Annotated in this window: 81 protein-coding genes; 48 read left to right on the top strand and 33 right to left on the bottom strand. The window is 64.7% G+C overall.

What is annotated here, in order from left to right; all coding sequences use genetic code 11:
* Positions 1-134: 134 nt before the first annotated feature.
* Positions 135-689: an ActR/PrrA/RegA family redox response regulator transcription factor gene (locus tag I6F20_RS34990; RefSeq protein WP_036002403.1), complete on the bottom strand. Its 555-nt coding sequence runs from the start codon at positions 687-689 to the stop codon at positions 135-137.
* Between the two features lie 102 nt (positions 690-791).
* Complete coding sequence (locus I6F20_RS34985) at positions 792-2,114, bottom strand: ActS/PrrB/RegB family redox-sensitive histidine kinase (protein ID WP_225113330.1); 1,323 nt, start codon at positions 2,112-2,114, stop codon at positions 792-794.
* Positions 2,115-2,233: 119 nt separating this feature from the next.
* Here I6F20_RS34985 and I6F20_RS34980 point away from each other — a divergent pair, with 119 nt between their 5' ends.
* The 4 genes from I6F20_RS34980 (at position 2,234) to I6F20_RS34965 (ending at position 6,574) form a co-directional block, all read left to right on the top strand.
* Entirely contained in the window at positions 2,234-3,037 is an 804-nt protein-coding gene (locus I6F20_RS34980; protein ID WP_036023980.1) for an ABC transporter ATP-binding protein, read from the top strand.
* A gap of 211 nt (positions 3,038-3,248) precedes the next feature.
* Positions 3,249-4,067, top strand: coding sequence for an ABC transporter permease (locus I6F20_RS34975; protein ID WP_036002338.1), 819 nt, complete (start codon positions 3,249-3,251; stop codon positions 4,065-4,067).
* A gap of 121 nt (positions 4,068-4,188) precedes the next feature.
* On the top strand, positions 4,189-5,517 hold the full coding sequence (locus tag I6F20_RS34970; protein ID WP_036023987.1) for a polyhydroxyalkanoate depolymerase: 1,329 nt from the start codon (positions 4,189-4,191) through the stop codon (positions 5,515-5,517).
* A 217-nt stretch (positions 5,518-5,734) separates the two neighbouring features.
* Positions 5,735-6,574: a M48 family metallopeptidase gene (locus I6F20_RS34965; RefSeq protein WP_036023974.1), complete on the top strand. Its 840-nt coding sequence runs from the start codon at positions 5,735-5,737 to the stop codon at positions 6,572-6,574.
* Positions 6,575-6,898: 324 nt separating this feature from the next.
* Here the strand turns inward: I6F20_RS34965 and I6F20_RS34960 are convergent, their stop codons facing one another.
* Entirely contained in the window at positions 6,899-9,109 is a 2,211-nt protein-coding gene (locus tag I6F20_RS34960; protein WP_036023971.1) for a transglycosylase domain-containing protein, read from the bottom strand.
* A gap of 170 nt (positions 9,110-9,279) precedes the next feature.
* On the opposite strand from I6F20_RS34960, the gene I6F20_RS34955 reads away from it, so the two are divergent.
* Positions 9,280-9,705 (top strand): DUF1330 domain-containing protein, encoded by a 426-nt coding sequence (locus I6F20_RS34955; protein ID WP_036002330.1) that lies wholly within the window; start codon positions 9,280-9,282, stop codon positions 9,703-9,705.
* A 129-nt stretch (positions 9,706-9,834) separates the two neighbouring features.
* Here the strand turns inward: I6F20_RS34955 and I6F20_RS34950 are convergent, their stop codons facing one another.
* Positions 9,835-11,058, bottom strand: a complete 1,224-nt coding sequence (locus I6F20_RS34950; RefSeq protein WP_036002328.1) for an ABC transporter substrate-binding protein — start codon at positions 11,056-11,058, stop codon at positions 9,835-9,837.
* A 134-nt stretch (positions 11,059-11,192) separates the two neighbouring features.
* Positions 11,193-11,576 carry a DUF1304 domain-containing protein gene (locus I6F20_RS34945; RefSeq protein ID WP_225113299.1) on the bottom strand — a complete coding sequence of 128 codons (384 nt, stop codon included), beginning with the start codon at positions 11,574-11,576 and terminating at the stop codon, positions 11,193-11,195.
* A 72-nt stretch (positions 11,577-11,648) separates the two neighbouring features.
* Between I6F20_RS34945 and I6F20_RS34940 the strand changes: the two genes are divergently transcribed.
* A complete protein-coding gene (locus I6F20_RS34940) occupies positions 11,649-12,179 on the top strand; it encodes a methylated-DNA--[protein]-cysteine S-methyltransferase (protein WP_225113300.1) in 531 nt (176 codons plus the stop codon).
* Between the two features lie 142 nt (positions 12,180-12,321).
* Here the strand turns inward: I6F20_RS34940 and I6F20_RS34935 are convergent, their stop codons facing one another.
* Positions 12,322-15,111 carry a [protein-PII] uridylyltransferase gene (locus tag I6F20_RS34935; RefSeq protein WP_109142080.1) on the bottom strand — a complete coding sequence of 930 codons (2,790 nt, stop codon included), beginning with the start codon at positions 15,109-15,111 and terminating at the stop codon, positions 12,322-12,324.
* Positions 15,112-15,353: 242 nt separating this feature from the next.
* Here I6F20_RS34935 and I6F20_RS34930 point away from each other — a divergent pair, with 242 nt between their 5' ends.
* The 3 genes from I6F20_RS34930 to I6F20_RS34920 all read left to right on the top strand — a co-directional run bounded on the left by I6F20_RS34930 (position 15,354) and on the right by I6F20_RS34920 (position 18,900).
* Positions 15,354-15,863: an OsmC family protein gene (locus I6F20_RS34930; protein ID WP_036002314.1), complete on the top strand. Its 510-nt coding sequence runs from the start codon at positions 15,354-15,356 to the stop codon at positions 15,861-15,863.
* Between the two features lie 184 nt (positions 15,864-16,047).
* Positions 16,048-16,857, top strand: a complete 810-nt coding sequence (locus I6F20_RS34925; protein WP_036002311.1) for a hypothetical protein — start codon at positions 16,048-16,050, stop codon at positions 16,855-16,857.
* A 366-nt stretch (positions 16,858-17,223) separates the two neighbouring features.
* The gene (locus I6F20_RS34920) at positions 17,224-18,900 is read left to right on the top strand and encodes a methyl-accepting chemotaxis protein (protein ID WP_225130567.1); all 1,677 of its coding nucleotides are present in this window, start codon (positions 17,224-17,226) and stop codon (positions 18,898-18,900) included.
* A 120-nt stretch (positions 18,901-19,020) separates the two neighbouring features.
* On the opposite strand, the gene mutS is transcribed toward I6F20_RS34920, so the two are convergent.
* The gene (mutS, locus tag I6F20_RS34915; protein WP_225130565.1) at positions 19,021-21,759 is read right to left on the bottom strand and encodes a DNA mismatch repair protein MutS; all 2,739 of its coding nucleotides are present in this window, start codon (positions 21,757-21,759) and stop codon (positions 19,021-19,023) included.
* 320 nt (positions 21,760-22,079) lie between these two features.
* Here mutS and pcaF point away from each other — a divergent pair, with 320 nt between their 5' ends.
* The 6 genes from pcaF (at position 22,080) to I6F20_RS34885 (ending at position 28,794) form a co-directional block, all read left to right on the top strand.
* Positions 22,080-23,288, top strand: coding sequence for a 3-oxoadipyl-CoA thiolase (gene pcaF / locus I6F20_RS34910; RefSeq protein WP_036002283.1), 1,209 nt, complete (start codon positions 22,080-22,082; stop codon positions 23,286-23,288).
* Positions 23,289-23,388: 100 nt separating this feature from the next.
* A complete protein-coding gene (locus tag I6F20_RS34905) occupies positions 23,389-24,282 on the top strand; it encodes a dioxygenase family protein (protein ID WP_225130563.1) in 894 nt (297 codons plus the stop codon).
* A 123-nt stretch (positions 24,283-24,405) separates the two neighbouring features.
* Entirely contained in the window at positions 24,406-25,107 is a 702-nt protein-coding gene (gene pcaH, locus I6F20_RS34900) for a protocatechuate 3,4-dioxygenase subunit beta (RefSeq protein ID WP_225130561.1), read from the top strand.
* Entirely contained in the window at positions 25,108-25,710 is a 603-nt protein-coding gene (pcaG, locus tag I6F20_RS34895) for a protocatechuate 3,4-dioxygenase subunit alpha (protein WP_225113305.1), read from the top strand.
* Between the two features lie 263 nt (positions 25,711-25,973).
* On the top strand, positions 25,974-27,662 hold the full coding sequence (locus I6F20_RS34890; RefSeq protein WP_225130559.1) for a methyl-accepting chemotaxis protein: 1,689 nt from the start codon (positions 25,974-25,976) through the stop codon (positions 27,660-27,662).
* Positions 27,663-27,732: 70 nt separating this feature from the next.
* Complete coding sequence (locus I6F20_RS34885; protein WP_036023951.1) at positions 27,733-28,794, top strand: phosphotransferase; 1,062 nt, start codon at positions 27,733-27,735, stop codon at positions 28,792-28,794.
* A 64-nt stretch (positions 28,795-28,858) separates the two neighbouring features.
* On the opposite strand, the gene I6F20_RS34880 is transcribed toward I6F20_RS34885, so the two are convergent.
* Genes I6F20_RS34880 through I6F20_RS34870 form a run of 3 tightly spaced genes read right to left on the bottom strand, consistent with a single transcriptional unit; the run spans position 28,859 to position 32,070 of the window.
* Entirely contained in the window at positions 28,859-30,415 is a 1,557-nt protein-coding gene (locus I6F20_RS34880) for an MDR family MFS transporter (RefSeq protein WP_036023949.1), read from the bottom strand.
* Between the two features lie 16 nt (positions 30,416-30,431).
* Complete coding sequence (locus tag I6F20_RS34875) at positions 30,432-31,595, bottom strand: HlyD family secretion protein (protein WP_225113308.1); 1,164 nt, start codon at positions 31,593-31,595, stop codon at positions 30,432-30,434.
* Positions 31,588-32,070: a MarR family winged helix-turn-helix transcriptional regulator gene (locus I6F20_RS34870; RefSeq protein WP_225130546.1), complete on the bottom strand. Its 483-nt coding sequence runs from the start codon at positions 32,068-32,070 to the stop codon at positions 31,588-31,590. The genes I6F20_RS34875 and I6F20_RS34870 overlap by 8 nt, the downstream gene beginning before the upstream one ends.
* A 155-nt stretch (positions 32,071-32,225) precedes the next feature.
* Between I6F20_RS34870 and I6F20_RS34865 the strand changes: the two genes are divergently transcribed.
* The 4 genes from I6F20_RS34865 to I6F20_RS34850 all read left to right on the top strand — a co-directional run bounded on the left by I6F20_RS34865 (position 32,226) and on the right by I6F20_RS34850 (position 36,052).
* Positions 32,226-32,720 (top strand): Fur family transcriptional regulator, encoded by a 495-nt coding sequence (locus tag I6F20_RS34865; RefSeq protein WP_225130545.1) that lies wholly within the window; start codon positions 32,226-32,228, stop codon positions 32,718-32,720.
* Between the two features lie 36 nt (positions 32,721-32,756).
* Positions 32,757-33,710, top strand: a complete 954-nt coding sequence (locus tag I6F20_RS34860; RefSeq protein ID WP_225130543.1) for a DMT family transporter — start codon at positions 32,757-32,759, stop codon at positions 33,708-33,710.
* Between the two features lie 13 nt (positions 33,711-33,723).
* Positions 33,724-35,007: a flavodoxin-dependent (E)-4-hydroxy-3-methylbut-2-enyl-diphosphate synthase gene (ispG, locus tag I6F20_RS34855; protein WP_128266114.1), complete on the top strand. Its 1,284-nt coding sequence runs from the start codon at positions 33,724-33,726 to the stop codon at positions 35,005-35,007.
* A gap of 148 nt (positions 35,008-35,155) precedes the next feature.
* Positions 35,156-36,052, top strand: a complete 897-nt coding sequence (locus tag I6F20_RS34850) for a TauD/TfdA dioxygenase family protein (RefSeq protein ID WP_225130541.1) — start codon at positions 35,156-35,158, stop codon at positions 36,050-36,052.
* Between the two features lie 99 nt (positions 36,053-36,151).
* Here the strand turns inward: I6F20_RS34850 and I6F20_RS34845 are convergent, their stop codons facing one another.
* On the bottom strand, positions 36,152-36,907 hold the full coding sequence (locus I6F20_RS34845) for an outer membrane protein (protein ID WP_225130539.1): 756 nt from the start codon (positions 36,905-36,907) through the stop codon (positions 36,152-36,154).
* A 396-nt stretch (positions 36,908-37,303) separates the two neighbouring features.
* On the opposite strand from I6F20_RS34845, the gene I6F20_RS34840 reads away from it, so the two are divergent.
* Complete coding sequence (locus tag I6F20_RS34840) at positions 37,304-38,116, top strand: N-acetylmuramoyl-L-alanine amidase (protein WP_225130537.1); 813 nt, start codon at positions 37,304-37,306, stop codon at positions 38,114-38,116.
* A 108-nt stretch (positions 38,117-38,224) separates the two neighbouring features.
* Here the strand turns inward: I6F20_RS34840 and I6F20_RS34835 are convergent, their stop codons facing one another.
* The 3 genes from I6F20_RS34835 to I6F20_RS34825 form a co-directional block, all read right to left on the bottom strand.
* Complete coding sequence (locus I6F20_RS34835) at positions 38,225-39,832, bottom strand: Na+/H+ antiporter (protein WP_225130535.1); 1,608 nt, start codon at positions 39,830-39,832, stop codon at positions 38,225-38,227.
* Between the two features lie 46 nt (positions 39,833-39,878).
* A complete protein-coding gene (bla, locus tag I6F20_RS34830; RefSeq protein WP_225130532.1) occupies positions 39,879-40,736 on the bottom strand; it encodes a class A beta-lactamase in 858 nt (285 codons plus the stop codon).
* 183 nt (positions 40,737-40,919) lie between these two features.
* A complete protein-coding gene (locus tag I6F20_RS34825) occupies positions 40,920-41,294 on the bottom strand; it encodes a nuclear transport factor 2 family protein (protein WP_036038516.1) in 375 nt (124 codons plus the stop codon).
* 94 nt (positions 41,295-41,388) lie between these two features.
* On the opposite strand from I6F20_RS34825, the gene I6F20_RS34820 reads away from it, so the two are divergent.
* Both I6F20_RS34820 and I6F20_RS34815 read left to right on the top strand, forming a co-directional pair.
* Positions 41,389-41,817 carry a GFA family protein gene (locus I6F20_RS34820; protein ID WP_225130578.1) on the top strand — a complete coding sequence of 143 codons (429 nt, stop codon included), beginning with the start codon at positions 41,389-41,391 and terminating at the stop codon, positions 41,815-41,817.
* Between the two features lie 182 nt (positions 41,818-41,999).
* The gene (locus I6F20_RS34815; RefSeq protein ID WP_225130529.1) at positions 42,000-43,793 is read left to right on the top strand and encodes a caspase family protein; all 1,794 of its coding nucleotides are present in this window, start codon (positions 42,000-42,002) and stop codon (positions 43,791-43,793) included.
* 129 nt (positions 43,794-43,922) lie between these two features.
* Here the strand turns inward: I6F20_RS34815 and I6F20_RS34810 are convergent, their stop codons facing one another.
* On the bottom strand, positions 43,923-44,846 hold the full coding sequence (locus tag I6F20_RS34810) for a polyprenyl synthetase family protein (protein WP_109142099.1): 924 nt from the start codon (positions 44,844-44,846) through the stop codon (positions 43,923-43,925).
* A 161-nt stretch (positions 44,847-45,007) separates the two neighbouring features.
* On the opposite strand from I6F20_RS34810, the gene mtgA reads away from it, so the two are divergent.
* The 3 genes from mtgA to I6F20_RS34795 all read left to right on the top strand — a co-directional run bounded on the left by mtgA (position 45,008) and on the right by I6F20_RS34795 (position 46,818).
* Positions 45,008-45,682, top strand: coding sequence for a monofunctional biosynthetic peptidoglycan transglycosylase (mtgA, locus tag I6F20_RS34805; RefSeq protein WP_225130519.1), 675 nt, complete (start codon positions 45,008-45,010; stop codon positions 45,680-45,682).
* A gap of 172 nt (positions 45,683-45,854) precedes the next feature.
* Positions 45,855-46,037 carry a 50S ribosomal protein L32 gene (rpmF, locus tag I6F20_RS34800; RefSeq protein ID WP_007598106.1) on the top strand — a complete coding sequence of 61 codons (183 nt, stop codon included), beginning with the start codon at positions 45,855-45,857 and terminating at the stop codon, positions 46,035-46,037.
* Positions 46,038-46,176: 139 nt separating this feature from the next.
* Complete coding sequence (locus I6F20_RS34795; RefSeq protein ID WP_036002287.1) at positions 46,177-46,818, top strand: hypothetical protein; 642 nt, start codon at positions 46,177-46,179, stop codon at positions 46,816-46,818.
* Between the two features lie 226 nt (positions 46,819-47,044).
* On the opposite strand, the gene I6F20_RS34790 is transcribed toward I6F20_RS34795, so the two are convergent.
* Positions 47,045-47,305 carry a hypothetical protein gene (locus I6F20_RS34790; RefSeq protein WP_036002219.1) on the bottom strand — a complete coding sequence of 87 codons (261 nt, stop codon included), beginning with the start codon at positions 47,303-47,305 and terminating at the stop codon, positions 47,045-47,047.
* A gap of 221 nt (positions 47,306-47,526) precedes the next feature.
* Between I6F20_RS34790 and I6F20_RS34785 the strand changes: the two genes are divergently transcribed.
* Positions 47,527-49,218, top strand: coding sequence for a bifunctional diguanylate cyclase/phosphodiesterase (locus tag I6F20_RS34785; RefSeq protein WP_225130517.1), 1,692 nt, complete (start codon positions 47,527-47,529; stop codon positions 49,216-49,218).
* A 112-nt stretch (positions 49,219-49,330) separates the two neighbouring features.
* Here the strand turns inward: I6F20_RS34785 and I6F20_RS34780 are convergent, their stop codons facing one another.
* The 7 genes from I6F20_RS34780 to I6F20_RS34750 form a co-directional block, all read right to left on the bottom strand.
* A complete protein-coding gene (locus I6F20_RS34780; RefSeq protein WP_225130515.1) occupies positions 49,331-50,839 on the bottom strand; it encodes a tripartite tricarboxylate transporter permease in 1,509 nt (502 codons plus the stop codon).
* Between the two features lie 4 nt (positions 50,840-50,843).
* Complete coding sequence (locus I6F20_RS34775; protein ID WP_225130513.1) at positions 50,844-51,329, bottom strand: tripartite tricarboxylate transporter TctB family protein; 486 nt, start codon at positions 51,327-51,329, stop codon at positions 50,844-50,846.
* A gap of 183 nt (positions 51,330-51,512) precedes the next feature.
* A complete protein-coding gene (locus tag I6F20_RS34770) occupies positions 51,513-52,490 on the bottom strand; it encodes a tripartite tricarboxylate transporter substrate binding protein (protein ID WP_036023927.1) in 978 nt (325 codons plus the stop codon).
* 184 nt (positions 52,491-52,674) lie between these two features.
* Positions 52,675-55,542 carry a PAS-domain containing protein gene (locus I6F20_RS34765; RefSeq protein ID WP_225130511.1) on the bottom strand — a complete coding sequence of 956 codons (2,868 nt, stop codon included), beginning with the start codon at positions 55,540-55,542 and terminating at the stop codon, positions 52,675-52,677.
* 229 nt (positions 55,543-55,771) lie between these two features.
* A complete protein-coding gene (locus I6F20_RS34760; protein WP_109142104.1) occupies positions 55,772-56,647 on the bottom strand; it encodes a GNAT family N-acetyltransferase in 876 nt (291 codons plus the stop codon).
* Between the two features lie 95 nt (positions 56,648-56,742).
* Complete coding sequence (locus tag I6F20_RS34755) at positions 56,743-57,723, bottom strand: amino acid--[acyl-carrier-protein] ligase (RefSeq protein WP_225130509.1); 981 nt, start codon at positions 57,721-57,723, stop codon at positions 56,743-56,745.
* Between the two features lie 56 nt (positions 57,724-57,779).
* Positions 57,780-58,997, bottom strand: a complete 1,218-nt coding sequence (locus tag I6F20_RS34750; protein WP_057025945.1) for an acyl-CoA dehydrogenase family protein — start codon at positions 58,995-58,997, stop codon at positions 57,780-57,782.
* A gap of 359 nt (positions 58,998-59,356) precedes the next feature.
* On the opposite strand from I6F20_RS34750, the gene I6F20_RS34745 reads away from it, so the two are divergent.
* The 3 genes from I6F20_RS34745 to mtnA all read left to right on the top strand — a co-directional run bounded on the left by I6F20_RS34745 (position 59,357) and on the right by mtnA (position 61,729).
* Positions 59,357-59,629, top strand: coding sequence for a phosphopantetheine-binding protein (locus I6F20_RS34745; RefSeq protein ID WP_225130507.1), 273 nt, complete (start codon positions 59,357-59,359; stop codon positions 59,627-59,629).
* Positions 59,630-59,716: 87 nt separating this feature from the next.
* Complete coding sequence (locus I6F20_RS34740) at positions 59,717-60,592, top strand: S-methyl-5'-thioadenosine phosphorylase (protein ID WP_225130497.1); 876 nt, start codon at positions 59,717-59,719, stop codon at positions 60,590-60,592.
* Between the two features lie 30 nt (positions 60,593-60,622).
* Positions 60,623-61,729 carry an S-methyl-5-thioribose-1-phosphate isomerase gene (mtnA, locus tag I6F20_RS34735; RefSeq protein ID WP_225130495.1) on the top strand — a complete coding sequence of 369 codons (1,107 nt, stop codon included), beginning with the start codon at positions 60,623-60,625 and terminating at the stop codon, positions 61,727-61,729.
* Positions 61,730-61,849: 120 nt separating this feature from the next.
* On the opposite strand, the gene I6F20_RS34730 is transcribed toward mtnA, so the two are convergent.
* Complete coding sequence (locus I6F20_RS34730) at positions 61,850-62,485, bottom strand: HAD-IA family hydrolase (RefSeq protein WP_036002146.1); 636 nt, start codon at positions 62,483-62,485, stop codon at positions 61,850-61,852.
* A gap of 104 nt (positions 62,486-62,589) precedes the next feature.
* Between I6F20_RS34730 and I6F20_RS34725 the strand changes: the two genes are divergently transcribed.
* Together I6F20_RS34725 and I6F20_RS34720 are read left to right on the top strand one after the other, a co-directional pair.
* Positions 62,590-63,348: a S1 family peptidase gene (locus I6F20_RS34725; protein ID WP_225130493.1), complete on the top strand. Its 759-nt coding sequence runs from the start codon at positions 62,590-62,592 to the stop codon at positions 63,346-63,348.
* A gap of 125 nt (positions 63,349-63,473) precedes the next feature.
* Positions 63,474-64,976: a flavin-containing monooxygenase gene (locus I6F20_RS34720; protein ID WP_036002183.1), complete on the top strand. Its 1,503-nt coding sequence runs from the start codon at positions 63,474-63,476 to the stop codon at positions 64,974-64,976.
* 229 nt (positions 64,977-65,205) lie between these two features.
* Here I6F20_RS34720 and I6F20_RS34715 read toward each other — a convergent pair whose 3' ends face one another.
* Together I6F20_RS34715 and I6F20_RS34710 are read right to left on the bottom strand one after the other, a co-directional pair.
* A complete protein-coding gene (locus I6F20_RS34715) occupies positions 65,206-66,132 on the bottom strand; it encodes a response regulator (RefSeq protein WP_225130491.1) in 927 nt (308 codons plus the stop codon).
* Complete coding sequence (locus I6F20_RS34710; protein WP_225130489.1) at positions 66,116-69,487, bottom strand: hybrid sensor histidine kinase/response regulator; 3,372 nt, start codon at positions 69,485-69,487, stop codon at positions 66,116-66,118. The genes I6F20_RS34715 and I6F20_RS34710 overlap by 17 nt, the downstream gene beginning before the upstream one ends.
* A gap of 169 nt (positions 69,488-69,656) precedes the next feature.
* On the opposite strand from I6F20_RS34710, the gene urtA reads away from it, so the two are divergent.
* From urtA to I6F20_RS34670, 8 genes are all read left to right on the top strand, one after another.
* Positions 69,657-70,916: an urea ABC transporter substrate-binding protein gene (gene urtA, locus I6F20_RS34705; protein WP_036002134.1), complete on the top strand. Its 1,260-nt coding sequence runs from the start codon at positions 69,657-69,659 to the stop codon at positions 70,914-70,916.
* Between the two features lie 143 nt (positions 70,917-71,059).
* Positions 71,060-71,986, top strand: coding sequence for an urea ABC transporter permease subunit UrtB (urtB, locus tag I6F20_RS34700; RefSeq protein ID WP_225130487.1), 927 nt, complete (start codon positions 71,060-71,062; stop codon positions 71,984-71,986).
* A 17-nt stretch (positions 71,987-72,003) separates the two neighbouring features.
* Positions 72,004-73,146 carry an urea ABC transporter permease subunit UrtC gene (gene urtC / locus I6F20_RS34695; protein WP_225113327.1) on the top strand — a complete coding sequence of 381 codons (1,143 nt, stop codon included), beginning with the start codon at positions 72,004-72,006 and terminating at the stop codon, positions 73,144-73,146.
* A 10-nt stretch (positions 73,147-73,156) separates the two neighbouring features.
* Complete coding sequence (gene urtD / locus I6F20_RS34690) at positions 73,157-73,912, top strand: urea ABC transporter ATP-binding protein UrtD (protein WP_225130476.1); 756 nt, start codon at positions 73,157-73,159, stop codon at positions 73,910-73,912.
* Positions 73,913-73,980: 68 nt separating this feature from the next.
* On the top strand, positions 73,981-74,670 hold the full coding sequence (gene urtE / locus I6F20_RS34685; protein WP_036002119.1) for an urea ABC transporter ATP-binding subunit UrtE: 690 nt from the start codon (positions 73,981-73,983) through the stop codon (positions 74,668-74,670).
* Positions 74,671-74,697: 27 nt separating this feature from the next.
* A complete protein-coding gene (gene fmdA / locus I6F20_RS34680) occupies positions 74,698-75,927 on the top strand; it encodes a formamidase (protein ID WP_028133835.1) in 1,230 nt (409 codons plus the stop codon).
* A 110-nt stretch (positions 75,928-76,037) separates the two neighbouring features.
* The gene (locus tag I6F20_RS34675) at positions 76,038-76,415 is read left to right on the top strand and encodes an FmdB family zinc ribbon protein (RefSeq protein WP_057025956.1); all 378 of its coding nucleotides are present in this window, start codon (positions 76,038-76,040) and stop codon (positions 76,413-76,415) included.
* Between the two features lie 34 nt (positions 76,416-76,449).
* Complete coding sequence (locus tag I6F20_RS34670) at positions 76,450-77,490, top strand: aliphatic amidase (RefSeq protein WP_225130475.1); 1,041 nt, start codon at positions 76,450-76,452, stop codon at positions 77,488-77,490.
* 191 nt (positions 77,491-77,681) lie between these two features.
* On the opposite strand, the gene I6F20_RS34665 is transcribed toward I6F20_RS34670, so the two are convergent.
* The 4 genes from I6F20_RS34665 to I6F20_RS34650 form a co-directional block, all read right to left on the bottom strand.
* Positions 77,682-78,503, bottom strand: coding sequence for an MlaD family protein (locus I6F20_RS34665; RefSeq protein WP_036002108.1), 822 nt, complete (start codon positions 78,501-78,503; stop codon positions 77,682-77,684).
* 158 nt (positions 78,504-78,661) lie between these two features.
* The gene (locus I6F20_RS34660; protein ID WP_225130473.1) at positions 78,662-80,878 is read right to left on the bottom strand and encodes an acetate--CoA ligase family protein; all 2,217 of its coding nucleotides are present in this window, start codon (positions 80,876-80,878) and stop codon (positions 78,662-78,664) included.
* A gap of 134 nt (positions 80,879-81,012) precedes the next feature.
* On the bottom strand, positions 81,013-81,582 hold the full coding sequence (locus I6F20_RS34655; protein WP_225130470.1) for a class GN sortase: 570 nt from the start codon (positions 81,580-81,582) through the stop codon (positions 81,013-81,015).
* Positions 81,583-81,762: 180 nt separating this feature from the next.
* Positions 81,763-84,027: a marine proteobacterial sortase target protein gene (locus I6F20_RS34650; RefSeq protein ID WP_225130468.1), complete on the bottom strand. Its 2,265-nt coding sequence runs from the start codon at positions 84,025-84,027 to the stop codon at positions 81,763-81,765.
* A gap of 186 nt (positions 84,028-84,213) precedes the next feature.
* On the opposite strand from I6F20_RS34650, the gene I6F20_RS34645 reads away from it, so the two are divergent.
* The 9 genes from I6F20_RS34645 (at position 84,214) to I6F20_RS34605 (ending at position 95,015) form a co-directional block, all read left to right on the top strand.
* Positions 84,214-84,984, top strand: coding sequence for a helix-turn-helix domain-containing protein (locus I6F20_RS34645; RefSeq protein ID WP_225130467.1), 771 nt, complete (start codon positions 84,214-84,216; stop codon positions 84,982-84,984).
* A gap of 131 nt (positions 84,985-85,115) precedes the next feature.
* Positions 85,116-86,252, top strand: coding sequence for an acyl-CoA dehydrogenase family protein (locus I6F20_RS34640; RefSeq protein ID WP_225130576.1), 1,137 nt, complete (start codon positions 85,116-85,118; stop codon positions 86,250-86,252).
* A gap of 132 nt (positions 86,253-86,384) precedes the next feature.
* Positions 86,385-87,548 carry an acyl-CoA dehydrogenase family protein gene (locus I6F20_RS34635; protein WP_225130465.1) on the top strand — a complete coding sequence of 388 codons (1,164 nt, stop codon included), beginning with the start codon at positions 86,385-86,387 and terminating at the stop codon, positions 87,546-87,548.
* The gene (locus I6F20_RS34630) at positions 87,548-88,204 is read left to right on the top strand and encodes a glutathione S-transferase family protein (protein WP_225130463.1); all 657 of its coding nucleotides are present in this window, start codon (positions 87,548-87,550) and stop codon (positions 88,202-88,204) included. Before I6F20_RS34635 ends, I6F20_RS34630 begins: the two co-directional genes overlap by 1 nt.
* A 184-nt stretch (positions 88,205-88,388) precedes the next feature.
* Positions 88,389-89,189, top strand: coding sequence for a helix-turn-helix transcriptional regulator (locus I6F20_RS34625; RefSeq protein ID WP_225130461.1), 801 nt, complete (start codon positions 88,389-88,391; stop codon positions 89,187-89,189).
* Positions 89,190-89,399: 210 nt separating this feature from the next.
* A complete protein-coding gene (locus I6F20_RS34620; protein ID WP_225130459.1) occupies positions 89,400-90,266 on the top strand; it encodes a beta-keto acid cleavage family enzyme in 867 nt (288 codons plus the stop codon).
* Between the two features lie 110 nt (positions 90,267-90,376).
* Complete coding sequence (locus I6F20_RS34615) at positions 90,377-91,993, top strand: acyl-CoA carboxylase subunit beta (protein WP_225130457.1); 1,617 nt, start codon at positions 90,377-90,379, stop codon at positions 91,991-91,993.
* Complete coding sequence (locus I6F20_RS34610; protein WP_225130455.1) at positions 91,990-93,966, top strand: acetyl-CoA carboxylase biotin carboxylase subunit; 1,977 nt, start codon at positions 91,990-91,992, stop codon at positions 93,964-93,966. The genes I6F20_RS34615 and I6F20_RS34610 overlap by 4 nt, the downstream gene beginning before the upstream one ends.
* Positions 93,967-94,211: 245 nt before the next feature.
* Positions 94,212-95,015, top strand: a complete 804-nt coding sequence (locus I6F20_RS34605) for a hypothetical protein (RefSeq protein ID WP_225130454.1) — start codon at positions 94,212-94,214, stop codon at positions 95,013-95,015.
* 105 nt (positions 95,016-95,120) lie between these two features.
* On the opposite strand, the gene I6F20_RS38535 is transcribed toward I6F20_RS34605, so the two are convergent.
* From I6F20_RS38535 to I6F20_RS34595, 3 genes are all read right to left on the bottom strand, one after another.
* Positions 95,121-95,231: a hypothetical protein gene (locus I6F20_RS38535; protein ID WP_518513085.1), complete on the bottom strand. Its 111-nt coding sequence runs from the start codon at positions 95,229-95,231 to the stop codon at positions 95,121-95,123.
* Complete coding sequence (locus I6F20_RS34600; RefSeq protein ID WP_249787987.1) at positions 95,191-96,096, bottom strand: ABC transporter substrate-binding protein; 906 nt, start codon at positions 96,094-96,096, stop codon at positions 95,191-95,193. Before I6F20_RS34600 ends, I6F20_RS38535 begins: the two co-directional genes overlap by 41 nt.
* A gap of 485 nt (positions 96,097-96,581) precedes the next feature.
* A complete protein-coding gene (locus I6F20_RS34595) occupies positions 96,582-97,553 on the bottom strand; it encodes an ABC transporter substrate-binding protein (RefSeq protein ID WP_225130451.1) in 972 nt (323 codons plus the stop codon).
* Between the last annotated feature and the right edge of the window lie 550 nt (positions 97,554-98,103).

The raw sequence follows: 98,103 nt of genomic DNA, 5'->3' as shown, positions 1-98,103 counted from the left end.
GCCGCAGGAAAAGCGCACAGCGTCGCCCTGATCGCTTGCGCCAGGAAGCTCCTTATCTACGCCAACACCGTTGTTGCCCGAGGTACGCCCTGGCGTGAAAATACCGCCGCAACTTAATGGTTGCTACGAGACCTTTACCTCGGCGCGCGCTTCGCCAGGATCCGCTGCAAGGTACGCCGATGCATGTTGAGCCGGCGCGCCGTTTCCGAGACGTTGCGGTTGCACATCTCGTAGATGCGTTGGATGTGCTCCCAGCGGACGCGGTCGGCCGACATCGGGTTGGCCGGCAGCTCGGATTTGTCCGTGTTGGTCGACAGCAGTGCGGCGACGACGTCGTCGGCATCCGCGGGCTTGGAGAGATAATCGATCGCGCCCATCTTCACCGCGGTCACCGCAGTGGCGATGTTGCCGTAGCCGGTCAGCACGATCGCGCGCGCATCCGGCCGCTTCTTCTTGAGCGCCGAGACCACGTCGAGGCCGTTGCCGTCGCCGAGCCGCAGATCCACCACCGCGAACGCCGGCGCCGATTTGCCGATCTGCGCAAGCCCGTCCGAGACCGTGTCGCATGATGTCACCGAAAAGCCGCGGCTCTCCATGGCCCGTGACAAACGCTCCAGAAACGGCTTGTCGTCTTCAACGATGAGCAGCGAGCGGTCGGTCTGTTCGTTCAGGTCGGCAATGGCGTTCAAGGTTGTTTCCTCTCTCCAGCGCATCGACATATGGCGTCGCAATCGCGCGGTGCCAAGGCGGCAAATGGTCGACCCGCCCCGTTGTGCGACGCAAGGTCGCGGCTATCCTATTGTTTCTTCGAGCGTCTCGATAGCCTCAAAACGCTGTCTCGGCCATGTGATCTGAACCACCGCACCATGGTCCGGAAAGATGCGGTTGGTAAACGAGACCTTCGCGCCGGTGCGCTCCAGCAAGGTGCGCGCGATGAAGACGCCGAGGCCGAGGCCGCGCCGTTCGCCGCCACCATCATCCTGGGGGCGTCGCCGCGACAGATAGGGCTCGCCGATCCGGTTGAGGATATCGGGTGGAATGCCCGGTCCGTCGTCGGAGATCACGAGCTCGATATGGTCCTGGTTCCACCAGGCGTTCACCTCGACGGTGGTGCGGGCGAAATCGACCGCGTTCTCGACGATGTTGCCGATGCCGTAGAGGATCGCGGGATTGCGCGAGCCGACCGGCTCCGCCGCCGCGGCCACCGCGATCCGCACCTTGATCTCGACGCCGAAATCGCGATGCGGCGCCACCACCTCCTCGATCAGCTCCGACAGCTTCATGTGGTCGAACGGCGCGCCGGTGGGGGAAAGCTGGGTGATCTTGCTGAGGATGTCGCGGCAGCGCTGGGTCTGCTCGCGCAAGGTCTTCAGGTCGGCGGCGATGCTTGGCTCCTTCACCGTCTTTTCCAGCTCGCGCGAGATCAGGAAGATCGTCGCGAGCGGCGTGCCGAGCTCGTGTGCGGCCGCGGCGGCAAGGCCGTCGAGCTGGGTCAGGTGCTGCTCGCGCGTCAGCACCAGTTCGGTTGCGGCCAGCGCGTCCGCAAGCTTGCGCGCCTCCTCGGTCACCTGGAACGAGTAGAGGCTGGTGACGCCGATCGCGAGCGCAATCGAAAGCCAGACCCCGACGAGATAGACCGGCGGCAGCACCAGGGGATCCTCGGAATCCCACGGCAGCGGAAAATGGAAGAAGAACAGGATCGACGCGCAGGCCACCGCGAGCAGGCCGAGGCCGAAGGTGAAACGGGCCGGCAGCGCCGTGGCCGAGATCAGCACGGGCGCGAGGAACAGGAACGAGAACGGGTTCTGCAGTCCGCCGGTGAAGAACAACAGGCCGGCCAGCTCGACGATGTTCAGCGCGAGCAGGCCGGCCGCCTGCATCGGCTCCAGCCGCTGCATCGGATTGGCTGCGGTCTGGAGTGCGAGGTTGAGCGCCGCCGAGAGCGCAATGATGCTGACGCAGGGAATGATCTCGACGTTGAACTCCAGCCCCTGGGCCACGATGAAGATCGCGGCGAGTTGCCCCAGCACCGCCAGCCAGCGCAGCCGCAGGATCGTGTCCAGCCGGATATGCCGCTGCGCGTTATGGAAGTCGGAATCGGCAATTTTGGTCATATCGGCCAATGTGGCGGCGCCTTCCAAGGTCACGGACGCCGGGCTGACGGAACCGCCCGGTGAGGAGCCCTTACATCGAGCCTTGCGCTCGCCGATGCAATAGCAGAAGAACGGCCAGCATGACCGAGAATGGCAAGGCTTCAAGTCGGCCGACTGTCGCGGATCGAGATTCGTCCGCGGCAATTGCCGTCGATCACCTCGTCAAGGTCTACAAGCAGACCCGCGCCGTCGACGACATCTCCTTCTCGCTGCCGCGCGGCAGCATCACCGGGCTGCTCGGCGGCAACGGCGCCGGCAAGACCACGACCATCGCGATGATCATGGGCTTGGTGCTGCCGACCTCCGGCCGCGTGCAGGTGCTCGGTCACGAGATGCCGGACGAGAGTGCGTCCGTGCTGGGGCGGATGAATTTCGAAAGCCCCTATGTCGACATGCCGATGCGGCTCACGGTGCGGCAGAACCTCACCGTGTTCGGCAAGCTCTATGCGGTGAAGAACCTCACTGAGCGCATTGCCAGGCTCGCCGCCGATCTCGACCTCGGCGATTTCATCGACCGCGCCAACGGCAAGCTCTCCGCCGGGCAGAAGACCCGCGTTGCGCTGGCAAAGGCGCTGATCAACCAGCCGGAGCTGCTCTTGCTGGACGAGCCGACCGCCTCGCTCGACCCCGATACCGCCGATTGGGTGCGGGCGCATCTGGAGCGGTATCGCCGGGACAACAACGCCACCATTCTCCTCGCCTCGCACAACATGCTCGAGGTCGAGCGGCTCTGCGACCGCGTCATCATCATGAAGCGCGGCCGCATCGAGGACGACGACACGCCCGAGGCGATCATGGCCCGCTACAACCGCACCACGCTGGAGGAGGTGTTTCTCGACGTCGCCCGCGGCCGGGCAAACGGGGCGAAGGAGGCGGTGAGGTGAGGGAGAGCTGTAATCGTAACTTCAATGGAGCGACGTCATTCCGGGGCGCGCGGAGCGCGAGCCCGGAATCCATAACCACAGGCGGCAGCTGTGAGGCGAGACTGGTAAATCCGAGTCTTCGCCAAATTCAATCCTGTGATTATGGATCCCGGGTTCGCGACTACGTCGCGCCCCGGGATGACACTTTCCATCCCGGCCACGGGGTACGGCCATGACCGAGCTCTCCCTCCACCGCGGCATCTCGCTCCACCGCATCGGCGCGATGATCCTGCGCTATTGGTATCTGCTGCTGTCGTCCTGGCCGCGGCTGCTCGAGCTGCTCTATTGGCCGGCGCTGCAGGTCATCACCTGGGGCTTTCTCCAGTATTACATCGCCGAGAACGCCAATTTCTTCGCGCGCGCCGGCGGCACGCTGATCGGCGCCGTCATCCTCTGGGACATCCTTTTCCGCGGCCAGCTCGGCTTCTCCATCTCGTTCTTGGAGGAGATGTGGGCGCGCAACCTCGGCAATCTCATGATGAGCCCCTTGAGGCCGATCGAGTTTCTGTTGGCGCTCATGGTCATGAGCCTGATCCGGCTTGCGATCGGCATCATTCCGATGACCCTGCTCGCGCTGTTCCTGTTTCACTTCAACATCTATGCCCTCGGCCTGCCCCTGATCGCGTTCTTCTGCAATCTGATCTTCACGAGCTGGTCGGTCGGCATCTTCGTCTCGGGCCTCGTGGTGCGTAACGGCCTCGGCGCCGAGAGCATCGTCTGGACCTTGATGTTCGCAATCCTGCCGCTTGCCTGCGTCTACTACCCCGTCAGCGTGTTGCCGGTGTGGCTGCAATACGTCGCCTGGGCGTTGCCGCCGACCTATGCCTTCGAGGGCATGCGCGCGCTGCTGATCGAGCAGACCTTTAGGAGCGATCTGATGATGGAGGCGTTGCTCATCAACGCCGTCCTTTTGGTTGCATCTTTTGGGGCATTCCTTGCCCTTTTGCGCAGCGCAAAGCGGCACGGCTCGCTGCTGTCGGGCGGTGAATAAAGTCACTTTCCCGTGGATTCAGGCTGATTTGGCGGTTTTCGGCACGTAGATGTACGGAACCATGCATTGACGCAATATTACGCATTCGGCAGTATGCTGCGATGCGAAGAGGAATATGACGATGCCTATTGGTGAGTTCGGCGGCGCACCGCCCCTGGCGGCAGAAGGCAGTCCGGCCCTGACGACGCCGATGTACTGGATGTACGAGATGGCGCACGCCTCTCTCAATCCGGCGCGTGCGGTCACCGACGCGACCAAGCTGCTGTTTCAGAACCCCCTCAATCCCTGGTCGCGCACCGAGGTCGGCAAGTCGGTCGCCGCGGCCTGCGAATTGTTCGAGCGCACCACGCGCCGCTACGGCAAGCCGGAATGGGGTCTCAACGACACCGAGGTCAACGGCATCCGGGTCCCCGTCGAGATCCGCTCGGTCTGGGAAAAGCCGTTCTGCAAGCTGCTCTACTTCGACCGCAAGTTCGCCCGTCCGCTGCGCAGTCCGCAACCGCGTGTGCTGATCGTGGCGCCGATGTCCGGCCATTATGCGACGCTGCTGCGCGGCACGGTCGAAGCCTTCCTGCCGGCGCATGAGGTCTACATCACCGACTGGGCCGATGCCCGCATGGTGCCCTTGAGCGAAGGCCGCTTCGATCTCGACGATTACATCGACTATGTCATCGAGATGCTGCATGTGCTTGGCGGCAACACCCACGTGATGGCGGTGTGCCAGCCCTCCGTGCCCGTCGTCGCGGCGGTCTCGATCATGGAAGCGCGGCGCGATCCGTTCGTGCCGACCTCAATGACGCTGATGGGCGGCCCGATCGACACCCGCCGCAATCCGACAGCGGTGAACAATCTCGCCCAGGAGCGCGGCATCGACTGGTTCCGCAACCACGTCATCACCAAAGTGCCGTTCCCGCATCCGGGCATGATGCGCGACGTCTATCCAGGATTCTTGCAGCTCAACGGCTTCATCAGCATGAATCTCGACCGGCACATGGATGCCCACAAGCAGCTGTTTGCCCATCTGGTGAAGGGCGACGGCGATCTCGCCGACAAGCATCGCGACTTCTACGACGAATATCTCGCGGTGATGGATCTGTCGGCCGAGTATTACCTGCAGACCGTCGACACCGTGTTCGTGAAGCACTCGTTGCCGAAGGGCGAGATGACCCATCGCGGAACCCGCGTCGATCCTTCCAAGGTCAAGCGCGTCGCGTTGATGACGGTCGAAGGCGAGAACGACGACATCTCCGGTCTCGGTCAGACCGAGGCGACGCACACATTGTGCAGCGCGATTCCCGATCATCGCCGCGTTCATTACGTCCAGAAGGGCGTCGGACATTACGGCGTGTTCAATGGATCGCGTTTCAAATCGGAGATCGTGCCACGGATTCACGACTTCATGGTTTCGGCTGCGAATCCTGCTTCGTTGCAGGCGCTTGCGGCTGAATAACCTCGAATTTCGGCTTTCCCGTCGAAATTTAGGCCCCTGTCGCGGCCTCCGGCGGGCGCAACTCCACGCCAGATTCGCGGTATTTAGGTAGCTTTATAGGAGTGAGTCAGCCCTCACCCCTTGGGGGTGTTGCATGCGTCCAGCGGGGGCGAAAAAAGCCGGTTCCAACCCCAGTCTGTAGGGTCTCCCGGACGCCTGACCGCTGTATATTGGGCAAATGATTTGTTTTTGCGCCGAGCGCTTCCCATGGCGGCGGTTATGGCAGAATCCGGGCGCCCTCCTGCCCCCCGGACTGACAGACATGGCCACCCGCGCACTCCTTTATCGTAGGCCCCACGAACCGAAGACCCTCGTCATCACCCACGGATCGCAATTTTTTGCGATTCGGCTGCGCCGGCACCGCCGCGCGCGCCGTTACACGCTCCGAATCCATCCGAGCGACCGCGAAGCCATCCTCACCATGCCGCCGCGCGGCACGCTTGCGGAGGCCAAGGACTTCGCACAGCGTCACGGTGCGTGGATCGCAGCGCGCCTCGGCCGCTTGCCGAAGGCCGCACCGTTCCAGCCGGGCACGGTGATACCGCTGCGCGGGACGCCGCATCGCATCGTTCATCGCGCCGGCACCCGCGGCACGGTGTGGACCGAGGTGCGTGACAGCGGTGAGCGCATTCTCTGCGTCGCCGGCGGCCTCGAGCATGTCGATCGGCGCGTCAGCGATTTCCTCAAGCGCGAGGCGCGCCGCGACCTGCAGCGCTCGGCGGAGGTCTACGCGGCCGAGCTCGGGGTCAGGGTCAAGCGCCTCTCGATCCGCGATCAGTCCAGCCGCTGGGGCTCCTGCACCTCGGCCGGCTCGCTGTCGTTCTCCTGGCGGCTGATCCTCGCCCCGCCCTTCGTGCTCGACTACCTCGCCGCGCACGAAGTCGCCCATCTCGTCGAGATGAACCACTCGCCGCGCTTCTGGCGCGTCTGCGGCAAGGTCTGCCCGTCGATGGAGCGCGCCAAGAAGTGGCTCGACACGTACGGGAATGATCTGCACCGGTATGGCGTCGAGGATTAGTTCCTCGCAGATCAGGCCGCGCTCCCAGCGCTGTCATTCCCCGCGAAGGCGGGCGATCCAGTACGCCGCAGCAGCCGTTATGAATCTCGATGCCTCGGAGTACTGGATTCCCCGCCTTCGCGGGGAATGACAGGAGAGAGTGGGCAGGCATCACCGCTCCATTATCGCCACACTTCGCGACGATTGCGCCGCTTGCCTGATTAATCCCGGCGCATCAACCGCTTCGCAGCATCCAGCGCGCATCGCGCCGGACCTCGTCTTCTACTGTGCATGGGGTTGTTTTCGCAGTTTGTGCTTTGAGGCCCGAAGGGTCCCAACCCACAACTACCGATTCCCGCCGAACAGCCGGTCCATCAGCCAGCCATCGAGCCCGGCTGCCGCCTCGGGGCGCACATTGGCGCGCGTCGGAGGCGGCGGGCGATAGCCGCCGGCGTTCGGTTGTGGCGGTGCCGCGGGCGTCGGCGGCGACACCTGCGAGGCCGCCTGCGCGAGGTTCGACAGGCCCCAGCCGCCGGGTGAGCTCGGCAACGCCGCCACCGGCACGCCCTCGTGCGCGGCCTTCATGAAGCGCGACCAGACTTCGACCGGCAGGCCGCCGCCGGTCGCCTTCTTGGTCGGCGAGTTGTCGTCGTTGCCGAGCCAGACGCCGGTGACGAGACTCGCGGTGTAGCCGATGAACCAGGCGTCGCGATAATCCTGGCTGGTGCCGGTTTTGCCCGCCGCCGGCCAGCCCGGGATCTCCGCCTTCTTGGCAGTGCCCGAAACAAGCGTCTCCCGCATCATCGCGTTCATCATGCCGACATGGCGGGGGTCGATGACCTGGTTGCGCTCCTCCGCCTGGCGCATGTAGAGCAGCTTGCCGCTGACTGTCCTGATCCTTGTGACGACATGCGGCGCCACGGCGAGGCCGCCATTGGCGAACGGCGCATAGGCGCCGACCAGCTCGACCATGGAGACTTCGGAGGTGCCGAGCGCGATCGAGGCGTTGGGCTCGAGCTTGGAGGAGATGCCGAGGCGGTGTGCGGTGCGCACCACGTTCTTCGGCCCGACCTCGAGGCCAAGACGGATCGCGACGGTGTTGAGCGACATCGCCAGCGCCTGGGTCAGCGTCACCGCGCCGAAATATTCATGGGTGTAGTTCTCAGGACGCCAGCCCTTGACCTCGATCGGCGCGTCCTGGCGCATGGTGTCGGGCGTCAGCCCCTGCTCGAGCGCGGTCAGGTACACGAACGGCTTGAACGAGGAGCCCGGCTGACGTTTTGCGGTGACCGCGCGGTTGTACTGGCTGTCGGAATAGTTCCGCCCGCCCACCATGGCGCGCACCGCGCCGTCGGGCGTCATGGCCACCAGCGCGCCCTGGCTGACGTTGAACTTCACGCTCTTGGCCGCGAGCTCGTCGATGATGGCGGCTTCCGCCACGCTCTGCAGTTTCGGATCGATCGTGGTCTCGACCTTGATGCTCTCGTCGATCTGCCCGACCAGATCGTCCAGCACCTCGCCGATCCAGTCGGCGACGTAGTTCACCGTGCCGGCGCCGGCCGGCTTCACGTTGTAGGAGGGATGGCCGATCGAGGCCTTCGCCTGCGCGTCGGTGATGAACTTCGCATCCGCCATCGCCGCGAGCACGATCTGGGCCCGCGCTTCGGCGCCTTCCGGGTTGCGGTTCGGGGCAAGGCGGGACGGCGACTTGACGAGGCCGGCCAGCATCGCGGCTTCCGCGACCGTCACGGCCTTCGCCGACTTGCCGAAATATTTCTGCGCCGCCGCCTCGACGCCGTAGGCGCCCGAGCCGAAATAGACCCGGTTGAGGTAAAGCTCCAGGATCTCATCCTTGGAATGCTTGCGCTCCAGCCAGATCGCGAGCTCCACCTCCTGCAGCTTGCGCCGGATAGTGCGCTCCTGGGTCAGGAACAGGTTCTTCGCGAGCTGCTGCGTCAAGGTCGAGCCGCCCTGCGAGACGCCGCGATGAAGCAAATTGGTGACGAGCGCGCGCAGGATGCCGACCGGGTCGATGCCGAAATGCGAATAGAAGCGGCGATCCTCGATCGCGATGAACGCCTTGGGCAAATACGGCGGCAAATCCTTCAGCGCGACATTGGCGCCGGCCATCTCGCCGCGCTGCGCCAGAATGCTGCCGTCGATGCCGACGATCTGGATCGTTGGCGGGCGCTTCGGGATCTCCAGCGACTGGATCGGCGGCAGATGCGCGCCGACATAGATCACGACGCCGATCACCGCGATGACGCCCCACAGGCTCAGCACCGCGCCCCAATAGACCAGGCGGCCGAGACCGAACCCGCCACGCGACTTCGCTCGACGCTTGGCGCCGCTGCGGCCGGCTGGCGCCTTGCGCTCGCGCGGCGGCTCGGTGCCGGCATCCTCGCTCTTGCGCTTGGCGGATGGCTTCGCGGATTTCTTCGGCTTGTCGTCGCCGCCGGGAACGCGGTCTGCCGGGGTGAGCCGCAGATCGGCGAGCGCCGCGGGCAAGCCGAACAGCGGCTCCTTCCGCGCACCCTTCTTCTTTCCCCACGCCATACGCAAAACGCCCGGTCAGCCCGCCCCGCCGAGACGCTAGCGGTCGCTGTTTAAGGCCGGGTTACCCCGGCGTTAACGCACGATTAGGAGATGCGGCATTCGCCGGCCGCAGTTCCGCTTCCGGGGCCGCAAGGCTAGGATCGCTCGTATCAATAAGATGAGGGAGCGCCATGGGCCATATCGATCCGACCAAGGAGATCTTCGCGCAATTCCGGGAGAACGATCGGCCGGGCCCGATCCACATGCTCAACCTGGTGCGCCTGCGCAAAGAGGCGGCCTATCCCGACGGCCGCAAGGCCAGCGGCGCGGAAGCCTATGCGGCCTATGGCCGCGAAAGCGGCCCGGTGTTCGAACGGCTCGGCGGGCGCATCGTCTGGCAGGGCAAATTCGAGCTGATGCTGATCGGCCCGCAGGAGGAACGCTGGGACCATTGCTTCATCGCCGAATATCCAACCGTCGCCGCCTTCGTCGAGATGATCCGCGACCCCGTCTATCGTGAGGCGGTGAAGCACCGCCAGGCCGCGGTGGAGGATTCGCGGCTGATCCGGCACGCCGTGCTGCCGGTCGGGAAGAACTTTGGAGAGATACCGACCTGAACGCCAAGTAGGAGGCTCTCTCGATCGTCATGGCCGGGCTTGACCCGGCCATCCACGGCTTCCTTGACGCCCCAAGAACGTGGATGCCCGGGACAAGCCCGGGCATGACGTCGCAGAGGCAGATGCGTTCTAGCCCGACGGGCCGGTGTCCTCGATGATCGGTCCGAACAGCTCCCAGCGCTCGCCGTTGAACTTCATCATCTGCATCTGCTTGTTGACGCGGTAGTCGTTCGGCCCGGTGTTGATCTTGATTCCGGGCAGCGCCAGGCTCGGCGTGTAGCCCTTGATATTGGCGGCCTGCTTCATGATGTTCGCACGCGTCAGATCGTCGCCGCATTGCTTCAAGACCTGCACCAAGAGCTCGGCGACCGAATAGGCGTAGGTGTTGATGGTGTTGAGCTTGTCACCTTCCGGGAAATACTTGTCCATGAAAGCGAAGAAAGCCTTCACGCCGGGATCGTCCTTCCACTGCGGGTCGCTCGGCTCCTTGCCGTAATTGGTCGAGATGATGCCCTTGGAGATGTCGAGGCCTGCCGGCTTCAGCGTCGCCGAAATCGGGCTCGCATTGATGTCGAGGATGTGCACCGGCGTCCAGCCGAGATCGGCAAGCTTCTTGATAGCCTGCGCCGCGAATTTCGGCGTCGAGGCGTTATAGAACAGGTCGACGCCCATCGACTTCAGCTTCACCACCTGCGAGTCGACGGTGGGGTCGGTCACCTCATACGACACCTCGCCGACGATCATGTTGGCCTTGTCGCCGAGGCCGCTCTTGAGGCCGGCAAGATAGTCGCGGCCCATGTCGTCGTTCTGGTAGAGCACGCCGATCTTGGCGTTGGGGTGATTGGCGAGAATGTATTTTGCGTAGATCCGCCCCTCGGACACATAGTTGGGATTGTAAGCGATGGTCCAAGGATAGTTCTGCGGATCGTTGAAGCGCGCGGCGCCGGTCGAGGCCAGCAGCTGAGGTACCTTCTTGCCGTTGAGGTACTTCTGCACGGCGGCGTTCGCGGCTGTGCCGATCAGCTGAAAGGTGAACAGGACCTCGTCGCCCTCGACCAGCTTGCGCACCTGCTCGACGGTCTTCGGCGGCGAATAGGCGTCGTCATACTGGATCAGGTTGATCTTGCGGCCGTTGATGCCGCCCTGATCGTTGATCATCCTGAAATATGCGGCCTGGGTCTTGCCGATATTGGCGTAGACCGAATAGGCGCCGGAGAACGGCACGGTCTGGCCAATCTTGATCTCGGTGTCGCTTGCGCCGGTGTCGTATTTCTTCTGGGCGAGGGCCTGGCTGGTCGAGACTGCGACGGCGAACGCCGCCGTGGCAGCTAAGAAGGCTCTGCGATTGTTCATATTGGAACGTTCCTCCTGACGGAATTATCGGCCGATGGTCTTTCTCCGTTGATTGCAACGGTCGCCATCGCTGCCGAAGATTGTGGAGGAAGCTTCGCCGCAGCGCAAGGATCGCGGCGCTGTGCCGTAGCGTCTCAGGCGAGAAACATCGCAATCAGCGCGATTGCCGCCGGCAGCGCCTGCACGATCAGAATCCGCGTGGTGACGGTCGCCGCGCCATAGGCGCCGGCCACGATTACGCAGAGCAGGAAGAACACCTTGATCTGGAATGCGAAGGCCGGGTTGCCGTGGAACAGGCCCCAGACCAGGCCGGCCGCGAGGAAGCCGTTATAGAGACCCTGATTGGCGGCCAGCACCCTGGTGATCTCGGCCTTCTCGGGCGAATTCCGAAACACCTTCAGGCCCAGCGGCTTGTCCCAGAGAAACATCTCCAGGACGAGGAAGAAGACGTGCAGCGCCGCGACCAGCGCCACCAGGATATTGGCGATCAGGATCAAGGTGAGCTCCCCCAAAAGCATCAGCTTTCGGGTGGACGTTAGCACGGCCGCCGTGGCAAGTGCGATCGATGTGTTTCGATTGCTGGTGCCGCAATGTCCGCTCGATCAACCAAGGTGCCTGAACGCTTCGGTCTCGACCACCTGGCGACGCCGATCGGGATTGCGCTGCTCGTCACCGATGCCGAGGGCAAGCTGCGCGCGCTCGACTGGGAAGACTATGAGCACCGCATGCGCGATCTGCTGCGCCTGCACTATGGCACAGTGGATCTGCGTGATCAGCCTGCGCCGTCGGACATGCGGACCGGACTATCCCGCTATTTCGACGGTGATTTCGGTCAGCTCCAGAGCATCGCATGGCGTATCGCCGGCACGCCGTTCCAGCAAAAAGTCTGGACCGCGCTCGCGCAGATCCCCGCCGGCACCACGATGAGTTACGGCGCGCTCGCCGCGAAGATCGACATGCCCAGGGCGATACGAGCCGTCGGCCACGCCAACGGCTCAAATCCGATCAGTGTGGTGCTCCCGTGCCATCGCCTGATCGGAGCGGACGGTTCGCTGGTGAAGTATGGTGGTGGCCTCGAGCGGAAGAGATGGCTGCTGCGGCACGAGGGGGTGGAGATTTAGGTCTTTCAATTCGTCATTCCGGGACGCGCGTAGCGCGAACCCGGAATCCATCGGGCGACACCGACGGTACCGATAAATGGATTCCGGGTTCGCCGCTACGCGGCGCCCCGGAATGACGAGTGGAGAGAATCCCCCGAGCGTCCTACGCCGCCGGCTGCACCGCCTTGTCGCCGGCCATCACATGGGTCAGCGCGCTCTTGATCGCGGCCTGGCGCGTCGGCGCGTTGATCTGGGCGCCCAGCAGGTCGGTGACGTAGAACACGTCGCGCGCGCGCTCGCCGAAGGTCGCGACATGGGCCGAGGCGATGTTGAGATTGAGCTTGGAGATCGCGGTGGTCAGCTCGTAGAGCAGGCCGGGCCGGTCGAGCCCGGAGACCTCGATCACGGTGTAGCGATCGGACCATTGGTTGTTGATCGTCACCTCTGGTTCGATCACGAAAGGCTTCGCCTTGCTGCGCACGGTGCGCCGCGCCACCACTTCCGGCAGGCGCAGCTTGCCCTCCAGCACGTCCTCGATCATCTCGCCGATGCGCGTGGCGCGCCGTCCCTCGTCCTCGTCGCGGTCGTATTCGCGCGAGATCGAGATGGTGTCGAGCGCGCGGCCGTCGGTCGTGGTGTAGATCTGGGCGTCGACGATGTTGGCGCCGGCGGAGGCGCAGGCGCCCGCGATGATCGACAGCAGCCAGGGATGGTCGGCGGCGAAGATCGTCAGCTCGGTGACGCCGCGCACCTCGTCGAAACCGACATTGATCGCGAGCTTGTGGCCGGCCTGCTCGCTGGAGCGGACGAAGCGGGCGTGCCGGATCTTGCGCGGCAGCTCGACCTTGAGCCAGTAGGCCGGATAGTGCCGGCCGATATAGGCGTCGAGCTCGTCGTTCGGCCATTCGGCGAAGGCCATGCGGAATTCGGCGTGCGCAGCGGCGAGGCGCTTGCCGCGGTCGACCTCCGAGAAGCCGCCGGTCAGCACCGGCTCGGTCTCGTAGTATAGCGAGCGCAAGAGCTGCGCCTTCCAGCCGTTCCACACGCCAGGGCCGACGCCGCGGATGTCGGCGGTGGTCAGGATGGTCAAGAGCTTCATCTGCTCCACCGACTGCACCACGGCAGCGAAATTCTCGATGGTCTTGCGATCGGAGAGGTCGCGCGACTGCGCGACCGTGGACATCGTCAGGTGCTCCTCGATCAGCCAGGCCACGAGCTCGGTATCGGCCGGGCTGAAGCCGAGCCGCGGGCAGAGCCGCCGCGCCACCTTGGCGCCGGCGATGGAGTGGTCCTCGGGACGGCCCTTGGCGACGTCGTGCAGCAGCGTTGCGATGTAGATCACCGCGCGGTGCTCGGGCCGGATCTTGCGGAACAGGTCGCTCGCCAGCGCGAACTCCTCGATGCCGCCGCGCTCGATGTCCTGGAGGAAGCCGATGCAGCGGATCAGGTGCTCGTCGACGGTGTAGTGATGATACATGTTGAACTGCATCATCGAGACGATCTTGCCGAAGGCGCGGATGAAGTGACCGAGCACGCCGGTCTCGTTCATCCGCCGCAGCACGATCTCGGCATTGTCCGAGGTCAGGATCTCCATGAACAGCCGGTTGGCCTCGGGATTTTCGCGCAAGCCCGCATTGATCAGGCCGAGCGAGCGCGTCACGTCGCGCATCGCATCCGGATGGAAGGCAAGGTTGTTCTTCTGCGCGAGGCGGAAGATGCGGATCAGATTGACCGGGTCGTGCTTGAACACGTCGGGCGCGGCAACATTGATGCGGTTGTTGTCGACGATGAAGTCGTCGCTGTCGGGGACGCGCCGCTTCACTGCGCTCGGTCGCAGCCGCGCCATCACCCGGCTCAGCACCGGCGCGGGCTTGGCCTGCTGGTCCTCGAGCTTGGCGCAGAGGATGGCGGTGAGGTTGCCGACTTCCTTGGCGACCAGGAAGTAGTGCTTCATGAAGCGCTCGACGTCCTGCATGCCCGGATGCGAGGTGTAGCCGAGACGTATCGCGATCTCGCGCTGGAGATCGAAGGAGAGGCGCTCCTCGGCGCGACCAGAGTAGAAATGCAGATTGCAGCGCACCGACCAGAGGAAGTCGGCGCAGCGGCGGAAGGTGCGATATTCCTGCGCGTCGAACACGCCGCGCCCGACCAGCTCGTGGGTGTCGCGGACGCGGTAGACGTATTTGGCGATCCAGAACAGTGTGTGCAGGTCGCGCAAGGCCCCCTTGCCGTCCTTGACGTTGGGCTCGACCAGATAACGCGACTGGCCGCCGCGGCGGTGGCGCTCCTCGCGCTCGGCGAGCTTTGCGGTGACGAATTCGGACGCGGTGCCCTGCACCACCTCCTTGTCGAAGCGCTCGACCAGCTCGTCATAGAGCGGCTTGTCGCCGGTGAGGAAGCGCGTCTCCAGGATCGCGGTGCGGATGGTCATGTCGCCGCGCGCCTGCCGGATCGATTCATCGACCGATCGCGTGGCGTGGCCGACCTTCAACCCCATGTCCCAGAGGCAATAGAGGATCGCTTCGGCGACCTGCTCGCCCCAGGCGGTCTGCTTGTAGGGCAGGATGAAGAGCAGATCGATGTCCGATTCCGGCGCCATCAGCCCGCGGCCGTAGCCGCCGGTCGCCACCACCGCCATGCGCTCGGCGCCGCTCGGGATCGGCGAGCGGTAGAGATGGCGCGTCGCGGCCGAATACAGGATGCGAATGATCTCGTCCTGCACGTGGCACAGCCGCTCGGCGCAGCGGCGGCCGTGGCGGTCCTTCAGAAGGATCGCCTGGGCGGCGGCGCGCGCCGCGATCAGCTCCGCCTTGAGCAATAGCGCCATCGCCGTGCGGAACGCGTCCTCGCGCCCCTCGTGCTTCTCGGCAAGCGCATCGACCGCGGCGGTGATCCGCGCGGTATCGAAGCGCTCGTCCACCTGTGGCTTCTGCTCAGTCGCGACGCTGTCCATATCTTACCGGATATAAGAGGTGACAGGCGCTGTCACGAGACATTCGCAAGGGACGACCGGCGAGTTTCGCCATGCAGATGAATCGGCTTCGATACCGATATCGGCGCCTGGGGTAACGTCATGAATGTGCTCAGATTTTTCTCCTGGATCCCGGCTGGTCATGACTGCCTCCACCAATCATGGGCTGACACAAAACCAATCGCGCTCTATACCGCACGTCGATATCCCCGGGAGAGAACAAGATGGACGCTGCAGAGCTGCGCCAGATGCAGGCCCCGATCAAGGAGCGCTACAAGACCGATCCCAAGGCTGCGCTGATCACGCTGAAGGCCAAGGGCTCCACCGATAGCGAAGGCATTGCGTGCAAGGTCGAGACCGGCCGCGCTATCGCGATGGCCGGCCTGCATCCGGGCACAGGCGGTTCCGGCCTCGAGCTCTGCTCCGGCGACATGCTGCTCGAAGCCCTGGTCGCCTGTGCCGGCGTCACGCTGAAATCGGTCGCGACCGCGATCGAGGTGCCCTTGAAGACCGGCAACGTCTATGCCGAGGGCGATCTCGATTTCCGCGGCACGCTCGGCATCGACAAGGAGACCCCGGTCGGCTTCGCCGAGATCCGCCTGCGCTTCGAGGTCGACACGTCAGCGCCGCAGGACAAGCTCGATCTGCTGCTCAAGCTCACCGAGCGGTATTGCGTGGTCTATCAGACCATCAAGAACGGCCCGAAGGTTTCGGTGTCGATGCAAAGGATGTAAGACGCAGGTCGTCATTCCACCGATTGGTGTCGTCCCGGGGCGCGCCGCTTGGCGCGAGCCCGGGACCCATAATCCCCGGCCGTCGGGATTTTCGGACGGTCGTTGCTCCTAGCTCTTAAGCCACCATGGCCTGTGGTTATGGATTCCGGGCTCGCGCTTCGCGCGCCCCGGAATGACAGATAAAATGTCCCTCGACCTCCACTTCCTCCTCTTCCTGCTCCTGCGCATGGCGATCGCGGCGGCGTTCGTGGTGACGGCATCGATCATCACCGAACGCTCGGGACCCGTGATCGGCGCGCTGATCGCGACCCTGCCGGTCTCGGCCGGGCCGTCCTACGTCTTCCTTGCGATCGATCATGACGCCGCGTTCGTCGCCCAGGGCGCGCTGGCGAGCCTGCCGGTCAATGCGGCAACGATCTTGATGTGCCTCACTTACGTTGTGCTGTCGCAGCGGCACACTCTCGTGGTGAGCTGCGGAAGCGCTTTCGCGGTATGGATCGGGATGGCCTCGATCATCCGCCAGTTCGACTGGTCGCTCGCCGCGGGGCTCGCCGCCAATCTGATCGCGTTCGGCATCTGCATTCCACTGCTCGCGCGCTATCGCCATGCGAAGATGCCGCTGGTGACGCGCCGCTGGTACGATGTGCCGATGCGCGCTGCGCTGGTTGCGACCCTTGTCGCCATCGTGGTTTCGACATCGAGTTGGGTCGGCCCGCGCATCAGCGGCATCATTGCACTCTTTCCCGTGGTGTTCTCCAGCATCATGGTCATCCTGCATCCGCGCATCGGTGGACCGCCGACCGCTGCCGTGCTCGCCAACTCCGCCTGGGGCCTGCTCGGATTTGGCATGGCGATTGCGGTCCTGCACGTTGCAGTCGTGTGGTTCGGCTCCGCCGCCGGCTTGTGCCTCGCGCTCGCAACCTGCGTGGCATGGAATCTGACGCTGTGGAGAATAGGACGGCGCGCCTTGCGCCGCACGCGGCCGATGCCGTGAGACTACGGATATGCGCGACGCCACGTCGCGAGAAGCCGATGTGGCCCGCTCGGACCAACCGTTGAATGAGCGCCATCATTTCAAGTCCTGCCGTACTGTTCCGGTGTGAGCTCCAGCGGCTCCTCGCGCTGACATGCTGATAACCCCCGTCGAATTCCCGACAGTAAAATTAGAACTTTGTTCGAGCTTTTGCCGTAAAGAATCAGGCTGCTCGCCCGCTTCGTTGCTGTCCGACCATCGCGACGGACCTTCCAATCGGATCTGGGGGAGACGCAGATTGGAATATGTCAGCACTGCTGCGCGATCAGTTCCTCGATACTGACGAGCATATCCCCCTTCGGCTCAATTCGAGATGGAGATTTCCTGATGTTCGGCCGTAAATTCCACACTGATGCACAATCGCGGCTCGATGCCATCGGCCGTTCGCAGGCGATGATCGAGTTCAATCTTGATGGGACGATCATCACGGCCAACAAGAATTTTCTCGACGCACTCGGCTACCGTCTCGAGGAGATCCTGGGCAAGCATCACTCGATGTTTGTGCCGGCCGACCAGCGCGACAGCGCCGAGTACAAGGCGTTTTGGGCCGCATTGAACCGTGGCGAGTATCAGGCGCGCGAGTTCAAGCGGATCGCGAAAGACGGCCGCGAGGTCTGGATCGAAGCATCCTACAATCCGGTGCTCGACGGCAACGGCAAGACGGTGATGGTCGCCAAGATTGCGACCGACATCACCGAGAAGAAGATCCGCAGCATGACGGACGCCTCCAAGATCGCTGCCATCAGCCGCGCCCAGGCCGTCATCGAGTTCAAGCTCGACGGCACCATCCTCTCGGCCAACGAGAATTTCTGCAAGGCGCTCGGCTATTCGCTCGACGAGATCAAGGGCAAGCATCACAGCCTGTTCGTGGCCGAGGCCGACCGAAACAGCCCGGCCTATCGCGAATTCTGGGCCGCGCTCAACCGCGGCGAATACCAAGCCGGCGAGTTCAAGCGGATCGGCAAGGGCGGCCGCGAGGTCTGGATCCTTGCCTCCTACAATCCGTTGCTCGACGAAAACGGCAAGCCGTACGGCGTGGTCAAGTTCGCGACCGACGTCACCGCGGAGAAGCTGAAGAATGCCGATCTCGCCGGCCAGATCGCGGCGATCGACAAGGCCCAGGCCGTGATCGAGTTCAACATGGACGGCACGATCATCACCGCCAACGCCAACTTTCTCGGCGCGCTCGGCTATTCGCTGGCCGAGATCAAGGGCCGCCACCACAGCATGTTCGTCGAGCCCTCCGAGCGCGACGGTGCCGGCTATCGCGAGTTCTGGGCCGCGCTCAATCGTGGCCAGTACCAGGCGGCGGAGTACAAGCGCATCGGCAAGGGCGGCAAGGAGGTCTACATCCAGGCCTCCTACAATCCGATCCTCGACCTCAACGGCAAGCCGTTCAAGGTCGTGAAATACGCCACCGACGTCACCAAGCAGGTCCTGGTCCGCATGGGCAACGAGCGCGTGCGGGGCATGATGGAATCGGTCGCCGCCGGCTCGGAGGAGCTCAACGCCTCGGTGCGGGAGATCTCCGAGGCCATGACCAAGTCGCGCGAGACCGCGATGGGCGCGGTCGAGCAGGTCGGCGCCGCCGACGCGCAGGCCCAGCGCCTCACCGAGGCCGCGCAGGCGATGAGCGGCATCGTCGAGATGATCAACAACATCACGGGGCAGATCAACCTGCTCGCGCTCAACGCCACGATCGAATCGGCGCGCGCGGGCGAGGCCGGCCGCGGCTTCGCGGTGGTCGCTTCCGAGGTCAAGAGCCTCGCCAACCAAGCCAAGCAGGCGACCGACAAGATCGGCCAGGAGATCGGCAGCCTCAACAGCATCTCCGGCGACGTCGTCAGCGCGCTCGGCTCGATCAAGCAGGCGATCAACAATGTCAGCGAGTACGTGACCTCGACCGCCGCCGCGATCGAGGAGCAGAGCACGGTGACCAACGAGATGTCGACCAGCATGCAGCGCGCCGCCGCGGAAGCCGCGGCGATCGCGGCGCGGGGCTAGGCCGGGCTCGGAATTGCAGGGTGGGCAAAGGTGCGCTCTTTGCGCGCCGTGCCCACCATCTCTCCCCGATCGCTTCATGGAGCGGTGGGCACGCTCCGCTTCGCCCACCCGACGGCACCGTCACTGCTTCGGCAGTTTCGCCTTCAGCGCATACAGAGCATCGAGCGCCTCGCGCGGCGACATCTCGTCGGGGTGCAGCGCCTTCACCGCCTCCATCAGCAGCTCCGCTTCGCTCGGCGGCGCGGCTTCAGTGGCGGCGCGCGAAGGGACAGCGAACAGCGGCAGATCGTCCACCAGGGCTCGCGCGGTCTGGCCGCGGTCCTGCGCCTCCAGCTTGGACAGCACCGATTTGGCGCGCGTGATCACCGCCGGCGGCAGGCCGGCGAGTTTCGCCACCTGGATGCCGTAGGAGCGGTCGGCCGAGCCCGGCAGCACCTCGTGCAGGAACACGACGTTGCCCTGCCATTCCTTCACCCGCACCGTGGCGTTGAACATCCGCGGCAGTTTCGCCGCGAGCGCGGTCAGCTCGTGATAATGCGTCGCGAACAAGGTTCGGCAGCGGTTGCTCTCGTGCAGATGCTCGATCGCGGCCCAGGCGATCGAGAGGCCGTCGAAGGTCGCGGTGCCGCGGCCGATCTCATCCAGGATGACGAGCGAGCGCTCGCCGGCCTGGTTCAGGATCGCCGCGGTCTCGACCATCTCCACCATGAAGGTGGAGCGGCCGCGGGCGAGATCATCGGCGGCGCCGACGCGCGAGAACAGGCGGTCGACGATGCCGATCCGCGCGCGCGTCGCCGGCACGAAGCTGCCGATCTGGGCCATCAAGGCGATCAGCGCGTTCTGGCGCAGGAAGGTCGATTTACCGGCCATGTTGGGACCGGTGAGCAGCCAGAGCTGGCCGGACCTCTGGGCCGGCGCAGGCGACAGGTCGCAGGCGTTGGCGATGAACGGCTCGCCGTTGCGCTTGAGCGCCTGCTCGACCACGGGATGGCGGCCGGCCTCGATGGCAAAGCTGAGCGAGCCGTCGACCTCGGGCCGCACATAGTTCTCGTCGACGGCGAGCTTGGCCAGTGACGTCGCGACGTCGAGCAGTGCAAAGCCTTGCGCGGCAGTGCGCAGATCGTCGCTGATCGCGAGCGCCTTGGCGCAGAGCCGCTCGAAGATCTCGAGCTCGAGGCCGAGCGCGCGGTCGCCGGCATTGGCGATCTTGGCCTCGATCTCCCCTAACTCGGCGGTGGTGAAGCGCACCTGTCCCGCCAGCGTCTGGCGATGGATGAAGGTCGCGTTCAGCGGCGGCGACATCAGCTTGTCGCCGTGCTGGGCGGTGACCTCGACGAAATAGCCGAGCACGTTGTTGTGCCGGATCTTGAGACCCTTCACGCCGGTTTGGTCGGCGTAACGGGCCTGCATCGAGGCCACGACCAGACGCGAGGCATCGCGCAGGTTTCGCGCTTCGTCGAGCGCGGGCTCGTAGCCCTGGCGCACGAAGCCGCCGTCGCGCTTGATCAGCGGCAGCTGCTCGTCGAGCGCGCTGGCGAACTCGGCTGCGAGTGCGCGCGACGGCCGCTGCAGCGCTGCCATCACCGCCGCGATTTCCTGCGGCGGCTGATCCAGTTCGGAGAGCCGCGTCAGCACCTGGTCGGCGGCGATGATGCCGTCGCGGATGCCGGCGAGGTCGCGCGGCCCGCCGCGGCCGACCGAGAGTCTGGCCAGAGCGCGCGACATGTCGGGCGCGCCGCGCAGGATGCTGCGGATGTCCTCGCGCGCGGCGGGATCGGCCACGAAAGCGCTGACCGCGTCCAGCCGCCGGGCGATGGCGGGCGCATCGGTCAGCGGCGCGGCCAGACGCTGCGCCAGCAGGCGGGAGCCGGCCGAGGTCACGGTGCAGTCGATGGCGTCGAGCAGCGAGCCGCGGCGTTCGCCGGCGAGCGTGCGCGTCAGCTCGAGATTGGCGCGCGTCGCCGGGTCGATCGCCATGGTTGCGCCCGAGGCTTCGCGCGCGGGCGGCGACAGCGGCGGATGCTTGCCGACCTGGGTGCGGTCGACATAGGTGACGGCGGCGGCCGCGGCGGTGGCCTCCAGGCGCGTCAGCTGCGCGAGCCCGTCCATGGTCGCGACGGCAAAGTAGTCGCAGAGCCGCTTCTCCGCGGTGGCGCCGTCGAAGACGTCGCGGGTCAGCGGCGTCACGGCCGGCAGCTCGCGCAAGGTCTGGCCGAGCTCGTTGTCGCCAAAGAGCGCGTCGGTGACGATCGCCTCGTTCGGGTTGATGCGCGCCAGCGTCGCGGCGAGCTCGCCGCCGGAGACCTCGGTGACCATGAATTCGGCCGTCGAGATGTCGATCCAGGCAAGGCCGAAGCGGTCGCCGCCGGCGGAGGAGCGGGCGCGCGCGATCGCCAGCAGGTAATTATTGGCACGCGCATCCAGCAACGTGTCCTCGGTCAGCGTGCCCGGCGTCACCAGCCGCACCACGCCGCGGCGCACCACGCTCTTGTTGCCGCGCGCTTTCGCCGCCGCGGGATCCTCGGTCTGCTCGCAGACCGCGACCCGATGCCCGGCGCTGATGAGACGATGCAGATAATCCTCTGAGCGCTCGACCGGCACGCCGCACATCGGGATATCCGCGCCCTGGTGCTTGCCGCGCTTGGTCAGGACGATGCCGAGCGTCCTCGAGGCGATCTCGGCATCCTCGAAGAACAGCTCGTAGAAGTCGCCCATCCGGTAGAACAGCAGCAAGCCCTGATGCGCCGCCTTGATCTCCAGATACTGCTCCATCATCGGCGTGACGCGCGCGGCAGCCTCGGCCTGCGGCGCGGGCGTGTCATCGGCGGGCGGAACTTGTATCGGCTGTTGCATCGTCATGGGCGGCGCAACCTACAAAATTTCGGCACCTGCTCCTATTTGCTTTGCCGGGGAAGCGAAGGTTTTCCACGTTGTCCGTGTAGCGCATGCGGCTGCCACATTTTCCGCCGTCATTCCGGGATGCGCCGGAACGGCGCAGGCCCCGAATCCATCGGGCCGCACGTCACGCCGACAAATGGATTCCGGGTTTGCGCCAAATGGCGCGCCCCGGAATGACGTCTGCTCCGCGAAACCGTCAATTGACCTGCCGCGGGCGCCCTCCTAAAACTCCGCCGACATTGAAGAATTTGGCCGGATCGCGGCATTCAGGGAGAACAACGATGCGTGACGTCTTTATCTGCGATGCCGTGCGGACCCCGATCGGCCGTTTCGGCGGCTCGCTCGCCAAGGTGCGCGCCGACGATCTCGCCGCCGCCCCGATCAAGGCGCTGATGGCCAAGCACCCCAATCTCGATTGGGCACAGGTGGACGAGGTGTTCTTCGGCTGCGCCAACCAGGCCGGCGAGGACAATCGCAACGTCGCGCGCATGGCGCTGCTGCTGGCGGGCCTGCCGGATTCGGTTCCCGGCCAGACTCTGAACCGGCTCTGCGCCTCGGGCCTCGATGCGGTCGGCGCCGCGGGCCGCGCCATTCGTTCCGGCGAGATCGATCTCGCGATTGCCGGCGGCGTCGAATCGATGACCCGCGCACCCTTCGTGATGGGCAAGGCGCAGGAAGCCTTCTCGCGCTCGGCCGAAATCTTCGACACCACGATCGGCTGGCGCTTCATCAATCCGCTGCTGAAGGCGCAGTATGGCGTCGATGCGATGCCGGAAACCGGCGAGAACGTCGCCGAGGAGTTCCAGGTCTCGCGCGCGGACCAGGACGCCTTCGCCATCCGCTCGCAGCAGCGCGCAGGCGCAGCGATCGCCGCCGGCTATTTCGCGGAAGAAATCACGCCCATCACCATTCCCGGCGGCAAGGCCGGCCCGATCACCATCGACAAGGACGAGCATCCGCGTCCTGAGACCACGCTGGAAGGTTTGGCAAAACTGAAGCCGATCGTGCGCAATCCCGGCACCGTCACGGCCGGCAACGCCTCCGGCGTCAATGACGGCGCCGCCGCCATGATCCTGGCCTCGGAAGCCGCGGTCAGGAAGCACGGCCTGACGCCCCGCGCCCGCATCCTCGGGCTCGCCTCGGCCGGCGTGCCGCCGCGGATCATGGGCATCGGCCCGGTGCCGGCGACCCGCAAGCTGATGGAACGGCTGGCTAAGAAGATCAGCGATTTCGACCTGATCGAGCTGAACGAAGCTTTCGCTTCGCAGGGCATCGCCTGCATGCGCCAGCTCGGCGTCGCCGATGACGCCGATTTCGTCAATCCGCATGGCGGTGCCATCGCGCTTGGCCATCCGCTCGGCATGAGCGGCGCCCGCCTCGCGCTCACCGCCGTGCACGGCATGGAGAAGCGCGGCGGCAAGCTCGCACTTGCCACCATGTGCGTCGGCGTCGGCCAGGGCGTCGCGGTTGCGATCGAGAAGCTGAATTGAACTCTCTCCTTCACCTCTCCCCGCTCTTCGCGGGGAGAGGCGAAGTGCCCGGGCTCGCGCATTTCTCTCGCGTTCCGGAAAGACAGGGAGAAAATAGCCTGTGATCATCGAGCGCGAGAAGGACGTCACGGCCGCGGCCCTGGCGGTAATGGAACGGACATCCGATCCGCGGCTGCGCGAGATCATGGTCTCCCTGGTCAAGCATTTGCACGCCTTCGTCCGCGATGTCAGGCTGACCGAGAAGGAGTTCCGCGACGCCGCGGCGATCGTGGCCGAGCTCGGCAAGCTGACCACCGACACGCATAACGAAGTCGTGCTGATGGCGGGGTCGCTCGGCGTCTCCTCGCTGGTGTGCCTGCTCAACAACGGCGATCAAGGCAATACGGAGACCGATCAATCATTGCTCGGCCCGTTCTGGCGGTTGAATTCGCCCCGGGTCGAGAATGGCGGATCGATCGTGCGCTCGCAGACACCGGGAGCCACGCTGTTCGTCAGCGGCCGCGTCGTCGATAAGGACGGCCGGCCGGTCGCCGGTGCCGAGGTCGATGTCTGGCACGCCTCGCCGGTCGGCCTTTACGAGAACCAGGACCCCGAGCAGGCCGACATGAACCTGCGCGGCAAGTTCACGACCGATTCCGACGGGCGCTTTTCCTTCCGCTCGGTGATGATGGTCGGCTATCCCATTCCGACCGATGGCGTCGTCGGCCGCCTGCTCGCGGCGCAGGCCCGCCACCCCTATCGTCCCGCGCATCTGCATGCCCTGATCTTCAAGCCGGGATTCAAGGTGCTGATCTCGCAGGTCTATGATCCCAGCGACCCCCATATCGACAGCGACGTGCAGTTCGGTGTGACACAGGCGCTGATCGGCAAGTTCGTGCGCCACGATACGCCGCATCCGACGGCGAAGGACGCCTCATTGCCTTGGTATTCGCTCGACCATACCTACCGGCTCGAGGCCGGAGAGGCCGTGCTTCCGCGGGCGCCGATCAGGTAGGGGCGGCCGGCTGCCATGCGCGGGAACGCCGCTAAAGCGGCTTTCCCAAATTAGTTATATCCTATAATGATTGGCGAAAGCGTTGACCGGCCGGACCGAATACAGCCGGGGAGGAGTTCGCCAATGACATTCATCTACCCCGTGGGCAGCAACGCGGCGCATCCGCTGCCGCTGTCGCCCGACTACAAGAGCTCGATCAAGCGCGCGCCGAACAAGCCCTTGATCCCGATGCCCCATACGCTGTCGGAGCTGACCGGGCCGGTCTACGGCCACGAGACCGTACGCGAGGGCGACAACGATCTCACCCGCCAGCACGCGGGCGAGCCGCTCGGCGAGCGCATCATCGTGCATGGCCATGTGCGCGACGAGGACGGCCGCGGCGTGCCGAACTCGCTCGTCGAGATCTGGCAGGCCAATTCCTGCGGCCGTTATGTCCACGTCCGTGATCAGCATCCGGCGCCGCTCGATCCGAATTTCACCGGCGCGGGCCGCACCGTGAGCGATGCGTCCGGCTATTATCGCTTCGTGACGATCAAGCCTGGCGCCTACCCTTGGGGCAATCACCACAATGCCTGGCGTCCAGCGCACATCCATCTGTCGGTGTTCGGCCATTCCTTCGTCACGCGCCTGGTGACGCAGATGTATTTCCCGAACGACCCCTTGTTCCCGTTCGACCCGATCTTCAACTCGGTGCCGGACGAGAAGGCGCGAGCGCGGATGGTCTCGTCGTTCGACTTGGAGAATACCCAGCCCGAATGGGCGCTGTGCTACCGCTTCGACATCGTGCTGCGCGGCAAAGACGCCACCCCCATGGAGAGCCATTAAGTGCAAGAGTCCGCGAAGCCCGACGGGATCACCCCATCGCAGACGGTCGGTCCGTTCTTCAAATACGGCCTGACGCCGACCGGCGAGTACGCCTGGAACGACGCGTTCACCCATTCGACGCTGACGCCCGATGTCACCGGCGATCGCATCCGCATCGAGGGCCGGGTGTTCGATGGCGACGGCGTGGCCGTCCCCGATTGCATGCTGGAGATCTGGCAGGCGGATGCGCAGGGCCGCTTTGCCGATCCCCAGGACAAGCGCGCGCTGCCGAATGCGAGCTTCCGCGGCTTTGCCCGCTGCGGCACTGACAAGGACGGCAACTATTCCTTCGAGACCATCAAGCCGGGTGTCGTGCCCGATCCTGCTGGCAAGCCGCAGGCGCCGCACATCCTGGTTGCGGTGTTTGGCCGCGGCATGCTCAGGCATCTCTACACCCGCATCTATTTCAGCGACGAGGCCGGCAACGCCGCCGATCCCGTGCTGGCGCTGGTGCCGGCTGACCGCCGCGCCACGCTCACTGCGGTCCGCGAGGCCGGCAAGCCGGTCTACCGGCTCGACCTGCACCTGCAGGGCGACAACGAGACGGTGTTCTTCGACGTATGAGGGCAGGGCGTGCCGGGGAGGCCTGCTCCTCGGCACACATATCTCATTCGGCGCATCGGAGCCGGTGCTGCGTTGCCGCATCAGACTCGAACGTTGATTTTGCGCGGTTGTGCGTCAGCCTCGCTGACTCAATACCGATGACTTGACGCCTAATCTCCGTATTCATGCGGGGTTCGTGAAATACAATTCCGGCGCGAATCAATCCCGTATTTACCGTAGTCGTCTAGGGTGGCCGCAGTTTCGACGCCGACCTGGATTGTTTCATGAAATTTCGTCTGTCCTTGTCCTCTGCGATCGTCGCGTTTGGCATCGTTCTCGCCATTGGTTTCGCCGCCGTTGTTACGACCAGCCTGTACGCCCTAAAAGAGCTCAAGGTCGGCGGTCCGCTCTATTCCGACATCAAGCTCGGCAATGACCTCATCGCCGACATCCTGCCGCCGCCCGAATACATCATCGAAGCCTATCTCGAGGCGACGCTGGCCATGCGCGAGCCGGATCAGCTGGCGGCCCACGGCGAGCGTCTGGTCCAGCTCCGCAAGGACTACGACGAGCGCAAGGCGTTCTGGGTCTCCTCCAGCCTCTCGGCCGACCTCAAGACCGCGCTGGTGTCGAAATCCGATGCGGAGGTGCAGAAATTCTGGAAGGCATCGGATCAGCTTCTGCCCGCCCTCAAGGCCAAGGACGCGGCGGCTTCCGAGCGCGTCTATGCGCAGCTGAAGGAGGCCTATACCGCGCATCGCGCCGTCATCGACAGCATCGTCGAGAGTGCTAACAAGCGGAATGCCGCCATGGAGAAGCTGGCCGCGGACCGCGACAGCGCGATGCTCTATATCCTCCTCGGCGTCTCCATCGCCGTCCTCGCCTTCGTTACCGCCGGCCTGCTGGGTGTTGCCCTCGGCGTGGTGCGCCCGATCGTGCGCATGACGGACACGATGCAGAAGCTCGCGACCGGCGATCTCGCCGCCGAGATTCCGTTCGCGCAGCGCCAGGACGAGGTCGGCTCGATGGCGGGTGCGCTTGTGGTGTTCAAGCAGGCGGCGGTCGAGAACTCCCGTCTGCGCGAGGAGCAGTTGCGGCAGGAACGGGCGGCGGCGCTCGCCAAGCGCTCCGCCCTGCACCAGATGGCCGAAACGGTCGAGCGCGAGACCGGCCGCTCGGTCGATACCGCGACTGCGGCGACGCAGGGCGTGGAGCAAGCCGCCTCCGGCCTCTCTGAGATCGCAAAGTCGCTCTCTGCGCAGTCGCAGGCGGTGGCGGCGGCCTCGACCCAGGCGCTCGGCAGCTCGCAGGCCGTCTCCGCTGCGGCCGAAGAGTTGAGCGCCTCGATCCGCGAGATCACGAGCCAGGTCGCGCGGACCAGCACCGTCACCAAATCGGCCGTCGCCGGCCGCGAGCAGGCGCGTTCGACCATTCAGGCGCTGGCCGGATCGGTGAAGAAGATCGCGGAGGTCTCCGACCTCATCGGCGGCATCGCAGGCCAGACCAACCTCCTCGCGCTCAACGCGACGATCGAGGCGGCGCGCGCCGGCGAGGCCGGCCGCGGCTTCGCGGTGGTTGCCGCCGAGGTGAAGTCCCTGTCCGACCAGACTGCCAAGTCCACCGAGGAGATCGGCCGGCTGATTGCAGAGATCCAGGCCTCGACGCAGGCCGCGGTCGACGCCGTCGAGGCCATGGGAGGCCACATCATCGAGATCGACGGCGTGGCGACATCGGTCGCTGCCGCAATGGAACAGCAGGATGCCGCGACCCGGGAGATCACGCGGTCGATTTCCGAATCGGCCTCCGCCGCACAGGAGGTCTCGGCCAAGATCGGCGACGTCAGCCGCGATGCCGCCTCCGTCAACCAGCGCGCCGCGGATGTGAGGCAGGCGATCGCCGGGATGACGGCCAATCTCGATCAACTGCGCGCGATTGTTGTGCGGACGGTGCGCGACTCGACCGCCGCAGCCTGAGCCGGCGGCAGCCGCTGGTGCCCGGGCATGTGATCGTGCAGTATGACGCGGGACAGGGGCATCGTGGTTCATGACATCTCCACAATTGCCGGCGGTCGTTGAGCCCGCCCGACTGACGGCCGCGCTGCGCCGGGGCGGCGCGCTGGATGCAGGCGCCGTCCGCGAGGTGAAGGTGCTGCATCAGCGCGACACAGTGGTGTCGCATATCGTCAGGCTCGGGCTGCGCTATGTCGGCGAGTCCGCCGGTGCTCCGCAGTCGCTGATCCTCAAGACGCCCAATGCCGCTTTCGCCAAGCGCCTCGCCAATGGCGGCCGGCGCGAGGTGGGCTATTACACGCAGCTGGTGCCGCAGATGCCGCCGGGACTCGTGCCGCGCTGCTTTGATGGGCATTTCGACGAGGACAGCTTCGCCTGGCATCTGCTCCTGGAAGATCTCACCGACAGCCACGAGATCGCGACGGCCTGGCCGGTGCCGCCGTCGCGTGAGCAGACGTTCGCCATCGTCACGACGCTGGCGCGCTGGCATGCAGCCTGGTGGGACCATCCGAGCCTCGGCGAGACCCTCGGCACCTGGGCCAGCGTGGAGGACAGCGCGCAACGCATGGAGACGTTCGCGGGGCATTACGACCGCTTTGCCGATCTTCTCGGCGATCGCCTCAGCGAGGAACGGCGGATCCTCTATCGTCGGCTCATCGATCAATCGGAGCGGCTGTCCCAGCGTTACCATTCACGCCGCCACCTCAGTATCACGCATGGCGATGCCCATGTCTGGAATTTCCTGCTGCCGCGCACGGGAATCGATGACACCGTGCGCATCTTCGATTTCGATCTGTGGAGCATCGACGTTCCGACGCACGACCTCGCCTATATGATGGCGATGCATTGGTATCCGGAACGCCGGCAGGCGCTCGAACGGCTGCTGCTCAATCTCTACCACGACACGCTGATCGAGAGCGGCATCACCGGCTATTCGCGCGGAGCGCTCGACCGCGACTATCGCTGGGCGGTGCTCTGGCAGATCACGCGGCCGGTCTGGCAGTGGAGCATCAACATCCCGCCGCTGATCTGGTGGAACAATCTGGAGCGGGCGTTTGCGGCCGTGGATGATTTGGGCTGCGAGGAGCTGTTGTAGCGCTGTTGTGTCCCGGACGCGGTGCAACGTGTAGCGCTGCGCTGCGTCCGGGGCCCGAGATCCGCTACTCCATCACCGCATGCTCCGGCCCCGCCGCCTGCTTGCGCAGCGTGGCTTTGGTCGAGCCGATCAGCAAAGCGAGCGGGATGGTGCAGAGGATGAAGAGCATCACCAGCTGGTAGTCGTGCGCGAAGGCGATGATCTGCGCCTGCACGTTGACCATTCTGTCGGCCATGGCGCGGCCGGTGTCGGTCGACAGATTGATGATGCCGCTGACGCCGGGCATCTGCAGTGCGTGATTGAACGGGTTGATGTGCTCGGACAGGATCGCGTAGGTCCATCGCGTGCCTTGCGTCAATTGCGCGATGACGACGGAAATGCCGACCGAGCTCGCGACGTTGCGCATCAGGGTCAGCATCGCGGTGCCGTCGGTGCGCAGCTCGTTCGACAGCGTCAGGAACGCCACGGTCGAGAGCGGCACGAAGACGAGGCCGAAGCCAAAACCCTGGATGACGCTGACGGTGACGATCTCCGGCACCTGGGTCAGATCGGTCCAGCCGGTCATCTGGAACAGCGAGCCCGCCGTCAGCGTCAGGCCGCAGATGATCAGCGTGCGCGCCTCGATATAACGCATCATGCGGCCGACCAGCATCATGGCGAAGAAGGTGCCGATGCCGCGGGTCGCCAGCAGCAGGCCGGCGGTGATGATGGGATAGCCGATCACGTTCTGCATGTAGGGCGAGGCGAGTGCCATGGTCGAGAACAGGACGAGCCCCATCACGATCATGAACAGGCAGCCGGTGACGAAGTTGCGGTCCCGGAACAGGGCGAAGCGGATGAACGGGGTCGAGGTCGTGAAGGAATGCGCGAGGAAGAAGTAGAACGCGACGGCCGAGACGATGAACTCGGCGAGGATCTCGTTCGATTCCAGCCAGCCCAATTGCTCACCGCGGTCGAGCGCGAGCTGGAGCGCGCCGATCGCGACCGCCAGCGCGGCGAAGCCGAACCAGTCGAATTTGAGGCTGAAATCCTTCCTGGTCTCGTCCATGAAGACGACCAGCCCGAGCACGGTGATGATGCCGAACGGCAGGTTGACGAAGAACACCCAGTGCCAGGAATAGGTCTCGGTGAGCCAGGCTCCCAGCGACGGTCCCATGATCGGACCCATCATCACGCCCATGCCCCAGATCGCCATCGCCTTGGCGCGTTCCTGAAGCGTGTAATAGTCGAGCATGACCGATTGCGACAGCGGTACCAGCGCTGCGCCGAACACGCCCTGCAGCAGGCGGAACAGCACCATCTGGTTGATGTCCTGCGCGAGGCCGCACAGCACCGACGCCATGGTGAAGCCGGCCGAGCAGATGATGAAGATGCGCTTGCGGCCGAAGCGGTTGGCGATCCAGCCCACCGGCGCCGTCATGATCGCGGCGGCGACGATGTAGGAGGTCAGCACCCAGTTGATCTGGTCCTGCGACGCCGACAGCGTGCCCTGCATGTAGGGCAGCGCGACGTTGGCGATGGTGGTGTCCAGCGCCTGCATGATGGTCGCGGTCATGGCGCAGATCGTCACCATGTTCCGGCGCAGGCCGGGGACCATCGGGCTGGCATGGGGGCCGGACATCGCGCCAGTCCTTGTCCTATTCTTTATCCTGGCCCGCGGTCGCGGACAGGCCGAGCAGGCCGGCAAGCGACCGCCGATGACCGGTGTCGATGGTGGCGTAGACGCTCATGCCGGCTTTCAGCTTCCGCACATATTTGTCGGTCTCGTCGAAATAGATGCGGATCGGCACGCGCTGCACCACCTTGACGAAATTGCCCATGGCGTTCTGCGGCGGCAGGATCGCGAATTGCGCGCCGGTGCCGGGCGAGAGCGAGCCGATCTTGCCCTTGAAGACATGGTTCGGGAACGCGTCGACCTCGAGCGTGACGGACTGGCCTTCGGTGACATAGGTGAGGTCGCTCTCCTTCGGATTGGCGTCGACCCAGGGATGGGCGACGTCGATGATGGAGAACACCGGCGTGCCGGCGGGCACATAGCGGCCGAGCTGAATCTGCTCGACCTGCGTCGCCACTCCATCCATCGGCGCGCGCAGCACGGTGTGGTCGAGGTTGCGCTGCGCGTCATCCAGCTTGGCTTTTGCCTGAGCGTAGGGCGGGAATTGCTCGAGCGGCAGATCAGGGTTGCCGAGCAGCTGGGTCTTTGCGTTGGAGAGCTGCTGCTTGATGTACTGCGCCTGCGCCCCGGCGGTGACCAGTGCGTTGGAGGCGTTGTCGAGATCGAGCTGGGAGCCGAAATTGTTCTTCACCAGCGCCTGCTTGCGCTCGACGTCGCGCTGCTTCAGATCGATGCCCTGCTGGGCGAGGCCCAACATGTCGCCGTAGATCTTGATGTTGGCGACGAGGTTGTCATAGGTCGTGCGCGCCTGCGCGAGCTGCGCCTTGGTCTCCTCGACCGCGAGGCGGAAAGGAACCGGGTCGATCTCGAACAGTTCGTCGCCGCGCTTGACCGACTGGCCTTCCTTGACGATGACTTTCAGGATCTTGCCGGAGATGTCGGGTGTCACCAGCACCTTCTGTGCGCCGACATAGGCATCGTCGGTGCCGACATAGCGGCCCCCATGCAGATAGAAGGTGACGCCGCCGATGGCGACGATGACAGGCAGCACGACCAGGAGCAGGAAACGGCGATAGCGGCGCAGGCCCGCCAGCAGGCGGCGGCGCGGATCGGTGCCGGCCTTCTTGGTCGGCTTGCCGCTGTCGCTCTTCTGCTCGGGCTGCAACTTGACGACCTGATCAGCCATGGCGCTGCTCCTTGCGTGCTTGCTCCGCGCCGGATGCCTGGATCGCGGTTCGCACGTTTTCCTTGATGGTTTCGAGCTGGGTGAGGAGGCGGTGCGCGTCCGCCGGATTGATGCCGTCGAGCGCGTTCGCCGTCAGCTCCGACTTCAGGCCGCTCATGCGGCCGAGCAATTGCCGCCCGGCCTTTTTGAGGTACAGGCGCTTGACCCGGCGATCCGAAGCGTCGCTGCGGCGCTCGATCCAGTCGTTGTCGCAGAGCTTGTCGATCAGCCGTGTCAGCGTGATCGGCTGCATCTCCAGGAGCTCGGCGAGCTCGGACTGCTTCATGCCCTCGCTGCGCTCCACCTTGGCCAGCACCGCCCATTGCGCCCGGGTGATGCCGAAGCGCGAGGCCTCCTTGTCGGCATAGACGCGCAAGAGGCGATAGAGCTCACCGACCGTGAACAGGAAATTCTGGTCGACCGACCCGCGCGTCATGAGCGTCGTCTCCAATAAGCTTGAATATTATAAGCAAGCTTATGATTATTTCACGGACCGGTGGCGCGGTGCTGTCCCGCGGGAGGAGCATGGCTGGCAGCCGAACGGCTCGTCGTGCTTTGGGTTCCCCCGCCGAAATGGTAGAAGACCGCGACATGAGCCTCGCAAAGCCGGCATTCCCCGCGCCCGACCATGATCACGGCCGCTGCACCGCGGACGCGCTTGCGCATGCCGAGGTGGTCTGCCAGCAGCGCGCGCAGAAATTCACGCCGATCCGCCGCCAGGTGCTGGGTGCTTTGCTCTCCAGCCACCGCCCGCTCGGCGCCTACGAAATCATCGACGAGCTTGCCAAGTCGATGGCGCGGCCGGCACCGATCACGATCTATCGTGCGCTCGACTTCCTGATGGCCAACGGCCTCGTGCATCGCATCGAAAGCCGCAACGCCTATCTCGCTTGCGCAGCCCACGACCACGATTCGACCTCCGCGGTGGCGTTCCTGATCTGCGAGCGCTGCGGCCTGGTCGGCGAGATCTCCTCGGCGTCCTTCGCCAAGGCCCTCAACGCCGCCGCGCGCAGCTCAGGCTTCGCGCCAAAGCTGTCTGTGGTGGAGATCACGGGCGTCTGCACGCATTGTCAGAAAATGTCTTGAAGCAACAACGGCGCAAAGCCGGATTTTTGGGAAGAAATGTCCGCACCTCAAGCCATACCGTCCGCTGGCTGTCCCCTCAGTGCCGGCGCCATCGCCCTGATGCTCATGCTATGCCTGACCTGGGGATTCAACCAGATCGCGGTGAAGCTGGTGCTGCCGGACATTCCGCCGATGCTCCAGGCCACCATCCGCTCGATGGGCGCGCTGCCGGTGCTGTTCCTCATCGGCACCTTTCGCGGCGTCAAATTCTTCGAACGTGACGGCACCTGGAAGCCCGGCCTGATCGCCGGGCTGATGTTCGGCATCGAGTTCGTGTTGATCTTCCAGGGGCTGCACTTCACGTCTGCTTCTCGTGCGGTGGTGTTCCTCTACACCGCGCCGTTCTTCGTGGCGCTCGGCTCCTACCAGGTGCTCGGCGAGCGTCTCGGTGGCGCGCAATGGCTCGGCCTAGCCATCAGCTTTGCCGGCGTGGCGCTTGCGATCGGCGTGCCCCAGCCCAATGTCGATTCGCAGGTTCTGCTCGGCGATCTCATGATCGTCGGGGGCGCCGCGCTGTGGGCCGCGACGACGCTGGTTGCCAAGGGCACGCGGCTGCGCTTCGCCGCGCCCGAGAAGGCCCTGGGTTATCAGGTCGCGACCTCGATCCCGATCCTGGGGCTGGCGGCCTGGCTGTTCGGCGAATCCATCACCCACACTCCGTCGCCGCTGTCGCTCGGCCTGATGGCCTTCCAGGCGATCTGGGTGGTCGGAACCACGTTCACGCTTTGGTTCGCGCTGGTGAAGGCCTATTCGGCCAGCAAATTGTCCGCTTTTACCTTCATCACCCCTTTGTTTGGCGTGGTGGGTAGCTATTTCATCATGCACGACACCCTCAGCCTGACATTCGGGGCCGCAGCGGTCCTTGTAATTGCTGGGCTTTTTCTGGTTAACCGTCCCAGCCCATCAGCTGCGGCGCCGCGTGATGCATTGCTGAACGTCACCAAAACCTGATATTTGGACCGCCATGAACAAGCTCGAAAACCCTCTCGATTCAGACATTGCGGGCCCGGCGCCCCGGCATCGGACCACCCAGGTCAAGGTCGGCAACGTCACTGTGGGCGGCGGTGCGCCGATCGTCGTGCAGTCGATGACCAACACCGATACCGCCGATGTCGAAGGCACCATCGCCCAGGTCGCAGCGCTCGCGCGCGCCGGCTCCGAAATGGTCCGCATCACCGTGGACCGCGAGGAGGCTGCGGCCGCCGTTCCGCACATCCGCGACGGCCTCGCCAAGCGCGGCATCACTACGCCCCTGATCGGCGACTTCCACTATATCGGCCACAAGCTGCTCGCGGCCTATCCGGCCTGCGCCGAGGCCCTGGCCAAATACCGCATCAATCCCGGCAATGTCGGCTTCAAGGACAAGCGCGACACCCAGTTCGCCGACATCATCGAGATCGCGAACAAGAACAACAAGCCGGTGCGCATCGGCGCCAATTGGGGCTCGCTCGACCAGGAGCTTTTGACCAAGCTGATGGACGAGAACGCGGCCTCGCCCAACCCGCGCGACGTGCGCGCGGTGACGCGCGAGGCCATGGTGCAGTCGGCGCTGCTCTCGGCGGCGCGCGCCGAAGAACTCGGCATGCCCAAGGACCGCATCATCCTCTCGGCAAAAGTCTCGGCGGTGCAGGATCTCATCGCGGTCTATCAGGATCTCGCGTCCCGTTCGGACTACGCCATCCATCTCGGTCTCACCGAGGCCGGCATGGGCTCCAAGGGCATCGTTGCGTCCTCGGCCGCGCTCGGCATCCTCTTGCAGCAGGGCATCGGCGACACCATCCGCATCTCGCTGACGCCCGAGCCCGGCGGCGACCGCACCCGCGAGGTGCAGGTCGGCCAGGAGCTCTTGCAGACCATGGGCTTCCGCACTTTCGTGCCGCTGGTTGCCGCCTGCCCCGGCTGCGGCCGCACCACCTCGACCACGTTCCAGGAGCTGGCCCGCTCGATCCAGGATTTCATCCGCGACGAGATGCCGACCTGGAAGACCAAATATCCCGGCGTGGAAGAGCTCAACGTCGCGGTGATGGGCTGCATCGTCAACGGCCCCGGCGAGTCCAAGCACGCCAATATCGGTATCTCGCTGCCCGGCACCGGCGAAGCGCCGGCCGCGCCCGTCTTCGTCGACGGCAAGAAGTTCCGCACGCTGCGCGGCCCGACCATCTCCGCCGACTTCAAGGCGCTGGTGATCGACTACATCGACCAGCGCTACGGCCAAGGCGCCAAGGTGCCGGCGCCTGCGGCAGAGTAGGCGCTCCTCAACATCGGAATCGTAGGGCGGGTTAGCACAGCCTAACCCGCTCTATTTTTTTGCGGGCGCGAGGTGGCGGGTTACGCTTCGCTAACCCGCCCTACGTTGCTACGATGGCTCCCAATCAAGAACGATCGGGAGACACGCCATGAGCTCACTCGCCGGCAAGCAGGGTCCGCGCTATCGCCACACTGCGGACGAAGGCGCGCCTTATGAGACCATCGCCGTCGAAAAGCTCACACCCATCATCGGCGCGGAAATCAGTGGCGTCGATATCGGCAAGCTTGTCGATGGCGATGCCCGCTCCAACCGGCAGATGGACGAGATCCATCGCGCGCTCGCCGAGAACCTCGTTATCTTCTTCCGCGACCAGCACATCACGCCGCAGCAGCATCTCGCCTTTGGCCGCAAGTTCGGCGAGCTGCATTTTCATCCCGCCGCCCCGCATGAGGACGAAGACCCCGCCTTGATGAAGATCTATGCGGACAAGAACTCGCCGCGCGCCAATGGCGAGGGCTGGCACTCCGACGTGTCCTGCGATCTCGAGCCGCCGATGGGCTCGATCCTCTACATCAAGCAATGCCCGCCCCGCGGCGGCGACACGCTGTTTGCCAACATGTACGCGGCCTATGAGGCGCTGTCGGAGCGCATGAAAGCCTATCTCGATGGCCTGACGGCGCTGCACGATGGCGAGCCGATCTATCGCGGCCTTTACGCCAACTATGGCGTCGCCGATCGTCCCTCCTATCCCCATGCCGAGCATCCCGTGGTGCGCACCCATCCGGTCACGGCTAAGAAAGCGCTCTACGTCAACCGCGGCTTCACCCGCCACATCAACGGCATCCCGCGTGACGAGAGCGATGCGATGCTCGCCTATCTCTACCAGCACGCCGAGAACCCGCTGTTCCAGTGCCGCTTCCGCTGGACCGAGAACGCCATCGCCTTCTGGGACAACCGCTGCACCCAGCACCGCGCGATGTGGGACTACTGGCCGCACACACGCTCGGGCACGCGCGTGACGGTGAAGGGAGAGAGGCCGGTCTAATGGGCCGGGCTCGGGAGACCAACATCAATCAGTCGGCTTCGCGCAAAGGAAAGCCCCGGACGCGAGACCGGGGCTTCGTTTGTCGAAGAAGTGCCAAAGTCAGTATTTGGCGACGATCGGGCCACCGAAGCGGTAATTGATGCGGGCGGTGACAATGTCGACATCCTGGCGGATCGTATCACCGCGCGTGACCCCCGGAACGATCGACGAGCTAAAGGTGATGTCGCGATTCCCCATGAACAGGTGATCGTACTCGAGCGCCAGCGACCAGTTCGGCGCAAAACCGAATTCGAAGCCGGTGCCTACGACGCCGCCCCAGCGGGTCTCGTTGGCGCGATCAAACACCAAGTCGATGCTGGTGATCACGCCCTCGTACTTGTCGCGGGTGACCGCGGCGCCGCCCTTCACGTACCAGAGAACGTTGTTCCAGCTGTAGCCGACCTGGCCGGTGAATAGGCCGAACGCATCAACCTTGGAGCGGTTGGTGAAATTGCCGTAGAACAAGCTGGAATTGGAGCCGGTGAAGTCGGCCCAGTTGCCCTGCGCCTCAACACCGAACACCCAATTGGTGGCCTGCCAGCGATAGCCGATCTGACCACCGACGGTGGCGCCGCTCGCATTGTGGCAGCCTTCCCGGAAGGGCGGTGCAACGGTGAAGCCGGCATCGTTGTAGATGTCCCAGCACTTTTCGGCCCAGCCGCCACCGCCGTTGATGCCGACGTAGAAGCCGCTCCAATCGTAGATGGGGGCGATTGCGGGTGCCTTGGTGTAGGGTCGGGCTGCAAGGTCAGCGGCCGACGCCGCGCCTGTGAACAGCGCCATCAGAGCGGCGGTTGCGAATGCGAGTTTCTTCATTTGACCCCGTAGACATTCAATGGACGATTCGAATTCAAACCCGCCCTAAATACCGGCTAGTTGCGCGTTCGTCCGTCGCTCCGCCGCAACAGTCGCCGACAATCTCCGCGAGCGCGGGAATCGCGCGATTGCCAGTGCCGCATCGCGCAACGACACAATCGGCATTTTCATTTCGTCTCAAGTACTTAGCTGCCGACGCGATGGTCGGCCTGATCGCCCAAGACAGGGGGCGCCCTGGGTCAGACCGCGCGTTGACGCTCGGACCTCCCTGCGTCAAGGTGATCAAAAGCAAAAAGCACCGCCGAAGGTCGCGTCATCTTTCGTCCCGAAAGACTACAACTTCCTCACCGAAAGCGGTCCCGGCACCGGCATGCGTGAGCAGCAGCGGAGTAGCGCTTGAGGCACCTGCGGAGCGTCATCGTCGGGCTGGTCGCCTCGATCGTTCTGTCATCGCTTGCATTCGTCACGGCCGGCGAGGCTGCTATCGCGCGCAAGAGTGCGAGACATGAGCCGAAACCCTCACCTTCATTCAAGTGCGAGACGCCCAAATTCCGGATCGTCGTGGATGTCGGCCACACGCCGGACTCCTACGGTGCATTGAGCGCACGCAACGATCCGGAGTTCGGCTTCAACTTCCGCCTCGCCCGGCTCATCACGGCCAAGCTCAAGGCCGAGGGCTTTGCCGCAACCCGCCTGCTCGTCACCGACGGCAAGGCACGGCCGAGCCTGTTCAAGCGCGTCGGCGCTGCAAACGAAGGCCGCGCCGATCTGTTCCTGTCGGTCCATCATGATTCGGTGCCGGACAAGCTGCTCGAGACCTGGGAATTCGACGGCGCAAAGAGCTATTTCAGCGATCGCTTTTCGGGCCACTCGCTGTTCGTGTCGCGGCAGAATCCGCACTTTGCCGCCAGCCTGATGCTGGCCAGGATGATCGGCCGGCAATTGAAGCAGCAGGGCCTGCACTATGCCAGCCAGTACACGCTGCCGGTGATGGGCCGCTACCGGCGCCAGCTGCTCGACAAGGATGTCGGCGTCTACCGCTATGACGGGCTGGTCGTGCTGTCGCGCACGCGAAGCGCCGCCGTGCTGCTCGAGGCGGGCTCGATCATCAATCGCGACGAGGAAATGGAGATGAACTCGCCGGAGCGACACGAGGCGGTCGCACAAGCCGTCGCGGTCGCGATGAGGGAGTTTTGCGAGAGACGGTAGTTGGCCCTGCCGGTTCAGCAGCAGTCATTGCGAGCGCAGCGAAGCAATCCAGAGTCCTTCCGCAGAGGCAGTCTGGATTGCTTCGCTACGCTCGCAATGACGAGGAAGCTACAGCGGCCCGGCTCGATATTCCCTATTCGCCAGGCTCGCCTCCTCCAGATCCAGATCGCGCTCGATCCGCCGCCGCGTCTCGTCGGTGATCTGGCCGTCGCGCAGCAGCTTGTGGATGAATTTGCGCTCGGCGGCGATCAGGTCGCGGGTCAGAGCGGTGCCGGCGGCAGAGATGTCGTGACGGTTGGGATCGAGCGAGTCCGGGAGCTGGTTGAAGCGGATCTCGTGGCGGGCGCGCAGCAGCCGCATCACCTCGTCGGAAACCTCTTTTTCCGCCGTGAGCGCGTCGAGCGATTTCAGCGCGGCCTCCAGCGCCTGACGGCGCGCGGCGATCTCCGCTTCGTGCTCGGCGGCATGCTCGTGACGACCGGCTTCGGCGACGCCGAGCCACCGCACGATCGGTGGCAGCGTCAGGCCGACGCCGATCAGCGTCACGAAGATGACACCGAAGGCGACGAACAGGATCAGGTCGCGATACGGAAACGCCTCGCCATTCGGCAGCGTGAACGGCAGCGCCAGCGCGGCGGCCAGCGACACCGCGCCGCGCACGCCGGTGAAGGCGAGCACGAATGGCCATTGCCATGGCGGCGAAGGATCGCGCTCGCGCAGCGACCTGGAGAGCATTCGCGGCAGATAAGTTGCGGGATAGAGCCAGGCAAAACGCGCGATCACGACGATCACCAGGACCAATGCGGTTGCGATGAGAATGTCGTCGAGCGGAAAAGTCTTTGATTTCTCGTAGAGCGCGCGCATCTGGAAACCGGTGAGCAGGAACAGCATGCCCTCGATCAGGTAGATCACGAGATCCCAGAAGAAGATGCCTTGCAGGCGCGTCGCCGAGGAGATCAGCAATGGGCCGTTCCAGCTGACATAGAGCCCGCAGGCCACCGTTGCGATCACGCCGGAGCCGCCGATATGCTCGGGCAGCCAGTACGAGACATAGGGCGTGATCAGCGACAGCGTCAGCTCGACCTGCGGATCTCCAGACCATTTGCGAAGGCGCAAGGAGAGCCAGCCGACGCCGATGCCGAAGGCGATCTCGCCGGCGACGATGAGGAGGAATTCACCGGCCGCGAGCGGCAGTGAGAAATGGCCGACGAGGATCGCGGCGAGCGCGAAGCGGTAGAGGATCAGCGCGGTGGCGTCGTTGGCGAGACCTTCGCCTTCGAGCACGACCAGGATGCGGCGCGGCATGTTCAGCCGGCGCGCGATCGCGAGCGGCGCCACCACATCGGGCGGCGCGACGATGGCCCCGAGCAGGAAGCCGACGGTCCAGGGCAGGCCGATCATGTAGTGTGTGGCGGCCGCCACCATCGCCGTGGTGAAGATCACGGCGCCGACCGCGAGCAGCACGATCGGACGCAGGTTCTTCTTGAATTCGCGCCAGCTCATCGCGACGCTGGCCGAGTAGATCAGTGGTGGCAGCACCACCAGCAGCACCAGCTCCGGCGGCAGCTCCACAGTCGGCATGCCCGGCACGAAAGCGAGGCCGACGCCCGCCAGCATCAGCAGGATGGCAGGGGCGACGTTGAAGCGTCGCGCGGCCAGTGCCACGCCTGCCAGCACGGCCAGCAGGATGAGAAAGGTCTGAAACTTCGCTTCCATGATGGTCTGTCTTGACCCGGAAGCGACGGCTAGGTCAATGCGCGGCTCACGCCAGCCGTTCGGCCACCATCCGCCCAATCCGCGCGAACGCGGATGTGATCTGCGCCGCGCTCGGCGTGCCGCCCTGGGTATAGGCCGCGATCAGGATCGGCGTATCCGGCTTCGGCCAGGCGACCGCGATGTCGCCCGAGGCGTCCTTGCCGTTGTTGCCGGTCTTGTCGCCGATCTTCCAGCCTGCCGGGAGTCCGCCACGCAGGCGATTTGCGCCGGTCTTGCAGTTCACCATCCAGTCGGTGAGCAGGGCCCGCGAAGCAGGCGACAGCGCCTCGCCCGCGACCAGCCGGCGCAAATTTCCCGCCATCGCTGCCGGCGTCGTGGTGTCCCGGGGGTCGCCGGGTTGCGAGCGGTTGAGCTCGGGCTCGTTGTGGTCGAGCCGCGAGGTGGTATCTCCGAGCGACCGCCAGAAGGCGGTCAGCGCGGCGGGGCCGCCGATCCGCGCCAGCAGCAGATTGGCGCAGGTGTTGTCGCTGAGCTCGACGATGGCCTTGCACATCTCGCCGACCGACATCTTGCCGGCCGCGAGATTTTCCCTCGCCACCGGCGCGTATTCCAGCAGATCCGACTGGCCATACCGGATCATGGCCGCGAGTTGCTCCTCGCCGCGATCGACCCGCGCCAGCACGCTGGCGGCGAGCGAAGCCTTGAACGTCGAACACATCACGAACCGTTCGTCGGCGCGCCAGGAGAGCTTCTTGCCGGTTGCGAGATTCTCCGCATAGAGCCCGATCCGCCCGCCGCTCTCGCGCTCGTAGGATTCGAATTCTGATGGGGCATCCCCGGCGAGCGCAGGGGAGGCGGCCAACCAGGCGAATGAGGCGAGCAGGGAGCGGCGGTCGACAAGCATGGTCATTTCCAGGCGAGCAGGGGTGGGAGATGGAGCGGACGCTGCATCCGCGTCGTCATTGCGAGCGCAGCGAAACAATCCAGACTGTCTCCGCGGTGAGATTCTGGATTGCTTCGCTGCGTTCGCAATGACGGAGAATTGGATAGCGAGTGCGTCCGAATTCGGGCAGCAGGACGGCGCCCGTCACTCCCTCAAATCATATCGGTACGACTTCGACACGATCTGCCAGCCGTCGGCGAGCTTCATCGCCACGAGATAGTCGGTGAAATAGCGCGGCGGCAGCTGGCAGCGCACCTTGATGAACGCGGTCTTGTCGTCCGACCGGTCGATGGTGACGATGAAATCCTCGCGCGGCTTGCCTTCGGCCTTGGCCGAGGCGCGCTTGCGCACGCGGTCGAGCCAGTCCGGCACGGTCAGAACCTGGAGCTCGCCCTTTTCGACCCAGCGCAGATCGGCGGAGGGATGGAAGATGGCGCCGAGCTTGTCGGCGTTGCCCTCGTAAAGTCCGTCAAAATAGGATTGCACGACGGCTTCGACGCTCGACCGGTCCTGGCTCATGGGTCGTTCCTTTGCATGATGGCTTCGGGCCAACTTAGTCGTACACGTTGAAATGCGCTATGGGTGTGTCAGCGATTTGCGCGAAGGCGTCACGATGGCAGAATCAGAAAATTCGAACGCTCGCATTCTTGTCGGCGAATGCTTTTGCCGCGCCGTGCGCTTCGAGGTGGCCGACGCATTCGCCTATGCGATGAACTGCCACTGCTCGAACTGCCGGCGCACCACCGGTGCCGCCTTCAAGCCCTTCGCCGGCATCCGGCAGGACAGGCTTCGCATTGTCAGGGGCGGCGACCTCCGGATGATTTTCGGCGACGACACCACCCAGGACGCGCATTGTGGCCGCTGCGGCTCGCTGCTCTATTCCCGGGTCCGAGAAGGAGAGTGGGTCCACGTCGCCATGGGAACCCTGGTCGATGCCCCCTCCATCCGGCCGAGCGCCCATATTTTCGTCGGCTCGAAGGCGCCCTGGCATGAAATTACGGACGACCTGCCGCAATATCGGGAGCACATCGGGGTTGTCTGACGGAACCCGGTCCGCACCGCCGTCCGTTGGCGAACCGCGACAGCGCTGGCGCGACAAACAAGAGAGGTCGTACGGCCTGCCGTCGGGGTCCGCTTCGTGACCTCCATCACAAGCGCCGGCGGTGGATGTTGCTAAAGCGGTCCCAAAGGGCCGAACGGCCCGGAACCATCGGAAGTCGTGTCATGCGCAGCTTGTTCAGACTTTGTCCGCTTCTCGTCGCCCTCGGCCTGATGTTCGGCGCCGGGCCTGCTTTTGCCGGAAAGCGCGTGGCGCTGGTGCTGGCCAATTCGGCTTATCAGCACGCGCCCTCGCTCGCCAATCCTGTCAATGACGGGTCGGTGATGGCCAAGACCCTGAAGGAGGCCGGCTTCGACGTCGTCGACTCCCGGCACGATCTGTCGGCGCTGGAGACACGGCGCGTGCTGCGCGACTTCGCCGACGCGACCCGCGACGCCGAAATCGCCGTGGTCTACTACGCCGGCCACGGCATCGAGGTGGAGGGCTCGAACTATCTGATCCCGGTGGATGCCAAGCTCGAGCGGGACACCGACGTCTTTGACGAGGCGCTCTCCCTCGACCGTGTCCTGGTCGCGGTCGAGCCCGCCAAGCAATTGCGTCTGGTGATCCTCGATGCCTGCCGCGACAATCCGTTCAGCAAGCGGATGAAGCGCACGGTCGCTTCGCGCGGCATCGGCCGCGGCCTCGCCCAGGTCGAGCCGTCCAGCCCAAACACGCTGATCGCCTATTCGGCCAAGGCCGGCTTCACCGCGCAGGACGGCGACGGTGCCAACAGCCCGTTCACCATCGCGCTGTCGAAGCATCTGACGACGCCGGGCCTCGACGTCCGCCGCGCCTTCGGATTCGTGCGCGACGATGTGCTGAAGTCGACCGGCAACAAGCAGGAGCCGTTCGTCTATGGCTCGCTTGGTGGCGAGGACGTGCCGCTGGTGCCGGTCAAGCTGGCGCCGGCAGCGCCCGTAGCCAATCCCCAGGCCGATATCCGCCGCGACTACGAGCTCGCGCTCCAGGTCGGCAACCGGCCGGCGTGGGAAGCCTTCCTTGCCCAGCATCCCGACGGGTTCTATGCGAGCCTTGCCAAGCTCCAGCTCGAGAAGATCGGCGCGGAGCAGGCGCATGCGGCGGCGATCGCGAAAGCGAAGCAGGCCGAGGCCGAGCGCGACCGCCTTGCTGCGCTCGGCGCGCAGAAGGATGCGCAAGCCAAGGCCGCGGCCGATGCGAAGGCCGCCGAGCAGGCGCAGCTTGCCGCGCAGAAGGCCAAGGAGCAGGCCCAGCAGCAGGCCGCCGCCGCCGAGCAACAGCGCGTCAACCTCGCCGCCACGGCGCCGGGCGTTGCGCCGGGCAACACCACGAGCGCTGCCGGCACCAACGTCGCCGCGCTCAGTCCGACGACCGCGCCGGCCGATCTCAACCGCTCGGTGCAGAGCGAGCTCGGCCGCGTCGGCTGCTTCTCCGGGCAGGCCGACGGCAATTGGAATACGTCCTCGCAGCGGTCGCTGTCGCAGTTCAACCGCTATGCCGGCACCAAGCTCGACGTGAAGGTGGCGAGCACCGACGCGCTCGATGCGGTCAAGGCCAAGCCGTCGCGGGTCTGCCCGCTGGTCTGCGAGCACGGTTTCAAGGCCGAAGGCGACAAGTGCACCAGGATCGTTTGCGGCAACGGCTATGTCCTGAACGACGACAATGAATGCGAGAGGAAGCGCGCGGCCAAGCCCGCGTCAAAGCCCGCGACCTCGCGGCGCGACGACGGCGAGGACCGCCCCGCGCGGCAGCGGGCCGGTGCTGCAGCGGGCGGCTACGGTGCAGCTGCGGCGGCTGGCGCGGGTCGTGCATCGAGCGGCAGTGGTCAGATCTTTTGCAACGCTCTGCTCTGCCGGCCGGTCAGGCCCGGTTGCCGCCTCGTTTATCGCGGCGGCGGCGGCCCCCACGTCGACGCCAATGTCGAGGTCTGCAACTGAAATGGCACGGCTTTCCTGACCACTAGAGCATGATCCGGAAAAGTGTGAAGCGGTTTTCCGAAAAGATCATGCTCGAGGCAATAACCTAAAGCGCGATGACGATTCATCCTAATCGCATCGCGCTTTAGCTCAGTTCTTCCGCTCGGCCACGAAACGCGCGGCGGCCTGCAAAATTGCGGCGCGGTCGCCGAAGATCGAGACGGCGCTGTCGGCGCGCGCGAGCAGGTCGCGCACGCGCTGCTTGGCGCCTTCGATCCCGAGCTGGGTCACGAAGGTGGTCTTGCCGAGCGCGGCATCGGCGCCGGCCGGCTTGCCGAGCGCGGCCGCATCGCCCTCGACGTCGAGCAGATCGTCGGCGATCTGGAAGGCTTCGCCGAGCGCGCGGCCGTAATCGTCGAGCGCCTGATATTCCGCCTTCGAGGCCTGGCCGAGGATCGCGCCGGCAATGCAGCCGTAGCGCAAGAGCGCGCCGGTCTTCATCTGCTGGATACGGGCGACGTCGATCGGCTCGTTGCCGCCAAAGCGGCCTTCGCCGGCGAGATCGAGGATCTGGCCACCGACCATGCCGCCGATGCCGGCGCAGCGCGCCAGTGCACGCGTCAAGAGCAGCCGCACATTGGCGTCGCGATGGACCTCGTCGCGGGTGATGATGTCGAAGGCGAGCGTCAGGAGGCCGTCGCCGGCGAGGATCGCGGTGGCGTCATCGGTCTGCTTGTGCAGCGTGGGGCGGCCGCGGCGCAGGTCCGAATTGTCCATGGCCGGCAGGTCGTCATGGATCAGCGAATAGCAATGGATGCATTCGAGCGCGGCGCCCACGAGCAGGGCCGCCTCGCGCGGCACGCCGAACACGGCGGCGCTCTCGACCACCAGGAACGGCCGCAGGCGCTTGCCGCCGTTCAGGCTCGAATAGCGCATTGCGTCCATCAGTCGCTTGGGCCGGGCGATTTCGTCATGCAGGATGTCGTCCGACAGCAGGCGCCCGAGCAGGGCTTCGGTGTCATCAGCGGTCTTGTCCAGACGTTTGGCGAAATCGGACGGGGACGTGCCGGTCATCAAGAAGGGCTCCAGAACTAAAATTCGGCGGGACAATCCTTTATGCGCCCGCGCCAGTCAATCGTTTGGAAGGCCTAAAAAGTGCTGGAAAAGGCCCGAATTATCACAGACTTAATGCTCCAGCCCGTGGCCGCTCGTCAGTTCGTGCCGGAAAGGTCGATTTGCGCATCGTCAAAATCCTGCTGGTGGTGCTCGCGCTCGTGGTCCTCGCGCCCTATGTGATCGCGCCGTTCTACCGCACCGGCCACCCAGTTTCGACGCTGATGGCCTGGCGCAGCCTGCGGGGCGCGCCGATGCAGCGGGAGTGGATCGATCTCGCTGATATGTCGCCGTCTCTGCCGCGCGCGGTGGTGGCGGCCGAGGATGCCCATTTCTGCAAGCATCACGGCATCGATTGGGGGGCGCTGCGCGAGGCGATCGACGACGCCAGGGAGGACGGCACCGCCTTCCGGGGCGCCTCCACCATCACCCAGCAGGTCGCGAAGAACCTGTTCCTGTGGCAGGGGCGCGACTTCGTTCGCAAGGCGCTCGAATTCCCGCTGGCGCTTTGGATCGACCTCGTCTTGCCCAAGCAGCGGATTCTCGAAATCTACCTCAACATCGCCGAGCTCGGCCCGCAGGGGCAGTTCGGGGTCGAGGCGGCCAGCGCCTATGCCTTCGGCAAATCGGCCGAAAGCCTCTCGCCCCGCGAGGCGGCGCTTCTGGCCTCGATCCTGCCGAATCCGGTCAAGCGCAGCGCCCGGACCCCGGGACCGGGCGTCCGGCGGCTGGCAGCTACCTATATGGCGCGGGGGCAGGCGAGCTCGCTTGCGACCTGTTGGATGGAAAATCGCTGATTTTTTGGCCCGTTCCGGGCGCATTTTCCGGCCCAAGAGTCTAGCTTTACAGCCAGCCTTCCTCTATAAGCGCGGCCTTGATCGGCATTCAGCTCGCCTCGTTATTTGCGGGTGCTGAGCCGTCCCTTCGCGGACGATGCCCTGATGACACCAATCCCTAGAGGATATTGAAATGGCCGTTCCGAGAAGAAAAACCTCGCCGTCGCGCCGTGGCATGCGCCGCTCGGCGGACGCCATCAAGAAGCCGACCTATGTGGAAGACAAGGACTCCGGCGAGCTCCGTCGTCCGCACCATCTCGACCTCAAGACCGGCATGTACAAGGGCCGCCAGGTCCTGAAGAAGAAAGAGTCCTGAAGCCAGGATCTTTCTCGGGCGGGAGATCGGACCCGCCCGATTCGGCCAACCCATGAGATAGACGGTGATGGCGGCGGAGCGGATGCTTCGCCGCTGCATTGTTCTGTCCGGATATCTTGATCGAGAAGGCATCAAGCCGATGGTCGGTTTCCCGCTGCTCCTGATTCCGCTCGCGGTCTACAACATCATCGCCTTCCTGATGCCGACCGTGTCCTTCACGGACGTGCTGTTCAAGGTGCCTATGGTGTCCGGAGAGGTCTGGCCGGTCACGCTCGCCGATCTCCTGCTCGCGCTCGGCATCGTTCTGCTGCTGCTCGAGGTGGTCAAGGGTGCGCGGCCGGGCTCGAAATTCCTGATGGATCATTTGCTGTCGCTGATCATCTTCGGCGCGGCCGCTGCCGAATTCGTGATGTGGCCCAAATTCGGCAACTCCACCTTCTTTCTGCTGGTGCTGCTGGCGATGGCGGACTTCTTCGCTGGCATCGCCCAGCGCACGCGCCGCCGAGTCACCTATGTCGCCGAGACCACGGTGCCGGCCCCTCGTAAGGCCAAGCGCAGGGCCGAAGCGCCGGCGGAAGACGTGGAGTCCGAGCGCAAGTTCGAGCCGGTGATCGCGCCGCAGCCGGCGCCGGCCGCACCTACCGCGCAATCCGTCGCCGAATCCGTGCTGATGGATCACCCGGCGCCCAAGCCCGTGCAGGGCGCCCCCTCGCCGGAAATTCCCTCGCCGCAGCTGCAGCCGGGGAACGGCACGCCGTCTTCCGACACGCCGCCGCGCTGATTTCTCTGAATTGGCTCGCATCTCACCGCCGCGGCAGTGTGCTCCCTTGCCCCGTTCTTACGGGGAGTGGGTTGGGGTGAGGGGCCTCTCTCCGCGGATGCGATAGCCGCGGGACCTGTACCCCCTCACCCGGATCGCACCGGACGATGCTTCGCATCGCCGAGGCGATCCGACCTCTCCCCGCAAGCGGCGAGAGGTAAGAAGCGCGCTCTCACTTCAATCAATCTTAAGCTACCTGACGCGTGCGCGCGCTGACGGTTCCGAGCGGGCGCTTGCTGCCATAGGCCATCAGCGCATCCTCGGAGGAGGCGCGGCGGAGCCGGCTCGTTTGCGGCAGCTGCTCGGCATTGGCGATCAATTGTGTGACGAAGCTCGGATCGGGGCGGGGCAGGGGCACCTTATGGACCCACCGCAACGTCGGCATCAGCGGCACCAAGGCCGTGCCTGTGCCGTTGTCCGCCGCGTCCGATCGATCAGTACTCAACATCGCAATCACCGTTGATCCGGCGAGACTGTCGCGTTTCGAGACGCGGGGGCCGGCGCGAGTCCTGTACTCGCAAGGCCTATGCCGGCCGGGCCGGTTTGGTTCCGACGCCTTCGGAAACGTGGTTTCCAAATTGTTTATCAACTTTGCCTAGGTTCGGCAGCGAATCTGGCTCTATCCTGTGCCGGCTCAGGACTTCTCCACTGTCCCGAAACGAGGCGACTTTGACCCCTGGATTGCCGCAAGCCTCCGACATCCTGGCCGCGCTCGGTCAGGCCGTGTTCGCCTGGGACATCGCCAGCGATGCCATCGTCTGGGGTGAGCAGCTCAGCGCCGTATTCCCCGGCATTCCCGCCGAGCGGCTTTCGACCGGCGCCGAATTCGCCAAGCTGATCGAGCCCGCGCAAACGCTGCGGACGGCGGCGCTGGCACTGACGTCCCCGGTGCACGGCGCCGACGGCACCCCTTACCGAATCGAGTACGGCGTGCGCATGAGCGCCTCCGATCCCGTGATCTGGATCGAGGAGACCGGCCGCTGGTTCGCAGGTCCCGACGGCCGTCCCACGCGAGCGATCGGCTCCGTCCGCATCAACAATGAGCGCCACGCCCGCGACGAGGAATTGAGCAGGCTGGCCCGGCTCGATCCGCTGACCGGCGAGCTCAACCGCTCGCATCTGATCGCGGCGCTGGCCGAGGCGATCGAGGAGACGACGCGCTTCCGCTCGACAGCGGCCTTCATGCTGGTCGGCATCGATCATCTCGCCCGCGTCAACGATGCTTTCGGCTTCGACGTCGCCGACGCCGTGATCCTCGACGTCGCCAAGCGCATTCGCGCGCGCCTGCGCGGCGGCGACGTGCTGGGGCGCTTCTCCGGCAACAAGTTCGGCCTGATCCTGAAGAACTGCACCGTCGACGACATGAACGTGGCCGCCGAGCGCTTCCTCGCCGGCATCCGCGACGAGGTGGTGCCGACCAAATCCGGTCCGGTCTCGGTCACCGCGTCGATCGGCGCGGTCAGTCTGCCGCGCTATGCCCGCAACACCGACGAGGCCGTCAACCGCGCCCATGAGACGCTGGACGCCGCCAAGCGCCGCCGCTCCGGCTCGTTCGCGGCCTGGCGTCCGGATGCCGCGCGCGACGCACAGCGCCGCGTCAACATCCGCGTCACCGACGAGATCGTCACCGCGCTCAACGAGCGCCGCATCAGGCTCGCCTATGAGCCCGTCGTCTCGGCTGTCTCGCGCGAGCGCGCATTCCATGAATGCCTGGTACGGATGGACCAGGGCGACGGCCAGGTGCTGCTCGCGCCCGACATCGTGCCGGTCGCCGAACGGCTCGGCCTGATCCGCCTGGTCGATCACCGCGTGCTCGAGCTCGTGGTCGCCGAGCTCGCGGCGGCGCCCGACGTCTGCCTCAGCCTCAACATCTCGCCGGATACGACCATGGATCCGGACTGGTGGGCGGGGATCGAATCGCTGATGCTGGCCCATCCCGGCGTCGCCGAGCGACTGATCGTCGAGATCACCGAGACGGTCGCGATCCAGGACATCGACGACGTCCGCGCCTTCGTCAGCCGCCTCAAGCATTTCGGCAGCCGCATCGCCATCGACGATTTCGGCGCCGGCTACACCTCGTTCCGCAATTTGCGCAAGCTCGGCGTGGACATCGTCAAGATCGACGGCGCCTTCGTGCAGAACATCACCCATTCCGCCGACGACCGCGCCTTCGTGCAGACTCTGATCGACCTCGCTCGCCGCCTCGACATCAAGACCGTCGCCGAATGGGTGCAGGACGACGAAGCCGCAAACATGTTGCGCGACTGGGGCTGCGACTACATCCAGGGCCGCCTGATCGGACTGGCATCGGCGGAGCGCCCGTGGGGCCTGCCGTCGGATGCGCTGCCTGCGGCGAGCTGAGATGCCGTAGGGTGGGTTAGCCGAAGGCGTAACCCACCACTTTACTGTCCGCCTCGAGAGAAGCGGTGGATTACGCCTTCGGCTAATCCACCCTACCGACTACGAGATCTTCTCACGCCCCCTCGTCCAGCGCCACCAGCTCGCGCTTCTTGCGCAGCGACGGCAGCAGCGGCGCGATCAGCAGCACCAGGGCAAACACAAGACACACTGCCGAGATCGGCCGCTGCACGAAGGTCCAGAGATCGCCCTGCGACAGGATCAGCGACTTGCGCAAATTGTTCTCCATCATCGGACCCAGCACGAAGGCCAGCACCAGTGGCGCCGGCTCGTAGCCGAGCTTGCGCATGAAATAGCCGATGATCCCGAACGCGATCATCACATAGACGTCGAACACGTTGTTGCTCGAGCAGTAGACGCCGAGGATCGTGAACAGGATGATCAGGGGGAACAGGATGTTGTAGGGCAGCTTGAGCAGCTGCACCCACATGCCGATCATCGGCAGGTTCAGGATCAGCAGCATGACGTTGCCGATATACATGCTGGCGACGATGCCCCAGAACAGGCCGGGGTTCTGCGTGATCATCAGCGGGCCCGGCTGCAGGCCGTGAATGACGAAGGCTCCGAGCAGCAGCGCCATCACCACGTTCGGCGGGATGCCGAGCGTCATCAGCGGAATGAAGGCGCCGCCGGCTGCGGCGTTGTTCGCCGATTCCGGGCCGGAGACGCCCTCGATCGCGCCGTGGCCGAACCTTTCAGGGGTCTTCGACAGCCGCTTCTCCAGCGCGTAGGACGCGAATGACGAGACCACGGCGCCGCCGCCCGGCAGGATGCCGAGGAAAAAGCCGAGGATGGTGCCGCGGCCGACCGGACCGGCGCTCGCCTTCCAGTCCTCCTTGCTCGGCAGGAGATGGGTGATCCTGGTGTTGATGACGTCGCGCTTGATCGCCTGCTCGGTGTTGAGCAGCACCTCGGCGACGCCGAACAGGCCCATCACCACGGGCACGAGGCCGATGCCGTCGATCAGCTCCATGCGGCCGAAGGTCAGTCGCGGCTGCGCGGTGATGCTGTCGAGCCCGATCAGCCCGAGCACGACACCGATGCACGCCATCAGCAATGCCTTCGGCATCGATCCCTGGGTGAGGAAGGTGAGCACGACGAGGCCGAGCACCATCAGGCTGAAATACTCGGCCGGGCCGAAGGCAATGGCGAGGCTGGCAAGCTTCGGCGCCACCAGCATCAAGGCAACCAGCGCAAAGGTGCCGGCAGCGAAGGAGCCGAATGCAGCGATGCCGAGCGCGGGGCCCGCACGGCCCTGCTTCGCCATTTGGTGGCCGTCGATGCAGGTGACGACGGAGGCCGCCTCGCCGGGGATGTTGACCAGGATCGAGGTGGTCGAGCCGCCATACATCGAGCCGTAATAGATGCCGGCCATCATGATGATGCCGGATTCCGGCGTTCCCGACAGTGTCACCGGTAGCAGCAGCGACATCGCCGAGATCGGGCCGATGCCGGGCAGCACGCCGACCAGCGTGCCGATGAAGACGCCGATGAAGCAATAGAGCAGGTTGACCGGCAGCAGCGCGACGCCGAATCCATGTGCCACGTTGACAAGCGTATCCATGGCGTCAGCCGATCCCGAACAGGCCTGACGGCAACTGGATCAACAGCAGCCGCTTGAGCACCCACCACATGCCCGAGGGCACCAGCACCGCGATCGGAATCGCCAGCCTCCAGCGCACCGGATCGATCAGCCGCAACAGCAGCAGCATCAGCGGGATCGATGTCAGCAGGAATCCCAGCGGCTCCAGCGCGAACGCGAATGCAGTGAGGCAGGCGATGAGGACAAGCGGCTTGCTCCAGCGCACGTTCTCCCAGCGCGAGGCCAGCGTCGGCCCACCCTCGGTGATCGCCGAGACGATGATCGCGCTCGCGAACACGCACATCAGGATGCCCGTGTAGAACAGCACATAGCCGGAGCCGGGATCGTTGATGGTGCCGAGCCTGAGCTTCAAGCCCGACCAGATCACGAAGCCGCCGAGTGCGAGCCCGATCAGCCCGCCCCAGAGTTCGGAGTTGCTGAGGCGGAGCTTGACGTTGGTTGGATCGTTCATCGATTCTCTCTCGTGCCCCGGACGCAGCGCAGCACCGCAAGTTGCGTTCACGCACGTCCTCGACGTGCTATGGCAGGTGCGCTGCAAAGCCGGGGCCCATGCGTGTGGGCGAAGAAGATGGGTCCCGGCACTGCGCAGCAGCGTTGCACGCTGCAGCGCGTCCGGGACACAAGCAGCGCGGTCTTACTTCTTCGCGAGCCCGAGCGTCTCGATCACTTTGCGCTCGGATTCCGTGACCTCGACGATGAATTTCTTGTAATCCTCGGTGTTCTTGTAGTTCGGCACCATGTCGTATTTGGCGAGCGTCGCCACCACCGCGGGGTCTTCGACCGCCTTCTTGAAGGCGTCGTGCAGCTTGGCCACGATCTTGGGATCCATCCCTTTCGGTCCTGCAATGCCGAACGGGGAATCATAGACCATGGGATAGCCGAGCTCCTTCAGCGTCGGCACGTCGGGATAGTTCGGCGAGCGTGCGCCGGTCCACACCATCAGGAGCCGCAGCTTGCCGGCGTCGACCAGCGGCCGCCATCCCGTGGAATCCGCCTGCAGCATGGTGTGCTGCCCCAGCACGGCGGCGTTGGTCTCCGCACCGCCCTTGAAGGGGACCTGGGTCAGCTTGATGCCGGACATCGCGGCGATCTGCTCCATGCCGATATGCAGCGAGGTGCCGGCGCCGGGCGTGGCATAGGTCACCTTCCCCGGATTCGCCTTTGCGAACTCCACCACGTCCTTCCAGCTCTTGAACTGCGATTCCGCGCTCGTGGTCACGCCGAAAGTGTAGCCGGTGAGATGGACGATATAGGTGAAATCCTTTGCCGGATCCCACGACACCTCCTGCATCAAGGGCAGGCGAAACACGGTGATCGGGATCTGCGAGATGGTATAGCCGTCCGGCTTCGCCGCCGCGGCCATCGTCGCCGGCCCGACCGTGCCGCTGCCGCCGGCCTTGTTGTCGATCACGATCGGCTGGCCTAGCACCTTCGAGGCGCTGTCGGCGATCGCGCGCATCGAGAGATCAGTCGATCCGCCGGCCGGCCAAGGCACGATCAACGTGATCGGCTTCGTTGGATAGTCCTGCGCATTGACCGCCGTGGAGAGCAATAAGCCCATGACGGCGTGCACCGCGGCAAATGCAATCGTCTTCAGCCCGTACCCCGACATCGAAAGCCTCCCTCGCGGCGGCCTCTCTGGGGGCGCCGTCTCTCGTTGCGAGGCGATTGTTCCTGAATTTGACGGAGAAGAAAAGCGTGTTGCGCGCATCGCTGTGCGGCCGTCGGTCAGCTAACGCCGACAGAGCCGACCTCTGCGACAATGCCGAGAGGCGGAATTTGAGCGGCCGAAGCGGTCAGGCCACCCGCCGGACCGTGTTCAGCGTCTCGATGGTGCGGCCGACTTCCGAGGCGAGACACGGCTTGCCGAAATAATAGCCTTGCACCGCGGTGCAGCCGCATTCGCGGACGAAGTCGAGCTGTTCCTCGGTTTCCACGCCCTCCGCCGTGGTCTCGACGCCGAGCACGGAGCCGAGGCTCGCGATCGTTCTGACGATGGCAACGCTCTCCGGGCTTTCGCCGAGCGTGCCGACGAAGGAGCGGTCGATCTTGATGCGGTCGAATGGAAACTTGCGCAGATAGCTCAGGGAAGAATAGCCGACCCCGAAATCGTCGAGGCTGACGCGCACCCCGAGCGCGCGGAGCTGGTGCAGGATGTCGATGGTCGCCTTGCTGTCGTCCAGCAGCGCCGTCTCCGTGACCTCGAGCTCGAGCCGCTGCGGCGGCAGGCCGGCTTCCGCAAGCGCGCTCGTGACCATCGCCACCAGGCCGCGGGAGCGGAATTGCACCGGAGACAGGTTCACCGCGACGGTGACGCCGGGCCAGGACGCGGCGGTGGCGCAGGCCGTGCGCAGCACCCATTCGCCGATCGGAACGATCAGCCCGTTCTCCTCCGCAATCGGGATGAACTCGGCCGGAGAGACGAAGCCGCGCGAGGGATGCTTCCAGCGCAGCAATGCCTCGAAGCCGGTGAGCTCGGAGGAATCGAGCCGCATCTGCGGTTGGAACACCAGGTGGAATTCACGCCCTTCCAGCGCGCCGACCAGGTCCTGCTCCAGCGCGTGCCGGCTGCGCGCCTGTTCCTCCATCTCGGGCTCGAACAACTGATAGGCTCCGCGCCCCTTGGCCTTGGCCTGGTAGAGCGCGAGGTCGGCGCATTTCATCAGCTCATCGGCATCGAGTCCGTGGTCGGGCGCGATCGCGATGCCGACGGAGACGCCGACATGGATCGACTGGCTTTCCAGCGGCGGCGGATGACCGATGATCTCGACCAGGCGGCGGGCGAGCGCCTCGGCCGATTGCGGCTGCGGCCCGCGCTGGAGCACGGCGAACTCGTCGCCGCCAAGCCGCGCGACGGTGTCGTGCTCGCCGACATTCTCCTTGAGGCGCGCCGCGACCCAGCGCAGCAGGCGGTCGCCGGCGGCGTGGCCGAGGCGGTCGTTGACGGTCTTGAAATTGTCGAGGTCGAAGCACAGCACGGCCATGGCGCCGCCGGCGATCGCGACCTGGTTCAGCCCCTCGCCCATCTTCTCGCGGAACAGCGTGCGGTTGGGCAGGTCGGTGAGCGAATCGTGCCGCGCCATGTGCGCCACCCGGGCCTGGGCCTTGTGGCGCTCGGTGACGTCCTCATAGGTCACGACCCAGCCACCATGCTCCATCCGCTTGTGGTTGAGCTTGATGATGCGGCCGTCGTTCAAATGGCGGTGCAGCGTGTGCTCGCCCTCGCGCAGCCTCTCGACGTAGTCGGCATAGAGCTTGGCGCCGGTCATGTTCGGATGGATGCCGAGCTCGCAGGCGTGCTCCATGATGTCGCGCATCGAGACGCCTGGCTTCACGGTCTCCGGCGACAATCCATACATCTCGATGTAGCGGCGGTTGCAGACGATCACGCGCAGGCTGCCGTCGAGCATGCACAGGCCCTGGCTCATGTTGTTCAGGGCGGCGTCGAACCGGCGGTATTGCTCGCTCAGCTCCTCGATCGCACGCTCGCGCTCGGTAATGTCCTCATAGGTGGCGACGAAGCCGCCTTCGGCCAGCGCGCAATAGCGCACCGAGATCACCGTGTCGTTCGACATGCGCCGGCGCATCGGCGAGGAATCACGGCTTGCGATCCGCGCGCGGGCGGCTTTGAGGATCTGCTGCGGGCTGTATTCTGGGGAGAACGCGCCGTTCGCCATGGATCGCTCGATCAGCTCGGCGAGGTGTGTGCCGGGGCGGGTCTCCTCCGGCGACAACAGGTAGATCTTGAGGTAGGTGGAGTTGCAGACCCGAAGCCGCATGTCGCTGTCGAAGAAGGCGAGCCCGTGGGCCATGTTCTCCAGCGCCGCATCGAGGATGAAATTCTGCTGCCGCAGCGTTTCCTCGTATTGCAGCCGCTCCGTGACGTCCTCGTGCACCGTCACCCAGCCGCCGTCGGGAAGAAAGCGGGAGACCGCCTGCACCATCCGTCCGTCGTAGCGCATCACCAGCAGCGTCTTCGGCTTCCTAGTGCGCACGTCCTCCAGCCGGTTCTGGTAGAATTCGTCGCCCGACATGCCCGGCAGGTTGCCGCGCGACATCCAGTGCTCGATCACCGTGGAATGCGCGACGCCCGGCTTCACGATCTCGGGGTCGAGGTTGTAGAGCTTCAGGAACCGTTCGTTGCAAACGACGACACGGCTGTCGACGTCGTACATGATCAGTCCGTGCGACATGTTGGCGAGCGCGTGCTGGCTGCGCTCGGTCTGCACGCGCAGTTCCGCTTCGAGCCGGGCGAGGCGGGTGACGTCATCGCAGATCGTCATCCAGCCGCCGCCGGGGAGCGGCTTCAGCTCGAGCGACATGACGAGGCCGCTCGCCAGCATTTGCTCGGTGCGGAACGGCTTGCCCGCGGCGATCTGCGCCATCCGCCTCGAATACAACGCGTCGAGCTGGTCTTGCGGAAAGTTGCCGCGGCTTGCGCTGTGCGCGAGCACCTCGCGATAGCTGGTGCCGATCCGCACGATTTCGGCCGACATGTCGAACAGTCTGAGATAGCGCTGGTTCGTCAGCACGATCCGGTTGTCGGCATCGTAGACGCAGACGCCCTGTTCCATGTGGTCGAGCGCAAGCTGGCTCAGCGCGACGAGGGCGCCTGGGCCCTGCTCACGGCCTGTACCAAGCTCGCTCTCGCGGGTCGACATCATGGGGTCGGCGGGGCCTCGGCCAGCAATAGACTGAATGCAGCCTAATTCAGCCGCCGAGGCTAGCGAACAGGCCGGAAAATTCCCTTAAGCGCCGTAGTTTACGGAGGATGACCGGCGATGGTGAGCGCACGCGTAAACGGCCCGCTGCCAAGGCGATAGGCCGTAGCTCCGGACGAGCGCGGCGATATTCCCGCTCCGCTCGTACAGATTTACAGCGCCGGGCGTTGCTCTACGGCCCGTACAGCACGAGCTCCGTATCGGTGAGGTCGCCGAGCTGTGGCTGGTGCGGGCCCCTGAAGTATTTCCGGCCGCGCCGCTCGGTGTAGATGCCGACGAGGCCGGGAACCGGACCGTTGGCATCGACGGCCACCGCGATCTTGCCGAGCCGCAGCAGCAGCCGTCCGATGCGGCCGGCGCATTCGGCAAATTCTGCGGTGCTCCGGCAATAGATCAGCTTCATGGCGGGCGGTGCGATGAAACCGCGGCGGATGCGCACCGGTTGCAGGATGAAGGGGAAGGTTCCCTTCGGCGTGCGGCATACCAGACTGAGGCAATTGTAACGCGCATGTCGCGTCAAAAGCTCGGTCTCCGCCTCGGAAAGCCCCTTGATCTCCTTGGCGTGCGGCGGAATGACCTCGATCTCGTTCCAGCGCGGGACGCGCGCTAGCGCAGGGACCGAGAAGAATATGCCGCGGCAATAGGCGCGAAAGCCCTGCGTCTCGATGATTGGCCAGGTCCACTGCGCCGGGCTGATGTTGAAATAAGTGACGTGCTTGTGCCGCTGCGCGATCTTGGTCAGCAGCGGCGCGTAGTTGCGGTAGGCCGGGTCGACATACCAGCTCGACAAATTGCACCGGATGGCGGTCTCGTCGCCCTCCTTGCGTTCGCTGTAGATCAAGAGCAGCACGCCGACGGGCGTGCCGTCGTCGTCGAGCATGTAGCCGAAGCGCGGATAGCCCTCCGGCGCGGCCCGGAAGGCCTGCCGGCGCAGACCCTGGATCCAGTAGTCGCGTGAACGGCCGACGAAGCCGCGCGTCAGCAAGTCCGCGATCTTATCGACGTCGGACTCGGTGATCTCGCGGCATCGGACCTTGGTATGGATCACGCTCGTCTTGCCCGTGGAAATGGTCGGCCTCGTGAGGTCTATCGTTTCAGCATGATCTTCTCGGAAAACCGCTCCGCACTTTTCCGGATCATGCTCTAGCGCCAGCCTTCGCCATGGGCCTCGGCCGCGACAGGCGGCTGCAGGGCCAGGATGTCCCGCACCTTGGCGGGCCAGGCGGAAAGATCGGTGCCGTGGGTGTGGAACATGGCGACGGCCAGGCGGTCCATGCCGAAGGCCACGCAGCCGGTGTGCGCCGGCTCGCCATCGGCGTCCTGGATTCCCCAGGTCGTGCCGAAATGCTCGCGGTGATAGTTGAAGCTCATGCACGCCGTCGGCTGCTCTTCCGAGCGCAGCGGGATGAGCAGCTCGAACTTGAGCTGCTGCTGCTTCTGGCTCACCGCCTTCATCTGGCCGACCCGGCCGAAGAACGGATCGCTGGCATAGTCGACGCGGAAGCTGAGGCCGAGGTCGGTCGCGATCTTCTGCGCGCGCACCATCCAGCGCTCGCGGAAATCAGCGACGTCGTCTGGGCTGCCGATGCAGACATATTCGCGCATGCGGAACGATTGCAGCCGGTCGAGATGCTTCGACGGCTCGCGGCGGAAGCAATCCGCGGCAACGTCGAAGCGCAGCCCGCCCTTCGGCAAAGGTCCGCGGCTCGCCGCGATCGGATAGACCGGATAGCAGGCCGCCGGCGACAGCACGAGATCGGCCGGCGACAGCGAAGTCGTCCAGTCGCCGCCGGCATCGAAGCGGCTCACCGCGGCGTTGATCTCGCGTTCGGTGCCGTGCAGGCCGCAGACGCAGCCGAGCAGGTTGGGAAAGCTCTTGAGATAGCCGGACTTCTCCAGCTGCGAGCGGCTCATCACCGGCGGGAAGCGCATCACCTCGGTGCCGGCCTCGCGATGACCGGTGATCAGCGCGGCGAGCTTCTCGACAATGCCCTCGTAGAGCGCGGTGCGGGCATAGACGCCATCGGCGCCCATGCGGTGGAACAGCTGGTCGGCGAGATGATCGAGCGGATCGATCATTTGCGGCGCGGTGGTGGGCGAGTCGGGGAGGACGGCAATATTCATGGTTCGATGTCCTGCTATCTCAAAATTGTTCTTGTTGAATCGGCCGCGGAGGTACGTCAGTCGCGAAGGCTCGCCGGCACCCCGCTCATCAATGTCGACGTCGCGGCATTGGCCAGGATCCGGTCGTTGTTGATCATGATCGGCGACGACAGCACGTCGCGGAGGTGGCGGCCCATCGTGAACTCGCCGTCGTTGCGATAGCCGGCAAGTCCCGCGGTGCGCATCGCGTGCATCACGGTCTCGACCGCGAGCTCGGAGGCCTGCACCTTCAAGAGCGTGATCGAGGACTGGAAGTCGAGCGAGCTCAGAGCACGCTCGTCGTGCTCGACGCGGGCGAAAGCGTCGATATTGGCTGATATCAGCGCGCGCAGCTTGGCCAGCGACATCTTGGCGGCGGTGAAGTGCGCCGCGGCCGGGGGCATCTGTCCGCCGGACGAGCGGGCCGCCTTGCGGATGAAGGCCTGCGCGCGCGTCACCGCCGCAGCGGCGATGCCGGCCCAGGCCGACGACCAGCACAGATGCGCGAATGGCGTCATGGTCTGGGCGTGGATCTTGTCATAGGATTCCGGGAAGATGCGGTCGGCGGGGCAGTCGACCTTCAGCTCGAACCCGGTCGAGCAGGTGCCGCGCATGCCGAGCGTTTCCCAGCCCAGCGTCCGCTTCAGCGAATAATCGTCCTTGGCGAGCGCCAGCAGCACCTGGTCGGAGGCGGCGGCTTCGGTGGCGCGGCGGGCGATGGTGACGAGGCCATCGGCTTCGGCGCCGTAGGAGATCACGGTGGCGTCGCGCACCAGCGAGACGGTATCGCCGGCATGGTCGACCGCAGCCGCGCTGGCGCGGATGTTGCCGCCGTTCTGGCCTTCGGTGGTGGAGGAGGCGAGCAGCCACTGGTCGCGGGCGACCCGGCGCATCATGGTCTCCATCCAGGGGATGCCATGGCCGTGCCTGATGACGCAGGCGACCTTGGTCTGGTGCATCGCGTAGATCATCGCCGTGGACGCGCAGGCGCGTCCGAGCGTGTAGCAGATGTCGGTGACGTCATGGATCGAGGCGCCGAAGCCGCCGAACTCGACCGGAATCATCACGCCGAGCAGCTTCTGCTCGCGTGCGACGTCGAAAGCCCGGTGCGGGAAGCGGGCGTCGCGATCGACCTCGTCGGCGTCGGCCGCGGCCGCTGCGGCGGTCCGGGCGGCGCGCTCGATCAGGGAGGGACCCTGCTCGAGAAAGCTCGCCTGCATTTCGTCGACAGTGAGGACTGCTTCACGCACGTTCATGCTCGTCCGCCTCCGGTTTGCCGTTCGAGATCGCCGGCATCATTCGCGATGCCGCTTGAGGCGATCCTCCAGCCATCTTTGCTTGTGAGACGAGGCTACGGATTTAATTCAAATTCGTCGATGAAATAGAGGGTAAACAAAACCCAATTCCGAACGAACAGTTAAGGTCCGGTTGTTCGCATCGCCGGATTTTCTGGTATCGCGTTAGGACTCTGGAAGAAGGTTGGATTTCCGACAATCTGAGTCATCGTTTACTAAGAAACGCGAAGTATTGGTGCCGCCCATTGCAGGACCGGCAGCCCGCACCCATCGTAGCCGGCAGTCCGGTCCGCCTCCGATAGACAGATGGGAATTTGCCGATGCAGGCCTTTGATACCGTTTTGCGCAATCGCATCATCAAGCTGGTGAAGGGCATCCTCGAACAGAATTCGCTCACCGCGAACGTTACGCCTTCGGCCAAGCTCGTCGATATCGGCCTGACCTCGATGGACATGGTCAATCTCATGCTCGGCGTCGAGGCCGAATTCGACTTCACCATTCCGCAGTCCGAGATCACGCCGGAGAATTTCCAGTCCGTCGAGACGCTGGCGCGGATGGTCGCGATGCAGCTCCAGCCGGCGACCGCGGCTTAACAGGGGCGCATCTCCCCCCGTTCCAAATCCGCCGCAAAACTGGCATAGCTTAACCATGTCACATCTGGCGGACAGGGTGGAGCAGGCATGACGCAGGCGGTATTGGGCATCATCGGCGGCTCGGGCATCTATGACCTGCCCGGCTTAGAGGGTGCGCGCGAAGAGGTGATCGAGAGCCCCTGGGGCGAGCCGTCGGCTCCTTTAAGGCGTGGCTCCATCGCCGGCCTGCCGATCGTGTTCCTGCCCCGGCATGACAAGGGGCACCGGCTGTCCCCCTCCGACATCAATTATCGCGCCAACATCGACGTGCTGAAGCGCGCCGGCGTCACCGACCTGATCTCGCTCTCGGCCTGCGGTTCCTTCAGGGAGGAACTGCCGCCGGGCACCTTCGTTCTCGTCGACCAGTTCGTCGACCGCACCCATAAGCGCGAGAGTTCGTTCTTCGGCCGCGGCTGCGTCGCGCATGTGTCGATGGCGCACCCGGTCTCGCCGCGGCTGCGCATCCATCTGGCGGTCGCCGCGGAAGCCGAAGGCATCGCGATCGCGCGCGGCGGCACTTATGTCTGCATGGAAGGGCCGCAATTCTCCACTTACGCCGAAAGCATGACCTACAAGACGCTGGGCTGCTCGGTGATCGGCATGACCAATATGCCCGAAGCCAAGCTCGCCCGTGAGGCGGAGATCTGTTACGCCACCGTCGCAATGGTGACGGATTTCGACTGCTGGCATCCCGACCACGATGCGGTCACTGTGCAGGACATCATCCGCGTGCTGAATTCGAACGCCGACAAGGCGAAGGCGCTGGTGGCGCGGTTGGCCAAGGATTTTCCGCGTGAGCACGAGCCGTGCCCGATCGGTTCGGACCGTGCGCTCGACACCGCGCTGATCACGGCGCCCGAGGCGCGCGATCCCGAGCTCCTGAAGAAGCTCGATGCGGTGGCCGGGCGCATCCTGCGAGCGTGAGACGCAAGACAAACGAAAAGGCAGAATGCCATGAAGGTCGACGGCAAGCATTTCCGCAGCATCTGGCGCGAGCGCGACGGCTGGTCGGTCGGCGCGATCGATCAGCGCCGGCTGCCGCATGAATTCGTCATTGCGCGGCTGACTTCGTGTGAAGATGCGGTCGTTGCTATACGCGACATGCTTGTGCGCGGCGCGCCGCTGATCGGCGCCACCGCCGCCTACGGCATGGCGCTCGCGATGCGCGAGGACGCTTCCGACGCCGGGCTGCAACGCGCTTATGACACGCTGGTCGTGGCGCGGCCGACCGCGATCAACCTGAAGTGGGCGCTGGACGAGATGCGCGCGGCGCTCGCGCCGATCGATCCGGTGGAACGGGCGGAAGCGGCCTATGGGCGCGCCGACGAGATCGCCGAGCAGGACGTCGAGATCAACCGCGGCATTGCCGACAACGGCCTGAAGCTGATCGAGGCCACCGCGGCGAAGAAGCCGGGCGAGGTGGTCAACGTGCTGACTCATTGCAACGCCGGCTGGCTCGCCACCGTCGATTGGGGCACGGCGACGGCGCCGATCTATCTTGCGCATGAGCGCGGCATCAAGATCCATGTCTGGGTCGACGAGACCCGTCCGCGCAACCAGGGCGCCTCGCTCACGGCCTGGGAGCTCGGCCATCACGGCGTGCCGCACACGGTGATCCCGGACAATACCGGCGGACATCTGATGCAGCACGGCATGGTCGATCTCGCCATCGTCGGCACCGACCGCGTCGCCGCCAATGGCGACGTCTGCAACAAGATCGGCACTTACCTGAAGGCGCTTGCGGCGCATGACAATGGCGTGCCGTTCTACGTCGCGCTGCCGTCGCCGACGATCGATTTCGCCGTCCATGACGGCATCCGCGACATCCCGATCGAACAGCGCAGCGGCGTGGAGGTCACCGACATGACCGGCCGCACCGCGGACGGCCGGCTGGAGACGGTACGCATCGTGCCCGAAAACTCGCCGGTCGCGAATTACGCCTTCGACGTGACGCCGGCGCGGCTCGTCACCGGTCTCATCACCGAGCGCGGCGTGCTGAAGCCGGACCGTGCCGCGCTGGCCGCGGCGTTTCCGGAGCGGACCTCTGCTGCGGCGAAGTAGATTTGGTTGGGCGATATCTCGCCACAACCGTCATTGCGAGCGCAGCGAAGCAATCCAGACTCCCTCCGCGGAAAGACTCTGGATTGCTTCGCTGCGCTCGCAATGACGGCGTATGTCGAACTACCCCAGCTTCAGCCCCGTCGCCGTCTCCAGCTCCGCGATCGCCTGCGCCCCGCTCGTCACCTTGATCGTGGTCATGCCCATCTGACGCGCCGGCTTCAGGTTCACGCCGAGATCGTCGAGATAGACGCAATTGTTCGGATCGACCTTCAGCGTCTCGACCATCATCTGGTAGATGCGTGGATCGGGTTTGCGCAGACCGATCTTGGCGGATTCGATGACGTGATCGAACAGCACCATGACTTCGGCGATGTAGAGAGAACGTCCCGTCATGCTGCCGATCGCGTTGGCCGGCAGATTGTTGGTGATGCAGCCGGTCTTGAATTGCGCCTTGATGCGCTTCAGGGCCTCGACCATCTCCGGGCGCAGATCGCCCTGCAGCAGCGGCAGCACGTCTCGGCCGCGCACCTCCGCACCGAGCGCGAGCGATTCGGCGGCGAACAATGCGTCGAACGTCTCGATGTCGACCTCGGCCCGCTCGAATTTGGCCCAGGCGTTTTCCAGATGATTGGCGGCGTTGGTGCGCCGGATGATATCGGCGGGCAGGCCGCGCTCGGTCTCGAACCGCGTGAACGCCTCGAAGGGCGAGCTCGTCAGCACGCCGCCGAAATCAAAGATCACCGCCTCGATCGCCAATGTCCTGCCCTCGTCAATTGCTTTCCAAGAGGGCTAGCATGCGCTATCGGCAAGAGCCAGTCCGAAGCAATCGCCCGCCTTCATCGATGCCGATGCGTGTTCCCATGAAGAAGCTCGCCACCCTCATCGCAGCTACGCTGCTGCTCGCTGCGCCCGCTCACGCCATCGTCGGCGGCGGCACGCCGCAGGCAGATGGCGTCGCCCGCGCCGTCGTCAGCATCGTCGGCTCGCGCGGCAATTTCTGCACCGGCAGTCTGATCGCCCCGAGGCTGGTGTTGACGGTCGCCCATTGCGTGCAGCCGGGCGCGGATTACAAGGTGGTCGATCGCGGCGGCGACGGCCAGCCGCAATTGCTGAACGTGCGCACCGTCGCGATCCATCCGAACTTCAACATGCAGGCGATGCAGGCGCATCGCGCCACCGCCGACGTGGCGCTGCTGCAGTTGGAAATTCCACTGAAAGGAAAATCCACGGTGACGGTCGGCATGCCCACGATTCCAATTCAGGTCGGCAGTCGCTTCGTCGTCGCCGGCATCGGCGTCACGGTTCTCGGTGATGGCAAGAGCGGCGGCACCACGCGCGTCGCCGGCCTCGTTGCGACCGGACAGCCCGGCACGCTGCAGATCCGTCTGGTCGATCCCGTAACCAACGGTGTTCGCGGCGGAATTGGCGCCTGCACCGGCGATTCCGGCGGCCCCGTGTTCGAGGACAGGTCGAACGGTCCCGTGCTCGTCGGCCTCATCAGCTGGTCGACAGGACCGAACGGCGCCGCCGGTTGCGGCGGCTTGACCGGCGTGACGCCGCTGACGCTCTACCGCGACTGGATCGTGCAGACCGCGCGGAGCTGGGGTGCGGCACTGTGATTTGACCGCGACTTGATCTATGTCATTTTGAAGCGGAGGCGCGGCGGGTGATCATGCCCGTCGCGGAGGAAACGCGCCGTCCAATCAAGGACGGCCACAAAGACAAGCAAGGCATAGAAGCAACAATGAATGTCGCTGTTCGCAGTCACGCCACGGCCAAACAGGCTTCTGAACATTTCGACGTGCTGATCGTCGGCGCCGGCATATCCGGCATCGGTAGCGCCTATCACATCCAGAAGCAGCTGCCGGGCACGAGCTACGTCATCCTGGAGACGCAGGAAACATTCGGCGGCACCTGGAGCACACATCGCTATCCCGGTATTCGCTCCGACAGCGATCTCCACACTTTCGGCTACAGCTTCAAGCCTTGGGTCGGCCCGCCGATTGCGACCGCCGAAGAGATCCTCTCCTATATGAAGGAGGTGATCGACGACAACGATATCGCGCGGCACATTCGCTACAAGCACAAGATCAATTCCGCGAGCTGGTCGAGCGAGCAGAATCTCTGGACCATCGACGCCGTGACGACCGACACCGGCGAGCCCAGGACCTTCACGGCGAACTTCCTCTGGATGTGCCAGGGCTATTATCGCCATTCCGAAGGCTACACGCCGGAATGGAAGGGCATGGACCGTTTCAAGGGCCGCATCGTCCATCCCCAGACCTGGCCCGACGATATCGACCTCACGAACAAGAAGGTCGTCGTGATCGGCTCGGGCGCGACCGCGGCAACGCTGGTGCCGAACATCACCGACAAGTGCGCCCATGTCACCATGCTGCAGCGCTCGCCGACCTATTTCCGCCTCGGCCGCAACGCCATCGAGATCGCGGAGGAGCTGCGCCGGCTGCAGGTCGACGAAGCCTGGATCCACGAGATCGTGCGGCGCAAGATCCTGTTCGAGCAGGATGCGTTCACCAAGCTCTGCGTGTCCAAGCCCGAGCAGGTGAAGAAGGAGCTGATCGGCCAGATCAGCGCCGTGCTCGGTCCCGACTACGACGTCGAGACCCATTTCACGCCAAAATACCGGCCCTGGCGGCAGCGCATTGCCTTCGTGCCGGATGCCGATTTGTTCAAGGGCATCGCCAGCGGCAAGGCCTCCGTCGTCACCGACGAGATCGAATGCTTCGTCGAGAATGGCATCCAGCTCAAGTCCGGCAAGCTGCTTGAGGCCGATGTCGTCGTCACAGCGACCGGCTTCAATCTTGCCGCGCTCGGCGATATCGCCTTCGAGATCGACGGCAAGCCGCTCGCCTTCGGCGACACAGTCACCTATCGCGGCATGATGTTCACGGGCGTGCCGAACATGGTCTGGGTGTTCGGCTATTTCCGCGCCAGCTGGACGCTGCGCGTCGATCTCGTCGCCGATTTCGTTTGCCGGCTGCTCGGGCACATGAAGGCAAAGGGTGCAAAGAAGGTCGAGGTCAAGCTGCGACCTGAAGACCACAACATGCCGATCCTGCCCTGGATCGATCCGGAAAACTTCAACCCCGGCTACATGATGCGCAACATGAACCTGCTGCCCAAGCGCGGCGACAAGCCGGAATGGCAGCACAGCCAGGATTACTGGACCGAGAAGGACGAGATCCCGAAGACGGACCTGGATGACAAGGCGTTCGTCTACAGTTGACGATGCCGATGTAAGGCGAGGTTAGCGATCGCCACTGTCGTCCCGGGGCGCGAAGCGAGCCGGGACCCATACTCCCAGGCGGTGGTTATAGAGCGAGCTGGTCACTCCGAGCCTTCGCCAAACTACTCCCTGGGGTTATGGGTCCCGGATCGGCGCTCCGCTTCGCTGCGCTTGTCCGGGACGACACCATTTGCTCGGTTGGCAGCGCCTCAACTCATCTACACCACGCTCAAGAATTCCGCCGCGTCGCATTCGCGGCGATCGCGGCCGCGGCGGTCCGGTTCTCGACGCCGAGCTTGGCGTAGATCTGCTCCAGGTGCTTGTCGACGGTGCGCGGGCTGAGGCCCAGAATTTGCGCGATGTCGCGGTTGGTCTTGCCCTTGCTGAGCCAGGCCAGCACCTCGCCTTCGCGCGTGGTGAGGCCGAGCTCGCTGGTGAATTCGGGCGGCAGCGCGGTGCCGGCTTCCTTGGACAGCCGCAGCAGGAATTCGTTCGGCGCGGTCTCGCCCATGTAATAGAAGCGGAGCTGCGGACTATCGGGCAGCGACGCGGCCTGGGATTTCGAGCCGCTCTTGGCCTTCGCCTGCTCGAGCCATTGCAGCAGCGTCGGCGGCAGCACGAAGTCGTCGGTCTGCGCGCCGTGATGATCGGATAGCAGCTTCTGCGCCTGCGGCGTCGCCCACAGCACGCTGCCCTGGCGATTGACCGCGAACAGGAAACGGCCGGAGACGTCGAGCGCGGCGCGCGCGCTCTGGGTCAGCCGGGCATTGCCGAGATGGACCCGGATGCGCGCCAGCATCTCCTCGATCACGATCGGCTTGGTCACGTAGTCGACGCCGCCGGCTTCCAATCCACGCACGATGTGCTCGGTTTCGGCCAGACCCGTCATGAAGATCACCGGGACATTGGCGAGACCCGCGTCGCGCTTGAGCCGGCGGCAGGTCTCGAAGCCGTCGATGCCGGGCATCACGGCATCGAGCAGGATGATGTCGGGCGTGATCTGGTCGATGATTCGCATCGCCGCGGCGCCGTCGAGCGCCACCATCACCGTCATGCCGGCGCTGTCGAGCGCGTCGGTGAGCAGCCGGAGCGTCTCCGGGGAATCGTCGACGACGAGCGCGACGTCGCGCTTCTTCGATTCAATGCTCATAAGCATGCAACGTCTTCAATGTGTCCATGTACTGGTCGAGATCGAAGCGATCGACCAGCGACCGCATCTGCGCGACGAAGTCGGCATGCTCGGGGTGCTCGCTGCCGATCTCGTCCAGCTTCAACTGGATGCCCTTGACGTAGCCGATCTGGCCGAGCCCGATCAGCGCCTCGATGTGCCGCAGCGGCGGCTTCGATCCGGTCTCCGGATGCCAGAACGGCACCGCGACCTCATGCGAGCCGTATTGCCATTCGATCTTGAGAAGCTGGCGAATCGTCGCCAGCAGCCGCGGGATGTCGATCGGCTTCATCAGGTAGCCGTCGTGGAAGGGCTGCGCCAGCGGCGTGCCATGAGCCTCGAGCGCGCTTGCCGACACCATCAGGATGCGGGCCTGATGATGGCCGCTGGCGCGCAAGGCCTCGGCGACCGCCCAGCCGTCCATGGCAGGCATCGAGATGTCGAGCAGGAACAGATCGGGCCGGCAATGCTGCGCCAATGCGAGGCAGCCGGCGCCGTCGGGTGCGCTGAGCAGGATGAAGCCGAGCGGCGTCAGCACCTCGCGCAGGAGGTCGCGATGCACGGGATCGTCGTCGGTGACGAGGATGGTCTTGCGCGGGCCGTGATAGCCTGAGACCGGCGCCTCCACCGGCGCGATCCGCTGGGGATTGGCGACCTCCGAGAGCAGGATCTTGACCCTGAAGGTCGAGCCGGTGCCGACCGTGCTCGTGACCTTGATGTCCCCGCCCATCACGCCGGCGAGCAGGCGGCTGATGGTGAGCCCGAGGCCGGTGCCGGTCTGCGGCTGCGACGCGCCGAGCGCACCCCGCTCGAATGGTGCGAAGATACGTTCGAGGTCGCCGCCCTGGATGCCCGGGCCGGTGTCGATCACCTCGAACTCGGCGACCGGGCTGCGGTAGTGCACCACGAACTGCACGCTGCCGGACTGGGTGAACTTGATGGCGTTCGAGAGCAGGTTGATCAGCACCTGACGCAGCCGCTTCTCGTCGGCATAGACCACCCGCGGCAGCGTCGGCGGCCGCCTGAACACGAAGTCGATGCCCTTGGCGGCGGCCTGGAGGCGGAACATGCCGACGAGCTGGTCGAGGAATTCGCTCAAGCGCACCTCGTCGCGCGACAGATACAGCCGCCCCGCCTCGATCTTGGAGATGTCCAGGATGCCGTCGATCAGGCCGGAGAGATGGTCGGCGCTGCGGCGGACGACGCGGACCTGGTCGCGCGGCTTGGCACCAAGGCTCGTATCCTGCTCGAGCAGTTGCGCATAGCCGCTGATCGCATTGAGCGGCGAGCGCAGCTCGTGGCTCAGCCCGACCACATAGCGGCTCTTGGCGAGATTGGCGGATTCGGCGACCTCCTTGGCACGCTGGAGCTCGGCATCTGTGCGCTTGTGCGCGTCGATCTCCTGGATCAGCAGCGCGGTCTGCCGCCGCGTCTCGGCCTCGGCGGCGCGGCGGCTCTGCTGCGCCAGCACGAACAGCCACGCCACCACGCCGATGATGATGCTGAGCGAGAAGAACACCTTCCACAGCACGTCGGACACGAGCTCGTTGTCGCCGTGCACATTCGCCGACGTCTGTAGATAGATGAGTCCCAGCACCAGGGCGATCAGCCCGGCGGAGACCACGAACACGCCGATATAGTGGCCGACTTGCGAGTTGATCCGGGCGTAGATCGGCTGCGGCATCAGCCGGCCCAGCGTCTCCGACACCTGCGCCTGGAATCTCGCATGCGGCTTGCAGAGATCGTGGCAGCGCGCGTCCAGCGAACAGCACAGCGAGCAGATCGGGCCGGCGTAAGCGGGGCAGGAGGCCATGTCCTCCGGCTCGAACGAGTGCTCGCAGATGCAGCACTGGATCGCCTCGATGTTCTGCCAGCTCCGCTTCGGCTTGCGCGCGATGTAGTATTTGCCGCCTGTGGCCCAGGCGATCAACGGCGCCGTGAGGAAGGCCGCGGCGAGCGCGATGAAGGCCGACAGCGCCTTCGCGGTCGGCCCGAACAGGCCGTAGAAGGCGCTGATCGAGACGATGGTCGCGATCGTCATCGCTCCTACGCCGACCGGATTGACGTCGTAGAGATGCGCGCGCTTGAACTCGATCTGCTGCGGCCGCAGTCCGAGCGGCTTGTTGATGACGAGGTCGGCGACCAGCGCGCCGACCCAGGCGATCGCGACGTTCGAATAGAGCGCCAGCGTCTGCTCCAGGGCCTTGTAGACGCCGATCTCCATCAGCAGCAGGGCCACGACGACGTTGAAGACCAGCCAGACCACGCGCCCGGGATGGCTGTGGGTCAAGCGCGAGAAGAAATTCGACCAGGCGATCGAGCCGGCATAGGCGTTGGTAACGTTGATCTTGACCTGCGACAGGATCACGAAGGTGCCGGTCAAGGCCAAAGCGAGGTCGGGCTGCGACAGCACATAGCGGAACGCTTCGAGATACATGTGCGCCGGCTCGGCGGCTTCTTCGGGCGGCACGCCGTGGCTGAGTGCGAAGAAGGCGAGGAACGAGCCCGCCAGCAGCTTCAGCGCGCCCAGCACGATCCAGCCCGGCCCCGCGCTCATCAGCGCCATCCACCAGGAGGCCCTGGAGGCGCGGCGGTCGCGCGGCAGGAACCGCAGGAAGTCGACCTGCTCGCCGATCTGCGCCACCAGCGAGAACACGACCGAGGCCGCAACGCCGAACAGCAGGAGATCGAAATGCCCGTTGAGGTCGCCGTGCTCGCCGGAGAACTTGTGCCACTCCGCAAAGGAGCGCGGGTTGTGCCAGGCGATCGCGGCAAACGGAATGATGTGAAGGATCACCCACAGCGGCTGCGTCCACAATTGGAAGCGGCTGATCAGCGTGATGCCGTAGGCCACCAGCGGGATGATGACGACGGCGCTGATGAGATAGCCCACCGGCCGCGGAATCCCGAAGCACATCTCGAGTGCCGACGCCAGGATCACGGCCTCGATCGCGAAGAAGATGAAGGTGAAGGAGGCGTAGATCAGCGAGGTGACGGTCGAGCCGATGTAACCGAAGCCGGCCCCCCGCGTCAGCAGGTCGATGTCGATGCCGCATTTGGCGGCATAATACGCAATAGGCACCCCGCAGCCGAAGATGATGATGGAAACCACGACGATGGCGGCAGTCGCGTTGGTGACGCCATAGTTCAGCGTGATGGTCCCGCCGATCGCCTCCATCGCCAGGAACGAGATCGCGCCCAGTGCCGTGTTGGCGACGCGGGCGGCGGACCAGCGCCGCGCGCTCTTGGCGGTGAAGCGCAGGGCGTAATCTTCCAGCGTCTGGTTGGCGACCCATTGATTGTACTGGCGCCTGACGCGGTCTATTCGCTGCCGCCCTGCCACTTAACCCCACTCCCGATACGGACCCGGACCCCTCGCAAATTCCGTACCAGAAGCCTACGTCGGCATTTTGCGGTGCAGTATACGCGATCTTGCGTATGCGTGGGCTGCATAAATTCGAGCCATCCTCACGGGCACCAATCGCGTGTTCTCGAACAAAAGTGGGGTGCTCATGTCAGACGAAGCAAACAAGGGCCTGTTGTCGCCGCTGCGGCGCAAATTATTGATGGGAATGGCCGCGGTCCCGGCCATCACCATGCTGCCGCGCGGGTCATTTGCGCAGGCGCCGGCGACCTCGGCGGTCAACACCACGGGTCTGGCCGTCACCGACACCGAGGTCACGGTCGGCATCCTGCATTCGGCGACCGGCACCATGGCGATCTCCGAGACCGGCTCGATCCAGGCCGAAAAGCTTGCGATCGAGCAGATCAACGCGGCCGGCGGCGTGCTCGGCCGCAAGATCAAGTTCATCCAGGAGGACGGCGCATCGGACTGGCCGACCTTCGCCGAGAAGGCGAAGAAGCTCCTCGTCAACGACAAGGTCGCGGCGATCATGGGCTGCTGGACCTCGGCCTCGCGCAAGGCGGTGCTGCCGGTCGTCGAGCAATATAACGGCATGCTCTACTACCCGACCTTCTACGAAGGCCTCGAGCAGTCCAAGAACGTCATCTATACCGGCCAGGAAGCGACCCAGCAGATTCTCGCCGGCCTGAACTGGATCGCCAAGGAGAAGGGCGCCAAGTCCTTCTTCTTCATCGGCTCGGATTACATCTGGCCGCGCACCTCCAACAAGATCGCGCGCAAGCACGTCGAAAACGTGCTCAAGGGCAAGGTCGTCGGCGAGGAATATTATGCGCTCGGCTCGACGCAGTTCAACTCTGTCATCAACAAGATCAAGCTGACCAAGCCGGACGTGATCTTCACCGACGTCGTCGGCGGCTCCAACGTCGCCTTCTACAAGCAGCTCAAGGCGGCCGGCATCGATCTCTCCAAGCAGGCACTGCTGACGATCTCGGTGACCGAGGACGAGATCGACGGTATCGGCGGCGAGAACATCGCGGGCGCCTATGCCTGCATGAAGTACTTCCAGTCGCTCGACAATGCGAACAACAAGGCTTTCGTCTCGGCGTTCAAGAAGATGTGGGGCGAGAAGACCGTGATCGGAGACGTCACCCAGGCTGCCTATCTCGGCCCGTGGCTGTGGAAGCTGACGGTCGAAAAGGCCGGCTCTTTCGACGTCGACAAGATCGCCACGGCTTCGACCGGCGTCGAGTTCAAGGGCGCGCCGGAGGGCTATGTGCGCATCCATGAGAACCATCACCTCTGGTCGAAGACCCGGGTGGGGCGCGCCAAGCTCGATGGCCAGTTCGAGCTGATCTACGAGACCGCCGATCTCGTCGAGCCGGATCCGTTCCCGAAGGGTTACCAGTAAGAAGCGTTACCGGTAAGTCGCGGCGCCCGTCGCACCCCCTCAAGGCAAAACCGCTCCCTGGCGTGGATCGCAAGTCCATGCCTCAAGCCCCCGCGTCGCGAACCTGCTCGCGACGCGGGACCCTTTCCCGACGGAGGACATGGATGTTCGGTGACTATTCGATTGGCGACCTCGGCTCGATCTTCGTCATGCAGGGGTTCGCCGGACTGATCCTGTTCTCCGTCTATGTCCTGATGGCGCTCGGCCTTGCGATCATCTTCGGCCAGATGGGCGTCATCAACATGGCCCATGGCGAGTTCATGATCCTCGGGGCCTACGTCACCTGGATGACTTCCAATTTCTTCCAGGCCTATTTGCCGAGCCTGTTCAGCGGCTACTTCTTCCTTGCCATGATATTGGCCTTCCTCGCATCCGGCGCGCTGGGCATGCTGGTGGAATGGGTGCTGATTAAGCACCTCTACAAGCGCCCGCTCGACACGCTGCTCGCCACCTGGGGCCTCAGCCTGATGCTGCAGCAGGCCTATCGCTCGGTGTTCGGCGCGCGCGAGGTCGGCGTCGAGCTGCCGCAATGGATGCTGGGCTCGCTGCAAGTCACCGAGAGCATCGAGGTGCCGATCAACGGCGTCTTCGTGATGTGCCTCACCGTGCTGATCACCATTGCCGTCGCCTATGTTCTCTACATGTCGCGCTGGGGCCGCCAGGTGCGCGCGGTCGTGCAGAACCGCATCATGGCCGGCGCGGTCGGCATCAACACCGAGAAGGTCGACCGCTACACCTTCGGCCTCGGCTGCGGCATCGCCGGTGTCGCCGGCAGCGCCTTCACCATGATCGGCTCGACCGGGCCGACGTCGGGCCAGCTCTACATCGTCGACACCTTCCTCGTCGTCGTGTTCGGCGGCGCCGCCAGCCTGCTCGGCACCATCGCCTCGGCCTTCTCGATCTCGCAGACGCAATCGACGCTCGAGTTCTTCATGTCGGGCTCGATGGCCAAGGTGCTCACGCTGCTCGCCGTCGTCGGCATCCTGATGCTGCGGCCGCAGGGTCTGTTCGCCCTCAAGGTCCGCAAATAACGAGAAGCAGGCAAGTCATGATCATCAATTCACGCTTCTTCAACCGATCCGAACTGATGGGCTTCATTGCGCTCGCCGCCGTGCTGTTCGTGATCCTGCCGCTGACGCTGGACGTGTTCCGCCTCAACCTGGTCGCGAAATATCTGACCTATGCCTTCGTCGCGATCGGCCTCGTGCTGTGCTGGGGCTACGGCGGCATCTTGAGCCTGGGGCAGGGCGTGTTCTTCGGACTCGGCGGCTATTGCATGGCGATGTTCCTCAAGCTCGAGGCCTCCAGCGTCGAGAATACCAAGATCCAGTCGACGCCCGGCATCCCCGATTTCATGGACTGGAATCAGATCACGGCGCTGCCGTTCTTCTGGCAGCCGTTTCACAGCCTCACCTTCACCATCCTCGCCATCATCCTGGTCCCCGGCCTGTTCGCTCTGATCATCGGCACCGCGATGTTCAAGCGCCGCGTCGGCGGCACCTATTTCGCGATCATCACCCAGGCCGTCGCCGCCATCCTGACCATCCTCATCGTCGGCCAGCAGGGCTATACCGGCGGCATCAACGGCATGACCGATCTGCGCACGCTGAAGGGTTGGGACATCCGGCCCGACCACGCCAAGATCATCCTGTACTTCGTCGAGGTGGTGTTGCTGTTCGCTTGCATCGGCATCGCGCAGTTCATCCGCCTGACCAAGCTCGGCCGCATCCTGGTGGCGATGCGCGAGCAGGAGGACCGCGTCCGCTTCTCCGGCTACAGCGTCGCCAATTTCAAGATCTTTGCCTTCTGCATGGCCGCGGTCTTCGCCGCGATCGGCGGCGCCATGTTCGCGCTCAACGTCGGCTTCATGTCGCCGTCCTTCGTCGGCATCGTGCCGTCGATCGAGATGGTGATCTACACCGCGGTCGGCGGGCGGATGTCGATCTTCGGCGCGGTCTGGGGCGCGATCCTGGTGAACTTCGCCAAGACCAGCCTGTCGGAATCCTTCCCGCAACTCTGGTTGTTCGGCCTCGGCGCGCTGTTCATCGCGGTCGTGCTTGCTTTCCCGAATGGCTTGTCCGGGCTCTGGGCCGATTACGTGCAGCCGCGCATCGACCGGCTGTTCGCCTCGCGCAAGGCGAAGGAGAACTGGACCGACAATTCCGTCGCCGACGGCGCGCCGGCAGAGTGAGGAGGCGATCATGCTCATCGGTCATCAGCCGAAGGACTTCCTGCTCGCGGTCTCCGGCCTCACCGTCTCGTTCGACGGGTTCAAGGCGGTCAACGATCTCTCGTTCTATGTCGAGGAGAACGAGATCCGCGTCATCATCGGCCCCAACGGCGCCGGCAAGACCACGGTGCTCGATCTGATCTGCGGCAAGACCAAGGCGACCTCGGGCTCGATCCAGTTTCGTGGCAAGGAGCTCACGAAGATGAAGGAGAACGAGATCGTGCAGACCGGCGTCGGGCGCAAGTTCCAGACGCCGTCGGTGTTCGAGGACCTGACCGTGTTCGAGAACCTCGAGATCTCGTTTCCGCGCGGCCGCACCGTGTTCGGCTCTCTGACCTTCCAGCGCGACCAGATGGTGAAGGAGCGGGTCGAGGAGGTCGCGGAGATGATCTTCCTCAAGGACAAGCTCAACACCTATGCCGACGAGCTCAGCCACGGCCAGAAGCAGTGGCTCGAGATCGGCATGCTGCTGATCCAGGATCCCGACCTCTTGATGCTCGACGAGCCCGTCGCCGGCATGAGCGTGTCCGAGCGCGCCAAGACCGCCGAATTGCTCAACCGCATCATCAAGAACCGTTCGGTGCTGGTGATCGAGCACGACATGAAGTTCGTCGAGGACATCGCGCACAAGGTCACCGTGCTGCACCAGGGCCAGATCCTCTCGGAGGGGACGATGGAGAAGGTGAAGAACGATCCCAAGGTCATCGAAGTGTACCTCGGTCACTAGCGCATGATCCCGGAAAGTGGCGTCCGGTTTCCGGACAAGATCATGCGCCAGAAGCAAGGAGCAGGCTGATGCTGGCTATTTCTGATCTCCACGTCGCCTACGGCCAGAGCGAGGTGCTGCACGGGCTCAACGTCAAGGTCGCGGCGAACGAGATCGTTGCGATCATGGGCCGCAACGGCATGGGCAAGACTACGCTGATGAAGTCGCTGATGGGCATCCTGCCGGCTAAAAGCGGCTCGGTGAACATGGATGGCGCCGAGCTCGGCAACCTCAAGAGCTTTGAGCGCGTCGCCAAGGGTCTCGCCTATGTGCCGCAGGGCCGCATGATCTTCTCCACCATGACGGTGAAGGAGAACATCGAGACCGGGCTCGTCGTCTCCGGCGGCTCCGAGGTGCCTGACGACATCTACGAACTGTTCCCGGTGCTGCTGGAGATGAAGGGCCGCCGTGGCGGCAATCTCTCCGGCGGGCAACAGCAACAATTGGCGATCGCGCGCGCGCTCGCCACCAAGCCGAAGGTGCTGCTGCTGGACGAGCCGACCGAAGGCATCCAGCCCTCGATCATCAAGGAGATGGCGCGCACGTTGAAGCGCATCCGCGACGAGAAGGGGCTCTCGATCGTCGTTTCCGAGCAGGTCCTGAGCTTCGCGCTCGACATCGCCGACCGCGTGCTGGTGATCGAGAACGGCGAGATCGTGCGCGATGATCCGCGCGATGCCGTCGATGCCGCGCAGGTCTCGAAATATCTGTCCGTCTAACCAACCGTGTAAAAGGGGAGCATCTCGATGCCAGAGACATTGATCAAGGTCGATCTCACCAAGTCGGCCTATGAAAACGACATGGTGCACAACCGCTGGCACCCCGACATCCCGATCGTGGCCTGGGTCAATCCCGGCGACGATTTCATCATCGAGACCTATGACTGGACCGGCGGCTTCATCAAGAACAACGATTCCGCCGACGACGTGCGCGACATCGACCTGTCGATCGTGCACTTCCTCTCCGGCCCGATCGGCGTCAAGGGCGCGGAGCCCGGCGACCTTCTCGTCGTCGACCTGCTCGACGTCGGTCCGCTCAAGGAGAGCCTGTGGGGCTTCAACGGCTTCTTCTCCAAGCAGAACGGCGGCGGCTTCCTCACCGACCATTTCCCGCTGGCGCAGAAGTCGATCTGGGACATCAAGGGTCTCTACACCTCATCGCGTCACGTGCCCGGCGTCAACTTTGCCGGTCTGATCCATCCTGGCCTGATCGGCTGTCTGCCCGATCCGAAGATGCTGGACACCTGGAATAAGCGCGAGGCCGAGCTGATCTCGACCAACCCGACCCGCGTGCCCGGCCTTGCCAATCCGCCGTTCGCGCCGACCGCCCATGGCGGCCGCGCCAAGGGCGATGTGAAAGCCAAGATCGGCGCCGAGGGTGCGCGCACCGTGCCGCCGCGCGAGCATGGCGGCAATTGCGACATCAAGGATCTCTCGCGCGGCTCGAAGATCTACTTCCCGGTCTACGTCCCCGGCGCGGGCCTTTCGATGGGCGACCTGCACTTCAGCCAGGGCGACGGCGAGATCACCTTCTGCGGTGCGATCGAGATGGCCGGCTGGCTCCACCTGAAGGTGGAAGTGATCAAAGACGGCATGTCGAAATACGGCATCAAGAATCCGATCTTCAAGCCGTCGCCGATCACGCCGAACTACAAGGACTATCTGATCTTCGAGGGCATCTCGGTGGACGAGGCCGGCAAGCAGCACTATCTCGACGTCCACATCGCCTATCGCCAGGCCTGCCTCAACGCTATCGAATATCTGAAGAAGTTCGGCTATTCCGGCGCCCAGGCGTATTCGATCCTCGGCACCGCGCCGTGTCAGGGCCACATTTCTGGCGTGGTCGACGTACCCAACGCCTGCGCCACGCTGTGGCTGCCGACCGAGATCTTCGACTTCGACGTGATGCCGTCGGCGGCCGGACCCATCAAGCACATCACCGGCGACATCCAGATGCCGATCTCGCCGGACAAATGACGCCGCGCTCCCTCTCCCCGTTCTCACGGGGAGAGGGCCGGGGTGAGGGGCTGTCTCCACACGCACGGTGGCAGCGAGTTGTGTGAACAGGCAAGAGCGTAGGTGATGCGATGCCGGTCTACGAATATCTCTGTGACGATTGCGGTCCCTTCAAGGACCTGCGCCCGATGGCGGAATGCGACGATCCGCAGAGCTGCCCACACTGCGAGACGATGGCGCCCCGCGTCATCCTGACGGCGCCGAACTTCTTCTGCATGCCGGCGGAGAAGCGCAAGGCGCACGCCGTCAACGAACGCAGCACGCACGCGCCGCAGACGCTGGCGCAATATAAGGCCTCGCACGGCCCGGGCTGCGGCTGCTGCTCCTCGGGCAAGACCGTGAAGGACAAGAGCGCGGCGGACAGGACAAAGCCGGCGCGGCTGATGACCAAGACCAGGAGCGGCGCCAAGGGCTTTCCGACCGCACGCCCTTGGATGATCAGCCACTAACCCACGCCAGCATCAGACAACAGGAGCGCTCCACATGCTTCACGGTGACATCTCCAGCAGCAACGACACGGTCGGCGTCGCGGTGGTCAATTACAAGATGCCCCGCCTGCACACCAAGGCCGAGGTGCTCGACAACGCCCGTAAGATCGCCGACATGATCGTCGGCATGAAGGTCGGGCTGCCCGGCATGGATCTCGTGATCTTCCCGGAATATTCCACGCAAGGCATCATGTACGATGCCAAGGAGATGTACGAGACGGCCTCGATGGTGCCGGGCGAGGAGACCGCGATCTTCGCGGAAGCCTGCCGCAAGGCCAAAGTGTGGGGCGTTTTCTCACTCACCGGCGAGCGTCACGAGGAGCATCCGCACAAGGCGCCCTACAACACCCTGATCCTGATGAACGACAAGGGCGAGATCGTGCAGAAGTATCGCAAGATCATGCCCTGGGTGCCGATCGAAGGCTGGTACCCCGGCAATTGCACCTATGTCTCCGAGGGGCCCAAGGGTCTGAAGGTCAGCCTGATCATCTGCGATGACGGCAATTATCCGGAGATCTGGCGCGACTGCGCCATGAAGGGCGCGGAGCTGATCGTGCGCTGCCAGGGCTACATGTATCCGGCCAAGGAGCAGCAGGTCATGATCTCAAAGGCCATGGCCTGGGCCAACAACGTCTATGTCGCGGTCGCCAATGCCGCCGGCTTCGACGGCGTCTATTCCTATTTCGGCCACTCCGCGATCATCGGTTTCGACGGCCGCACGCTCGGCGAATGCGGCGAGGAGGATTACGGCATCCAGTACGCGCAGCTGTCGAAGCATCTGATCCGCGACGCGCGCCGCAACGGCCAGTCGCAGAACCATCTCTACAAGCTGGTTCACCGCGGCTACACCGGCATGATCAATTCCGGCGACAGCCCGCGCGGCGTCGCCGCGTGCCCGTATGATTTCTACAAGAACTGGATCAGGGATCCCGAAGGCACGCGCGACATGGTCGAGGCAATGACCCGCTCGACGCCCGGCACCGAGGAATGCCCGATCGACGGCATTCCGAACGGGGCGGCGGCCGGCAATTACTGAGCCGTCGCCGATTCCGCCTTACCCTCCCCTGGAGGGGGAGGGTTGATCGCGCGTAGCGCGAGCGGGGTGGGGTGATCCCTCCTCTCGGGCGCTGTTGGATGGGGAGAGACCGTCACCCCACCCCGTCTCACATTTCGCTACGCTCCATGTGAGCCGACCCTCCCCCTCCAGTGGAGGGTATGAAAGAGGCGTTACCGCTTCTGCTCGGTGGGCCTGCGCGGGGGCCGCGGCGGCGCCGGCGTGCCGCTCATCTTGTTGGCGGCCTCGCTGACGTCGAGCAGCGAGCGGCGAATGTCGTCGAGGTAGGCCGCCGATTTCTTCTTCATGGTGCCGGCAAGCTCGTGCAGTCCCTGGATCTTCTCGAACAGCTCGTCGGCCTTGCCGTCGACGAAGCCCGGCACCGCGCCCTCGATCTTGGCGACCGCCTTGTCGAAGCCCGCAAAGGCGCTGTCGACCTTGGCCATGACCGAATCGATCTCGGCGCCCTTGCTCCTGAGGTCGGCGGTATAGGTCTCGAACGTGTGCAGGCCCTCCTTGATTGCGGGGGCGTTGTTCACGATGGTGCGGTCGACGCTGTGCAGAGTTTCGACGATGGTTTCGGCGTCGCTGAGATCGGCCGTCAGCACCGGGATGCCGTCCGCGTCCAGCGGCACCGGCGGTGCAGAGGGGGCGCCGCCGATGAGTGAGATCGCGGCAATGCCGGTGAGGCCCTGGAACTCGATTCCGGCCACGGTGTCCTTGCGGATCGGCGCGGTGTTGTCGAGCATGACGAGTGCCACGATCCTGCGCGGACTATCCAGCTTGATCGACAGGATCTGGCCGGCGGGCACGCCGTCGAAATTGACCGGCCCGCCGCGGCGCAGCCCGCTGGCGGAGCCGCCCTCGAACACCACGCGCAACTGGCTGCGGCTCTGGATGGTGCGCCATTTCTGCGCGCCGAGCAGGCCGCCGAACGCCACGGCGATCGCCGCCAGCGTTGCCGTTCCGATCACAAGATTGCTCGCGCGTGCCATGCAGGGGCGATTTTACGGCCAAAGCGGGGAAGTTGGAAGGAGCCCGCGATGTTACGTAGGGCGGGTTAGCGAAGCGTAACCCGCCACCATCTCTCGTACGCCTGGGGATGAATTGGTGGATTACGCTGCGCTAATCCACCCTACGGCACGGCGCGACGTCAATGCCCGGCCGCCCGCTTTGCCGCAGCATTGTTCAGCACGATCAGGGCATCGACGGCCACGCCCGTCCTGGTGTTGATCAGGAACGGGTTGATATCGATCGAGGCGATGCGATCGCCCGCATCCGCGATCAGGTTGGACAGCCCGACCAGCGCCTTCACCGCCGAGGCCTCGTGCAAGGCCGGCCTGCCGCGATAGCCGCGCATCTTGACGCCGGCCTTGGTGCGGCCGATCAGGAGCTGTGCCTCGGCCTCGTCCAGCGGCGCGCCGGCGAGCGCGACGTCCTTCATCAGTTCGATGTCGATGCCGCCGGTGCCGAACAGCACGACCGGGCCCATCTCCGCATCGAGCGAGGCGCCGACCACCAGCTCGAACTCGGCCTTGACCTGCTGCGCGATCAGGATGCCGTCGAGCTTCGGCTTGCCCTTGAGCTTCGCCACGCGCGCGGTGATGTCGGCGAACGCCTTCTTCACCTCGGCTGCGCTGTTGAGGTTCAGCACCACGCCGCCGATGTCGGACTTGTGCAGGATCTCCGCACTGACGAGTTTTGCCACGACCGGAAAACCGATCTGCTTGGCAATCTTGATGGCGTCCGCCGCGGTCTGTGCGATCGCCTCCTTCGAGATCGGGATGCCGTAGGCCTTGAGCAGCTTCTTCGAGGCGACCTCGTCGAGCGCAGCACCGGTCGCCGATTTCAACGTCTTCTCCAGCACGGCGCGGGCGGCGGGTTTCGAGCTCGAGACGATATCGGGCACCTCCTTGCGCAGCTTCGCATAGGCGAGCAGCGACTTGATCGCGGTCACCGCGCGGTCCATGCCCTGCATGACCGCGAGATGCGGCAGCGACTTCCGCAAGCCCTTGGTGTATTCGGTGAAGCCGATCGACATCGCGCTGATGTAGATCACCGGCTTGCCCGCCTCGCTCGCCATCTCGTTGACGATACGCAAATTGCGCTCGCGCAGCTCGTGCGGCGCCTTCGGCAGCTCGGCATCGACGATGACGATGTCGATATCGGGGTCGTCGATCATCAGCTTGATCGACTTCATGTAGACGGAGGGATCGACCACCGCGGCGAAGCCGGCATCGAGCGGATTGCCGACGATCGAGCCGGGGCCGAGCATCTTCGCCAGCTCCGCGCTGACATGCGGGCTCAGCGGCGTGAAATTCAGGCCTGCGGCATAGAATGCGTCGATCAGCATGCCGCGCTTGCCGCCGGACAGCGTCACAGCGGCGAGCCGGTCGCCTTTCGGAACGGCCGCGTGCACGAAGCACTCGGTGGTCTCGATCAGCTCGTCGAGGCCGCCGACCCGGATCACCCCTTCGCGCGTCGCGATCGCGTCGAACGTCTCGATCGAGCCGGCGAGTGCGCCGGTATGCGCCATCGCCGCGGCGCGGCCGCCTTCGGAGGCGCCGAGCTTGAGCGCGATCACGGGCTTGCTCGCCGCGCGCGCCGCCTTGCAGGCATCGCGGAACGCCTTGGTGTTGCGCACGCCTTCGAGGTAGACGACGATCACCTTGATGCTCGGATCCTCGGCGAAGTAGCGCATCAGATCCGGCGTCTCGAGCCCGGCCTCGTTGCCCGTGGTCACCATGTAGCCGACGCCGACACCCCGGTCTTCCAGCGTCTGGCGGATCGCCATGACGATGGCGCCGGATTGGCCGGCGATTGCCACCGCGCCCTGCTCCATGGTGACGATGCGATCGTCGATATTGGTGAAGAGCTTCTCGCCGGCGCTCAAATTGCCGAGGCAGTTCGGGCCCGTGACCGCGAGCCCCGTCTCGCGCACCGCAGCCTGCAATTCGGCAGCGAGCTTCTGGCTTTCGTCATCCTGCAGCTCGCTGAAGCCGGAGGTGACGATGGTGGCCGACCGCGCGCCGGCTGCGGCGGCGTCGCGGATCACCTGCACGGCAAAGCGCGCAGGCACCAGCACCAGGACGTGATCGGGCTTCTCCGGAAGACTCGCAAAATCCTTGTAGCAGGGAACGCCCCAGACGGTATCGCGCTTGGCGTTGACCGGATAGAGCCCGCCTTCGAAACCATATTTGATCAGATTGTTCCAGATGCGCTCGGCATAATTGCCGGGCTTGTCGGTCGCGCCCACCAGCACGATGTTGTGCGGGTGCAGCATTGCGTGGATGCCCTTGACGATGTCGCTGGCATCGGGCGGCGGAGACCATGGACGTGATGCGGGCGCAGCAGACACACGGGCTTCCATGGCGTGACCTCACCTGTTGTTCTTATTGGTGTCGCGTCACTCTGTTCTATGGCGAGTCCTTTGGCAACTGTGTGGCTGGTATGCCGTGTGGTGGAATGAAGCGCGCACCGGTGCGTGTCAGTCCGATCGGCGATCTAGCCGTCGGCGCCAATCAATGTCGCATGCACGATGTAGCGCTCGGGGCCGGATGTGACGGCATCGAATGGCCAGCAGGTCGCGAGAACAAGCTCGAAACCCTGTGCCATGGGATCGATGCCGGATGCATCGAAGCGAACCACGGCCGAGGAATCCGCGCGATAGCGAAAGTGTCGACCGTCACTGCGCGTGACATCGATGACGTCGCCAATGGCAACATCTTTCAGGAAGCGGAAATGGGTGTCGCGATGGGCGGCATAGACGGCGATCCCGCGTTCGCCCGCATCAGCCGTGTCCTGGATATGACCGGGCCCGAAAGCGAGCGCTTGCCCGCTCGTGCCTTCCAGCACGATGGCGCTGGCGCCGATCCGCTTCACCTCGATCCGCGCGACCGGCCAGGTGTCGGCCCATGACCAGGGCTTTACCGCCTGTCCCGTGGCAATGCTTCGGTCGAAGGCCCGCTCCAGCAGCACCTGCGCCAGCCACGCCTTGGCGTGGATATAGGCGCCGTCGCCGAACAGGATGAGGCCGCCAAGCGCGAGGACCAGCGGAGAGATGAAGCGGGGCATTGTGTTTCGTCTCCCGTCATTGCGATAGCGAAGCGAAGCAATCCAGACTGTCTCCGCGGCGGCAGTCTGGATTGCTTCGTCGCTTCGCTCCTCGCAATGACAGTGAAAAAAGGCGCGCGCGGCCGTTTGGAAGGGACGGGCAGCCGCGCGCGCTAACAGAGGAGTCGGGGAGCTCCTCTCTCAAGCGGCGTCGGTGAGCAAGGTCCGACGCCGGTTGAACACGAACAGGATCAGGGCGAGCACGATCAGGATGAAGCCCGCGATCATCTTCAGCTCGGCCGAGGTCGCGGTCTTGGGCAGGCGGATCGCATCGGGCGCAGCAGGCATAGGCCGTCGCGTTGCCGGCTGATTGCGCGCGTCGGCATGGCGCTCGTGCAGCTGCGTTGGCGTCAGATGCGGCCGCTCGCCGAACACTTTCTCGAACTCCCAGCCCGCGGGCAGGTTGATCGGCAGTTCGCTGAGCTTGAGCGGTTCGCCTTCGGGACGGCTTGGCGTCTTGTCGACCGCGACGAGGCTGGTCAGCCGCGTGACGATCTGATGGTCGAGCGCCAGCGCCAGGATCGCCTTGTCAGCTTCCTCCGGCGTCATCTCGCGCAGGGTGCGCGCGACTTCCGCATCGGCGATCTTCCGCCTGGCCCAGAGCTTTGACAGGCCCTTGCCTTCGGCTGCGTTTTGCAGCGGCAGCGTCACCGACCACGGACGGTCGCCGACGCGGCCCTTGATCTCGAGCGAGCCTGCGAGCTTGTCGAGTCTCGCCGCCAGCACCAGGGGCTCGTCGCGATAGACGTCGGGGATGATCGCCGGGGTGACGTCGGCATTGGCCTCGGAAAACCTTGCGGTGAGGCCGGTCACGGCCGGATTCTCCAACTTGGCGAACAGGCCGCGCATGCGCTCCTCCACCTGCTCGGTGGAGCCGATATGGGTGAAGGCGCCGCGGCCGAGCTCGGCGGCACGGGTCATCAGATAGGTGTTGGGCGCGGACCCGATGCCGACCATGAAGACGCGCGAGCGGCCGCGCATCGTCGTGATCGCATCGAACAATTGCTGCTCGTTGCCGATCGCGCCGTCGGTCAGGAACACGACCTGGCGGACCATGCCGGTGTCGCCGAGCCTGTCGGCCAGTGCCGCGCGCATCGCCGGCACCATCTCGGTGCCGCCGCGCGCCTGCAAGGCGCCGACGAAGGAGGTCGCCTCGCCGACATGCGCAGCATCGGCCGGCACGGAGGCCGGAAACAGCACGTCCATGGTGTCATCGAAGCGGATCACGTTGAAGCGGTCATTCGGCTGCAGGCGGCCGAGAGCGTAGAGCAGGCTTGCCTTGGCCTGCACGATGGACGTGCCGCCCATCGAGCCGGAATTGTCGATCACGAACACGACCTCGCGGGGCAGCGGCTTCTGCGCCGCCTGCCCGGCGCTCGGTGGGGTGACGAAGGCGAGCAGGTAATCGGCATCGCCGATGTGCTCGCGGAACAGTCCGACCGATGGCGCTGTCTCGGCAGCCGGCTTCCAGGTCAGCTCGAAGTCGCGGTCGGCGGGAATAGTACCGTCAGCGAGCGTCACCACGCGCGTCGTGTTGTCCGGGCTTTCCGTCTTGACGTTGTGATGGTGGCTCTTGACCTCGCCGAGCGCGAAGCCGGCCTGCAGGCGTACCGTGATGCTGGTCGGATTGACCGGCGGATGTTTGGCGGGATCCAGCACAGGGGGCGAGATGCGCTCGCGATCCGGCACCGGGTCCGACGATGTCGCGCCCCAGCCCGAGCCGTCCTTGCGGAAATCGACGCTCTGGATGATCGGTGCGGGATTGTAGCGCGGCCCGACCACGAGCGGCAGGCGCAACGAATATTCGTTGCCGACTTGATGCACCGGCTCCTGGTACTCGATCTGCACCAGCACGGTTTCGCCGGGACCGATATTGGCGACCGAGTTGGTGAAGATGTTCGGCCGCTCCTGCTCGGTGAGCGCGGCCTTCTGGCCGGCGCGGCGCGCCTCCTCGTAGATCACGCGCGCTTGCTGCCGTTCCTTGATGTCGCCGATGATGACGCGGTCGCCGACCACCATCTTCAGTGTGTCGACGGCGCCGCCGGCCGCGAGCGGATAGACGTAGGTGGCCTCGACCCAATCCTTGGTCGGGTTGCGAAATGCTTGCGTGACGCGGGCGCGCAAGGTCGGGCCCGACACGGTGATGTCGATATCGGTCCCGAGGCGAATCGCCTCCGTGGTAGTGCCGTCCTCTTTCAGTAGCAGGCTGCCCGACCGTGCTTCGCCGGGCTGGAGCAGGCTGGCCTGTTCGGTCGTCGCCGACCAGCTCGCCCCGAAACTCACCAGCAGGGCCAGGAAGGCGACCAGCATCACGGCGATGCCCTGCGCCAGAAGGAACAGTCCGACCTTGATGAGGCGGCTCAACAGCGGGTGGTCGTCGCTATCGGCCGTGTCGTAGGCGTTCATTTGGCTTGCTCCGAAGCATGTTTGCTGGTCCTCAGCATCCGCCGGCGGGGCGGGATTTCGCGAGCAGAATGATCGGCAATGTTCCGCCGCGGCCGGCCCAGGCTCGCTTGAGCCGGGGCGGTCATGTGCGGTTTTGTGCTGGTTTGTCCGCCCTGCTAGAGTGACCGGCCTGGAGCGGGGCTGACGGTGAAGATGCAGGACAAACTCACGGACAAGCAGCTTTCGGACGAGCAGAGCCGCGAGATCGCCGAGACCATTCGCGAGGAGCTCGCCCGGCGCCGGATGTCCCGGCAGGCGCTGGCCGAGCAAGCCAAGCTCAGCCTGTCGACGCTGGAGAAGGTGCTCGGCGGCCGGCGGCCGTTCACGCTGGCGACGACCGTCCGGCTGGAGCAGGCGCTCGGCGTCTCCTTGCGCAAGAGCGTCATCGTGGTGACGCCGCCGGCCGCAAACGACGTCGCGCCCGACAGCCTCGGCTCTTATGCCCACCGCGCAGTGACCTGGCTCGAGGACGTCTACATCACCCTGCGGCCGTCGTTCGGCGACAAGGACGCGATCTTCGCCTACCGCACCGAGATCGCCTGGGAGCCGAAACTCTCGTCGCTGGTCTTCCGCGAAGGCGAGCGGACCGATGCCGCCTACGAGCATACCGGCGAGGTCGCCGTTCCCCATCAGTCCGGCTTCATCTACCTCGTCATCATCAAGCACGGCCAGCACCGCGTGATCACGGTGTCGCGGCCGACGGTATCAGGCGAGATGTACGGCATCATCTCGACGCTGCGCGCCGGGCCCGGCTCGCAGCTCACGCCGATCGCCGCGCCGATCGCCTATGTGCCGCTCAGGAATATCCCAAAACCTTCCTTGGGCCGGGTTGCGCCCGAGGATCCCAACCACGCCTTGTATCGAAAGCACTTGCGCCGCACGGTGGAAGAGCCGTTCGCGTTGTTTCTGACGCTGTGACAGCAATCCGCTGGGGGGGTGCGTTGCTGGCTTGCTCGAAGCGTTCGCGCCGATCAGCCACTCCGCGCAAGTGAACGGCCCAGGTTAAAGCCATGGTGGTCGGGACGAATCCGGTCGAGGCAAGTCTCGCGATGAAGAGCCCGTTCTATACCGCCGAGCACGACGCGTTCCGCGACGCGATGCGGCGGTTCGTCGAGAAGGAGATCGCGCCCTTCGCCCATGAATGGGACGAAGCCGGCGAATTCCCGCGCGAGCTCTATCGCAAGGCGGCGGGAATCGGCCTGCTGGGGCTCGGATTCCCGGAGGAATATGGCGGCATCGCCGCCGACCAGTTCATGAAGATCGTCGCGAGCCAGGAGCTTGCGCGCGCCGGCGCAGGCGGCGTCAGCGCCAGCCTGATGAGCCACACCATCGGCTCTCCCCCGATCGCGCGGGCCGCACGCGCCGAGGTGAAGGCGCGCGTGCTGCCGCAGGTGCTGGCAGGCGAGAAGATCTCCGCACTGGCGATCACCGAGCCGGGCGGCGGCTCGGACGTTGCGAACCTGCGCACCCGGGCGCGTCGCGACGGCGATGACTACGTCGTGAGCGGGGAGAAGACCTTCATCACCTCGGGGATGCGCGCCGATTACCTCACCGTTGCGGTGCGGACCGGCGGCGAGGGCGCCGGCGGCGTCAGCCTGCTCCTGATCGAAGGCGACACGCCCGGCCTGTCCAGGACCAAGCTGAAGAAGATGGGCTGGTGGGCCTCCGACACCGCGACGCTGCATTTCGACGCGTGCCGCGTGCCCGCCGCGAACCTGATCGGTGAGGAGGGCCAAGGCTTCAAGATCATCATGCAGAACTTCAACAGCGAGCGCATGGGCATGGCCGCGAGCTGCACCGCCTTTGCGCGCGTCTGCCTCGACGAGGCCATCGCCTACGCAAAGGAGCGCAAGACCTTCGGCAAGCCGCTCGCGCAGCACCAGGTCATCCGCCACAAGATCGTCGACATGGCGCAGAAGGTGGCGGCATCGCAAGCCATGCTGGAGATGCTGGCCTGGCGGCTTGAGCAGGGCGAGAGCCCGGTCGCCGAAATCTGCATGATGAAGAACCAGGCGACGCAGACCATGGCTTTTTGCGCCTCGGAAGCCGTGCAGATCTTTGGCGGCGCCGGCTTCATGCGCGGCATCAAGGCCGAACGCATCTATCGCGAGGTTAAGGTCAACGCCATCGGCGGCGGCACCGAGGAGATCATGAAGGATCTGGCCTCGCGGCAGATGGGGCTTTGAACGCTCTCTCCTCGCGTCATTCCGGGGCGCGAGCGAAGCGGAGCGAGCCCGGAATCCATAACCACAAGCGGAGGTTATGGATTCCGGGCCCGCGCCAAGGGGCGCGTCCCGGAATGACGAGGCTGAGAGAGAATGTTATTCACCGCCGACCACGACGACATCCGCCGCTCGCTACAAAGATTCATCGCCAACGAGATCAATCCGCACGTCGACGCGTGGGAGAAGGCCGACATCTTCCCGGCGCACGAGCTGTTCAAGAAGATGGGCAGCCTCGGCTTCCTCGGCCTGAACAAGCCGGTCGAATTCGGCGGCTCGGGCCTCGACTATTCCTATGCGCTGATGATGGCGGAAGAGCTGGGCGCCATCACCTGCGGCGGCGTGCCGATGGCGATCGGGGTGCAGACCGACATGGCAACGCCCGCGCTGGCGCGGTTCGGCTCGGACGAGGTGCGGCGCGAATTCCTGGCGCCCTCGATCTCGGGCGATTACGTCGCCTGCATCGGCGTCTCCGAGCCGGGCGCAGGCTCCGACGTCGCCTCGATCAAGACCCAGGCACGTTCCGACGGCGATGACTACGTCATCGATGGCGGCAAGATGTGGATCACCAACGGCACCCAGGCCGACTGGATCTGCCTGCTCGCAAACACCGGCGACGGCCCCGTTCACCGCAACAAGTCACTGATCTGCGTGCCTATGAAGAGCAAGGGCGTCACCGTCGCGCGCAAACTCGACAAGATGGGCATGCGCTCGTCCGACACGGCACAGATCTTCTTCGACAATGTCCGCGTGCCCAAGCGCAACCGGATCGGCGAGGAGGGCCAGGGTTTTACCTACCAGATGATCCAGTTCCAGGAGGAGCGCTTGTGGGGCGCGGCCGCCTGTCTGAAGGCGCACGAATACATCATCGACCAGACCATCGAATACACCCGCAACCGCAAAGCCTTCGGGAAGTCGATCCTCGACAACCAGGTCGTGCACTTCAAGCTCGCGGAGATGCAGACCGAGGTCGAGCTCTTGCGCGCGCTGATCTATCGCGCCGGCGAGCAGCTGGTCGCCGGCGAGGATGTGACGCGGCTCGCGACCATGGCCAAGCTGAAGGCCGGGCGGCTCGGCCGCGAGCTCACCGACGCCTGCTTGCAATATTGGGGCGGAATGGGCTTTACCAACGAGACACCGGTCAGCCGCGCCTATCGCGACAGCCGCTTGACCTCGATCGGCGGCGGCGCCGACGAGGTCATGCTGATGGTCCTGTGCAAGATGATGGGCACGCTGCCCGGCAGCAAAGGAAACGCCTGATGATCACGCTGTATCACTGCGACGCCGCACGCTCGTTCCGTCCGCTCTGGATGCTGGAGGAGATGGGGCTGCCCTATGAATTGAAGATGCTGCCGTTCCCGCCGCGCGTCTTCGCCAAGGACTATCTCGCGCTCAATCCGCTCGGCACCATCCCCTTCATGATCGACGGCGAGACCAGGATGACGGAATCCTCCGGCATCTGCCATTACCTCGGCATCACATACGGCCCGACGCCGTTGATGGTCGGCCCTGAAGATCCCGCCTACGGCACGTTCCTGAACTGGATGTACTTCAGCGACGCCACGTTAACCTTCCCGCAAACGCTGGTGCTGAGATACACCCAGCTCGAGCCGGAGGAGCGCCGCAACCCGCAGGTCGCCACCGATTACGCGAAATGGTTTCTGGGGAGACTGCGCGCCGTTGAGGCAGCGACCGCGAATGCCGAAACATTGTGCGCTGGCCGCTTCACCGCCGCCGACATCGTCATCGGTTACGCGCTTCGGCTCGCGAGCAATATCGGGCTTGCCAAGGATTTCGGGCCAAACGTCACAGCCTATTGGTCGCGTCTGCAGCAGCGCGAGGGTTTCAAGCGCGCGGTTGCTGCGGAGCAAAAGGCCGGGCAAGAGCAGAATGTCGCGCCGAGGGTGAGGGCGTAAGGGAGGCTGTCATTCCGGGGCGCGGAAGCGCGGTCCCGGAACCTCGAGATTCCCGGTTCGCGTTATTGCGCGTCCACGACGCGCCATGTCTTTTGACAGCGCTATCCTACCGTGACAGCGCCCAAATTTCCGCTAAGGTGACCTCCGTCCGCAGCGGCCAGAGAGCCGCGCGAGGAGGAACCCAATGGAATATAACGGTCGCGAATCCGACCATCTGATGCTGATCACGCCGGAGCGGGTGTTTTATGCGGGCCTGCTTGGTCGTCCGCGCAAACGGACACCCGGCTGCTGCCATGTCTATGTCGCGGTGAAGGGCAATCTGCACCTGACCATCGACGACGTTCTCGCCACCGGCGAGCTGTTCGTCACCCTGCCGAACCAGCGGCACTCCATCGCCAGCGACTATCGCACCGTCATCAGCGTGACGCTGGAGCCGGAGAGCATGCCGGATGGCGTGATCGAAGCCTTGGCCGCACGTCTGACCGGACCCGATCAGGCCGCCTATGCCCGCAAGATCCTCGCCGCCTACGCCTTGCTGCGTCAGCGCCGCTATGGCGACATCACCACGGCCGAGTTCGACGAGATGTGCTTTGGCGAGGCGCTGCCGCGCCGCGTGCTGGATCCGCGCGTGATGCGTGCGGTGGCCCGCATCGAGCGCTTCTCCGGCGAGCCGGTGACGGCGGATACCTGCGCCGCTGAAGCCGGCCTCTCGGCCTCGCGCTTCCTGCACCTGTTTAAGGAGGAGACCGGCATCTCGTTCCGCTCCTTCCGCGCCTGGAAGCGCGCGCGGTATCTGCTGCACTTCGCCAACCAGGACCTCAACCTCGCCCATCTGGCGCAGGACATCGGCTATCCCGATTCCACGCATTTCAGCCACTCGATCCGCCGCTTCTACGGATTGAAGCCGCGGGCGATCTTCGTCGGCTCGCGCGATCTTGCGATCTATCGCAGCACCGAGACCGTGCGGATGGCGGAGGCTTCGTAGGGTGGGTTAGCCGATCAGATGCGCGAAGCGCAGCTGCTCGGCGTAACCCACCTCGTCAATTTCCACGGAGGCAGACAGTGGTGGGTTACGCCTTCGGCTAACGCACCCTACGAATTCGTCGTTTTTCCCAGCTTCTCCGCGCAAGAAGCCGCATGTCGCGCGTCACATGATCGCAAGCGTTGAATTCTCAACGTGCGAGACATTGAACGCATGAGCGACAAGGCCGTCATCACCTGCGCGCTGAACGGCGTGCTCACCGACCCCAAGCAGCACAACGTGCCCGTGACGCCCGAGCAGATGGCGCGCGAGGCCAAGGCTGCGTTCGAGGCCGGCGCGTCCATCATGCACATCCATCTGCGCCAGCAGGCGCCGGGCAAGGGACATCTGCCGTCCTGGGAGGTCGCGGTCAGCAAGGAAATCCAGCAGGCGATCCGCGAAGCCTGCCCCGGCGTGATCATCAACCACACCTCCGGCGTGTCGGGGCCGAACTATTCAGGCGCGCTCGACTGCATCCGCGAGACGAAGCCCGAGATTGCCGCCTGCAATGCCGGCTCGCTGAATTATCTGAAGGTGAAGGCCGACAACAGCTGGGCCTGGCCGCCGATGATGTTCGACAATGCGGTCGAGAAGGTGAAGGACTATCTCGACGTCATGAACGCGGTCGGCACCATTCCCGAGTTCGAATGCTTCGACGTCGGTATCGTCCGCTGCGTCGGCATGTACCACCAGGTCGGCATGTACAACGGCCCGCTCGAGTACAATTTCGTGATGGGTGTCGCCTCCGGCATGCCTGCTGATCCCGAACTGCTGCCGATCCTGATCAAGCTGAAGCGCCCCGAGGCGCATTGGCAGGTCACCGCCATCGGCCGCGAGGAGATCTGGCCGCTGCACCAGCGCTGCGCCGAGCTCGGCGGTCATCTGCGCACCGGCCTCGAGGACACCTTCTATCTCGCCGACGGCAAGAAAGTGACGTCGAACGGCCAGCTGATCGAGGCCGTCGCCGCCTGCGCAAGGCGCGCCGGCCGCGAGATCGCGAGCCCCGCCGAGGCGCGGAAGATCTTTGGGACGAACAGGTAAGGTATCGCCCCGTCATTGCGAGCGAAGCGAAGCAATCCAGAATCTTTCCGCGGATGCAGTCTGGATTGCTTCGTCGCTTCGCTCCTCGCAATGACGAGCAGGATCAAGTCATGTCCATTCTCCAAAACACCATCTCCCCCGGCAGCGCCGCCTACCAAGCCAACCGCGACGGCATGCTCAGCCTGATCGACCGCATGCGCGCGCTCGAGGAGCGCACGCGCGCCGCGTCCGCCGCGGCCAAGGACCGCTTCCACAAGCGCGGCCAGTTGCTGCCGCGCGAGCGCGTCGCGCTGGTGCTCGATCCCGGGGCGCCCTTCATCGAGCTGTCGACGCTCGCCGGCTACATGTTCGACGTGCCGGATGCGAACAAGAGCGTGCCGGGCGGCGGCGTCATCGCCGGAATCGGCTTCGTCTCCGGCATCCGCTGCATGGTCAGCGCCAGCGATTCCGGCATCGACGCCGGTGCGCTGCAGCCTTACGGTCTCGACAAGACGCTGCGGGTGCAGGAGCTCGCGCTGGAGAACAAGCTGCCTTATGTCCAGCTGGTCGAAAGCGCCGGCGCCAATTTGCTGCGCTACCGCGTCGAGGATTTCGTTCGCGGCGGCAACATCTTTCGCAACCTGGCGCGGCTCTCCGCTGCCGGTCTGCCGGTCGTCACCGTCACGCACGGCTCCTCCACCGCGGGCGGCGCCTATCAGACCGGCCTCTCCGACTACATCGTCATGGTCCGCGGCCGCACCCGCGCCTTCCTCGCCGGGCCCCCGCTGCTGAAAGCCGCGACCGGCGAGATCGCGACCGAGGAAGAGCTCGGCGGTGCCGAAATGCATACGCAGATCTCCGGCCTCGGCGATTACCTCGCCGAGGACGATCGTGACGCATTGCGCATCGCGCGCGAGATCATGGCCGCGCTGCAATGGGAGCGGCCGGGCAAAGCGGCGGCGCAGTTCAAGCCGCCGCGCTATGACCAGGACGAGCTGCTCGGCATCATGCCGATGGACCACAAGCGCCCGGTCGACATGAAACAGGTGATCGCGCGCATCGTCGACGATTCCGATTTCACCGAGCTGGCGCCGAGTTACGGCCCGGCCACTGTCTGCGGCCATGCCCGCATCGAGGGCCAGGCCATCGGGATCATCACCAACAACGGCCCGCTCGATCCCGCCGGCGCCAACAAGGCGACGCATTTCATCCAGGCCTGCTGCCAGACCCGCACGCCGCTGCTCTATCTCAACAACACCACCGGCTACATGGTCGGCAAGGCCTATGAGGAGGCCGGCATGATCAAGCACGGCTCCAAGATGATCCAGGCGGTGACGTCGGCGACGGTGCCGCAGATCACCATCTATTGCGGCGCCTCGTTCGGTGCCGGCAATTACGGTATGTGCGGTCGCGGCTTCCATCCGCGCTTCTGCTTCTCCTGGCCCAATGCCAAGACCGCGGTGATGGGCGGCGAGCAGGCCGCCGAGACCATGGCGATCGTAACCGAGGCCGCTGCCGCCCGCCGCGGCAAGCCGATAGAGCAGGACAAGCTCGACGCCATGAAGGCGCAAATCATCGGCGTGTTCGATGGCCAGATGGATGTGTTCTCCACCAGCGCCCGCGTGCTCGACGATGGCGTGATCGACCCGCGCGACACCCGCGCCGTGCTATCGGAGGTGCTCGCGATCTGCCGCGAGGGCGATGCGCGCACGCCCCAGCGCATGCAGTTTTCGGTGGCCCGCCCATGAGGAACGGATCAGTGCAGCACCGGCCGTTCTTCAAGGTCCTGGTGGCAAACCGCGGCGAGATCGCACTGCGCGTGATGCGCAGCGCGCGAAAACTCGGCCTCGGTGTCGTCGCGGTCTATTCCGATGCGGATCGCGATGCGCTCCATGTGCGCGAGGCCGACCAGGCCGTGCGCATCGGCGAAGCCTTGCCGGCGCAATCCTATCTCAACATCCCCGCGATCATCGAAGCGGCCAAGGCCAGCGGCGCGGATGCCGTTCATCCCGGCTATGGCTTTCTTGCCGAGAACGAGGCGTTTGCGCGCGCCTGCAAGGATGCCGGCCTCGTCTTCATCGGCCCGTCGCCGCAGGCGATCGAGGCGATGGGCAACAAGGCCGGCGCCAAGGAGATCATGAAGAAAGCCGGCGTGCCCATCGTGCCCGGCTACCAGGGTGCTGAGCAAGGCGACGAGGTCATGTTCGCCGAAGCCGGGAAGATCGGCTTTCCCGTGATGATCAAGGCGGTCGCCGGCGGCGGCGGCCGCGGCATGCGGCTCGTCACTGACGCGGCATCCTTCCCCGAAGCCCTGCGCAGCGCGCGGTCGGAAGCGAAAGCCGCGTTCGGCGATGCGGCCGTCATCCTCGAGCGGGCGATCCAGAATCCGCGCCACATCGAGATCCAGGTGTTCGGCGACAGCCACGGCAATGCCATCCATCTCGGCGAGCGCGATTGCTCGGTGCAGCGGCGGCACCAGAAGCTGATCGAGGAGGCGCCGTCGCCGGCGGTCACGCCGGAGCTGCGCGCGAAAATGGGCGAGGTCGCGGTGTCAGCGGTCAAGGCGCTGCGCTATGAAGGCGCCGGCACGCTGGAATTCCTGCTCGATCAGAGCGGCGCGTTCTACTTCATGGAGATGAACACGCGGCTGCAGGTCGAGCATCCCGTCACCGAGGCGATCACCGGGCTCGATCTCGTCGAGCTGCAGCTGCGCGTCGCGCGCGGCGAACCCTTGCCGGTGAAGCAGCAGGACATCAAGTTCTCCGGCCACGCCATCGAGGTGCGGCTCTGCTCGGAAGATGCCGCGCAGGATTTCATGCCGCAGTCCGGCCGCATGGCGCGCTGGCAGGTGCCTGAGGGCATCCGCGTCGAGCACGCGTTGCAACCGGGCTCGGAGATTCCGCCATTCTACGATTCCATGATCGCCAAGCTGATCAGCCATGGTGCCAATCGCGAGGAGGCGAGGGGACGGCTGATCGTCGGATTGGAGCAGCTTACGGCGTTCGGCGTGACGACGAACCAGGCGTTCCTATTGTCGTGCCTGCGTCATCCCGGCTTTGCCAAGGGGGAAGCGACGACGGCTTTCATCGGCGCCCATCGCAACGAGCTGCTTGCGCCGCGTGCGGACGCGGCATTCGAGATCGCGCTGGCAGGCCTGCTGCTCTACGTCACCAACCCGCGCGCGCCATCGTGGCAGGGCGGGCGGAGCCTTGCCGCCACCTTTCCGCTGCCGGCGAAAATCGACATCGGCGGCGATGCGCACGAGCTCGACATCATGCGCGAGCGCGACGGCAGCTACACCGTCGCCGTCGAAGGCCGCCAGCATAAGTTCGAGATCGATCAGCTCGATCTCGACGCCATCCGCTTCCGCCTCGCCGGCGTGGTGGACAGCGCAAAATTCCTGCGGGATGGCGATCGGCTGTACGTCCAGCACCGCGGCATCCCGCTGGTGGCGAATGATCTCACCCTCGCCGCGCCGAAGGCGACTTCAACGAATGGCGGCGACGGCAAAGTCCGCGCCGCCATGAACGGTCGCGTCGTCGCTGTCCTCGTCAAGCCCGGCGATCGCGTCACCGCCGGCCAGCCGGTGCTGACGCTGGAGGCGATGAAGATGGAGCACGTCCACAAGGCCGGCATCGCGGGCGTGGTCGGCGCGATCGACGTCGCCGAAGGCGAGCAGGTCACGACGGGCCGCATCGTCGCGGAGATCGGGGCGGGTTAGCGCCACAAACGCGGTCTCGTAGGGGGGCAAAGGCGCGCAGCGCCGTGCCCACGAATGTCGATCATAAGCGGAATGGTGGGCACGCTTCGCTTTGCCCACTCCACGGCTGCGGTGGCCGCTCAAATTCCAAAAACAAAGCAATTTCAAGATCTTGCTTGCTGCGGAAATCTCGCGACACTTCCCATTGAACGCCGTTCATTTTCGAGCTACCAATATTGAACAATGTTCAATATCTGGAGATGTTCATGCTGCGCGCGCGCGACCAAGCTCAACCGGCCAATGCACTGGTCCCGCCAGTCGTTCGCCGACTCTCGTACGTCCCCCTTCAAACCGGCGAGAAACATCTTATCGGTGCGCTCCTCGTCCTGACGCTCACCGCGCTCCTGGCGCCCACGATGCCCGCCGCCGCCTGGCACATCCCGCATTTCGTCGATAGCCGCACCTTCCTCGGCGTGCCCAATGCCGGCGACGTGCTGAGCAATCTCGCCTTCCTCGCGATGGGCGTCTGGGGCTCGGAACGGCTGCGTGCCCGCCACGATGCGCCGGTGGGTGCGAACTGGTTCTTCGTCGGCCTGATCCTCACTTGCCTCGGCTCGGGCTTCTATCATCTCGACCCCGACGTGCCGCAACGGCTCATCGCCGATCGTCTCGGCATGGCGGTCGCGTTCGCGGGCTTTCTGGGCATCGCGGCCAGCGAGCGCATCAGCACGCGCGCAGGCGAAGCGGTGCTGGTGCTGACCATGGTCGCGGGCCTATTGGCGGCCTGGGTGGCACGCGAGAATCTCACGCCCTGGGTGGTCGTGCAGTTCGGCGGCATGACGCTGGCCGTGGGCCTCGCGTTCACACGCCCGCGACCCGGCGCGCTTGGCGTGCCGCTCGGCGGCGTGATGGTCTTCTATGTGCTGGCCAAGCTGTTCGAACTCGGCGACGTGACCGTGTTCGAAGCGACCGGCCACATGGTCTCGGGCCATACGCTCAAACATCTCGCCGCCGCGCTCGCGGCCTGGCCGGTGATCCGGGCACTGGGATCTAGGCCGTGTACGCATTAAGCGGCTGGCCGTCGACTGATGTCCGCTTAAGCCCCAACACCAGCGGAGAAGCAGCAATCTTCCAATGTAGCTGAAGGGCCACATGCGGATTCATGCAGCGCAGCATCATTCAATCACCTCGTCAGCCGTCGCGAGTAGCGCGGTTGGAATATTCAGACCGAGAGCGCGAGCAGTCTTAAGATTGATCACCAATCGGAAGCGTTCCGGCTGCTGGATCGGGAGTTCGGCCGCTTTCGCGCCCCGCAGCAGTTTTGCAACATAACCGGGCGGAGCGGCGATTGAGGTCAATGATGTCAGGGCCATACGCGAGAAGGCCACCTTCGACCGCTTCTTCACGCCAGTGATACACCGCCGGAATGCGGTTTTGCGCGGCGAGCTCGATGATCTTGCGCCGGTTGGCGAACCCGATGGGGTCCACAAGCACGAGCAGGCCCTGAATATCCTTCGAAGCTATGGTCTGGAAAGCAGGGCCTATGTCCTCCACCGAGCGTTTGATCACCGGAAGTATCTCGACCTGCCGGTCCGCGGCGGTTTTCTGGAAGTCGGCCATCAGCCGTGCATGATATTGGTTGTCGGGGTCGAGGAGCACCGCGAACCGCGACGCCCGTGGCAGTAACTCCAACAGAAGCCCGAAATTCTTGCCGCTGCTTGCGACCCCGGTCAGTCCCGTCACGTTTCCACCCGGCCGCGCAAGACTTGCCGCAAGGCCGACACCGACCGCGTCTGCGGTGGCAGTCACGATGGGGATCGTGCCGGTGACTGCCCTGGCGGCAATTGCCTCGGGCGTGCTGGACGCCACAATCACCTCGACTTCGAGAGCCACCAGCTCGGCGGCAAATCTCGCCAGTTGTTCCCGGTCATTCTTCCAGAACCGGCGCTCGATGATGATGTTCGCGCCCTCCACATATCCCATCTCGCGGAGTCCGCGATCGAAGGCTTCGATTCGTTGGTGCGGAACTGACGCCAGGAAACCGATGCGAGGCATCTTCTTCATGAGCTGATGGGCGGGCTGCGCGATCAAGCTGCGCGGCCAAACGGCACCGATGGCCCCGATCAGTGCAATGAACTCCCGCCGCTGCATGTACCCTCCAAGGACCACGCCTGGGGACATTAGCATTTTGCCATGGGACCGTGTGATCGACGGAGGTATGCGGGATTGAGATGGGCCGTTTGGGTTGAATAAGTCGAAAATAACGTCACAGCAAGAACCTCGCTGAATTAGGTCAGAGCGAGTGATGAAGTTCTCGCCTTCAACCCAACTATGCTCTCGGAGCTTTCGCAGAAAAGCATCGAGCGCGCGTTGTACCAACTCCCGGCTCGGAGCACTTAGATAAACAATTCGATGGACACGTTCCTTTTGCCAGGCGCGCGGCAACTGGCCAAATTGCAGCCAGTCCGCCGAGGGTCGACATGAAATCGCGTCGCCTCATGACTAGCCTCCAAATAGCGGAGCATTATGGGACGCAATCAGGACCGAGGATAGGGTAATGAGTCCGCAATGGGTCGAATGCAGACGGTCGCGGTCGCGCGGCAAGGTCGCTACGGGCCGACATGGGGCGTAGAGCCTTATTCGATCACCTCGTCCGCACGGGCGAGCAGTGATGGCGGGATTTCGATGCCTAACGAGCGCGCGGTTGCTGAGTTGAGAACCAAACTGAACTCCGTGGGCTGCTGAATGGGCAAATCCTCCGGCCGAGCACCTCCCAAGATTCGTGCGGCGTAGATGCCGGCTTTTTCAAAGTTTGCGACAAGGCTCGGCCCGTAGCTCATCAGGCCACCGGCCGCCGGAAATTCGCGGAATTCATAGGACGCCGGAAGCGAATGACGATCGGCCAATGCGACAAGTTGCGCACGCAGGTTGAAAAATATCGCATCGTTGCTGACGAGGACCGCCCCGACTTGGGCACTAACAAGCTGCCTGAAAGCTGGCTCTAATTCATCCTGGTTGCGCGCCTTGGCTACTTTCAAGGTCCGCCCGGTCGAACGGGCAACTTCGTCAATTTCCTGAAGCAAGTCTTGATTGTCAGGGTTCACCAAAAATCCGACGGTAGCCTTTTGCTGGAGCAGCTCCTGGATCAGTTCGAGGCGCTTTAGGACAAGCCTCGCTGTCATCATAGATATGCCCGTGGCGTTGCCCCCGGGGTGAGCGAAGCTCTTTGCCAGTCCGAGCTTCACGGGGTCTGACGCGATTACGAATACGATCGGAATGGTTGAAGTCACTTTCCTTCCGGCGAGCGCAACCACATTGCCCCCTCCGATGATCAGCGCTGGATTGAAATGCAAGAGCTCCTGAGCGAGCTCCGGAAGCCTACTGTGGTTTCCTCGTGCCCACCTACGTTCTATCGTAACGTTTTTGCCAACTACGAAACCCCTCTCCGCGAGACCTCTTTCGAATGCTGCGTCATAGGGACTCGCAATGTCAGGGGAACCCACGGACAACACACCGATAACAGCTACCGCTGAACGTTGCGCGCTCGCCGTCAGCGGCCACAGAGGTGCCGCGCCGACAAGAAGCGTGATGAACTCCCGCCGTCTCATGTGCGCTCCTAAGCTCTCTGGTGACGGCATCGTAGCCGTTCAGGCGAGCTCATTGAAAGTGGCCAAGGTCAAAAGTGTTGCATCCGCGAACCGCCGCAGACTTCTGTCTCCCCAGCTCCACGAAGCGAGAAGCATTTGTTCCCGCTCCTAGAATTGCAATATGGCAAGCCAATTTGCGACAGCATTACTGCTACACATCTCGCTGGGATTGCTGACCATGCCATTGTTTAAGGAGATCAGGGACCCTGACGATGCTCACGTTCCGGCGTCAGGCACGTGCAACCGCAAGAATGAGTTTCGACCCGGGCGGTTGAGGGGTTGGAGTGCAGGCTCAGACTTCTGCTACGGGTCAAAAGCGGTGCTCGGAGGGCGAGGTCCCAATGGTCGGCTGAGGGCCACAAGCGGACATCAACGGGACGATGCAAGAGCACATGGCGGATTTTCGGTTGCCATGATCCGGCCCCGCGCTGGGGAGCACGGAGCGTACAGAACGCTGGCTTGAGGTTGAGGCAATTGGTCCAATCTTCTGATCCATCTTGAAACAAGATCA

It is taken from the genome of Bradyrhizobium sp. IC3123, assembly GCF_020193625.1.
Lineage (GTDB): Bacteria > Pseudomonadota > Alphaproteobacteria > Rhizobiales > Xanthobacteraceae > Bradyrhizobium > Bradyrhizobium yuanmingense.
The sequence above is the reverse complement of the archived record's forward strand: the minus strand, read 5'-3'. Positions and strand labels throughout refer to the sequence as shown.

What these genes read in the sequence shown, in the direction of transcription:
- I6F20_RS34985 (WP_225113330.1), bottom strand. Translation starts at nt 2,114, where the DNA reads ATGACCAAAATTGCCGATTCCGACTTCCATAACGCGCAGCGGCATATC.
- I6F20_RS34980 (WP_036023980.1), top strand. Translation starts at nt 2,234, where the DNA reads ATGACCGAGAATGGCAAGGCTTCAAGTCGGCCGACTGTCGCGGATCGA.
- I6F20_RS34975 (WP_036002338.1), top strand. Translation starts at nt 3,249, where the DNA reads ATGACCGAGCTCTCCCTCCACCGCGGCATCTCGCTCCACCGCATCGGC.
- I6F20_RS34970 (WP_036023987.1), top strand. Translation starts at nt 4,189, where the DNA reads ATGCCTATTGGTGAGTTCGGCGGCGCACCGCCCCTGGCGGCAGAAGGC.
- I6F20_RS34965 (WP_036023974.1), top strand. Translation starts at nt 5,735, where the DNA reads ATGATTTGTTTTTGCGCCGAGCGCTTCCCATGGCGGCGGTTATGGCAG.
- I6F20_RS34960 (WP_036023971.1), bottom strand. Translation starts at nt 9,109, where the DNA reads ATGGCGTGGGGAAAGAAGAAGGGTGCGCGGAAGGAGCCGCTGTTCGGC.
- I6F20_RS34955 (WP_036002330.1), top strand. Translation starts at nt 9,280, where the DNA reads ATGGGCCATATCGATCCGACCAAGGAGATCTTCGCGCAATTCCGGGAG.
- I6F20_RS34950 (WP_036002328.1), bottom strand. Translation starts at nt 11,058, where the DNA reads ATGAACAATCGCAGAGCCTTCTTAGCTGCCACGGCGGCGTTCGCCGTC.
- I6F20_RS34945 (WP_225113299.1), bottom strand. Translation starts at nt 11,576, where the DNA reads ATGCTTTTGGGGGAGCTCACCTTGATCCTGATCGCCAATATCCTGGTG.
- I6F20_RS34940 (WP_225113300.1), top strand. Translation starts at nt 11,649, where the DNA reads ATGTCCGCTCGATCAACCAAGGTGCCTGAACGCTTCGGTCTCGACCAC.
- I6F20_RS34935 (WP_109142080.1), bottom strand. Translation starts at nt 15,111, where the DNA reads ATGGACAGCGTCGCGACTGAGCAGAAGCCACAGGTGGACGAGCGCTTC.
- I6F20_RS34930 (WP_036002314.1), top strand. Translation starts at nt 15,354, where the DNA reads ATGGACGCTGCAGAGCTGCGCCAGATGCAGGCCCCGATCAAGGAGCGC.
- I6F20_RS34925 (WP_036002311.1), top strand. Translation starts at nt 16,048, where the DNA reads ATGTCCCTCGACCTCCACTTCCTCCTCTTCCTGCTCCTGCGCATGGCG.
- I6F20_RS34920 (WP_225130567.1), top strand. Translation starts at nt 17,224, where the DNA reads ATGTTCGGCCGTAAATTCCACACTGATGCACAATCGCGGCTCGATGCC.
- mutS (WP_225130565.1), bottom strand. Translation starts at nt 21,759, where the DNA reads ATGACGATGCAACAGCCGATACAAGTTCCGCCCGCCGATGACACGCCC.
- pcaF (WP_036002283.1), top strand. Translation starts at nt 22,080, where the DNA reads ATGCGTGACGTCTTTATCTGCGATGCCGTGCGGACCCCGATCGGCCGT.
- pcaH (WP_225130561.1), top strand. Translation starts at nt 24,406, where the DNA reads ATGACATTCATCTACCCCGTGGGCAGCAACGCGGCGCATCCGCTGCCG.
- I6F20_RS34890 (WP_225130559.1), top strand. Translation starts at nt 25,974, where the DNA reads ATGAAATTTCGTCTGTCCTTGTCCTCTGCGATCGTCGCGTTTGGCATC.
- I6F20_RS34885 (WP_036023951.1), top strand. Translation starts at nt 27,733, where the DNA reads ATGACATCTCCACAATTGCCGGCGGTCGTTGAGCCCGCCCGACTGACG.
- I6F20_RS34880 (WP_036023949.1), bottom strand. Translation starts at nt 30,415, where the DNA reads ATGTCCGGCCCCCATGCCAGCCCGATGGTCCCCGGCCTGCGCCGGAAC.
- I6F20_RS34875 (WP_225113308.1), bottom strand. Translation starts at nt 31,595, where the DNA reads ATGGCTGATCAGGTCGTCAAGTTGCAGCCCGAGCAGAAGAGCGACAGC.
- I6F20_RS34870 (WP_225130546.1), bottom strand. Translation starts at nt 32,070, where the DNA reads ATGACGCGCGGGTCGGTCGACCAGAATTTCCTGTTCACGGTCGGTGAG.
- I6F20_RS34865 (WP_225130545.1), top strand. Translation starts at nt 32,226, where the DNA reads ATGAGCCTCGCAAAGCCGGCATTCCCCGCGCCCGACCATGATCACGGC.
- I6F20_RS34860 (WP_225130543.1), top strand. Translation starts at nt 32,757, where the DNA reads ATGTCCGCACCTCAAGCCATACCGTCCGCTGGCTGTCCCCTCAGTGCC.
- ispG (WP_128266114.1), top strand. Translation starts at nt 33,724, where the DNA reads ATGAACAAGCTCGAAAACCCTCTCGATTCAGACATTGCGGGCCCGGCG.
- I6F20_RS34850 (WP_225130541.1), top strand. Translation starts at nt 35,156, where the DNA reads ATGAGCTCACTCGCCGGCAAGCAGGGTCCGCGCTATCGCCACACTGCG.
- I6F20_RS34845 (WP_225130539.1), bottom strand. Translation starts at nt 36,907, where the DNA reads ATGAAGAAACTCGCATTCGCAACCGCCGCTCTGATGGCGCTGTTCACA.
- I6F20_RS34835 (WP_225130535.1), bottom strand. Translation starts at nt 39,832, where the DNA reads ATGGAAGCGAAGTTTCAGACCTTTCTCATCCTGCTGGCCGTGCTGGCA.
- bla (WP_225130532.1), bottom strand. Translation starts at nt 40,736, where the DNA reads ATGCTTGTCGACCGCCGCTCCCTGCTCGCCTCATTCGCCTGGTTGGCC.
- I6F20_RS34825 (WP_036038516.1), bottom strand. Translation starts at nt 41,294, where the DNA reads ATGAGCCAGGACCGGTCGAGCGTCGAAGCCGTCGTGCAATCCTATTTT.
- I6F20_RS34820 (WP_225130578.1), top strand. Translation starts at nt 41,389, where the DNA reads ATGGCAGAATCAGAAAATTCGAACGCTCGCATTCTTGTCGGCGAATGC.
- I6F20_RS34815 (WP_225130529.1), top strand. Translation starts at nt 42,000, where the DNA reads ATGCGCAGCTTGTTCAGACTTTGTCCGCTTCTCGTCGCCCTCGGCCTG.
- I6F20_RS34810 (WP_109142099.1), bottom strand. Translation starts at nt 44,846, where the DNA reads ATGACCGGCACGTCCCCGTCCGATTTCGCCAAACGTCTGGACAAGACC.
- rpmF (WP_007598106.1), top strand. Translation starts at nt 45,855, where the DNA reads ATGGCCGTTCCGAGAAGAAAAACCTCGCCGTCGCGCCGTGGCATGCGC.
- I6F20_RS34795 (WP_036002287.1), top strand. Translation starts at nt 46,177, where the DNA reads ATGGTCGGTTTCCCGCTGCTCCTGATTCCGCTCGCGGTCTACAACATC.
- I6F20_RS34790 (WP_036002219.1), bottom strand. Translation starts at nt 47,305, where the DNA reads ATGTTGAGTACTGATCGATCGGACGCGGCGGACAACGGCACAGGCACG.
- I6F20_RS34780 (WP_225130515.1), bottom strand. Translation starts at nt 50,839, where the DNA reads ATGGATACGCTTGTCAACGTGGCACATGGATTCGGCGTCGCGCTGCTG.
- I6F20_RS34775 (WP_225130513.1), bottom strand. Translation starts at nt 51,329, where the DNA reads ATGAACGATCCAACCAACGTCAAGCTCCGCCTCAGCAACTCCGAACTC.
- I6F20_RS34770 (WP_036023927.1), bottom strand. Translation starts at nt 52,490, where the DNA reads ATGTCGGGGTACGGGCTGAAGACGATTGCATTTGCCGCGGTGCACGCC.
- I6F20_RS34765 (WP_225130511.1), bottom strand. Translation starts at nt 55,542, where the DNA reads ATGATGTCGACCCGCGAGAGCGAGCTTGGTACAGGCCGTGAGCAGGGC.
- I6F20_RS34755 (WP_225130509.1), bottom strand. Translation starts at nt 57,723, where the DNA reads ATGAATATTGCCGTCCTCCCCGACTCGCCCACCACCGCGCCGCAAATG.
- I6F20_RS34750 (WP_057025945.1), bottom strand. Translation starts at nt 58,997, where the DNA reads ATGAACGTGCGTGAAGCAGTCCTCACTGTCGACGAAATGCAGGCGAGC.
- I6F20_RS34745 (WP_225130507.1), top strand. Translation starts at nt 59,357, where the DNA reads ATGCAGGCCTTTGATACCGTTTTGCGCAATCGCATCATCAAGCTGGTG.
- I6F20_RS34740 (WP_225130497.1), top strand. Translation starts at nt 59,717, where the DNA reads ATGACGCAGGCGGTATTGGGCATCATCGGCGGCTCGGGCATCTATGAC.
- mtnA (WP_225130495.1), top strand. Translation starts at nt 60,623, where the DNA reads ATGAAGGTCGACGGCAAGCATTTCCGCAGCATCTGGCGCGAGCGCGAC.
- I6F20_RS34725 (WP_225130493.1), top strand. Translation starts at nt 62,590, where the DNA reads ATGAAGAAGCTCGCCACCCTCATCGCAGCTACGCTGCTGCTCGCTGCG.
- I6F20_RS34720 (WP_036002183.1), top strand. Translation starts at nt 63,474, where the DNA reads ATGAATGTCGCTGTTCGCAGTCACGCCACGGCCAAACAGGCTTCTGAA.
- I6F20_RS34715 (WP_225130491.1), bottom strand. Translation starts at nt 66,132, where the DNA reads ATGCTTATGAGCATTGAATCGAAGAAGCGCGACGTCGCGCTCGTCGTC.
- urtA (WP_036002134.1), top strand. Translation starts at nt 69,657, where the DNA reads ATGTCAGACGAAGCAAACAAGGGCCTGTTGTCGCCGCTGCGGCGCAAA.
- urtB (WP_225130487.1), top strand. Translation starts at nt 71,060, where the DNA reads ATGTTCGGTGACTATTCGATTGGCGACCTCGGCTCGATCTTCGTCATG.
- urtC (WP_225113327.1), top strand. Translation starts at nt 72,004, where the DNA reads ATGATCATCAATTCACGCTTCTTCAACCGATCCGAACTGATGGGCTTC.
- urtD (WP_225130476.1), top strand. Translation starts at nt 73,157, where the DNA reads ATGCTCATCGGTCATCAGCCGAAGGACTTCCTGCTCGCGGTCTCCGGC.
- urtE (WP_036002119.1), top strand. Translation starts at nt 73,981, where the DNA reads ATGCTGGCTATTTCTGATCTCCACGTCGCCTACGGCCAGAGCGAGGTG.
- fmdA (WP_028133835.1), top strand. Translation starts at nt 74,698, where the DNA reads ATGCCAGAGACATTGATCAAGGTCGATCTCACCAAGTCGGCCTATGAA.
- I6F20_RS34675 (WP_057025956.1), top strand. Translation starts at nt 76,038, where the DNA reads ATGCCGGTCTACGAATATCTCTGTGACGATTGCGGTCCCTTCAAGGAC.
- I6F20_RS34670 (WP_225130475.1), top strand. Translation starts at nt 76,450, where the DNA reads ATGCTTCACGGTGACATCTCCAGCAGCAACGACACGGTCGGCGTCGCG.
- I6F20_RS34665 (WP_036002108.1), bottom strand. Translation starts at nt 78,503, where the DNA reads ATGGCACGCGCGAGCAATCTTGTGATCGGAACGGCAACGCTGGCGGCG.
- I6F20_RS34660 (WP_225130473.1), bottom strand. Translation starts at nt 80,878, where the DNA reads ATGGAAGCCCGTGTGTCTGCTGCGCCCGCATCACGTCCATGGTCTCCG.
- I6F20_RS34655 (WP_225130470.1), bottom strand. Translation starts at nt 81,582, where the DNA reads ATGCCCCGCTTCATCTCTCCGCTGGTCCTCGCGCTTGGCGGCCTCATC.
- I6F20_RS34650 (WP_225130468.1), bottom strand. Translation starts at nt 84,027, where the DNA reads ATGAACGCCTACGACACGGCCGATAGCGACGACCACCCGCTGTTGAGC.
- I6F20_RS34640 (WP_225130576.1), top strand. Translation starts at nt 85,116, where the DNA reads ATGAAGAGCCCGTTCTATACCGCCGAGCACGACGCGTTCCGCGACGCG.
- I6F20_RS34635 (WP_225130465.1), top strand. Translation starts at nt 86,385, where the DNA reads ATGTTATTCACCGCCGACCACGACGACATCCGCCGCTCGCTACAAAGA.
- I6F20_RS34630 (WP_225130463.1), top strand. Translation starts at nt 87,548, where the DNA reads ATGATCACGCTGTATCACTGCGACGCCGCACGCTCGTTCCGTCCGCTC.
- I6F20_RS34625 (WP_225130461.1), top strand. Translation starts at nt 88,389, where the DNA reads ATGGAATATAACGGTCGCGAATCCGACCATCTGATGCTGATCACGCCG.
- I6F20_RS34620 (WP_225130459.1), top strand. Translation starts at nt 89,400, where the DNA reads ATGAGCGACAAGGCCGTCATCACCTGCGCGCTGAACGGCGTGCTCACC.
- I6F20_RS34615 (WP_225130457.1), top strand. Translation starts at nt 90,377, where the DNA reads ATGTCCATTCTCCAAAACACCATCTCCCCCGGCAGCGCCGCCTACCAA.
- I6F20_RS34610 (WP_225130455.1), top strand. Translation starts at nt 91,990, where the DNA reads ATGAGGAACGGATCAGTGCAGCACCGGCCGTTCTTCAAGGTCCTGGTG.
- I6F20_RS34605 (WP_225130454.1), top strand. Translation starts at nt 94,212, where the DNA reads ATGCTGCGCGCGCGCGACCAAGCTCAACCGGCCAATGCACTGGTCCCG.
- I6F20_RS34600 (WP_249787987.1), bottom strand. Translation starts at nt 96,096, where the DNA reads ATGCAGCGGCGGGAGTTCATTGCACTGATCGGGGCCATCGGTGCCGTT.
- I6F20_RS34595 (WP_225130451.1), bottom strand. Translation starts at nt 97,553, where the DNA reads ATGAGACGGCGGGAGTTCATCACGCTTCTTGTCGGCGCGGCACCTCTG.